We start from the raw sequence: 115,343 nt of genomic DNA, 5'->3' as shown, positions 1-115,343 counted from the left end.
AATCGCATAATGCCTACTTTACTTGGGGTTACTTTCCTTTGGCTCCCCTCAGTCGCCTACGGTGACGGCTCCCCCCTCTCTGAGGGGAGTTGTCGCGCAGCGACTGAGGAGAGGTCATAGGAGGAGGATGACTGAGGCCATCCTCAGTCCGCTTCGCGGACAGCTCCCGCCAGCGGGAGCCCGAAAAAACGTAACTACTTCTGGCTGGATCCAGCGACGGAGTAGGTTACGTTGTAGAGGGGCAAGGCGGTCTGGTTGAGGTTGAAGGGGAAGCCCTCGACGCCCTTGGCCGTGGCGGTGGTGGTGCGGTAATTGAACAGCCAATCCGCAGCGGCGTCCTCGGACACCAGCTTGGCGGCCTCGGCGAACTTGGCGTCACGCTCCTTGTCGGAAGTGGCGGCCACGCCCTCGTTGTACAGCTTGGTCACGTCCTTGTTGTCGTAGCCGAAGTAGTAGGTCGGGTCGGTCCAGGAAGCGAAGTCGTGGCTTTCGTTGTGGTCTACCAGTGAGATATCGAAATCGTGGTTGGTGTACACGTCCTGCAACCAGGTGGAGAATTCCACCACGTTGACTTTCAGATCAATGCCGATGGGCTTCAGCTGCGAACGCAGCTGGTCGCCGAGCTCGGTGCCATAAATGTTGGCGTAGGTCAGGCTGAGTTCCAGCGGCTTGTCGGCGGAGTAACCGGCCTGAGCCATAAGCGACTTGGCCTTGCCCTGATCGTAGGGATACAGGTTGGTCAAATCCTCGTAACCGGGGTCGAGGGACGGAATCGGGCCGCCGAGCGCCTTGTCGGCGCCGCCACGGGAGGCGATGAGTTCCTTGTGGTTGATGGCGTAACGGATGGCCTGGCGAATGCGCTTGTCGGCCAGCTTGGAGCCGGAGGCGTTGTTGAAGCCGAGCACGAACTTGTCGGTGCCGTCACCGGCCTTGACCGTGTAGTTCGCGGAATCGGACTTGAACGGCTCGGCGAGGTTCTCGGTAATCGGGGCGAGCACCTGCACATCGCCGGACTTCAGGGCGTTGACCGCGGCGTTGTCGTCAGCCAGATACTTGACCACCACGGTGGGCGTCTTGGCCTTGTTCTTGCCCCAGTATTTCTCGTTGGTCTTCAGCGTGATCGAGCTGTTCTCCACGAACTTGGAGACGGTGTACGGGCCGGAGCCGATGGCCTGGGTCTTCAGGTCGTACTTGGCGTCCTTGTCGAACACCAGTCCGGGGCGGCCGGTCAGGGTCCACAGCAGGTTGGAGTTCGCGCTCTTGAGTGTGATGACCACGGTGTCGGCGTCCTTGGCCTCGACCTTATCGACGGCAGCGAGCGCGTCGGCGTCGTGATAGTCCTTGGCGATGAGTTCGTTGATGGACCAGGCCACGTCTTCGGCGTCGAGCTTGTCGCCGTTGGAGAAGGTCATGTTCTTGTTGAGGTGGAAGGTGTAGGTCAGGCCGTCCTTGGACGTCTCCCAGCTGGAGGCGATGGCGGGAACGACCTGGTTCTTGGAGTCGCGGGCCACCAGACCCTCGTACACGTTGCCGATCAGGATCTGGTCGAGCGCGGAGCCGGCGGTGTTGCGAATGTCCAGATTGGTGGGGGCCAGTTTGAGACCGATGGTCACGGTGTCGGCATAGGTACCGGACGAGGCCGCGTTCTTGGAGTCTTTCTTACCGCCGAAGGCGAAGGCGGCGCCGGCGATAACCGCCACCGCCACGACAACGGCCAAGGCAATCAGCCACCACTTCGGGCTGTTCTTCTTCGGATTCTTTGCGCGCGAGGCAAGGCTCGCATCTGTGGTTGCGCCGTCTTCGACGTGCGCACCATTGTCTTGAGACATGGTTCTTCCTCTATATATGTTGGTTTATACGGTTGGCCGCCACAAACGGGTCGTCCACCACAGCCCATCATAGCTGCGGGGCTGTAGAATTGCACATGAAATCCATCTTGAATCTGGAGGGTTATCATGCTGGTCGCCGTTGATATCGGCAATACGAACATCGTGCTTGGTTTTCTGGATGGCGACACCATCGCCGGAACCTACCGCATCACCACCAAAGCCAACCATACATCCGATGAATACGGCCTGTTTTTGACCGAATTCCTGAGAATGAGCGGTTTCCAGCCGTCCGATGTGGATGACGTGATCATCTGTTCGGTGGTGCCGAAGGTGATGCATTCCTTCCGCTCCTCCATCGTCAAGTTCTTGGATATCGACCCGATGGTGGTGGGCCCCGGCATCAAGACCGGCATGAACGTGCGCGTGGATGACCCGAAATCGCTCGGCGCGGACATTCTGGCCGACTGCGCCGGCGCCTATTACGAGTATGGCGGTCCGGTGCTGGTGGCCGATTTCGGTACGGCCACCACGTTCACGTATGTGAGCGATAAGGGCGTGGTCGATTCGGGCGTAATCACCACCGGCATTCGTGCAGGCGCCGCCGCCCTATGGGGAGACACGGCCCAGCTGCCGGAAGTGGAGATTACCCGACCGGAGACCATTTTGGGCACCAATACCAAGACCTGCATGCAGGCAGGCCTGTATTACACGTTCCTGGGCGGCGTGGAACGCACAATCAGCCAGTTCCGCAAGGAGCTTGGCGGCGAGGACTTCAAGGTGATCACCACCGGTGGCCTTGGGCGCGTGTTCGCCTATGATACCGAGCTGATTGACGTCTATGACCCGGATCTCATCTTCAAGGGCATGGCGCATATCTACGCCCGCAATGTGAAGTAACGAAATCGGCCTTTAGCTAGGCCTTCCCTCAGGTCTCTCCCTCCGTCCGCCTTCGGCGGCCACCTCCCTCGTCAGAGGGAGGTTAGCGAGGAGCTACTTAATCGTGAAGCCCTGGTTGAAGCCGTATTCCTTGAGATCTTTCTGCCAGGTGGCAAGCCCGTGTTCAAGACTGACTTTCTTGCCGGGCCTGTCCAACGATTCCAGCGGCTTGCCTTTCTCGTCTTTCATACCCATATCGACTTCCATCTCACGCTGTTCGTAGGCCTGTTTGCTGCTGGCCCATTCATAGGCTTTGCCTACCGTGCTCTTGAAATCGTTACGTGCATACACTTCAAACGGCAGATACTGATATCCCACGGATACATCCTCGGCCGCTTCGGAAAGCACACGGTTGAATTTCTGCCCGCCGAAATACGGAATTTCGACGCCACGATCGTTCGTGATCGTGGTCTTATCGAGGAATTCACCGGAATTGAGGGTGTCATAGTCGGCAGGGAAGGCACCGCCAGCCACACGGGCACTGATGCCCTGCGCGTCATGGGTCACGAAATCCACGAATCGATAGGCCGCATCCGGCTTACGCGTCAGCTGCAACACGGCAAGTGCGGATCCGCCGCTTTCGGCATTGGTGGGCTGGCCGTCATAGGTGGGCATGGGCGCCACACGCCATAGTCCGGACGCGCCGGGCACATTGGATAGCAGCATCGAAGGCATCCATGCGCCGGAGAACATGGAAGCAATGGTGCCGGTGCCCACCCTGCGCTTCCATCGCTCAGACCATGTGGCGGACGTGGTGTCCACCAGGCCTTCATCGATCATCTTTTGCCAGAATTCGGTGAACAGCTGGGTGCCGGTATCGTGGTCCAGATCGATGGTCACGGTTTTACCGTCCGGCGAGGTATGGAAAGGCTGCCCGCCTGCAAGCCATATCATGGCGTCGTAGAAGCTGCCATCGCCCGAATCGGCCGCAATATAAGCGCCAATTTGCTTGAGTTTCTTGGCGGCCTCGTAATAATCGTTCCATGTCTTGATTTGCGTGGCGTCCACCCCGGCCTGCTGGAACACATCCTCGTTGTAGAAGAATCCCATGGGGCCGGAATCCATCGGCAATGCATACACTCGTCCGGCAAGCTGGACGGACGACCAGGTGCCAAGGGTAAAGAAACTCGCATAATCGGAACCGGTACGATCGGTTAGGTCGAGCAGCTGGCCGGATACCTCGTATTGCGGCAGCGCGTAGTATTCGATCTGCGCCACATCCGGCGTGCCGTAGCCGTCCTGGATGGCGGTATTGAGATTCTCATAGCCGGAGATGTTGGTCCATTCGACGCGGATGTCCGGATTGGCTTTCTCGAAACGGCGGATGACTTCGCCCATGCTGGGCTCCCAGCTCCATACGCTGATTTCGGTACGGTTATCGACCGTGGCTTGGCCGCAGGAGGCTAGGGATACGGTAAGGACCGCGGCCACGACTATGGTCGCCAGTCTGCTGATTCGCCGTCCGATTGTTCGCATGGTGACGAGTCTACTAGGCGGGGCTTAAAACGCCGTATGATGAACCACCCTCAGTCTCGACTCGCGAGCCAGCTCCTGCCAGCGGGAGCCAAGATACGGCAGCGGCCCCGTGGCGAGATGCGTCACGGGGCTGCTGTGGATATATAGAGAGGGAGTTATAAGGCTTACTTCACGGTGAAGCCCTGATCCTTGCCGTAATCCTGCAGGGCCTTCTGCCAAGCAGCGACACCGTCGCTCAGCTTCTGGTCACCGGTGTAGGACTTGCCAAAGTAGTCGCCGAAGATGGTGCGGGCCTTGACCTCGAAGGGCAGGAACTGGTAGCCGGAGGACACGTTCTCAGCAGCCTGAGCCAGAACCTCGTTGTACTTCTGACCACCGAAGTAGTCAACATCCTGACCATCGGCGTTCTTCACGGTGGTGGCGTTCTTGAAGGAGTCCTTTTCCAGGGAGGCCTTGTCAGCCGGGAAGGCGCCGCCAGCCACACGAGTGGCCACACCAGCACCGTGGTTGGCGTACTCGATGAACTGGTAAGCAGCATCAGCCTTCTTGGTGGAGGCGAGCACAGCCAGCGAAGAACCACCGTTCTCAGAGTTGGTGGTGGAGCCGTCAGCGGTCGGCATCTGGGTCACACGCCACTTGCCGGCACCGTCAGCAGCGGAGTTAGCAAGGTTGGCAGGCATCCAAGCGCCAGTGAACAGGGAGGCGATGGTGCCGTCGACCATGCCCTTGAACCAATCCTCGGACCAGCCGGCGGTCTTGGTGTCGAGCAGACCCTCGTCCAGCAGCTTCTGCCAGAAGTCGGTGAAGGTCTTGACGCCCTTGTCTTCGGTCAGGTTGACGGTGACTTCGGAACCATCGGAGGAGGTCTGGAACGGCTTGGCGCCGGCCAGCCAGGTCATGGAGTCGAAGAAGCCGGCGTCGCCGGTGTCGGAGGTGATGTAGTAGTTGTCGCCGAGGGCGTGAATCTTCTTGGCGGCGTCGTAGTACTGATCCCAGGTCTTGATCTGCTCGGCATCAACGCCGGCCTTGTCGAAGACTTCCTTGTTGTAGAAGAAGGCCATTGGGCCGGAATCCATCGGCAGGCCGTAGACCTTGCCGGCGAACTGCACGGAAGCCCACGGGCCAGGGGTGTAGAAGTCCTTGTAACCAGAGGTCTTGTCGGTGATGTCCAGCAGGTTGCCCTTGATGGCGTACTGCGGGACGGCGTAGTACTCAACCTGAGCGACGTCCGGAGCGCCAGAGCCAGCCTCAATGGCGTTGTCCAGCTGAGTGTATTCCTTGGTGTTGGTACCGACGTTCTTCAGGTCGACCTTGATGCCGGTCTCCTTCTCGAAGTCCTTGGCAACCTGGGTCAGCGAAGGCTCCCAAGCCCAGACGGTGATTTCCTTGACGTCGGAATCCTGAGCCGGCTGGCTGGACTTGCCGCTATCAGAGCCGCAGGCGGCAACGGAAACCAGCATGGCAACCGCACCGGTGAGGGCAACGGCCTTCTTGGCGGTAGTGAACTTCATCGTTCTGTTCTCCTTCCTCGAATCGTCTAGAACGATTCAAACTGTTTTGTCGCTCGCAATCATTGCGTGTTACCTAGTGTCAATTATTGATTTCTCCTCGACACTGAGAAGTGGCTCTATGAAGCCATTCCTTTCGCTATGGTTGCGATAACATCTTTTAGTATACACATCTCAAAACAAATCGCAAATGCGATGGCGGGCGTGTTATCGCTAACACGCCCGCCATCGCATTTGAATCGCTATAAATAGACCTCTTTACAGCTTTACCACCAGCACACCGTTCGGCTGAATGGCCGCCGTATGCTCGGATTCGTTGACCTGAGCCAGCGAGGCGACCAGCGGCTCGCCGTCCACGTCCACAATCGCCACATCGTGGGTGCGGTTGAACAGGAACACGAAGTGGTTCTCGCCAGTTTCATCCGCACGCTCAACGCGCAGCACTTCGCCGCGATCGTCTTCGGCCGAGGTCTCGATGCCGAGTTCCTCCAGCAGCGCGGGCAGGCTCTTGGCCAAGCCCTCACGGCCGAGACGGGCACCGACGTATGCGGCCTTGCCGTCGCCGAAGTCGTTGATGGTGATGGCGGGAGCGCCGTCGAAACCGGTCCACTTATCAGCCTTGAAGGAAGCAACCACGTGAGCGGTATCGGCCACGGAGGTGATCACGTCGGCGAAATCGTGCGCCACGGTACCGTTGTCCAAGTCGAGGTGGTCCATGGCACCGGGGAAGTCGTTGCCCATCGGGGCGAATTCCTCAACGCGCACGCCCACCACGTCACGGATGGAGCCGGGGTAGCCACCCAGCCAGACGTGATCCTTGTCGTCCACCAGACCGGTGTAGTAGGTCACGAACAGCTTGCCGCCGTTCGCCACATACTCGCGCACGCGGCGCGTGGTCTCTTCAGACAGGATGGTCAGGCTCGGCAGCACGACGGCTTCGTACTCGTCCCAGGGACCGCGAACCGGCACCACGTCTGCGGTCAGACCGTTGTCCGCCAGCGCGCGGAACCACGCGAGCGGCTCGGTCCAATGGCGTACCTCCTGAGTAGGCGTGGCGGTGTGTTCCGTAGCCCACTGGGACTCGTAATCGAAGACGACGGCGACCTTGGACTTGACCAGCTTGGTGCTCAGCAGGCCCTCGTCAGCAAGCTTGTTGAGGTCGGCACCCAGCTCGCACACGTCGCGGAAGATCTGGGAGTCGGGGCCCACGTGAGGAACCATCGAGGAGTGCCACTTCTCGGCACCGGCCTTGGACTGGCGCCACTGGAAGTAGCAGATGGCGTCGGCGCCCATGGCCAGGTGGGCCAGGGAGTCACGCACCAGTTCGCCGGGTTCGACGCGGTAGTTGATCGGACGCCAGTTGACGGCGGAGCTGGAGTGCTCCATGAGGAACCACGGATTCTTGCGGGCGATGCCGTCGCACAGGGAGGCCGAGTAGGCCAGCTCGTCGAAGTGAGCTTCGCCAGGAGTGAAGTAGTGATCGTTGGACACGAAGTCCACGTCGTAACCCCACTTGTCGTAATCGATGCCGGCACCGCCGGCGGAGACCATGAAGTTGGTGGTCTGCGGCTTGGGGGCGATCTCGAGCAGGGCGTCGCGCTCGGCCTTGTAAAAGTCGAGCAGGGCGTCGGAGCTGAAGCGCTTCCAGTCAAGCAGTTTGCCCGGGTTCATGAAGTTGCCATCGCCGATGAAGCGCGGCGGGATGATCTCGGAGAAGTTGTTCATGCGCTGCGCCCAGAAGGCGGTGCCCCAGGCGTCATTGACGGCGTCGATGGTGCCGTACTTCTTCTCGCACCACTTCTGGAAGGCGCGCTCAGCATCTTCGGAGTAGTCGAAGCGGTTGTGGCAGCCGTACTCGTTGCTCACGTGCCAAGAGACCACATAGGGGTTGTCCTTGTAGTGCTCGGCCATCTTGCGACACAGGTTGAGCGCGTAGTCAAGGAAGACCGGGCTGGTGGCCCGCCAGTGCTGTCGGGCACCGGGCTGGCAGACGTCGCCGCGGTAGTCGACCCAGAGGATCTCCGGGTGGGCCTGGGTCATCCACATCGGCGGGGATGCGGTGCCGGAGGCGAGATCGACGGCGATGCCGGCCTTGCCGAGCTTGTCGATGACGCGGTCGAGCCAATCGAAGTCATACACGCCTTCTTCGGGCTCAAGCTTGGCCCAAGAGAAGATGGCTACGGAGACGAGGTTGACGCCGGCCTTCTGCATGAGGGCTACATCTTCGTCCCACACTTCCTCAGGCCATTGGTCGGGGTTGTAATCGCCGCCGTACCAGATGCGGGGCTTGCCACCCGCAAGAGGCTGCGGCCACTTGAATTCGCGATGTTCCATGATGATGCTGTTCCTTTAATGAATAAATATCTACGTGTGGGCAAATGGGAGTCACGCAGATATACAAGGAGGCGCCTGCACGATTCTCAACAATGCGAATATCTGCATAGACGCCTCCTTCCTGTTAGTGGTTATGCCTTTATCTCGGCTCCCTCCACCAGAAGGGAGCCGAAGTACGGTTACTCCTTGACGGCGCCTGCGGCGAGGCCGGACTGCCAGTACTTCTGCAGGCACAGGAACGCGATGACCAGCGGGATGATCGTGATCAGGGAGCCGGTGATCACCAGGTTCTGGATGGCCTGGCCGCCTGCGGTCGAGGCCTGGTCCTTCCACTGGTTCAGACCGATGGTCAGCGGGTACCAGTCGGCGTCCTTCAACATGATCAACGGCAGGAAGTAGTTGTTCCACGTCGCCACGATCGTGAACAGGGCGGTCGTCACGATACCGGGGGCCAGAAGGGGCAGGCTGATGGTCCAGAACGTGCGGAACTCGGACGCGCCGTCCACGCGGGCGGCCTCCAGGAGCTCGGTGGGCACGGCCTGCTCGCTGAAGATCCACATCAGGTACAGGCCGAACGGGGAGATCAGCGACGGGATGATCATGGCCCACGGGGTGTTGGTCAGGCCCAGCTTGGCGAACAGGAGGAACTGCGGCACGGCCAGGGCGATGCCCGGCACGGAGATCGAGCCGATGATCACGGCGAACACGGCCTTGCGGCCCGGGAAGCGGAACTTGGCCAGCGCGTAGCCGCCCATGATGGCCAGGAGGGTGGCGCCGCCGGCGCCGACGACCACGTAGAGCAGGGTGTTGACCAGCCAGCGGCCGAAGATGCCGCCCTGGTAGGTGAACACCGTGACGATGTTGTCCCACAGGGCGAAGCTCTTGCCGAAGCCGAGGCCGAACGTGGAGGTGAAGTCGGCCTGGGTCTTGGTGGCGTTGATCACCAGGTACACGAACGGGAACAGGCAGTACACGGCGAAGATCGCGCACAGCACGGTCATCAGGGTCGAACGGCGCGGGTTGCTCACGTTCGCGAAACCGGCCCTGGCGCTGCGCCTGCGCTCGGCCGCCTCATCGGCGGCGATGCGCTTCTGGCGTTCCTTCTCGGCCTTCCTGGCGGCCTTCTCCTGCGCCTTCAGTTCGGCGTCAGTCAGACGGGTAGATGCTGCGGCACTCATCACGCACGCTCCTTCACAATCGAAACCAATCCGGCAATACGGGCGGTCGTCGTCACTTCATCTGCTCCTTCATGCTCTTCAGCTGCACGGCGTAGGCGATGGCCATGGTGATGACGGCCATCACGATGGCCAGAGCGGCCGCGTAATTCGACTGGTTGCCGGAGAAGCTCAGGTTGTACGCGTACATGTTCGGCGTGTAGTACGTGGTGATCGCGTTGCCCGGAACCATGTTCTGCAAGATGCTCGGCTCGTTGAACAGCTGGAAGCTGCCGATGATCGAGAAGATCACCGTGATGGCCAGCGAGCCCTTCAGCTCGGGCAGCTTGATGGACTTGACGATCTGCCATTCGGAGGCGCCGTCGATGGAGGCGGCCTCGTACAGGGAGTGCGGGATGGTGGACAGCGACGAGTAGAAGATCAGCATGTTGTAGCCGGTGAACTCCCACGTGCTGATGTTGCCGATGGAGGCAAGCAGCACGCTCGGCTGCAGCACGTCGACGTTCGTGCCGAAGAAGTCGTTGAACGAGCCCACCAGGCCGTACTTCGCGCCGTACACGAAGCCCCACACCAACGTGGACACCACCGCGGGCACCGCATAGGGCAGGAACGTGCTGATGCGGAAGAACTTGGCGCCGTGCAGCTTCATCGAATCCAGGGCGAGGGCCATGGCGGCCGACAGGAACAGCATGATCGGCACCTGCACGCAGGTGAACAGCGCCACACGACCCACGGACGACCAGAACTGGCCGTCCTGCAGCAACCGCGCGTAGTTCTCGACCCCGACGAACCTCGTGCCGCCGATCATCTGCTTCTTGAAGAAGCTGATGTAAATGGCGTACACAATCGGAATAATGAACACGAACACGAACACCACCGTGAACGGCCACATGAACTTCCATCCACGCCAATCGGCCTTATGCTTGTTCTCACGCGCTTTATCCGTGCGCATAGGCACGGCAGCGACATCGGCTGAAGCCATTTCCAACCCCTCTCCTTCGAAGGTTGACCAAAATTGTTTACGTTATCATCATAACACCATTCATAACATTGTCCAATCGTGTTGAATTCAATGTTTTTGCGCTAGCTGTTACAATGGTCACGAAAACAATGATGTTATCGTTACCGTTCACGCGATACATGGTAGACATCGCAGCGGTATGACCGCTGTCGTTTGAGAGACAAGCGAGGGGCGAGATGGCGAGACCAACACAGGTTTCCATGCAAGATGTGGCTAAGGCGGCTGGCGTTTCGCCGCAAACCGTATCCCGTGTGGCGAATGACAGCAATGCGGTCAAGCCGGAAACCCGCCAGCGCGTTGAAGCCGCGATGGAACGCCTCGGATATCGTCCGAATTACGCCGCCCGAGCATTGAAGCATGGGCGATTCCAGGATATCGGCGTAGTGATGTTCGACACCACCAGGTTCGGTAATGCCCGGATACTCGATTCCATTGTCACCCATGCAGCCGAGGACGGCTATTCCGTCACCATTCAGACTATGAGCAACGGCGCAGAACGTACGCTGGCCTCCGCCATCGACCGCATGCAACGTCAACCCGTAGATGGCGTCATCGTGGTGCTTGAGGAACGCATTTCCGACTTCGTGGGATACAAACCACCGCGAGAACTACCGGTTGTGCTGATTTCCGAGGCGGCAGCCGACCACTGCCCCACCGTTGACGCCGATCAATACGGATGTTCCACAGCCATCGTCGACTATTTGATGAGCAAAGGCCATAAGACCGTCTACCATATCGCCGGCCCAGTCACTTCACGTGCTGCCGAAAGCCGAGCGCAAGGCTGGCGTGAAGCCTTGGAACAAATAGGCGCGCGCGTACCGAGCATGTATATCGGCGACTGGTGTGCCGACTCCGGCTATCAGGCAGGCGTGGCGCTGGCTCACGACCCGGAATGCACCGCAATCTATGCGGCCAACGACCAGATGGCCTACGGTGCGATGCTCGGATTGGAATCAGCCGGCAAGCGCGTACCGGAAGACGTAAGCATTGTGGGCGTGGACGATTCGCTGGTCGACGTGGTGCCAAGACTCAACCTCACCACCATGCGCATGCGCAATGACGCCATCGGCGCCACCGCGTTCTCCATGGTCCGCCGTCAATGCGAAGGCGAGAAAGTACCGGCCGGCATCAAAACCGTAATCCCCACCGAACTCATCGAGCGCGGTTCCGTCCGCGACATTAGCTGATTAATGGTATACGGGAAACGAATTCTTGTCGCTTCCCTGTTATTGGGTCGGTGAAGCGCAGCACACGTGCGACCAATTGCAATGGTTGGCTGAAATCGTCGTAAAGGCGCGTCTGGATGCGCGGGTAGAAATCGTCACCCACGATGGGTAGGCCCAGTGAGTTCATGTGGACGCGCAGTTGATGGGTTTTGCCGGTGCGCGGATGAAGCGTGTAGCGGCAGATGGGGGGATTCTCCAGACAGGGACCACCCTCCGGCGCTTCGCGCCACCTCCCGCCAGCGGAAGGAAGTATGAGTTCGCCGCGCTCGATCAGGGTTTCAGCATTGACTGCGCCCGGCTCCTCGAAGGCGGCCAACGTGCCACGCTCCTTGGTGATGTGCGAGCGGCGCAGCAACGGAAACGGACGCGGCGGCTCAGCCTGTGTAATCGTGCCAAATCGCGGTCGACGAATCGGCGCGCACGATGCCAGACATTCATAGACCTTGGTGGCTTGCTTGTTCTGGAACAGCATCTGATACGCTCCACGGCAAGCCGGATCACGCACAAAGACCAGTACGCCCGCAGTCATGCGATCCAAACGGTGGGCCGGTGTGATATCCGGCTCCCCCAGACGCTCGCGCAATCGGATCAGCGCGGTTTCGCGATACCACATGCCGCGCGGCATGGTAGCCAGAAAATGCGGCTTATCCACCACAATGATCCGCTCGTCCTCATACAGCACGTCCATCTCAAACGGAATATGAGGCTCGTCAATAACGTATCGGTGTGGCTTACTCAACGGTGACGGACTTGGCGAGGTTGCGGGGCTTATCCACGTCATAGCCCTTGAGCTTGGCCATATCCATGGCGAACAGCTGCAGCGGCACCACATCCACCAGCGGGCTCATCAGCGTCGGGCAGGCCGGGCGCCAGAACACCACATCAGCATACCGTTCCACATCCGGGTCGCCCTGCTCGGCCACGGCAATGATGTACGCGCCACGAGCCTTGACCTCCTCGATGCCGGAAATCACCTTGGCGTGCAGCACATTGCGGCCACGCTCCGGCGGCACGATGAACACCACGGGCTCACCCTCGTCCACCAGTGCAATCGGGCCATGCTTCAATTCGCCGGCCGCAAAGCCCTCGGTAAAGGTGTAGGCGATCTCCTTGAGCTTCAGCGCACCTTCCAGCGCCACCGGGTATCCCACATGGCGGCCAAGGAACAGGAAGGAGTTGGCATTCACCATGCGCTCGGCGGCGGCCTGGATGGTCTTGGGCTGCGTGTCGAGCACCCACTGGATCTTGCGCGGCATGTCCTTCAGGGAGTCAAGCACCTGATGAATCTCGTCGCGGAACATCGCACCCTTGACCTGCGCCAGATACAGGCCCAGCAAATAGGCGGCGGTGATCTGCGCCACGAAGGCCTTGGTGGAGGCAACGGCGACTTCCGGGCCGGCGTGCGTGTAGAGCACGGCGTCGGATTCGCGAGGAATGGAAGCACCCTGCGTGTTGCAGATGGCCAGCACTTTGGAGCCTTGTTCGCGCGCGTGGCGCAGGGCCATCAGCGTATCCATGGTTTCACCGGACTGAGAGATGGCCACCACGAGCGTACGCGGGGTCAGAATCGGATCACGGTAGCGGAATTCGTGCGCGAGTTCGATTTCCACGGGAATGCGCACCCAGTGTTCGATGGCGTACTTGGCCACCTGACCGGCATAGCTGGCGGTGCCGCAGGCCACGACGATGATCTTGTCAATGGCCTTAAAGTCATGCTGGTCGATGCGCACCTCATCGAGGGTGATGTCGCCGTTTGGGTCGAAACGGCCCAGCAGCGTGCGCTGCACGGCGGCCGGATCCTCGTGGATTTCCTTGTCCATAAAGGAATCCCAGCCACCCTTTTCGGCGGCCGAGGCGTCCCAGTCCACGGTGTAGGTCTTCGGATTCTCAATCACATTGCCGTCGAAGTCGGTAACAATGACCTTATCGGCGGATACGCACACGGCCTGATCCTGATCGACTTCCATGGCGCGCTTGGTATATGCCACGAATGCGGCCACATCGGAGCCGAGGAAGTTCTCGCCATCGCCAAGGCCCACAACCAGCGGAGAATCATGACGGGCGCCGACCACGATATCCGGCTGACGGCAGTCGGTGGCCAGAATGGTGAATGCGCCCTCCAACATGCGGGCCATGCGGCGCACTGCCTTGAACAGGTTCGGCTTGCCCTCTTCCGCAATGATCTTGTCCACGATTTTGCCCAGCAGCTTGGCGGCCACTTCGGTATCCGTGGCGGAGGCGAATCGGTAGCCCTCGGCCTGCAGATCAAGGCGCAGCTGGGAGGCGTTCTCGATGATGCCGTTGTGAATGATGGCGACTTTGCCGTCCATACTAGTATGCGGATGTGCGTTCACATCGCTCGGCTCGCCGTTGGTGGCCCAACGCGTATGGCCGATACCCACGGTGGCCAGCGGCATTGGCTTATGTTCGATGTCTTCGACCAGATTCTTCAGACGACCGGCCTTCTTGCGCACGGTCACTTTATCCATGCCAGGTGCGGTCAGCGCCACGCCGGCTGAATCATATCCTCGGTATTCCAGACGTTCCAAGCCTTGCAGACAGACCTCCAAGGGCTTGCCGCACGCCGTTTCCACATTTCCCGCATATCCAACGATTCCACACATGGCTCACCAGCCTAGCGGACAAACATTGCCTGAAGCGAATCCAACCCGCCGCCTTTGCAGGATTGGAACATGCGGGGCCCTAGCCGTGCCCCCGCTGGCGGGGGCTGTTGGCGGAGCCGACTGGGGGTGGTTCCCGCCATATCAGAGGAACCACCCCCAGTCATGCGTTGCATGACAGCCCCCGCCAGCGGGGGCGCAAAAAACGGTTCCCCTCTTCAGAGGGAAGCCAGAGTGCGGACTACAGCACGTGCTGCAGGAAGTCTTTGAACCTCGGTTCGGTCGGATTGTCGATGATTTCGGGGCCGCCTTTTTCCACGACCACACCACCATCCATAAACACAATCTGATCGGCGACCTCACGTGCAAAGCCGATCTCGTGCGTCACGCACACCATCGTCATACCCTCCTTGGCCAAGGAAAGCATCACATTGAGCACTTCGCCCACCAGCTCGGGGTCAAGGGCGGAAGTCGGCTCGTCGAACAGCATGATTTCCGGCTTCATGGCCAGAGCACGGGCGATGGCCACACGCTGCTGCTGGCCACCGGAAAGCTGTGACGGGTAGTAATCCATACGATCGCCCAGACCGACGCGCTGCAACTCGGCTTCGGCCAGTGCGCGTGCTTCACTCTTGGACTTGTGCTGCACATGCACCGGAGCTTCCATCACGTTTTCGAGGGCGGTCATGTGCGGGAACAGGTTGAAGCGCTGGAACACCATGCCCAGGCGGGAACGCTGCGCAGCGATCTCCTTGTCATCCAGAGTCTGCAGCACATCCTGACCGTTCTTGGTCACATGCTTGTATCCGATGAGTTCGCCGTCCACCTCGATCGAACCGCCGGTCAAAGTCTCCAGCTGGTTGATCAGGCGTAGGAATGTGGACTTGCCGGAACCAGAGGGTCCCAGAATCACCGTCACGGTACCGGGCATAACGGTCAGATCGATGCCCTTGAGCACATGCAGTGGGCCGAAGGCCTTGTGCACCTGCACCGCCTTGACAGCGGGAATCACGGAACCGTCAGCCGCCTTGTGCACGGCTGGGACAACACTGGTGATGTCATTCATAGTCATAATCGCACTCCCGCCTTATGCATTCAATCCGACAAATGTGGTCTGGTTGAGCTTGTCCACGTCATCCTTCGGCTCACCGTCGGTCTTACCCGGCAATGGCGCCTGCTTGCCCTTGGTGCCCACCGGTCGGGCATCGAAGCCCTTGCCGAAGTGCGCTTCGAGGCGGGACTGGCACACCATAAGGATGGAGGTAATCAGCAGATACCAGAAGCAGGCCACGATCAGCAGTGGAATCGGCTTGTAGATACGGTTGGCGATGGCGTTGGTGGCAAACTGCAGTTCGAGGGTGAACGGCACGGCGGTGACCAGCGAGGTGGTCTTCAGCATGCCGATGGTCTCGTTGCCGGTGGGCGGGATGATGATGCGCATGGCCTGCGGCAGCACAATACGACGCATGATAAGTGTGCGGTTCATGCCCAGCGCCTTGGCGGCCTCAGTCTGGCCGGGATCCACGGCTTCAAGACCGGCGCGCACGATTTCGGACAGGTAGGCGGCCTCGTTCAGGGCCAAGCCAATCCACGCCGCATTGAATGCAGTGACCACCACGTTGGAGTCGATGCTCCAGAATTTCACTGAGGTAAAGGGAATGCCAAGGCTGATTTTTGGAATCAGCACGGCGAACAGACCCCAGAAGATGAGCTGCGTGTACACAGGCGTACCGCGGAAGAACCAGATGAAGAACCAGCTGACACCGCGCAGCACCGGATTGATGGACTTGCGCATAATGGCGAGAATCACCGACAGGATGATGGCCACGACCATGGAAATCACGGTCAGGGTGAGCGTGTACTGGATACCTTCAAGTACGTTCTCGTTGAATAGGTACTTCCAGACCGTGGGCCAATCCAATCGTGGATTGCTGATCATGCCCTGAATAAACATCGCGGCGAGCAGCACCACAATCACGGCGGCCACAATCGGGCCGGGGCGCTTGACCGGCAGCGCCTTGATGCGGTTGGGGATGTTCAATCCTTCGCCGTCGACTTCTTTCTTCGCCATAGTTTGGTTCCTTGGGTGTCTTTGGGCAGCCTGGGCTGCGATAGTTGCAACTAGCGTTGAACCTTAGCGCACAGATGGGGCGCCTGTGTTACATACAGTACGCCCCATCTGGATTGCTTGATGCTGATTGACCGCTGTGTACGCTCAGTCGACGGACGGGTTGATCTCGGCCTTGTCCAGAGCGCCGGATTCCACACCCCAGTGCTGGAGAATCTTGCCGTAGGTGCCGTCGTCCATGAGCTTCTGCATGGCCTTCTGCACGGCATCGGTGGTCTGGGAATCGCTCTTCTTGATGGCGATGGCGTTCGGCACGGAGTCGAAGTCCTTGCCGAGCTGTTCCAGCTGGCCCTCGGTCTGGGCGATGGCGTAGCCGACCACCGGGGAATCGGCGAAGAACACGTCGGCCTTGCCGGTCACCACGGCGGTGGTGGCGTCGGTCTGCTGCTTGGAGGACTGGATGGTGATGTCCTTCTTGCCGTCCGCCTTGCACTGCTTGGCGGTCTCGTTGATGGCGTCCTCCTCGACGGTGCCGGTCTCGACGGCGACGTTCAGGCCGCACAGGTCATCCGGGTTCACGTTCTTGGGGTTGCCTTTGGCCACCGCGTAGCCCATGCCGGCGGTGAAGTAGGAGACGAAGTCCACGGACTGCATACGTTCCTTGGTGATGGTGAACGCGGCGATGCCGAGGTCATACTTGGTGCCGATGGCCGGGATGATGGTGTCGAAGTTGGAGGAGACGATTTCGGTGTCCAAACCGAAGATGTTGCCCAGCGCACGGGCGAGGTCCATGTCATAGCCGATCTGGGTCTTGCCGTCAGCGTCGAGGAATTCGGCCGGGGCGTAGGAAGGATTGGTGCCGATGGTGAGCTTGCCGTCCTTGGTCACGGATTCGGGCAGCAGGGCGGCGATGGCGTCGTCCTTCTTCACGGAGCTGACATCGTAGCTGGTGATGGTGGCGGCATCGGAGCCCTTGGCGGAGTCCGTACCGGCATCGGCCTTGTCGGAGGTGCCGCAAGCGGCGGTGGCGAACAGCATGGCCGAGCTCAGCGCCATGGCCATCATGGACTTCAGTTTGGTGGACTGCATAATCGTTTCTTCTTCTCTCTTACGCCGCTTATGTGGCAACGATCAACGGTTAAGCATATTTATACACCACAGTGCATACATATACAAATAGACTCCCGCCGCAGAGCAACGGGAGTCTTCATAGTAACCGAAACTATTCGATGGACGGATTGATCTCGGCCTTGTCGACGGCACCGGAAGAGACGCCCCACGTGTCGAGGATCTTCTTATACGTGCCATCATCCATCAGCTTCTGGATGGCCTTCTGCACGGCTTCGGCGGTCTTGGAATCGCCCTTCTTGACGGCCACGGCCTCAGGGGTCACGCCAACATCCTCGCCGAGGGCCTCGAGCGTATCACCGGTCTGCTTGATGGCGTAGCCGGCAACCGGCGTATCGGCGTAGAAGATATCAGCCTTACCGGAAGCCACGGCGGTGGTCACATCGGTCTGCAGCTTGGAGGACTGGATGTCGATGGCATCCTTACCGTCCGCCTTGCACTGCTCGTTATCCTTGTTGACTTCCTCTTCCTGGGTGGTACCGGTCTGCACAGCCACCTTCACGCCACACAGGTTGGAGGTATCGATCTTCTTCGGGTTGCCCTTCTGCACCACAAACGTGGAACCGGCCTTGAAGTAGGTCACGAAGTCCACGGCCTCCATGCGCTCCTTGGTCACGGTGAAGGAGGAGATGCCGATGTCGTACTTGGAGCCGACGGACGGGATAATCGAATCGAACGTGGAGGAGACGGTGTTTTCCTTCAGTCCGAACACTGCGGCCAGCGCCTTGGACAGGTCGACATCAAAGCCGACCGGGGTCCTGCCGTCCTCGGCCAGGAACTCGGCCGGGGCATAGGAAGTATCGGTGCCGACGGTCAGCGTGCCGTCGCCGGCCACGGAATCGGGCAGCAGCGCGGCGATCTCATCGTCTTTCTTGATGCCGCTGGTGTCGAAGCCTTGCGTACTGGATGAATCTTTGGAATCAGCAGATTTGGATGCAGTGTCCGCGCTATCGCTCGTGCCGCAGGCGGCCACGGCGATCAGCATGGCGGCGCTCAGAGCTGCGGCCGCAGCGGATTGTATTCCCTTGCTTAGAGACATTGGATTTCCTCTCTCCGGATAGTCAGCTGGGCGGGTATGTTTCCCAGATGGCTCCAGAGATTAGGAGCGTTGTGCTACCAAGGCGTTAATCATGGGCGAAAAAGTCCGCAACGTGGACAAATCAGTGACGCATGTTGGCATAGCGCATGGCGCGCAGGGCCTCGCGCTTGTCCTGCTCCTCACGTAGAGCCTGACGCTTGTCGAATTCCCTCTTGCCTCGGGCAAGGGCGATTTCCGCTTTGACGCGACCGTCCTTGAAATACAGGCTCAACGGCACAATCGTGTATCCCTTGGCCTCGATGCCGCGAGCGAGCTTCGTGATCTGCACGCGATGCAGCAACAGCTTACGCTTGCGCTTGGGCGCATGATTGTTCCATGTGCCGTTCAGGTATTCGGGGATATTCGCCCCCTCAAGCCACATCTCTCCACGGCGATCGATGGAAACGAACGCCTCGGACAGAGACGCGCGGCCTTCGCGCAATGACTTGACCTCAGTGCCGGTCAACGCCAATCCGGCCTCATACTTGTCTTCGATGGCGTAGTCGTGCCGGGCCTTCTTATTCTGCACGATCAGCTTTTCGCCGGCCTCCTTGGGCATGGGTTCCCTCCTTTCGTGGGTGCAACGCAACATATGAGAATATCATGAACCATCTGCACATACGAACAAGGCCCCAAACGGGGCCTTGCATAACGTAATTCGGTACAGCCGGATCAGTGAACGTACCAGTACTGACCGGGATTGTACAGAACGCGCTGGCTGACGATGAACTCGCCCTTGACGTTCATTTCGGAAATCAGAATCGAGTTGCCGTACACGGCTTCCACCACGGCCACGTGACCGTAGTAGCCATCAGCGCCAGCCACACCCGGCGGGAAGGAGAGAGCCGCGCCAACCTGCGGGCTGTGATCCACCCGCAAACCGTATTGGGGAGCGTAAATGTACCACTGGCCGCCATTGTGCAGGAACGATGGCGTGCCGATGCCCATCTCCTTACGCCGGTTGTACGCATACCACGTGCATTGGCCGGCCACATACCGGTTGCCGACATCACCATTCGAGGTGCCCTGTCCCGTGCTTCCGCCGGCAGACGTGCTGCCACCGGAGGGAGCGGACGGAGCAGGTGCGGAAGGAGCAGGTGCGGCCGAACCACCAGTGCTCTGCTGGCCGCTGCTGACCTGGCCGTTGGCGGTTGCCTGTTCCTTGATGTACTGCTGGTTGTAGGAATCCACCTGAGAAGCGATCAGCACGGTCTGCGCGGCCTGCTTCGCCGACTGGGACTTCAGGCTGGACACCATACCGGTCAGTTCATTGCGCCTGGCTTCGCCCTCCTGGCGCAGCTGTTCCAGAGCATCACGCTCATTTTGCGCGGTTTCCGCGGCGCTCTGAGCCGCGGCGGCCTTGTTGTCGGCCTGGGTCTTCAGTGTGGCGATCTGCTTCTCGATCGCGTCCAGACGCTCGCTGCGGTTCATCGAGGTATTAAGCTCGGTGGCCGCTGAGGAGGCAGCATTAGCCTCGTTACGAGACAGTGCGTCACGCGACTGCATCGAGTTGACGAAGTCCTTGGTACTCGAGGCACCAGTGACCACGCTCATAATCTCCGAGGCATCGGAACCATGCTGCTCTTCACGGGCCAATTGGGCCACAGCGGCATGGGCGTCGTCGTAGTCCTTACCGGTTTTCTCGATCTGAGCCTCGAGATCTTCCTTGTCCTTCTGCGCGGCTTCCCGTCTTGAGGCAGCGGCATCGGCTTCTTCCTGAGCCGTGGCGGCGTCGGCATTGGCCTGGGTGACTTTATCCTGCGCGGCGACGATCTTGTTGTTGGTCAGATCATCCAATTCCATGATCTTGTCGGCCAGTTCGGTGCTCGCACCGGCTAGCTGCTGCTTTAGATGGGCTTCACGCTGCACGGATGCGGCATGCTGGCTCTGCGCATTGACCAAATTCGAATAGGTGTTTGCCCGCGCCGGCTGAACAGGGCTGGCCAGCAGCCCGGCCACGCATATGGCGCTGGCCGCGCATGCGGCCAACACTGGCCTCATCGTTTTCGCCTTAGTCATATAAATCCTTTCCGTCGCAATAGACCACACCATAACATGCGAATCTGGGAACGCCACCCGCAGTGAGTGTGATACGTCTTACGCGCGAAGGTACCGTCGCAGAGAAATGGTGGAGGCAATCACCGAAAGCAGCACCGCCCCCACGACCAGGAACGGGGAAATCAGCAGCACGGTCATCTGATTCACGTACGGAATCCAAGTCACTGATTGAGCCAACCACCCGGTGATGAACACATGCACGATTACCGACAACATCACGCAGGAGAGTATCGAACCGATACCGGAAGCGATGGCGCCTTCCAAGATGAAGGGCAGACGAATCGTCCAGTTCGAGGCACCCACGTACCGCATGATTTCGGTTTCAGTGCGTCTGGATGCTGCGGACATGCGAATCGTAGTACCGGTCAGCAGGATGGCCACCAACACCATTACGCCTGCCAGAACGGCCGTGACCGCAGTGGCGCGATTCAGAATGGCGAATACGGGATCGAAGATCTGCCGCTGATCGGTGACGTCTTCCACGCCCTCCTTACTGGAGAGCACTTCGGCGACCACCTGATACTTGGTGGGGTCCTTGAGCTTCAGCCACAGGGAATCCTGCATATCGTCGGCAGTCAGCGTACGACCTTGGAATTCGCCATTCGGGTACTGCTTGGTGAAGGTGTTGTTGTAGAAGTCCTGCTTGCTCACATAGTTGATGTTGGACACCACATCGTTGAGCTCGTCGCGGATGGTCTTCTGCAGTGCCGTGATTTCGGCCGCAGACGGCGACTTACCGGATGCGCAGTTGGCGGACTGGCTCGTACCATCCGGGCACAGCCAAACCACGACTTCGACCTTGTCATACCAATCGCCCTTGGCCTTGGTGATCTGGGCCTGAGTAAGCACGGAAGCGCCGATGAACAGGAATGAGATGAACGTGACCAGCATGAGCGAGAGCAGCATGGACAGGTTACGCCTCAGATTGGTTCCTGTTTCAGACAGGATGAATCGCATACGCATGGGCTACTCCTCCTTGCCTTCGCTGGTTGCACTCTGGGATTCGGCGCTCGGCGGCGCAGGTGGGGCTGGCGGAGCCGGCGGCATAGGCACCTCGTCTGCTTGCACTGACGAGGGCTCGGCCTGGTTCGTCCCTTCGCCGTCGCCGACGGACTGCTGCTCAGGTATCTCACCGGCAACGGACGTCTCCGGCACAGCGAGCGTTTCGGAAACCTCGACTGTCGTACTGCTGACACTTTCCTCGGGATGCAACGAATCGAAAGCCTGGGTGGCTTCGAGGGATGCAGCCTGCTCGTCCAAAGTCAGGCCCTTGCCCCATGTCAACGTGTCTTCCAACGGCGCAAAAGTCTCACCGTAGCGGCCGGTTCGCCCGGAATGCACGGAATTGGCCAGACGTGCGATGCCTTCGGACGGCTCGCCCTCCTCCGGCGCGGCGATGGCGTTGGTCCGGGCATCGGGGATGTGGTTGGCCCTGCCGAATTTAGCTTCGGCCTCGGCATCGGGGAAGTACAGGGCGGAATCGTAGGAACCGTGGGCCTCATCACGCACGATCTTGCCACCGTGCAGTTCGACAACGCGCTTGCGCATCGAGTTGACGATCTCTTCGTTATGTGTGGCCATCACGATGGTGGTGCCGGTACGGTTGATAGCGTCCAACACCTCCATAATGCCCAGCGATGTGGTCGGGTCAAGGTTGCCGGTGGGCTCGTCGGCCAACAGGATCTGCGGGTGGTTCACATACGCACGGGCGATGGCCACGCGCTGCTGCTCGCCACCGGACAGCTCATGCGGATAGTTCTTCTCTTTGCCGGTAAGACCCACGGTGTCCAGCACCTTGGGCACCAAAGACTTAATGGTGGAACGGCGGGTACCGATCACCTCGAGCGCGAACGCCACGTTCTCCCACACGGTTTTGTTGTTGAGCAGCTTGTAGTCCTGGAACACGAAGCCCAGCGTACGGCGGTAATGCGGCACCTGACGGTTAGCGATACGGCGCAAGTCGTTGCCGGCCACACGAATCTCACCGCTGGTGGCCTCCTCCTCGCGCAACAGCAGGCTCAGCAGCGTGGTTTTACCGGATCCGGATGCGCCCACCAGGAACACGAAGTCGCCACGCTCTATGCTGAGGTTGATGCCATCAAGCGCGGGACGAGTACCCTTGGGGTAAATCTTGGACACATCGTCCAATGCAATCAAAGCCATGATTACTCCTCGTTCTCGGCAGCACGACGCTGTTCATGACGCCAGCGGATGCCGGCTTCGATGAAGTTGTTGATGTCACCATCGAACACGGCCTGGGTCTGGCTGGTCTCGTAACCGGTACGCAGATCCTTGACCATCTGGTAGGGATGCAGCACGTAGGAACGCATCTGATCGCCCCAGCTGGCCTTGATGTCTCCGGCGAGCTCCTTCTTCTTCTTGGCCTCTTCCTCGTGTCGCAGCACCAGCAATCGGGACTGGAGCACGGCCATGGCGGAGGCGCGGTTCTGAATCTGCGAGCGCTCGTCCTGCATGGTGACCACGATGCCGGTGGGCAAGTGGGTGATGCGCACGGCGGAGTACGTGGTGTTCACACCCTGGCCGCCGGGGCCGGAGGAGCAGTAGGTGTCCACACGGATATCCGTGTCCGGAATGTCAACGTGATCGGTGGCCTCAACCAGAGGCACCACTTCCACAGCGGCGAAGCTGGTCTGGCGGCGGCCCTGATTGTCGAACGGGGAGATACGCACCAGACGGTGAGTGCCGCCTTCCACAGACAGTCGGCCATATGCATAAGGGGCGTCCACCTGGAACGTGGCGGACTTGATGCCGGCCTCTTCGGCGTAGGAGGTGTCCATGACCTTGGCCTTGAAGCCGTTGCGCTCGCAGTAGCGCAGGTACATGCGCAGCAGCATCTGCGCGAAGTCGGCGGCATCCACGCCACCCGCGCCGGAGCGGATGGTCACCACGGCGGAACGTTCGTCGTATTCGCCGTCAAGCAGGGTCTGTATCTCCATTTGGTCGAGATCCTTCTGAATCTCGCCGATCTCGTTCTGCGCCTCGTCCAAGGATTCCTGATCCTGTTCCTCCTGGCCGAGCTCGACGAGCGTCTCCACGTCGTCGATGCGCTGGGATGCGGAAGTCAGACGCTTGAGCTGCGATTCCGCTGCGGAGAGCTTGCTGGTGATTTTCTGTGCGTTGTCAGGGTTGTCCCACAATCCCGGAGCCGCCGCCTGCGCCTCAAGATCCTTGATATCCGCCTTGAGACGGTCCACATCCAACGCCTTGGCGATGGAATCGTACTTGGCGCGAGCTTCGCCAATCGTCTGGGTAAAGTCAAATTCTGCCATCGTGTCTTACCTTAACTGTTGATACTTCGAGTTTTCTTGGATGTCGCGTCCTCGTTGACAGCCTTCGCACATTCCGTAATGGTTCTGGCACCGCGATGTTGTGATGTCGTAAGAGTGTTTCTGCAGCCGATCAGCAGACTTTTCTCGTCACTCCTTCTGCATCAGACGCGCTCAACCGCGGGCGCAAATGCACGAAGGCAACGTCAAAGACCTGCATAGATAGCAGGGACAATCAGGGAGCCAAGCATGGCAACAGCCACGACGATGCACACCACGCGCACGATGGTGCGGCGGCGGTTTTCGCGCTGTTGTCGGCTGTCCTGATATTCACTCACGAGGTCAGTAGTGTACTCACCACTTACGACCGCATGATTTGCTGCCCACGCCGCTTCTGCCGCCCGGACCCCACGGGCCCTGCCCCTGCGCCTTGAGGGTTGCGAGGTGGTGTTTCATGGCCACCAGCATGATATGCGTGTCTTCCAGTCCAAGATGCCGTTCGTTATGGGCTGAATCAAGCGCTCCCTGACGCTTGGCATAAGCATCAAGCGTGTTATCACCATAGGGGTGTTCATCGTTGGGCACTGAGCCAGGATCCCATTGCCTGCTCATGGGCAGGGTGTCGATGATGGTGATGCGACCGGCGCGATAGGCTTCGGCGTATCCGGCGACATTTAGCATGAACCAGCTGTGTTCGAAGGTGGCATTGTGCGCCACATATGGCTGCTGGGTCAGGCGCGCGAGCAGACCGGTCTGGGCTTCCGGCCATTCATCGAAAAGCCGATGACCGGCCTTGCTGCTGCGGTCTCGCACATCGATACCTGTGAGTTTGCGAATGAGTTCGTTGCCGAGAGCCGCATTGGCCGGGGGAACACCGAAGTCAAGGCGAGACTGGCCATAGGCGTCACCGGCATCGTAGTAGCCCTGCTCATACGCATAGCCGTTCGCGGCACCGGCTGGGCGCGGACTGACCATGTTCATAAATTCAAAGCCGACATCGATGATGTAGTCGCGAGCCGGATCGGTACCGGTGGTTTCGATGTCGATGCCCATCACCATGTCCACGTCGCGTCCCGGCAGGTAGGCATCACGCCAATCCGATTTGGGCTTATGCGCGGCGGCACCAGAACTTGACGAGTCATTGCTAAACAAGGTGACGCTCCCACCCGGTGCCGTTGCACCGGAGAGGTTGGCACGAGCCATATCCACCCTACCCGCGTGGCTTTGCTCACGCTTGGCCCTGCGCCGTTCGGCTCTGGCGTTGAGAATCGCCGCGGAGCGGTCTTGGATATCGTCGAGGGCGATATCCACAGTGCCGGCAAAACCGTCCGCACCTTCAGCCTCGGCATCAAGTGTGCCTTGATTGGGATCTGCTGTGGCGCTGGAATACGGTTTGAGCACCGCTGCCATGCCTCTCCCCTGCCGTTCACGACTTACCTTCCACAGGTGCCGGCGCTCCCCCGCATCAAGCAAGGTGTTGATGGTGTCGTTCAATCGCCGATTGACATAAGCCAGTGCGCGTGGCAGACGGTAGGATGCGATGATTCGATCAAAGTCAGTCATGAATGCGGTGTTGCATTGCGCGATGATCGGCTCCAAGCGATCGCGCACGGCGTAGTCGGCTTTGAGTGCATCATGGATGGCTTGAGGGGCCGGATTGTCACCGGCCGTGTGGCCAAGTCCGCCAAACAGGTCAAGCGAACGTACCCACCGCCAATCAATGGGGTTATCATCCGCGTCCTTGGTCATGACCATCGCCCACTGAGCGATGTCATCTTTGGCGGTCTCAAGCCAGGCGGAATCGGTCATAATGCAAAACCAAGTTCTTCGGCGGCCTCTGTGGGTACCGGATCGTCGCACCAGAGGTCTTCGAGATTTTCGCTGGTGGTCAGCGAACGGATTTCAGCCTTGTCGATGTATAGTTCGCCGCTCAGGTGATCGGTCTCGTGCTGGAAGATACGAGCCGGCCAACCGTGCAGCTGTTCGCTGTGATGTTTGCCGTCTTCATCGTCCCATTCAGCGGTGATGTCAAGCCAGCGCTTACGCACGGCCTGATAGCCATCAAAGCTCAGGCATCCCTCGAAGAAGCTGGTGGTCTTCTCCCCCACCGGCGTGTACTTGGGGTTGATGATCACATGGAACGGGAACTCGGCGATTTCACGCGGATCGTCCTCATCGTCACGCACATGGTCCTCGACTACGGCAAGCGCCAATCCGAGCCCGATCTGCGTGGCGGCCAAGCCCACTCCAGGCGCTTCGAGCATGGTGGTGTGCATGGTGTCGATGAGTTTGGCAAGCGTGCGCTTGGAAAGTTGGCCATTGTAGGCCACGGTCTGCTGGCGCAGCACTGGTTCACCAGCCTGCACGATGGGCAGAATCTGTTCTTTGCCGCCGGATTTAATCAGACGTTCGACATCGCGGTTAAGTTCCAAGTCTACTTTGGCGTTTTTTCCAAACATGTGTTTTCCTTTGCTGCTCCCGCTGGCGGGAGCTGTCGAATGGAATGAGACTGAGGGTGGTTCCATGCGGTTCAGCCTCATCAACCACTCTCAGTCAGCCTGCGGCTGACAGCTCCCGCCAGCGGGAGCAAAGCCGTGGTGTGTTATAGCGCCAGTTCTTCGGCCACGATCTTGGCGAGGCGGGTGCAGACTTCGTCGGCGTAGGCCTGGGTGGCTGCCTCGGCCATCACGCGCACGAGCGGCTCGGTGCCGGAGGGACGCAGCAGCACGCGGCCGGAGTCGCCCAGCAGCTGTTCCTCGTGGGCCACGGCTTCCTGGATGCGCTTGTTGGCGGCGGCGGCCTTCTTGTCGACGTTCGGCACATTGATGAGGGTCTGCGGCAGCTGCGGGAAGTCTGCGGCAAGTTCCTTGAGGCTCTTGCCGGACTTGACGACCTCATTGCACAGGGTCAGGGCAGTAAGGGTGCCGTCGCCGGTGGTGGCGAACTCACGGTTGATCACATGGCCGGACTGTTCGCCGCCGAGGGAGTAATCGCCCTTGAGCATTTCTTCCAGCACGTAGCGATCACCCACGCCGGTTTCCACGGTCTTGATGCCCATGTCTTTCAGGGCGAGCTTCAGCCCGAGGTTGCTCATCACGGTGACCACGAGGGTGTCGTGGTTGAGCTTGCCTTCACGCTGCTTGGCGCGGGCGAGGATGCCCATGATCTGATCGCCGTTGATCATGTTGCCGTCTTCGTCCACTGCCAGGCAGCGATCGGCGTCACCGTCGAAAGCTACGCCCATCACAGCATCGGTGGCTTTGACCATGGCCTGCAGCTGCTCGGGGTGGGTGGAGCCGGCGTTCTTGTTGATGTTGTAGCCGTCCGGCGAGGCGTTGATCACGATGACGTCCGCACCGGCACGGCGCAGCGCTTCGGGGGCCACCACGGAAGTGGCGCCGTTGGCGCAGTCGGCCACGATCTTCAGGCCCTTGAGCGGCTTGGGCTGGGTCTGGTCATCGTTCAGCGGCGCGATGGTGGAAACCAGATGGTCGATGTACAGGTTGGTGGCGGTGGTCTGGTCGTGGCTCACGCGGCCCACGCCAGCACCGGTCGGGCGGTCCCAGTCCTGGCCGAGCACGGCCTCGATGTCGTCTTCCTTCTGGTCGGGCAGCTTGAAGCCGCCGCGTGCGAAGAACTTGATGCCGTTGTCGGGCATCGGGTTGTGGGAGGCGGAAATCACGGCACCCATTTCGACGTTGAGCACGCTAGTCAGGTAGGCCACGCCAGGAGTGGGGATGATGCCGGCATCGATCACGTCGAAGCCGCCGGCAGACATGCCTGCGGACAGCGCGGAAGCCAGGAAATCACCGGAAACGCGGGTATCACGGCCCACCAGCGCACGGCGGCGGCCCTCGGGCTGGTCGTCCTGCGTACCGGCGTCACCGAGCACACGCACGGCGGCGTCGCCCAGATCCAGCGCCAGTCGTGCGGTCAAATCCCTATTGGCCAGTCCTCGTACGCCATCGGTTCCAAACATGTTCGGCATAATGAAGTTCCACTCCTTGTATCGCGTTACCCGCACCATCGTAGTCGCTGCGCTCCACCCCAAACACCAACCCAACGAAAAACCGCCACGGAATCTGCGCCGGGGGTCCATCAGCGAAGCAAATCATCGGATCAACCGAGGAAACACCCCACTGAACAACCCTCAGCGAGGCAAAACCACGAACCAGTCGAAAATTCACCCCGCTCACAGCCCCTCAGCGAAGCAAAACCACGAACCGATTGAGGATGTACCCCACTGAGCAGTCACCAGCGAAGCACAACCTCGACCAAACCGAGGAAACACCCCACTGAACGGCCCTCAGCGAAGCAAAACCCGCAATCATTCCCCGTATCCTTCCGCTCGTCGACCGGTACATTGCCGGCCTTGAGTGAGAATACGCTGTTGGGGATTGGTTGCGGGTTTTATGTTGGAATGTGGGCGAGGTTCCTCGCGGAAGGGACTCCCCTCAGAGAGGGGAGCCAGAAATCAGAGGGCCTCGTTGTATTCGCGGACCTTGAGGGTGCGGTGGGAGGAGGCCACGTTTTCGACGATCAGACGCTTCAGGGCGTTGTCGGCGGCAATGTGTTCCTCAAGCCAGGCGTCACCAAGCTTGGTCAGCGTGGCGGGATCGGCGTAGCCCGGGTACAGGCCGTTGAGCAACGCCTCGGCCATGTGATAGGTCTTGTTGGCCCAGACCCAGTCAACGGTCTCGAAATACTTGGCGGCAAACGGCTCGACCAGATCGGCTCGCGGAGTGGCGGAGAAGCCACGGGCCACGGCCTCAAGCTGGGAGTTGGTCAGTTCGTCGTTGTGCAGCGCCTGATCCCAAGCCCATTCCTTGGCCTCAACCGTGGCCATCGAAGCGCGAGCGCCGTAAGCGAACTCACGGTTTTCAGTGGTGTCCTTCTTGGCAAGCTGCGCGTCCACGTCCTCGTTGGTCATCTCGTTGACGGAGGTGAGCGACTGGATGATGGTCCATGTGAAGTTGTTGTCGATGTCCAGACCGTCCAGCTTCACGGTACCGTCCAGCAGACCACGCGCATTGGCGGCGAATGCCGCGTCACCCTCTTCGCCATAGCCCAGGTACGCGGTGGCAAGCTGGAACTGGGTGTCCGAACCGGCTTCGGCGGCGTTGGCCAGCGTCCACAGCTCGGCGGCCACGTGGCGCAGCACCTCCTCGCGACGTGCGGGGGCCACATAGTGGTGGGCGGTGGTGCTCATGCAGGCCAGTGCATAGCGGAAGGTGGTGGATTCGGTTTCCGTGGCCAGCAGACGCAGGGTCATGTCCACGAAGCGTTCGGCCGGGAATTCGCCGTCACGGGTCATATCCCAGAAGGCGAGCCAGGTCACGGCGCGGGCCAGAGCATCGTCGAAACGCTGCAGGTTGGCTTCGGCGAAGGCCTGAGACTCGGCATCGAAGCGAATCTTGGTGTAGGTCAGGTCATCGTCGTTAATCAGCACGAAGGCCGGGCGCTGCTTGCCGGCCGCGGCTTCGACGATGGTGGTCTCGCCGTCCACATCGAGCTCGAACTGTTCAGTGCGCACGATCTTGCCGGTCTCGGCATCTTCGTTGTAGAAACCGATGGCCAGACGATGCGGGCGCAGCACCGGGTGCTCGGCCGGGGCGCTCTGGGTGAGCTTGAGCTCGGCGATGGTGCCGTTGGCGTTCATCTTAATATCGGCGGCGATCGTATTGATGCCGGATTCCTCGAGCCACTTGGCGCTCCAGGCCTTCAGGTCACGGCCGGAGGTCTTCTCCAGCTCGCCCAGCAGGTCGGCCAGCGTGGCGTTGGAATAGGCATGGCGGATGAGGTAGTTGTGGATGCCTTCGAAGAAGCGCTCACGGCCCACGTAGAACACCAGCTGTTTCAAGACGGACGCGCCCTTGGCATAGGTGATGCCGTCGAAGTTGACGTAGGTGTCGTTGAGGTCGTTGATCGGGGCGACGATCGGGTGCGTGGTGGGCAGCTGATCCTGACGCAGCGCCCAGCTCTTCTCGCCGGAGCAGAAGGTGGCCCAGGCATCGTGCCATTCGGTGGCCTCGGCGGTGGCCAGCGTGGAGGTGAACTCCGCGAAGGACTCGTTGAGCCACAGGTCGTTCCACCACTTCATGGTCACGTAGTCGCCAAACCACATGTGAGCCAGCTCGTGCAGCACGGTGACCACGCGGCGCTCGGCCAGCGCATCGGTCACCTTGGACTCGAACACGTAGGAGTCGCGGATGGTGACCATGCCGATGTTCTCCATGGCGCCCGCGTTGTATTCAGGCACGTAGATCTGGTCGAACTTGGCGTACGGATAAGGCACGCCCCAGGTCTTGGCGTAGAACGCGAAGCCCTTCTTGGTGATGTCGAACAGATAATCGACGTCCTTGGAGAAGGCCTCGGCCAGGGACTGGCGGCAATACTGGGCCATCGGCACGGTACGGCCATCCTCGTTAAGGTATTCGGTGTGCCATTCGGCGTACGGGCCGGCGCAGATGGCGGTCAGGTAGGAGCTCATCACCGGGGTCGGCTGGAAGTCCCAGAGGCGGGTGCTTTCGTTCGGCTTATCGCCAAGTGTGCCGTCCAGGGTTTCGCGCGGATCGTCCTCGATGGTGGCGACCGGCATGTTGGAGGTGACGATCCAGCTGGCGGGAGCGAGCACCTTGAAATCGAAGGTGGCCTTCAGGTCAGGTTGGTCGAACACGGCGTAGACGCGGCGGGCATCCGGCACCTCGAACTGGGAGTACAGGTAGATGTTGCCATCGGACGGGTCGACCGAACGGTGCAGGCCTTCGCCGGTGTTGGAGTAGCGGCACAGCGCCTCGACGGTGACCTCGTTCTTTTCCTTCAGATCCGTAAGCTCAATGCGGTTGTCCTGGAACGCCGTAGCCGGGTCCAGAGACTTGCCATTGAGCTCGATGGCGGTGACCTCATCGGCAATCAGGTCAAGGAATGTCGATGAACCAGGCTTTGCACTGAAGCAGATCAGCGCCTTGGAACCGAAGTTCTTCGGGCCAACCGTCAGGTCAAGGTCGACATGATAGTGAATCGGTGCCTCAACGATGGCCTTGCGTGCTTCGGCCTCGACACGAGTGAGATTGGAACCGGGCATGACTTCAATTACTCCTTACGGTCGTCCCTGGATAATCCTGATCAGTTGTTGTCTACGATTTCGACGTCTTGAGCGATGTCGGCCACGACAGGCACGATCATCGGCTTACGGTGAAGCTGACGGGCGACCCATCCGCCGAGTGTACGACGCATAATCTGCTGCAGCTTGTAGGTGTCGCGAGTGCCCTGCATCATCGCGTCGTTCAGCTGTTCGACAATCTGGTGACGCACCTTGTCGAACTCGCTTTCGTCTTCGGCCACGGCGTTCAGGTAGATCTTCGGGCCGGTAACGACCTCGTGGTTATCGGTATCGACCACCACGAACGCGGAGACGAAGCCTTCAGTACCAAGGATGCGGCGCTTCTCGAGTTCGTCATCGGTCAGCTCGCCAACCGAATCGCCATCGACGTACACGTAGCCGCACGGCACGGAGCCGACGACTGCGGCCTTGCCGTGATACAGGTCGACCACGTCGCCGTCCTCGGCCAGCACCACGTTCTGCGGGTCGACACCGGTCTTGACGGCAATCAGTCCGTTGGCCACCAGATGGCGGTTTTCGCCGTGGATAGGCATGGCGCACTTGGGCTTGACGATATTGTACATGTACAGCAGCTCGCCCTCATTGCAGTGACCGGACACGTGCACGGCGGCATTGTCGCGGTTGACGACCTTGGCGCCGAGCTGCACCAGCTTGTTGATGACCTTGTAGACGCCGTGCTCGTTACCCGGAATCAAGGAGCTGGCGAGAATCACCGTGTCGAACTCATTGATATGGATGTCACGGTGGTTGCCGTCGGCGATACGGCCAAGGGCGGCCATCGGCTCACCTTGGGAGCCGGTGCACATGTAGACGAGCTTGTCGTCCTGAATGTCGTTGGCCTTCTTGAGGTCTACAACGGTGCCTTCAGGAATGTGCAGATAGCCAAGATCGGCGGCGATGGACATGTTGCGCACCATCGAACGGCCGACGAACACGACCTTGCGGCCGTACTTGTGGGCGGCATCCACCACCTGCTGCACGCGGTGCACATGGGAGGAGAAGCTGGCGACGATGATCTTGCGGGTAGCCTGCGCAAATGCCTGGTCAAGAGCCGGGCCGATGGAGGTCTCCGGCTTGACGAAGCCAGGAACCTCGGCGTTGGTGGAATCCATCATCAAAAGATCCACACCCTTTTCGCCGATCTTGCCGAACTCCACGAGATCGGTGATGCGGTGATCGAGCGGCAGCTGGTCGAGCTTGATGTCGCCCGTGTCAATCAGGGAGCCGGCTGGGGTCTTGACGTAAACGGCCAGGGCATCCGGGATGGAGTGGGTGACGTTGACGAATTCGAGGTCGAACGGACCCACCTTGAGCTTGTCGCGGCCGGAGACCTCCACCTTGGCGGGGTTCTGGCGGTGTTCCTTGCACTTGGCGTCCACAAAGGCAAGAGTCAGTTTGGAACCAATCAGTGGAATATCCGGGCGCAGCTTCAGCAGGTAAGGCACGCCACCGATGTGGTCTTCATGGCCGTGGGTGAGCACCAGGGCGTCGACCTTGTCGAGACGGTTCTTGATGTAGCTGAAATCAGGCAGGATGAGATCGACGCCCGGCTGCTCCTCTTCGGGGAAGAGCACGCCGCAGTCGATAAGCAGCAGGTGACCGTTGTATTCGATCACGTTCATGTTGCGGCCGATTTCGCCCAAGCCGCCGAGCGGCGTGATGCGCATGGAGCCCTTGCGGTACTTCGGCGGGGCGATCAGCACGGCATCCTGCTGGGGAGCGGTGGCCTGCTGGGTGGCGTTGATCTTACGAGACGGCGTGCGGCTGTTGGAACCGTTGGCCTTGCTGTTGCGGGCGGAACCGCGACGACGAGAGTTGGAGCTTTTGGTTGTCTTTGATTTCTTCTGTTCTGTTGCCATAACTTCTTAATTGTTTTCTTGAGTGTTGCTTCCGCTCTGTCATGCGGAAGCGGCGGGATGGCAACCCGTATGCAGGGGCTTAGAGCAGTCCGGCGGCGCGCATGCCCTCTTCAGCCTTGTCGAGCTGAGCGGCATCGGGGCCGATATTCGGCAGGCGCATGGTGGTGGAGGGAATAACTCCTCTGACCTTCAGCGCGGCCTTGGCCATGACGGCCTGATAGCCGTCGCCATTGAGCGCGTGGACAAGCGGGGCAAGCTGATTGGCAAGACGGCGGGCGGTGGTGATGTCGCCTCGATCAAATGCCTGGACAAGCTGCTGCATGGGGTTGGAGGCGACATGGGCAATCACCGAAATGATGCCGACGGCGCCAATGGAAAGGAACGGCAGGAACAAGCCGTCATCGCCGGAATACCAGGCGAGGCCGGTGCGCTGCTGCTTCTCCACTGCGGCTGCAAGATCGCCGGTGGCGTCCTTGACAGCCTTGACGTGTTCGAGTTCGGCCAAACGGTCGTAAGTGCTGACCTTGACCTTCAAGCCGGTACGGCCGGGAACGTCATAGACGATAATCGGCTTTTCGGCGGATTCGTCGACGGCCCTGTAATGGCCGACGATACCGTCCTGCGAGGGGCGGGAATAATAGGGCATGACGACGAGCACCGCATCGGCGCCCGCTTCCTGAGTCTGCTCGACCATACGCACGGTATGAGCCGTGTCATTGGATCCAGCACCGGAAATCACCGGAACGTCAACGACTTCCTTGACCGCCTTGACCAGATTAACCTTCTCGTCCATGTGGGTGACCGGCGATTCACCAGTGGTGCCATTGACCACCAGACCATCCGCACCATCGGCGACGAGCTGCTTGGCGAGCTTCTGCGCAGCATCGAAATCGACACTGCCGTCGGATTTCATAGGGGTTACCATAGCCGGCAGAATGCGACCAAAAGGCGCTGGGTCAAGAAGATGCATGTCATGCTCACTCATAGTGTTCACCGTACTTCCCAATGTGGACTCTTATATTACGTACCATTATGGCCGGCAGCCGCCAGTCAATCGTTCGTCACGTCTTGACTGGCGACTACCGCCGGCTTACAGATCAAGGAAGTGATCGAGGCCGATGGTCAGGCCAGCAGGGGCGTCAGTGGCGAGCTTGCGAACGGCAAGCAGCACGCCCGGCATGAAGCTGGTGCGGTCGAAGCTATCGGCACGAATGGTGAGTTGCTCGCCGGCGTTGCCGAACAACACTTCCTCATGGGCGTTGAGGCCGCGCAGGCGCACGGCATGCACGTGAATGCCGTCGACCACCTGACCGCGTGAGCCGCCGTCGGTTTCGGTGGCATCCGGCACGGGAGCCATACCGGCGGCCTTGCGCGCTTCGGCGATGCCATGGGCAGTGTGGATGGCGGTGCCAGAGGGGGCGTCCACCTTGGTGGGGTGGTGCAGTTCGATGACTTCCGCGGATTCGAAGTATTTGGCGGCCTTGGTGGCAAAGTAGTCGGCCAGCACAGCGGAAATCGCGAAGTTGGGGGCGATGAACACCTTCTGGGTTTCGGGCTTGGGCCCGCCCGCGATGGCTTCCTTGACCTGGGCGAGCTTCTCATCAGTCCAGCCAGTGGTGCCGACCACCACATCCACGCCTTGGCCAATCAGGGTAAGTACGTTGTTCAGGCTGACGGACGGTACCGTGAACTCGACCACGACATCAGTGTTGTCGGAGGCGATCCGGGTCAGGTCGTCACCGGCGTCCAAAGCAAGCGCCAGCTGTGTGTCCGCGGCGTTGTTCACTGCTTCGACCACATACGAGCCCATACGTCCTTTGGCACCGACCACCGAAACCTTGATCATTCGTACTCCCCGCTTCTTGTTAACGCTGTTATTCAACCGGCAATCAGCCTATCACCAGCAAGGCCTCGCGCCAATACCCGCGTCCATCTACACACGCCGTTTGGCCAGCGCCCAACCAGCCAAGGCCAGCGGTACTGAAGCCAGCGTGAATAGGAACGGCAGCATCATGCCGACATGCGGGCTGGAGGCGTCGAGCACAATGCCAGCCACGGATGAGCCGATTGATGTACCGACCGTGCCTGCGGTGGTCACCCAGCTCAGGCCTTCGGTCAGGGATTCAGGCGGCACCAAATCCTTGACGATGAGATTGCCGGTGGCGAATGTTGGCGAGACCACAAGTCCGGCCAGAATCTCCATGGCGCCCAACAGGATGAGGTTGTCCATGGTCAGGCGGAAGAACACGTATCCCACAGTCAACAGGCTGAGGAACATCACCATATGTGCCCAATGGGAACCCTTGATCTTCCGCGAGCCGAAAACCAGTGCTCCGATGCAGGAGCCGACTGCGAACATGGCCAGCTGCAGGCCGAGGAAAGGCTCTAGCCCCATGGATTTCATCATGGCGGTGATCGACACGTCAAAGGAGGTAAAGCTCATGTTGAATACGATGAACACGGCCAGCAGAGGCAACACACCGGCATAGAGCAACACACTCTTGGGCTTGGCTCCGCTGCGTTTGAGCTGGCGGAGCGTCAGCTGATCGGCGTCATCGCTTGGTGTTGGATGGCCATTGTCGGCGGCAGCCACAGTGACCTGTTCCACGATGACCGGCGGTTGGGTGGATCTCAGTGAGAAGAACACGGTGCCGCCTATGCCGCAAGCCATGGTTGGCACAAACAGCTGAGAAACCGGGTGCACCGAGGTGGCCAACCACGCGGCCAGGATCGGACCGAGGATAAATACAATCTCATCGATGGCCGCTTCCATGGCGTAAGCGGTGTTGAGTAGTTGCTCGCCATCTTCGGCACCGCGCAACGCATATGACCAGCGGGTTCTGACCAAGGCGCCAAAGGAGAACTGGGTCAGACCCATGATGATGGCCAATACGAACAACAGTGGAATCGGCACTCGTATCAGCGCTGCGAAGGCGAAGGCCAGCATGGCGACGATTTGCACGGCGAGTGCAAGACGGCCGACACGAGCCTGGCCGAATCGGTCGAAAGCGCGCGCGTAGAACGGGGTGACACAGCTCATGGCGAGCACATAGGCAGCGCTCATGGTGCCGGCAATCGTCCAGTTATCGTACAAATGATTGAGTGCCAGCACAATGCCAAGGCTCATCATGGAGATTGGCAGACGGGCCACTGCCCCGGATATGCAGAACGCTTTGGTTCCGGGCAGCGAGAACAGCCGCTGGTACGGCGAATGGGTGGCAGACGACTTGGATACAGCGCGAGCCGTAGACACGTGCAACTCCTTACTGGTGCGTTGTTCGGCACGTGCGCCCGCCCACACGTGCCTTCCGAGGGTAGCGGTGCCCGAGCAACGTCACGCGGCGCGTTTCAACCGCGGACCCACACTGTCGGGCACGCGCTCGTCACGCCGGCCAGCTGGAGTACAGGTCATGAGCCTTGCGACTCAGTCGTTGTCAGATTGTTCGGGGATCCCGGAGCTCAACTCGGTAAGGATTTCCTGTTTGGTTTTCGCGCGGGCATGAAGCTCGCGCAAGCCTTCATCAGGCTCACTGACATAGTAGAGAGTGGCGTCGATACTGTCCAATTCCACGCCCTCGACCGTGGCGAGCAGTAACCGATACATGTCGAGCTGAGCGAGTTTATGCTCCACATCATCCGGCTTGGTAGACCGATGACCGGTTTTCCAATCGACCACGGTGTACCGTTTGGAGGTATCGGCTGGATTGATTCCGCCGAGGAACACCGCGTCCAATTTGCCGTTCACGATGCCGACTTCCGGCACATCCACCACGATTGAGCGTTCGGCCCATACCGGGGTGCGTTGCGCCCATGAAGACGAGGCCAGACGGTGCTGCCATATCATGAGGTTCCGGTCGCAGGCCGGTACGGATTGTTGGTCGATGGCATTCAGGTCGGCCAATAGGTCGCTGCGGGATACGCCATTGCCGGTGGTAATGATTTCGGCGGCGCTGGAATCAACCGACGATGCGGCCTCATCCGGCTTACCGGCATTGATGAAACGCTCGGCCCAGTCGTGGAAGCGTGTGCCCGCTTCGGCAGCCGGCGAGGACACGCGAGGGATGGGCCGTATCACGCTGCGCCAGTAGGAGCGCTCCTCCTGTTGGCTCATACCACCCACCCGCGCCTGCAAGCTGGTGACGTTCTGACGTCCCGCAGCCAGAATGCGCTGGGCTTTGGCTTTGACGGCCCTGTCGAGTGCCGCACCCTCCAATGTGCCGGTCATGAGATCGTCGTCATCGACCAGCAATTGCGCACGTTGCAGCAATGGACCGGCCGGGTTGTGGCCGTCGTCTTTTGCGTTGCGCTTTCCGTTGATGGCATTACGCACCAAGGCGAGACCGCGGGTCAGATGTTCCGCGGTGTCTTCGCCCAATGACGCCGGCCATGGCAATGCATTCCGGCCAGAGGTCTGTTCCAGCGGCGTACGCCATGCGTCGCCAACCACAGCATCACAGTACTGTTCGGCGTTCTCCCCCACGATGAAGCCTTCGGGAGGATCAATGGGATCACCCTGGGGCGAGACCAGCGCCACTTCGGATCCCAGACCTTCCACGTATGCCTGAGCTTCGATTGCATGGTCGTGGCCATGCAACGCGTCATGCACCTCAAGCCAGAAGTTGGACGGGCTTGCGGCGCGAGACCCCTTCGGCACGTTCGTGCAATCGCGGCTGGATTCGCCGGTATAGCGGCAATAGGTCAGCAAGGCGTCGTTGCGGGCGCGGGTAAGCGCCACGTATGCCAAACGGCGTTCGTCAGCGTGCAGCCTGCGGCCATATTCCTCGGACTGGGTCAGGTACCAGCTTTGGGGATCCACCTCTTCCACGCCATCGCCGAATTCGCGCATGGAGCCGAACACCTCATCATCGATGAGTTCCACGTCGTCGAGATTCCGCAACGAGTCAATGGGATCGCCATGCACATCGGCGTCATGAGGGAATCGCGGCAGGATTCCGGCATCGGCTCGTACGGGCACCGGTACGGCCACAGGGCTGGTCAACCACGAATCCGCGCTCTCGTGGTATTCGGGAGCTGTCCATTGGCCTTGTTCAGTGCCACCGGGATGGTTGTCATCCAGCACGACTTTGAGGTGATCCCCCTGATTGCTGGGAAATCCTCCGGCATTAAGCCCCACTACGGCAACCGCATCCCATTCCAATCCCTTGGATTGGTGCACGGTCATCAATTCCACATCCACCGGAGAGCCAGGCAGTTTGGCAGCCTCGTCTTCCACAGTGGCAAGATGATCCACCCATGCCATGAATCCACGTAATGTGGGCGTCTGTTCAACAGCGATCTCTTGCGTATAGGTGTCCACCAAATCCACAATGGAGTCCATGGGCATGCGGGCCAGCGATGGATTGACACGATGCTGCGGGTCTCGCAAAGCACCGGCAAGCACGGTATCGATATCGAGATTCAACGCCTCGATGGCCGCACGAATCACATCTGTGATTGACCGGCCGACCATATCGTGCACCTGACGCAGTGCCTCCACAGCCTGTTCGACGGCATGTCTACCGTAAGCACTGAGCTGATCCAACCTCACACTGGAATTATCCTGCATCAGCAGATCCGGCAAAAACACTGCATTGGCCACCTGATCGCGATGTTCGCGAACCACGGCACCCCATTGCGACCTCGGCGTATCAGCAGGAGCCACACCGGCCTGCACCAAAGCCCGGAACCGTTGCTCCATATTCTGCGCTTCGGCGGCGCAGGCCAGTGCGGTCAGGTCATCCGAAGAAAGACCGAACCGTGGAGTGGCAAGCAACCGCATCAACGCTCCGGTATCGGTATGGTCGGCAACGACGTGCAGCAATGCCAGCACATCGCGGATTTCTGGGCGCTCCAGCAGAGCGGAATATCCGACCACAAACGTGGTGAGACCGGCCTTCTCCAATGCCTCCTGATACTCGGGCATATGGGATTTGGACCGGAACAGCACGGCGACCGGCGCCTCCTGCGCGGCCCCGGCATCGCGATACCGCGCGATGGCGGCCTTGCAGAAGCGCACTACGGCATCGATTTCCTGCCCCGCAGTGGCCAATCCCAGCACACCAAGCGTGCCTTCAGGCGCGTCAGGCATGGGGTCAAGCGAGGATACGTCGACCTCGCGCATCAACGAACTGGAGGGACGGGCAGGGCGCGAACGCAACGGCAGCGTCAGATCGTTGGCCGCTTCAAGCACGATGCGACTGTTACGGCGTGTGACCGAAAGAGGGAATGGCTTGGACTCCGCTGGCATATGAAAGTCATGTTGGAACATGCGGAACGCACCCGGGCTGGCTCCTCGCCAAGCATAGATGGACTGGAACGGATCGCCCACAGCGTTGACCGCGCACCTTTCGGAGTTATTCACATGGAACAATGCGGCAAGCAGTGCCGCCTGCGTGGTGGAGGTGTCCTGGTATTCGTCGAGCAGCACATGACTGTAGCGACACCGCGTACGCTCTCCGATGGAGGGGAATCGCTCGATGAGCTGATATGCCGCAATGGTGAAATCAGAGAATTCCGCCATGTTCTTCTGGCGTTTGGCTTGTGCGTAGGCCTCGACCAATTGCAGCAGCACTTCGCGCTTGCGCGTGATTTCCAGCAGTTGTGCACAATGGTAGGCACAGCGCGCATGCAACCGCTGCGCCCTGTCGTCCAGCTTCGCCTGCCAATCGGTGTCGCTGTCTTTTTTGAGTCGCTTGATCTTGGGAATTGTCGGCTCGATATCGGGAATGTCCTCGTTCTCAAGAGCGAGGCGAAGCGCGTCGACGAAAGCCGAGTCCCACTGACGCACGCGTTCCACAGCCTCGTCGAATCCGGTGCAGCCGGAACCAATCATGGCACTGCCGATTGCACCGGATAATGCCAGCACGCTTCTGGCAAGACTGGTGAATGCGCCCAAATCCTCGCTCAGAGCCTGATCCATATGCTCATCGATGACTTCAGTGGCGAGCTGGAGCGCTCCAGCCTCGCTGAGTGGCTGAGTATTCTGATCGAAACCAACCAACAGACCATATTGGCGCACGATGGTTTGGAAGAAGGCATCATAGGTAAAAATGGCTGGTTTCAGGAACGCCCTGTCGAAGTTGGGAGTTGAGGCGCCAGGAGTCTGAGCGCCCTGTGCTGCAGGAAAATCTTCGCGCGATACCGCTGCGGATACACGCTCGAGCAACTCTCCGGCAGCTTTGCGGGTAAAGGTGAGGCCCAGTATGCGTTCCGGCGCAACACCGCGGTTGATGAGCGCGATGATGCGCTGGGTCATCGTAAAGGTTTTGCCAGAGCCGGCTCCGGCCACCACCAGTACGTCATCCTGAGCGGGAGCGTTGATGATGGCCGCCTGTTCTACGCTGGGAATAAAAGCGCTCATGCCTGCCTCGTTTCAAACACGGTATCGAGCTTGCCTGCACAGGCCGGGCAGACGCCGGTCATACGGCAATAAGCCACATGCGTTGCCTGCGGGTGGGCGTTGATGACGGACGACCGGCTGGCCGCGGCCGCGTAGAATACACGGGCGATCATTGTCAGCGACCACAATGCTTGGGTGCCGGTCAGCGAGACGAACTGCTTCCAGGTCTCGGTATCCACGCCTGCAGGCGGCGTAGCTGAATCCGGTATCGGCATATCGAAGAATTTGGCGGGATCCTTATACCATGCGCGGTCGGTGAACGGCTCGGCATTCAGCGACCCGTTGGTAAAGAGCGGCGGCTGGAACACGCCTTCCGGAGCATAGCTTCTGGCCGGCGCATCGTTGTATGCCACATGGAATAGCGCGCTCTGCCCGATACGAGGGGCATTAGCCAATGCTGCGCTCCCTCGCAGCCCCTCTTCGGGAAAGACCAGCCCCAGCTGATAACACACCAACTGCAAGTCGTTGAATATCTGCTTGACGGTGGGTGCCGCACCGGTTTTGTAGTCAATCAAGCGAATGTTCTCACTGCCATCCGCAAGTATACGGGTTTCCATGCGATCGATGCGACCGGACAAGCGCACGGTCAGATCGTTACGCATACCTGACGGCCATCCGCCCACTAGGAAGCCCATCATGCTGGCCAAGGTATCGCGGTCTACTGGCCTCATACCAGGCAATGCGTTATAAGCAGCCACAATGTCATGCAGGTCGAATCGCGCGGCGAACGACAATTCGCAATCGGCCTTGGTCAACGTGCCAATCTCGAATTTGCCGACATTCTTGTCTAAATAGGCATCGGTATTGGTGCCGCTGAGCACAAAATAGCTGGCGATGTTGGCCAGGATATCGGCGGCGGAGTCATCTTTGCGCTTGGCGGTGTAGCGTTCCCGAGTATCCGCGATCGATTCGGGATCCGGGCGCTGTTCCTGATAGATGGCAATCATGCGCTTGGTCACGGCTTCGATGCGCTGCTGCACTGATGACGCATCGCTTATCCCCATGGCATTGCGTGCCGACTCATCGGAGTCGAGACGATCCAGTCCCTCTTCGCTGCCCTGCTGTGCGACCGCGTGGATAAGGGTGCCGAATCCTGCGTTCACCGAGCCGGGTTGAGGCCCTGCAAATTGGTGCTCCAACAGCCAGCACACCGGGCAAGCCCAGAGACCGTCCACCGCCGAAGGTGATAACGTAACGAGAGGTGCGTGATCATCGCCTGACGTACGCTCATCATCTTCCGTCTGCTTGCTGCCAGACGCGGGCGATACGGCAGACGATGTGTCTCGTCTTGATAAGGCCGAGGCGAACGCCCAGTTGTCAGGATTAGCGGCGGCTATGCCATTTTCAGCCAACACTGCGAGCGTTTCAGCCGCATCACGAGCTTCGCTCGAGTCAGGTTCCGAAGTCGCCACAATCACGCGCGCTGCGGTCACCAATCCGCGTGGGTCGCCATCCAATCCAGATAAATCAAGCCCTGATTCGCTGGTCTGCTCCCCCACGTCCGTAAACCGTGCCCGCTGCTTATCCCGCGGATAGTATTCCGGCATATATCCGAACAGGAAGTCCGATGGGCTGAGGTCGTCGTTCCATACGGCACTGACGGTAACGGAACGGCACGCTCTGGTCAACGCCACCAGGAAACTTTTCTTCTCACTGGATAGCACCGCAATGAATTGGGGATCATGGCCAGCGGCATCGGCGGTGTTCAAGGTGCCTCGCAACACGAGTTCCGCCAGATCCTCACCACCGAACATGGTGTTGCGGCCGGCAAGATTGGGCCATACATCCTGTTGAAGAGACGGCAACCAGGCATACTGCCAATGCCGCCCTGCAGTACCAGCCGGAGTGGTCAACGTCACTGCATTTTCCACTGGCCCAATATGAGCCAGCGAATCGGCCTGTACCTGCATGGCACGCACCTGCGCTATGAACCCCATAATGTCCCGACTGGCGGTGGAATCTTCAGCGAATTGGAACAGCCTCATAGCAACATCAAGTCGGTCATTGGCCGCACGCCCATCTGGTGTGTTCGCCAATGCCAATTTCTGCCATACAGGTGCGATTGCCGCGGCATTCCACGCAACGGCGAGCGCATAACTTGGCCTGCTACGCTGCTCCGGAGGCAAATTGCTCAACCCCCGAGATATCTTGCCGACCAGCGTCCATAGATTCGTGAAGGCGCGAGCCTGCGGGTCGGCGCCAAGCACTGCGGTGATAGCGTCCAATACATTCTCGGCAGGAGCCTGCGCATCGTCAAAGGCAAGCATCACATACAGCGCATCGGCACCGAATGCCAAATCGGCATCAGCGCTAAAACCGATAATGCTATCGTCTACGACAACCCGCTCATGACCGTCAACGGACGATTCTCGCAACGTCTCCCACGAGGAAATCAGCCCATGCAATGACGCCTTATCCCCCGCTATCGGCGCCAGGGATTCCAATGCCGCCATGGCGGATTCGATTGGCGCCAACCGTGCAGGCCGCCCTTGCCCGGGTTTGGCCCCAGCCGTCACCAACGGCCCGTTCATCACCGTGGACACTCGTGTACGAACATAGGAAGCGGTCTCGGCGAGACTCATGGTGCAGGAGGCTACACCTTCAGCGCGCAACCGGGCCAACTCAATCAAGGCGAACAGCCCCTGTACGAACGATTCACTGTTCAGCGGGCGGGTAACCGACGAGTATCGGACAGGCACGCCATCGCGCCTCAGCCGCTCCCCGTATGTACGCACAGTGGCATTGTCATGAGCGATGACGACCATATCATTCCACTGGATATGGTGATCGAGATGTGCGCGCTTCATGCGCCACACCACATCGTCAAGCTCTTCGCGCGCGGAACGATACAATCCAGTCTGCACAGTGCCATCATCCGAGGGGATATCAGCACCGGTATCCAGCGCGGACACCAGCTTGCCAGGCCTACGAGCAAGAGGCAACGGCTCGTCCTCTTCGGAAGGAATCGATAGGGATACGCGAGAGGCGACCAGCGAGGCATAAGTCTCACCGCTTGCGGAATCCGCGCTGGGCAATGTCATCTCCACGGCCTGCATCGGCCCCGTCACCGCTTGCCTCATCAGGTATTCGGGGTACGAACCGCGGAAGGTCTGCACCGCCTCGTCCGGGTTTCCCACCAGCACTATGGCAGTACCGGCGTGATTCAGCTCTTCAAGGAACCTCATGCCGGCCAGGGTGATGTCTTGGGCATCATCCACAACCAGCAGCTGAGGCAATCCTCGTGATGCCAACCACGAATCGGATTGTTCCTCCGAACGGCCGCTTGCCATAGCATCATGTATTTCCCGAGCGCCCGCCACCAGCAGATATGAGGCATCCAAACGGTATTGCCCCTCAGATGCCGCACTCTGCGCGGCGATATATTCTCTACGCAAGGCAAACGCCAAGCGCCACTGCACCAGCAGACGCGCATCCTGCGCAACGTCCGCCAACAAGGCGGCCTCCCCAGAAGGATTCACGCCCAGTTCATCCAAGCGCGCCAACATATCACGCAGCTGGGCGATGAACGCGTCTGAAATTCCACGGGCGAAGACATCGGCGCTGGTCGAACCTCCGGGCACTGCTCCATCGGCATCCTGCACCAGACTGGCCCAATCGGCTTGGGCAAAGTATTCCCTAAGCAACGCACAGATTGCGCAATCGTCGCCAGCAGCAGCATGCGCCATATGCACGGCCATCACCTGCCGCAGCAGTGCATCCTGTTCGGCACCATTCAGCAATCTTGGCAAGGGCAATCCAGATGCGGCCCTGGATGCCGCAATCACACGAAAAGCCACAGCCCCCAACGTGGTGACCGGCCTGGCCTGTACAGACGAGCCCATGTCACGAATCACTCGATTGCCCAGCAAATCCGCGACGACACGACCGGACACGACCATCACCGCCCCGGCGCCGCCAAAACGTCGAAGCCCTGCCGTGAGTACGGACAAAGCAAACTCAGTTTTACCGGCTCCGGGCGCACCTGTTACCAGCCTCGCCTTGCCGTCTTGGGCGATGCCGTCCAACAGTTCGTCTGGGTTCCATTGCGTAGTCATACGTTCAAGATTAGCCCGCGTGGAAACAAACGGAAGATATGTACCGGCATATTCAATTGGCCGGTATCCTTAACGGTATTCTCGATCACACAAGTTGGGGAACTGTATCAACGAGGATAATTTTTTTGGGGGGGCTCTCATGGCTATCATTTCGCATGCACCGCCGCGCCTGTCGGGATACGATTTCGTGCGGACACTTGGCACAGGCACCACCGCAACGGTGTACCTATACCGCCTACATACGTCCGCTCATCCAGTGGCGGTAAAGGTCAGCAATCAGACATTGGACTGTGGCATTGCCGCCCAGTTCCATCGGGAAAACGCCGCCATGGTCCGGCTCTCTGAGCATCCCTACATTCTGACGTTGTATCACGCCGACGTCACCGCCGACGGTCACGGCTATATGATTCTCGAATATGCGCCAGGCGGTACTTACGAACCTTTGATGAAATCCCGTTCCTTGACATGTGCTCAGGTATTGGACTTAGGAATCAAATTGGCTGGAGCGCTCGGTACCGCCCACCGCAGCAACATCATTCACCACGATATCAAGCCCAGCAATATTCTTATCACCGGGCAAGGCCTGCCGGCACTGAGTGATTTCGGCATATCCACTGACGCGTATGACCACACCGAAACCGGATGTTCCCCTCCTTGGGCACCTCCCGAAGTGCTGCTGCATATGGGCAATGGAGCCGAACGAGCGGATATCTATTCATTGGGAGCCACACTATACGCGCTACTCGTCGGCTGCTCACCCTATCAACATGAATATCATCCGCACACGCAATCAGAGTTGATTCGTCTGATTCTCGACCAACCGCTGCCCCGCATCAACCGTGCCGACGTGCCGACGAACATCGAACAGATACTGCGCAAGTCCCTCGCCAAGAATCCTGATCTGCGGTATTATTCCGCGCTCGAATTCGCGCGAGCCATGCAGCACGCCCAGCATGCGTTCTTCGGCCGGATCACACCTCTTACGGTTGATGGCGTACCGCCATATCCCAAGGAGATTGCTCATCTACGCCGCCCTCGAGAACCCGACCTTCATAACGAGCGGACCCAGCGCCGGTGGGTCAAACCAACCATTATCGCGGCCGGGGTTGCGACCACAGCGGTCACCGTGTGTCTGGTGTTTGTCTGTGCCGTGCTGCCACGCATGGATAGCATCACCGGATCCACCACCATTCAGGTGAGTCTCGCATATAGCAGCTGCAATGGGGCAGCACGCAATGGAAAGGATTCAAGGGAGAATCATGGGCACGTCATCCCAATCGCATACTGACTTTCATCGCATCAGGAATGACAGGCACGGCCATCCGCCCTCCGACAACTACACGTGGGCGGTTCCTGCATTCACGCTGCTCATACTCACCGTGCTGATTGCCGGGGCGGTCATGATCAGCATCGTCACACGTCATCATGTGCAACTGGATGACGGCACCGTATGGGTCACGTCGCTCGCCAATCAGAAAGCCGCCCGTTTCAACGTCAAGAACCGTGAGGCTGATGCAAGTGTCGTCTCGTCTTCACCCCGATTCGACATCGCACAGCATAACGGCACCACCATTTTGGCCGAGCCCACCAAGGCTTCAGCCATTGCATCTTCCACGCTCAGTACCAGTATGCAGACCAGCCTCAAGGCACATACCACTGCCTCAGTAGGCGGAAGCACCGTTGCCTTTATCAACGAGAACACCGGCAACGTATGGGTCGGATCGTCCGACGAACTCGATGCGGTGTCGCCTTCCGTCGATAGCCCGCGCATGAGACTCGGCACAGGAGGCCGCATCGTAGTCACCCACGATGGAGCGGTCTATGGATACCGCCCCCGTGACGGCGTGGTATTTCGGTTGGACAGCCCAAATAGTTCCCAGATCAAGCAGCTTGAATCCTTGACGGATGGGCAGCCGCGAGCAGCCGATAGCTTCACCGTCATCGGCGGCGTTCCAGTAATCTCATCGGGCAATACCATCATTCACGCCTCCGGGCAGACCACCATCGAAGCCTCAGATACACTCACGCTCCAGAGTCCGCCCGTTGACGGCAATCAGAACGATTGGGTGGCAGCCTCATCTCCACGCGGGCTCGCAATAGTACGACTTTCTTCCACCGCCAAACCGATATTCCACTTGACTGGCGGCACGAGCCAGGCGGCTCGTCCGGTTTCCGTGAATGGGTGCATATACGCGGCATGGAGCCAACAGGCTCGCAATTACATCAGAACCTGTACTCCCGATAGTGCACATATCGCATTCCAAACGCTTGAATCGATACACGCCACCTCTGAACTGGTGTTCCGCACCAATCATCGGGTTGCGGTGCTTAACGATGTGATCGAGGGCAATGTCTGGAATCCAGATGACAGCACTGCGGTCATCGCCATGCAATGGAACCAGATTCAGACGCAGCACCATGACAGTACCCAGCGGAACGAGGATTCCGCCACCAACCATCAGGATTTCTCGGAAACCTGCTCCGAGCAATCCGGTGACATCAAAGCCGAGGATGATGCATTCGGAGCTCGCGCTGGATCCGAGCAGATTCTTGATGTATTGCGCAATGACGAACAGACCGACTGCTCGGTATTGAACATCATCAGAGTAGGCGCGCCCCAAGGAGGCGACGTCACCGTCTCGCCAATCTATGCCGGGCGGTATCTGCAGCTTGATGCTTCCGCAGCATCGGCCGGAACCGTAACGTTCGCCTACGATATCTCCGACGGTCGGGGCCAGACCTCGACCGCCAACGTCACGGTAACGCTGCACGATGGAGACAACCATACACCGTTGCAATCCGACACCCCATCTGAAATCAATGTGGAGCAGGGGGCCAGTTACGTCGCCAATGCGCTTGGCAGCTTCGTTGATCCCGATGGGGATCCTCTTACCTTGGTTTCCGCAGTCGTGCAATACACCGATAAGGCGCAGGTTTTCACCCGGCCTGATGGCAAAATCACCTTCAATGCCGGCGATATGACCTCCGGCCGCGTGGGAGTGGAGATCACCGTCTCAGACGGCATGACCACCGGCACCGGGTTCATGTATTTCTCCGTCAAACCGGCGAACACCTTGCCCGCGGTCATCGATCCAATAGCCGTGGCCACCACCCCGGATACGGATACCGTCATCGAGCTCAAGCCCTATGTGCATGGCACCTCCACGCAGCCAATACAGCTGAGCCATGTGAATACGCTGTCCGGCGCTTCCACAATCGCTCACCCGTCCGATTTGTCCATTGCATTCACGGCATCCAAACCCGGCACCTACTATGTGCCGTACACCATACTCCAAGGCTCGATACCGGCCACCGGTTTGGCTCGCGTGGATGTGCACCCCGTAACCAAAGCAACAGCCAAACCGGTGGCGGCCAACGATGTGGCGCTGCTGGGCACTGACAATACGGCGATTGTGGAGCCTCTGTCAAATGACATCGACCCTATGGGTGGCGTGCTATCCGTAACCTCGGTGGACGTTCCTTCCGACTCCGGCATCAAAGCCGGATTGGTGGACCATAAACGCGTGTATGTCACAGCACACCAAGTGCCGTCCAAACCCATTCCCATTCGTTACAACGTGGCCAATGCGGCTGGCACCGCCACAGGCACCATTGTGTTGCATCCACCGGCGTTGGCGGCGGAAAGCTCCACGCCCACAGCAGGTGACATCAACATCCAGGTACGTACTGGCGGCATCGTATCAGTAGACGTACTTAACCATGTGACATACTCCGACAGCACTACGATCACGCTCAAAGACAATCTGCAATACGACGAAAGCACCTTCGCGGGTCTGGTGTTCACGTCTGGCAGCATCGTGCGATATCAGGCATCCAGCCAAACGGGGGTCTTCCCCGTCACCTACACCGTTGAAGACCATACAGGCAATGCGGCATCCGGCATCGTCATCATCACCGTGCATGAAAGCCAAGCTGGAAACAAGGCCGCACCCACACCGCACAACACTGAAGCACAAGTGGCCGCAGGCCAAACCGTACGCATTCCCATCACGCTGACCGGCATCGACGTGGATGGCGACGATGACCAGCTGCTGGGATTGGGCAACACAGCGCCGGAACTAGGGCGCATTGCCGAAGTCGGCTCCGACTATCTGGTTTACGAGGCATATCCGGACTCTTGCGGAACCGACATATTCTCCTATGCCGTGGAGGATTGGACCGGGCAGCGAGCGCAGGCACAGATTCGGGTGGGCGTGTTCCAGGGCGCATCGGAATCCAGCGTCCATGCGCGCGATGACGACATCACACTACGGCCCAATACATCAGCCAGCGTGCCGGTAACGCTCAACGACATCTCCGCGGACAACACCGATTTGACCATCGGCACGACGGTTGAAGCGCAGGGAATCGACGATGTGATGGTGGAAAACAATATGCTGCTATTCACCACACCCGAGCATGCCACCACCGCACATATCGCGTATACCGCGTACAACACGGCCGGACTGGCAGATACCGCCACGCTCACCGTCAACGTAGATCCAAGCGCTCCCATCGAGCCACCTGCCGCCTATGACTGCCGCGTGCCGGCCGCCGACACCATCGACAAGCAATCCGTGGACGTGGACGTCTCGCCATGGATCGCCAATCCTTCAGGCACGGCCAGCGAACTGGAAGTGGCCATACATCCCTCAGCCACCGACCATGCGAGAGTCGGAGAAGGCAGCGCATCCACCATCGTCACCGTTGATTTGACCTCGCAGGCGAGAGCCGTGCCGTATACGGTGACCAACACCACGCACCATGTCACGTCCACTGCTTTTATTCATGTGCCGGCATATGGCGTGTTTCCACCCATGCTGCGCCCCAAGGTACCGGAAATCATAGTCAACGCGCGCCAGACCGTTCACATCAATATCAACGACTATGTGCGTGTAGGCGCCGGAAAAGAACCGTACCTCGAAAGCGCCGATTCCATCACCGCCACCAAAGCGTCCAACACCGATTTCCGCGTCGATGGCAAAACTCTGAAATTCACCGCCATCAAAGACTATGCCGGCCCAGCTTCAATCACCTTCACCGTGACGGATGGAAACCGGCCCGACGCCTCCGCAATCATCAATACAGCCGTGGTCACTCTGCCGATCACGGTACTTGGCAGAACAACACCACCGCCCACCTTTTCTTCACCCACCATTGACATCGAGGCCGGCGCTGAACCGAAAACCATTGATCTGACCGCACTGACCCACACGCCTCCAGGGCTCCATGACGACGAGAAACGATACGTCTATTCCTCAGGCGGAACCTCTTCGGAGCATATCTTGTCCTCGTTGTCCAGCTCAGGCAAGCTGCATATCTCGGCATCCAAAAATGCGCCCGCCGGAGCCACCGCCTCTATTCCCGTGCACATCACATACGGCAAGGGCACGGTGCATGCCGGCGTGATGGTTCGCGTGGTGGAATCCACTCGTCCACTGGCACGACTTGCAGCCGCAACATTGCAGCTCAAAGCCGGCTCCTCCGGCTCAGTGAATCCGTTGGAGAACGCTTACAATCCGTTCCCTGATTCCCCACTGACCGTTACCGCATGTCAAGCCGATGACACAGCGAAAATCACGATAACCAGCTGCTCTTCAACAGCCATCACCATCAGCGCCTCGCCCAACATCGGAGCTTCTTCAAACATGGTGCTCGTCACCGTGCGGGACGGCACTACGGCCACAGCACGCGAAGTCACCGGCACCATCACCCTTTCCATAGTCGACAAGCCTGATGCTCCGCTGCTCTTTCCCATAGCCGGCGACCCGCAGGATGGTGTGGTGACACTTAATTGGTCAGCAGGTGCGGCCAACGGCAGCCCCATTACCGACTACCGGGTGAGATGGAGCGGCGCCAGCAACGGAGAGCAATCCTGTGGCACGTCCACCAGATGCCGAATCACTGGTTTGAAGAACGGCAGGATATATTCTTTCACTCTCTCCGCCCGCAACGATGTCGGCTGGTCGGCGGCCTCCGCAGCCGTCACCGCCATTCCAGACAAGACTCCCACAGCTCCCGTGAATGTCACTGTGGAAGGAGGCAATGCCAGAGCTGCCATCACCTGGAGCCCGATAGATGGCGATTTCAGTGAGGTTGACAATTACATGGTGACGGTCAGCGGCGTGGGCGTATTGCAGACCAAAGAGACCGGAAATACAACGACCAAACTATCCTTCATCTTCAACAACGACAGCATCTCCGACGGGACCCTGGTAACGGCTACGGTCAAAGCACATAACAGAGCTGGCCGGAGCCCGGAATCCGGGACTTCAGAACCCAAGGCCATCTGGGGTGACCCCGATGCTCCATCCATTGAGCTTGCCGATGACGACATACCAGCAGTAACAATCACGCCGGGTAATAATCGCAACGCCGGGTGCGAGCGCATCGAGTTGAGCGGGGCCGCAGCAGACACCATCGGATGTTCCGGCGGCACTGTTGGCTTCGATATATCCAATCAGAAAGACAGTGCTGACGAGATCACCGTCACAGCCACTCTTATTCCCTCACGCGATGCCAAACCCGCCACAGCTACGGCCACATTCACGTCCACTGACTTCACTCAATCCACTACCCCACAGGAGAACACCATGAACCCCACCATCGATGACGCCACATATCTTTCAGACGCCACTCGGATATCGCATGCCGTATATCTGCCGGACGACACCCAATTGGCACAAACTCTCTATCCACCCGAGTTAGAGCACCAAGCCCCTCGTGACGACACGAATATCAGTCTTCAACAGTTCAAGCCAATATCGCATGCAACCCAGCGTCCGAAAACCTCTCATGCTGGAACATTCGCTCAGACTGCCGCCCAAGCAACACCCGACATACATTATTTTCAGCAGTCATTCAATGCGCTGGTCGAGAACATCGCCATTGCAGTGGCTGGTAAGACCACACCGATCAAACAATGCGTCACCGCATTACTGGCCGGTGGACATGTGCTGCTTGAAGACAATCCCGGCACTGGTAAAACCCAGCTGGCACGGGCTTTGGCCAATTCCATCGACGCCAGCTTCAAGCGCATCCAATTCACGCCAGACCTGCTGCCTTCGGACGTAGTGGGTGTGACTATATACGATCAGGAGCACCACGAGTTCGAGTTCCGCAAAGGGCCGATCTTTGCATCTCTCGTATTGGCTGACGAAATCAACCGCGCTTCGCCGAAAACCCAATCCGCCCTGTTGGAGGTTATGGAAGAGCAGCAAGTCACCGTGGACGGCACCACCTATAACGTGCCTCAACCGTTCATCGTCATCGCCACGCAGAATCCGGTCGATCAGCTCGGCACCTACAAGCTGCCCGAAGCCCAGATGGATCGCTTTCTTATCAGAACCTCGATCGGATACCCGAGCCAACAGGTGTCTATCGACATACTCAAACAAATCGACATCCCCGACCGCGCACAAACCGTCTCCCCGGTGCTCACCAGCCATGACGTGCTGCAATTGCGCCTCATGACTGCTGGCATTTACATCGACGACGCCATCCACGAATACATTGTGCGTCTGGTCGAAGCGACCCGCCATCACGAAAGTATCTCCATAGGCTCCTCAATGCGAGGCGCTCTTGCGTTGGCACGCTGCGCCCGTATCTGGGCCGCCGCTGACGGCCGCGACTATGTAGTGCCAGACGACGTCAACGATCTTGCGACGCCCATACTTGCCCACCGCATCATGCTGGTCCCCGAAGCCATTTTCGACGGCATCACCCAAGAAAGCCTCATTGAGGAGATTCTTGAAGAGGTGCCGGCTCCCACCGTCAGCACGTGAAAGGACCATGCCCATGACCGGCCCATCCGTCACCATTGCGCATCACACACGGCAGTACGGCCACGACAACAAAACCGAGGCGAAGCACAGCGGGGGAATTGCGCATCACACACGGCAGCTCGGCCAAGCATGCAGACAAGCCACTGCACGAATCCGGCATTGCCTCACTTCCTCTGTTTCCCCGCTGGGTTGGGCAGCAACGGGCTGCGGCACAGCATGCTTGTGCGCATTCCCGTTACTGGGTTGGATCGAACTGCTCACATTCGGCATAGCATCCACGACGATGATGCTCTGCGCAATCCTGCTTGCTTTAGGTAACACCAAATTCGATGCCAGCATTCATGTTTCCCGGCACCGTATCACCGTGGACGGCACAATATCCATCACCGTAAACATCAGCAACTCCGGCACGGCACCCACCACCAACACCCAAGGCGGTCTTCCCATCGGCAATGACCGCCATCGATTCAGCATCCCCCGGCTCCTGCCCAAACAGACCAAGCACATCAGCATGGAGTTTCATGCCCCAGCCCGGACGGTATTGCCTATTGGACCATTGCATATTCGCAAAGGCGATCCATTCGGTCTTACCCGCCATGAAAACGATCTGGCAGAACGCATCAACGTGTATATCCATCCGAAAATCGTGCGGCTGCCCCTACTGCACGCCGGTATTCCTCGCGATCTCGAAGGTCAATCTTCCAGACGAATCGCAGACGATGATATTGATTTCCATGGCCTGCGCAAATACCAGCCCGGCGACGATATACGCAACGTCCATTGGCCAAGCTCCGCCAAAGCAGATTCCTTGATGATTCGCCAATATGAAGCCACATGCCGCACTGATACCTCATTAACGCTCAGCGTGGATGAAAGCGACTACGCTTCGAGGGAAGAATTCGAAATGGCGGTTTCTATTCACGCTTCGATTGGTGTGCAATGCCTGCTGCAATATCGCCCGTTATATGTGCATGTCGGGAAAGCACACACGCAGCCGCATGACGCCATGTCGTTTCTTGACGCCACAAGTGCCATAGCCTTCCAGCAAGACTTCACCGCGAGCCTTGTCGATGGCACATTGCAGCACAGCGCCAACGCTTCCCTGTATGTCGTCACCGTTGGATCGAAGAAAACCCTCAGCCGCATAACACGCATGGCCAGGGCACTCCCCCAATCTGCACGTTGCATAGTGCTGCAGGCAGATATCGGCATGACCTGCAGCATAAGGCGATGCGCCAATTGCACTGTAATCACCATCGGCAAGCTCAACGATCTGCCACTCATGTTGGGAGTTGTGCCATGATTGCCAGACAATCCAAGAAACAACAGGGCATCAGCCTTGCCGCTATTGCGCTGATGATGGTTCTGGCTCAATCGAACCTCATTGACGTGTACGCGGACCATATGATGTGGATTGCGGCAGCCATTCCTTCGACTGCACTAGGGACGGCGATCGCATTCGCCGGAACCAGATACTCACTCACAATATGGTGGCAGCTGACCTTTCTGACGTTGACCCAATTCATCATCGGCCCAGTCATAGCACTGCCTTCCACCACCATCGCTCACGTGATACCCAGCCTGGATACCTTGAGCCAGGGATGGGAGATGACGTTCGGAGCATTCAAATATCTCATCTCGGTGGCACCGCCAGTCGGCACCGCATATGGCAGTCTGATGGCCGTATGGACTATCGGATTATGGCTGGCGTTCCTGGCAGGCACGTTCGCCATCAGTGACCATGCGTGGACGTCCGCAATCGCAGCCATTCCACTGGCCACAGCCATGACCGTATGCGCACTTCTTGGCACCAGCCACGGCTGGCATCGAACCCTATGCGGCATCACCTTCGCTGTGCTGCTCATCATCTGGATGGCATGGCGATTGGAATTTATGGAATGGGAACGATGGTTCTGCGCACTGGTCGTGGTGACTCTTGCAGCCGGGCTGGCCGTCGGCGGTTCCGCACTGGCATCCCCGCACCGCCTCATACTGCGAGACACGTACAATCCACCGCTCAGCCCCTACGATTACACCAGCCCGTTGAGCAGCATGAGATCCTATATCAAGGATCATCGAGATGACACACTACTTACCATCACCAATCTGCCTGCCGGCACTCCCGTCAGACTGGCAGCGATGGACTGGTTCGACGGCTCAGTGTGGAATCTCTCCGACTCATCCAAAGCCTCCGATTGCGCGAACTACCAACGAGTAGGCACCACAATCAGCACTGATGAACGCGGCATGGCATTCACCGCCACCTTCACTGTGCACCGAGGACTCGCTGATGTCTGGCTTCCCCTAGCTGGCGCCGCCACCGGCGTGCAATTCCTCGGCAAAGATGAGAACAGCCCGTTCTATTACAACCGCGATACCAATTCAGCCATACTCCCCTCAGGAACCAGCGAAGGACTGACTTACATCGAATCCGGCATTATTGCCGACACCCCTACCGACCAACAAATCAGCACGGCCAAAGCCGCCAACATCAGCCAGCCGAAAGCTCTGGACGTGCCCAATGCAGTTAGCACACTGGCTTCGGCCGCTGCCGGCGGCCAATCCCGAGGAGGTGCCGCAGCCCAAGATTTGGCTGCAATGTTGCGGAGCTCCGGCTGGTTCTCCCACGGCTTGCAGAACGACTATCCTTCGGCTGCCGGTCATGGCAATTACCGTGTAAACGCACTGCTTACCGGAACCACCATGGTAGGAGACTCCGAACAATACGCCTCCGCCATGGCCCTGATGGCCCGTGAGTTGGGACTGCCTTCCCGCGTGGTATTGGGATTCCTGCCCAAAGACGAGGATGGAGACATCACCAACGCGCGTGGCAAGAAAACTTCTGGCAGTGGCACCGAGATCACTTTCACCGGCGACGACATAACCGCATGGGTGGAAATCAAACTTCGCAATCTGGGATGGGTGGCGTTCTACCCTACTCCGAAGGAGAGCAAAATTCCGGATGATAGCCAGAGCTCGGCTCCACCTGACCCGAAGAATCTTGTGCGCCAACCGCCTGTTCCATTCATCGATCCGTTACGAGACCAGACTCAGGTCAGAGGGCAGAGTGCTTTATCCGGCACGGATGCCGAAGTCGCTTCATCTGATGAATCGTTCTGGTTACAGTTCCATCGAGCAGCGCGCACAGCAGCCATCTATAGCAGCCCGTTGTGGATCACATTGACGGTTTGCGTCCTGATTCTGGCGTTCAAAGCCCTTATGATTGCCCTCGCGCAACGGCGCGGCAGTCCTCGCACACGTATAGCCGCCGGATGGAACGCCCTGCGAACCTTGGCGGTACAAAGCGGCGGCATACCACTTTCCGGCACCAGGCGTAATCAAGCGCATGCCATCGCTCATCAGTTTGGTATCGCCAATCAGGCGTTGCAGCAACTTGGCAGAGAGGCCGACTATGCCACTTTTTCCGGGCGGAATATCACACCCGCACAGTCCACCCAATATTGGACCAGCGTGAAACGGCTGCGTACCGCCATGCTGCGATCCATGCCGCGTCTCAAGCGGTTTAGAACGCAACTGTCCTTGCGAGGAGTGACCGTTCGCATACCTCGTCAATCTCGTTCTCCGTCTCGCGCCGGAATACTTAAAACCGGGTCAGCAGGCCGCATACACCGCACAAGTTCCGTATCTCGCCCAAGTCGGGCAAGCCGCGACAACCGGCATAAGTACTAGTCCCAGAACACGAGGCCCGCAGATCCAAGCCGCAAATAGGCGATGGCCCGGAACCATACCAGTTCCGGGCCATCGCCTGTCAATCATGCGCATGAACTCATATTCATACGCGGCTGGATCACAGCCATCGGGAAGTGATTACTCCTCGATGTCGCCCTGACCACCCTGATCGGAATAGAAATCATCCGGGTTGAAGTCATCGCCGAGCTTCAGATCGCCGAACTCGAGGTTCGAGAAGTTCAGGTCAGACAGGTCGGCGTCAGAGAAGGTCGTGTCGCCAAGATCACCATCGCCACCCAGACCGAAGTTCGGGTAGATGGTGTCGCGGATGGCCTTGTCAGGCTCAACCACAGCGTTGCGGTAACGGGCAAGACCCGTACCGGCCGGGATGAGCTTACCGATGATGACGTTCTCCTTGAGGCCCTTGAGGTCATCGACCTTCTCGGAGAGCGCGGCTTCGGTGAGCACGCGGGTGGTCTCCTGGAAGGAGGCGGCGGACAGCCAGGAATCGGTGGCCAGAGACGCCTTGGTGATACCCATCAGCGCCGGACGGCCAACAGCCGGCTTGCCACCGTTCTTCACGGTATTGCGGTTGATCTCGCGGAAGCGGGCGTTGTCCACCAGCTCACCCGGCAGCAGATCGGTGTCGCCGGAGTCGATGATGGTCACGCGGCGGGTCATCTGGTGCACAATGACCTCGATGTGCTTGTCGTGGATATCCACACCCTGGGAGCGGTACACGGTGTGTACTTCCTCCACGATGTTCACCTGAGCAGCACGCTTGCCGAGAATGGTGAGGATCTTCTTCGGATCCACAGAACCCTCGACCAGCTGGGTGCCAACCTTGATGTGGTCGCCATCGGCAACCTTGAGCGGCACGCGCTTGGAGACCTGGTAGGTAATCGGCTTGATGGCGCCGTCCTCGGTCGGAGCGCCGGAATCAGCATCCGGGCTCAGGATGATCTGGCGACCGCGATCGTTCTCCACAATCTTGATGGTGCCGGCGAACTCGGTAATCGGGGCCTCACCCTTCGGGGTACGAGCCTCGAAAAGCTCGGTAACACGGGGAAGACCCTGGGTGATATCGGAAGCCGCAGCCACACCACCGGAGTGGAAGGAACGCAGCGTCAGCTGGGTACCAGGCTCACCGATGGACTGGGCGGCGACGATACCAACGGTCTCGCCAACGTCGACCAGCTTGTTGGTGGCCAGCGACCAGCCATAGCACTTGGAGCACACACCGCGCTTGGACTCGCAGGTCAGCACGGAACGGCACTTGACTTCCTCTACGCCATGGGCCACGAGGTCGTTGAGCACGTCCATGGACAGGGCATCGTCACGCTTGTACAGCACGGTCTTGCCGTCAGCCGGGTCAATGACATCGGCAGCGAGCAGACGGGAGTACGGACCACCATCGGCGGCCTTAACGAGCACCAGGTTGCCATCGGCGTCACGGTCGGCCACGCGAATCGGCAGACCGGCCTTGGTGCCACAGTCCTCTTCGCGCACGATGACGTCCTGGGAGACGTCGACCAGACGACGGGTCAGATAACCAGACTCTGCGGTACGCAGTGCGGTATCAGCCAGACCCTTACGTGCACCGTGCTGGGAGATGAAGTACTCCAGCACGGACAGGCCGTCACGGTAGTTGGACTTCACAGGACGAGGAATAATCTCACCCTTCGGGTTAGCCACGAGGCCTCGCATACCAGCAATCTGGTTGATCTGCATCATGTTGCCTCGTGCACCAGACTGCACGATGATGGCCAGGTTGGAGGTCGGGTCGAACTTGTCCTCGACTTCCTTGGACACCTCGGAGGTGCACTCGGTCCACAGGTCAATGAGCTCCTGACGGCGGGCTTCCTCGGTCAACAGACCCATCTCGTAGTTGGCGTTGACCTTGTCGGCCTTGGCCTCGTACTCGGCGATCTTCTCGTCGCGCTCCGGCGGCTCGTTCACGTCGGAGAAGGCGAAGGACACACCGGACCAAGGGGCGCGGGTGAAGCCGAGATCCTTGAGGGCATCCAGCGTGGCGGCCACCTGCTGGGTGGAGTAACGCATGGCGATGTCATCGACGATCTTGGACAGGCGGCCCTTGGCCACCTGATCGTTAACGAACGGGTAGTCGGTCGGCAGGGTCTCGTTGAACAGGATACGGCCGTAAGAGGTGGCGAACAGCACGGTGCCGTCGTGGAAGCGCTCTTCCTTGGCGGTGTCGGTCTCGCCGTCGCGCGGGGCGAGCACCTTGACCTCGCCGGGCTCCCAGTTCTTCGGCAGCACGAAGGTCTCAGGCAGGCGGATGAGCACCTTGGCCTGCATGTCAATCTCGTGGCGGTCGAGGGCCATTTCGGCCTCTTCCAGCGAGGAGAACACGCGGCCCTGGCCCTTGGCGCCTTCCAGCACGGTGGACAGGTAGTACAGACCAAGGATCATGTCCTGAGAAGGCATGGTCACGGTGTGGCCATCAGCCGGCTTCAGGATGTTGTCGGAAGCCATCATCAGCGAGCGGGCCTCAGCCTGGGCTTCGGCGCTCAGCGGCAGGTGGACTGCCATCTGATCACCATCGAAGTCGGCGTTGAAGGCGGCGCAGGCCAGAGGCGGCAGGTGGATGGCCTTGCCCTCCACCAGAATCGGCTCGAAGGCCTGGATACCCAGACGGTGCAGCGTGGGTGCACGGTTGAGCAGCACCGGGTGCTCGGAGATGACCTCCTCGAGCACGCCCCACACCTCGGAGTCGCCGCGGTCCACAAGACGCTTGGCGGACTTCATGTTCTGTGCGTAGTTGAGGTCAACCAGACGCTTGATCACAAACGGCTTGAACAGCTCGAGAGCCATCGGCTTCGGCAGACCGCACTGGTGCATGCGCAGGGACGGACCAACCACGATCACGGAACGACCGGAGTAGTCGACTCGCTTACCGAGCAGGTTCTGACGGAAGCGGCCCTGCTTGCCCTTGAGCATGTCGGACAGGGACTTGAGCGGACGGTTGGAGGCACCGGTGACCGGGCGACCGCGACGGCCGTTGTCGAACAGGGAGTCGACGGCTTCCTGAAGCATGCGCTTCTCGTTGTTGAGCATGATCTCAGGAGCACCGAGCTCGATGAGGCGCTTCAGACGGTTGTTACGGTTGATCACACGACGGTAGAGGTCGTTGAGATCGGAGGTGGCGAAGCGGCCACCGTCGAGCTGCACCATCGGGCGCAGGTCCGGCGGGATGACCGGAATCACGTCGAGCACCATGGCTTCCGGCTTGTTGCCGGTGGTCAGGAAGGCGTTGACGACCTTGAGGCGCTTCAGCGCCTTGGTCTTGCGCTGCTCGGAAGCGTCCTTGATCTCTTCGCGCAGTTCCTTGGAAATGGCTTCGAGGTCGAGGGACTGCAGACGCTTCTTGATAGCTTCGGCGCCCATGCAGCCGTCGAAGTAATCGCCATAGCGGTCCTGCATCTCACGCCACAGATCCACATCGTCGACCATGTCGCCGGGCTTGAGCTTCTTGAACTTGTCGAAGACGGCGTCCACGCGGGCGATCTGATCGTTATAGCGGGTGCGGATGGCAGTCATCTCGCGCTCGGCACCATTGCGCAGCTTGGCACGAGCCGGGCCCTTGGCTTCGCCGGTCTCCTCGAGAGCGGCGAGGTCCTCCTCAACCTTCTTGGCTCGAGCCTCGATCTCGGTGTCACGACGCTGCTCAAGACGCTTGATCTCGGCATCGAACTCGTCCTGCAGACCGGGCAGATCGTTGTGGCGCTCGTCCTCGTTCACCTCGGTGACCATGTAGGAGGCGAAGTAGATGACGCGCTCCAGATCCTTCGGGGTGACGTTCAGCAGGTAGCCCAGGCGAGAGGGCACACCCTTGAAGAACCAAATGTGAGTCACTGGAGCGGCGAGCTCGATGTGGCCCATGCGCTCACGGCGCACGCGGCTACGGGTCACTTCAACGCCGCATCGCTCGCAGACGATGCCCTTGAAGCGCACGCGCTTGTACTTACCGCAGGCGCACTCCCAATCGCGGGTAGGACCGAAGATCTGCTCACCGAACAGACCATCCTTCTCCGGCTTCAGAGTACGGTAGTTGATGGTTTCAGGCTTCTTGACCTCGCCGTGGCTCCAGCCGCGGATATCGTCGGCGGTGGCCAGGCCGATACGAAGCTTGTCAAATGCGTTGACGTCCAGCACTTGTTAATCCGTTTCTGTTAAAAGTTTTCGTTCACGCTGTGTGGAGTTGTCGCCCGCCGCTCTAGGCGCGGCAGGCGACAACCCGTGGAATCACTGGTATTCGGGTTCTTCGGCCTTCTGGTCTTCCTTGGCGGCCGCGTCGGGGCGGGCACCAATGTTGAAGCCAAGATCGTCGGCGGAACTCACCGGATCGTCTTCCTCGTCCTTCATGTCGATGGCCACGCCTTCGGCGTTGAGCACCTCGACGTTCAGGGACAGGGACTGCATTTCCTTCAGGAGCACCTTGAACGACTCAGGGATGCCTGCCGGCGGCAGGTTATCGCCCTTGACGATGGCGCCGTAGACGCGCACGCGGCCGTCGACGTCATCGGATTTGGTGGTCATCATTTCGTGCAGCGTGTAGGCGGCACCGTAGGCCTCGAGGGCCCACACCTCCATCTCGCCGAAGCGCTGGCCACCGAACTGGGCCTTACCACCGAGCGGCTGCTGGGTGATCATGGAGTACGGGCCGGTGGAGCGGGCGTGAATCTTGTCGTCGACCAGGTGGTGCAGCTTCAGCATGTACATGTAGCCCACGGAAATCTGCTTGGTGTACGGCTCACCGGTGCGGCCGTCGAACAGAGTCGCCTTGCCGTCGGGGCCCACGAGACGGTCGCCGTCACGGTTCGGCAGCGTGGTGGACAGCAGACCCCTCAGGACTTCCGGCTTGACACCGTCGAACACCGGGGTGGCGACCGGGGTGTTCGGCTCGGCCTTCTCGGCACCGGACGGAATCAGCTTCTTCCACTCGGCTTCCAGATTCGGATCCAAAGAGATGTCCCAACCGGAGTGAGCAATCCAGCCGAGGTGCAGCTCAAGCACCTGACCGAGGTTCATTCGGGAAGGCACACCCAGCGGGTTCAACATGATGTCGACCGGAGTACCGTCGGCAAGGAACGGCATATCCTCTTCCGGCAGGATGCGAGAGATGCAGCCCTTGTTGCCATGGCGGCCGGAGAGCTTGTCGCCCACCGTGATCTTACGGTGCTGGGCGATGTAGACGCGGATCATCTGGTTGACGCCGTTGGGCAGCTCGTCGCCGTCCTCCTCGGCATCCTCGCGGGTAATCTCCTTGACGCCGATGACCGTACCGGTCTCGCCGTGGGGCACACGCAGGGAGGTGTCACGCACCTCGCGGGACTTCTCGCCGAAGATGGCGCGCAGCAGGCGTTCCTCCGGGGTCAGCTCGGTCTCACCCTTCGGGGTGACCTTACCGACCAGGATGTCGCCGGCCTCGACCTCGGCGCCGATGCGGATGATGCCGCGCTCATCAAGGTTGGCCACAGCGTCCTCGCCGACGTTCGGCAGGTCGCGGGTAATCTCTTCGGCGCCCAGCTTGGTTTCGCGGGCGTCGATCTCGTACTCCTCGATGTGGATGGAGGAGAGGGTGTCGTCCTGCACGAGGCGCTGGGAGATGATCACAGCATCCTCGTAGTTGTAGCCGTTCCACGGCATGAAGGCGATGAGCAGGTTCTTGCCTAGGGCCAGGTCGCCCTTCTGGATGGCAGGACCATCGGCCAGCACCGAGCCGGCCTCCACACGCTCGCCATCGTGGATGATCGGGCGCTGATTGTAGCAGGTGGTCTGGTTGGAACGCTGGAACTTAGCCAGCTTGTAGGAGCTGGTGGTGCCGTCGTCGTTCATCACACGGATCAGGTCGGCGGACACGTAGGTGACCACACCGTCTTTGTCGGCCTTGATGACGTCGCCGGAATCGTTGGCGGCGCGCCATTCGGAACCGGTACCCACCAGCGGGCGCTCGGATTCGATCAGCGGCACGGCCTGACGCTGCATGTTGGTACCCATCAGTGCACGGTGGCCCTCATCATGCTCCAGGAACGGAATCAGGGAGGCACCGAGGGAGACCATCTGACGCGGGGAGACATCCATGTAATCCACGGAGCTCACCGGCACATCGACTGCCTCTTCCTCGCCGACTCGGGCAAGGGCGGACTTGGAGACGAAGTTGCCGTTCTCGTCAAGTTCCTGGTTGGCCTGGGCGATGACGTGGTCGAGATCACGGTCAGCGGTCATGTACTCGACCTCGTCGGTCACGTGGCCGTTGACGACCTTGCGGTACGGGGTCTCGATGAAGCCGAACGGGTTGACGCGGCCGAAGGTTGCCAGAGAACCAATCAGACCGATGTTCGGGCCTTCAGGAGACTCGATCGGGCACATACGGCCAAAGTGGGACGGGTGCACGTCGCGGACCTCCATGGAGGCGCGATCGCGGGACAGACCGCCGGGGCCCAAAGCGCAGAGACGACGCTTGTTCGTCACACCGGACAGCGGGTTGTTCTGGTCCATGAACTGGGAGAGCTGGGAAGTGCCAAAGAACTCCTTGATGGTGGCGTTCACCGGGCGGATGTTGATCAGGGACTGCGGGGTGATGGCCTCGGCGTCCTGAGTGGTCATACGCTCGCGTACCACGCGCTCCATACGGGACAGACCGGTACGCAGCTGGTTCTGGACCAGCTCACCGACCTGACGGATACGACGGTTGCCGAAGTGGTCGATATCGTCAACGTCCACGCGCAGGTCAACATCTTCGCCGTTGCGCTTGCCCGGGAAGGTCGCAGCACCATCGTGCAGGGCCACCAAGTACTTGATGGTGGCGATGATGTCCTCCTGGTGGAGGGAACGGTCGTTGAAGTCGGCCTCAACGCCCAGCTTGCGGTTGATCTTGTAACGGCCGACGCGGGCCAGATCGTAACGCTTGGTGTTGAAGTAGAAGGAGTCCAGCAGGTTCTTGCCGGCCTCGGGGGTCGGGGTGTCAGCCGGACGAATCTTGCGGTAGAGGTCAACAAGGGCCTCGTCCTGGGTCTCGAGGGTTTCCTTCTCGAGTGCATCGAGCACCAGCGGGTAGTCCTTGAAGGCCTTGGCGATCTCGGACTTGGTCATGCCGATGGCCATGAGGAACACGATGGCGGACTGCTTGCGCTTGCGGTCCACGCGCACCTGCGGCTGATCCTTCTTATCGACCTCGAACTCAAGCCATGCGCCGCGGGACGGGATAATCTTCGCGCCGAAGACTTCCTTGTCGGAAGTACGGTCCTGCTGACGATCGAAGTAGACGCCCGGGGAGCGCACGAGCTGGGAGACGATGACTCGCTCGGTGCCGCCGATGATAAAGGTGCCGTGCGGGGTCTGCAGCGGGAAGTCACCCATGAACACGGTCTGGGACTTGATCTCGCCGGTGTCGCCGTTCTCGAACTCGGCGTTCACGTACAGCGGTGCGGAGTAGGTGTAATCCTTCTCCTTGCATTCCTGCACGGTGTGACGCGGCTCTTCGAAGTACGGATCGGAGAAGGTCAGGCTCATGGTCTGAGCGAAGTTCTCGATCGGAGAGATCTCGTTGAAGACCTCATCGAGGCCGGAGGTGTGGGCCACGGTGTTAGTGCCGTTCTTTTCGTCCTCCTCGACGCGCGCCTTCCAGCGTTCGTTGCCGATCAGCCAATCGAAGCTGTCGGTCTGCACGCCCAGCAGGTAGGGCACATCGATGGGTTCCTTGATGGAACCGAAGTTCACGCGATCCGACGCCTTGTGCAGGTCAATATCATGCTGGTCGGCGCGTGCGATGATGGTGGTGGTGTTCGTCGTAGACTCAGTAGCCAATGGACGTTCCTTATCGCTCGCTTAGATTAATAATTCCCCTGGGAGCGCCGGCATGGCCACCATATGCCTATGCGGACGCTTCATTGTCGATGGCATGCCCGCAATATGACACACCTCATGCGAAGTCAAAAGAATAACGCTATAGCAGGACATCTTTTGCGCGACTTCCCGCTGATACCGAGGCCGACCTCACACGGGCGAGGGCGGAGAGAAGCCCGGAGCAGCCCCCTCCAATTACTCCACCGTAAACGTCACCGGATCGCTCTTCACCTTGGGATGATCCTTCAGACTCAGCCGAGCCACATACGTTCCCGCGTTCACGCGAGGCCAGTCCGCCTCATCCGTGCACTCGGTCAGCGCGGCATTGGAATCGGCATTCCATTTGAGCTGCTGAATGTCTTTGTCTCCCTTGGCCATCAACAGCATGCGGGAATCCGTGGCGCACAAGGCGGAGGTATAGACGGTTTGCTGACCGGAAGTAATGGTGAGCACGCGGCCCGCATCGGATCCATCGACCAGACAGCTGTCGGAACCGTCATGCACGATCTTGGCGGTGAATTCCAATGACCCGCCAACCGGCACGGATTGGGACGCCGAGCTCAGATCAAGCGACAAATCCTTGGCCGAGCAATCCTTAACACCGCTGGTTTTCTTCGGCGTCGGCACGGTGTCGCGGGAAATGGCATACACCTCGTCATGATGAATTGCCGTGTTGATGGCTCCGACCCCACGGCCAAGGCTGTAGACGCAAAATACGATTAGCGCGAGAACTAACACCAATGTCACACCAACCACGATGCGGCGGCGACGGTACATCGTCTGCTTCTTCTTACTGATGGTGCGCTTTGTGGCAGCACCTGCCTTGGCAGACCGGATGGTCTTTGCAGGTATCGCGGTTTTGACAGTCCTACCGGAGCGAACGGGATTGGAGAACTTCCGAGAAGCAGACTTGCGAGAGGTGTTTTTTGCCGCGAGACATCGGGCGCCCCACCCGCCACGACCATCTCCGGCGCTTTTAGGATTCGCACCTGACTTATTCCTCTGCACTGCCATAACCTCTTCAGTGTACGGTCGTCATCGCCATGCACGCACGGCAGTCCCATATTTTCACAGAATGTCAGCCAAGACCAATATTCCGCTCAGCGATATCATCCGCTCATCCACGCGTACGCTCTCACACGTGTGCGGTTCAACCACTTCATAGCACTGTGCGGAATCAGTCGTGGGGCAGACGAAGGGCACCATTCTCCAGAATCTCGATCAACCCGTCATCGTCAAGGCTCGCGATGCAGGAGTCGAGCTGAACCTGGTCTTTCCATAGGTTTTCGGCATCCACTCTGGCAAGCGTGTCATTCGCCGGCAATGCGCGCAACGCCGCAAGCACCAGTCCGCGCACCTGACGATCAGTGCCTTGGAATCGCTGCCGCGGGCGGGTGCGGCGCTCCCCCAGTCCGGGGCGGCCGGCTTTGAGAAATGCACAATCATCCGCAATCGGGCAAATCTCGCATAACGGCGTCTTGGCCGTGCAAACCACCGCGCCCAATTCCATCACCGACTGATTCCACGTGACCGATGGAGGTTCGCTGCGCTGCAGGAAAGTGTGTTCGCCGGATCGGTATGCATGGTCCGTGCAATCGGCACCGTCCCCACAAACCCTGTCTTGGGGCAACATGCGGTTGGCGAGCGCGCGTTCGACCGGGCTCGCCGCTCCCCCGCGAGATTCGGTGCCGAGGAATACGCGGCTCAGCACGCGGCGAATATTCGTATCGATCACCGCAATGCGCTCACCGAATGCAAAGCTCAGCACGGCGGAGGCAGTGTAGTCGCCGATACCGGGCAGAGCGACGAGCTCGTCGTAGGTGCGAGGCAGCTCATCGCCATATTCTTCCGCCACCACGCGGGCGCATTCCTGCAATCGCAGCGCACGGCGAGGATAGCCAAGCCGGCCCCATGCGGTGATCACATCGGCTTTAGGTGCTGCGGCAAGAGCACGGGCGTCAGGCCAGCGCGCCATCCAATCGTTCCAATACGGCACCACACGACTCATCTGCGTCTGCTGGCTCATCACCTCACTGACCAGCACGCCCCACGGCGTGGCCCGTCCGAAGCGCCATGGCAAGTCACGCGCATTGGCCTCCCACCATGCGCCGAGCCGTAAAGAAATTGCTGTGTCGTTCATCGTTCTTATTCTTAGCAGCTATGACGAACGAGGCAGAACAGAATTCGCAGAACGCGCAGAATCCCGAAACAAAAGTCGAGAAGATGTTCGAGTACGGGTACCGTAAATCGAATTACGGACCGGACGAACTCGTAACCGACGCGCATGGCAACCCCATCTCCGTGGTGGACGCGATGCTCTCAGCTGAAAAGGCCGCCACCACCGAAACCGTAACACCGCACCTGTGCTACTACTCACCGCGTATTCCCGGCAACACCGGCTCGGCCATCCGCCTGTGCGCGGTGACCGGCACCATCCTGCATTTGGTGGAGCCGTTGGGTTTCAACCTGCGCGACACCAAGCTGCGCCGAGCAGGCCTCGACTACCACGACATGGCCCACGTGGTGCTGCATCCGAATTTCGACAACCTGGTGGAGTCCATGCCCAATTCGCGCATCATCGCGTTCACCGCACATGCCACCAAGCTGTACACCGAAGTGGAATACAAGCCGACCGACATCCTGCTGTTCGGCCCCGAGCCCGGCGACATCCCCGACCCGATGGACATCATGGAAGGCCCGCATGTGGCCGAGCAGGTGCGACTGCCCATGCGCCCGTCCTTGCGCTCCCTAAACCTCACCAACTGCGCATCCATCGCCATCTACGAAGCCTGGCGCCAACTGAATTTCAAGGGCGGAGCGTGAGGAGAAGGCCCGGTGGGCCTTCGAGTAGCGACGCCGAACGAACGCCGACAGGCGTGAGAGAGGAAACATCAAGCCTCGCGCAGCGAGACCACAATTGCAGGACGGAGCGTGAGGAGAAGGCCCGGTGGGCCTTCGAGTAGCGACGCCGAACGAACGCCGACAGGCGTGAGGGAGGAAACCCTGAGCCTCGCAGCACGACCATCATTGTGGAAATGAACGCAGAAAATGGGTCTATCGGCGCTTTGAGGGGCTGATTCGGCATCCGCCGGAGGTCTATCTCCGTTTCAAGGGGCTGTCAAAGGACGAAACCCCGAGTACAGACATTGAAATATCAACGCTTGTACTCGGGGTCTTCGCATATATCAGCCCCTCGAAACGGAAGTAGACCTCCAGAAAGGTCGAAATCAGCCCCTCGAAACGGGAATAGGCCTCTCGAAAGGTCATCCAAATCGATATCCGCCTTCTAAGGGGGTGCATTCGGGCTTTTGCAGAATGCTTTCTGCTTTAAGGGGTACCTCAATTAAGAAACCTCGAGTATGGGCGTTGATATTCCAACGCCCATACTCGAGGTTTCCGTATATAGGTATCTCTCTGAAAGCAGATAGCTCTCCGCGAAGAGCCAGAGGTACCTCTTTGAAGGCAGATACCCTACTGAATCAGTTCTTGAAGCTGTGAATCGGAGCGGGAATACGACCGCCACGAGTCACGAAGGCCTCGCAGCTGGTCTGGTTGACCGGCATGATGGGCGCGTAGCCCATCAGGCCGCCGAAGTTCGCCATTTCACCAACGCCCTTGCCCGCCACAGGGATCACACGCACGGCAGTGGTCTTCTGGTTGACCATGCCGATGGCGGCTTCGTCGGCGATCAGGCCGGAGATGGTGAAAGCAGAGGTATCGCCCGGAATGGCGATCATGTCAAGACCCACCGAGCATACGCAGGTCATGGCCTCAAGCTTCTCGAGGGTCAGGCAACCGGAGGCGGCAGCGTCAATCATGTTCTTGTCTTCGGAGACCGGGATGAACGCACCGGACAGACCGCCCACGTAGGAGGACGCCATGATGCCGCCCTTCTTGACCTGGTCGTTGAGCATGGCCAAGGCCGCAGTGGTGCCGGGAGCGCCAACCTGTTCGAGGCCTATCTTCTCAAGCACTTCGCCCACCGAGTCGCCCACGGCCGGGGTCGGAGCAAGGGAAAGGTCGATGATGCCGAACGGCACGCCAAGACGGCGGGAAGCCTCCTGAGCCACAAGCTGGCCCACGCGCGTGATCTTGAACGCGGTGCGCTTGATGGTCTCGCACAGGAACTCGAAGTCCTTGCCTTTGGCCGCATCGAGTGCGCGGGAGACCACACCGGGGCCGGAGACACCAACGTTGATGACCGCGTCGCCTTCGGTAACGCCGTGGAAGCCACCGGCCATGAACGGGTTGTCGTCAGGCACGTTGCAGAACGCCACGAACTTGACGCAGCCGTAAGAGTCGTTGTCGGCGGTGCGCTCGGAGATGTCCTTGATGATGTGGCCGAGCAGTTCGACCGCGTTCATGTCGATGCCGGTCTTGGTGGAACCGACGTTCACAGACGAGCACACGATGTCGGTCTCGGAAAGCGCCTGCGGCAGGGACTTAATCAGCAGTTCCTCAGCCGGGGTCATGGCCTTGGAAACGAGCGCGGAGTAGCCGCCGATCAGGTCGACGCCGACTTCCTTGGCCGCCTTATCCAGCGCATGCGCGATCTTGACGAAATCCTCGCTCGTCTTGCAGGAGCTGGCACCCACCAGTGAAATCGGGGTGACGGTAATGCGCTTATTGACGATCGGGATGCCGTAGTCACGCTCAATGGCCTGACCGGTGGAGACGAGATCCTTGGCGTAGGTGGTGATCTTGCGGTAAATGTTGTTGCAAGTCGTGTCGACGTTGTCCGTCGCACAGTCGAGCAACGAGATGCCCATGGTGATGGTGCGGACGTCGAGCTTCTCCTGCTCGATCATCTGATTGGTCTCGTGGACCTCCATGATATTCAGCATGGTGTGTTCCTTACAGGATATTTAAAGACTAGTTTGGCGGTCACCCTCATCAGAGGGATAAGGATGGCTCCGTCAGCGGAAAGCCCACCGGGCTTTCCGCCTCCTCGCGTGCGGCGGCCTGCTGAGCGGGCCGCCTCAAATACGGTGCATCTTGGTGAAGATTTCCTCACGCTGGCAGCGGATGCGCACACCGATGTCGTCGCCGAGGTCCTCAAGGTTGCCGACCATCGCGCCGAAGTCCTTGTCCGCGTTGGCGTAGTCGACAATCATCATCATGTTGAAGTAACCGTCGATGATGGTCTGGGAAATGTCAAGCACGTTGACCTGATGTTCGGAAAGGTATGTGCAGACGCGTGCGATGATGCCGACAGTATCCTGACCGACGACGGTGATGATTGCCTTGTTCATGGAACTCCCTAAACGTGAGGTGTGAATATCCAGTTACCGTCTTGGCGAATTGCCGGACGTGCCCTCAAGTATAGGGAAGGCACGTGCCAAAACACGTGCCTTTCGTCTGTTTTGCCTTACATACTGAGATGACTGCCGGTTACCACCTACCGCTGCAGCAGCTGTATGTCACCGCCAGATGCCGTCAAGCACACGCACATCCACGCAATCGACCTTGCCGTCAGCAACAAAACGGAACTCGCCATCGCCGTCCGCACCTTGGAACAGCATACTGCCGGCCGCTTCGCCGTTGTTAAGGAAGACTTCCACCACATTACGGTCGAAGAAGATTTCGACGCGACGCACATCGGCGATGCCGCTATCGAAATCGATGTCGTCCACGACTGTTCCCTTCGTGACCAGTCGGGTCACGCCGTCGCGACGCTGCAGCTGCAATTCCATCGAATTACCATTGGCGGAATTGGTACCAGTCGCGATGAGCATTGTGAAATCGTCATCGTCAGCCAGATGCATGTCCGTGTAATACGCGTTGTTCGGCACAATAAAGAAGGTCCCGTTTTCGTCTGCATGCGCTTCCAAACGATCGCCTAGCAGCTGCTCGTACACTTCCTTGACAGGACGGCTGATCAAGCGGCCGTCACGCACGTGCAGTTCACGTGGCAGCGACATCATGCCGTTAGCGATGCACGGCTTTTCCACACGCATCGCGGGAAAGTCGGTATACCAGCCGAACACGATACGACGCCCGTCGTCGGCAGCAAAGCTTTGTGTCGCGTAGTAGCCGGTACCGAAATCGCACCAATCGCTGTTCCCTACCTGCAAACGTGGGCCATCGGCGGTGTCCTTGAGATCACCAACATACCAACGCACCTGCTGGAAACGACCTTGCTTGTCACGGTAGTGCATCAAAGCTCCGATGGCGACCGTCTTGCCGTCGAGCTGGAACAGGTCAGGACATTCGTAGGTACGTGACAGCTGGTGGCCGAAGTCGGCGAGCACCGGTCCTTCATACTGCCACGTCACGTTGCGCTTGAGCGGTTTCTTCGCGGAGAAGAGCGCCATGGCAGGCACCGTATCCATATTGGGCTTGTCGGTGCCGGGCATGCCTTGCGGACCGCACGTAAACCAGCCGTCTGTACCCTGTACGCTGATGCCAGGCGCCGCGGAGGACACAGCATCAGTATCGAATTCGGCGACCGGCAGATTCGTGGCGGTCACCATGTAAGCGCGTTCCGGATCGATCGCCTCGCCGCCCATGCCGGTTTCCACCTTCGGATCACGGAAATCGAAGCCAAAACCATCGTTAACGCGCAACGCGACTGGAGATTCGACACTCACATGCACGCCATCCTCACACAAGCAGGTGGTCTGGTATTCAGTAACAGACGATTCGTCTCCGCGAGTCTCCAGGTGCCGGGTCAGGTACAGGCGAATAGCGGCCGCATCATCACCCTTGCAGGGATTATCACACGCATCCACCGTCACCGCTGATCCGGAGAACGCGCCGCCAACGATGCGTTCGTCGATATGCAGCTCCGGCTGCGGTTCGAGGAAGATTGGCAGATGCGTCCAATGCACCAGATCGCGGCTTACCGCATGGCCCCAGTGCATATTGTCCCAGCCAAAACCATACGGATTGAATTGGTAGAACAGATGGTAGCGTCCTTGGAAACGACACAGGCCGTTAGGATCATTCATCCAGCGAGCGAATGGCTCGAAATGCGCCGCAGGACGAGCGAAACGATCATAGATCTGCTCCAGCGTCGGCTGCGTATCCCATTCATTGTCGTACGGATTCATGCTGATGAAACGCACGCCTTCATCAAGGAGATTCTCACACTCGGACAAGTAGGCGAACCGCACGGTCAGTTGGCGCGCTCTCACCGTGAGACACACGTTTGTCGGCACCGGAATCAAGAAACGGTGGCGACGCTCGGCCACCGGCATGGCATGGCTGGCGATTTGATGGCCGTCCCCGTCTGTAATGGTGACGGCAGCGTCATCGCCGCATCTTTCGGCGAACAATTCCAGCAAGCGGTAGCCGCCGGTTTCGACGGCAACGGAATAGTTGTCAGGCATAATAATTTCCTCCACAGCGCCACATGATCAGATATCATGTGGCTACGCATTGAAAAACAGATAATTAGAAAAACAAATACGGAAAAAGGAAACGTCCGTCACGACACGATGGAATCGCGTTCGATGATGCGGCAGCGCAATGCTGTTTTGCTGCCATCACGTTGCCTCTGCACCGCCATGCCACGATCGGACTCAAGATCGGCTACGGCCTTGTCGCCGTCAAGTATGGTGACAAGTTGCCGAACCGCTTCAAAACCCATCTCATAATGGGGTAGTTCCAGCGTAGTCAGTGATGGTTTGATCACATTAGTGATGAACGGCTGGTTATCGATGCTGATCACCGACACGTCAGCGCCGATGCGCACTCCGCGTTCGCGTGCGGCTTCGTAGATGAAAGTGGCGCGCACATCGTTGAAACAAAAGATGCCGTCCGGCTTGATTTCGTCGAACACCCGCGCCGCTTCATCGTCCGCGTTAGTAAATTCCGATACTTCGACGACCAAAGCGTCATCGAATGGAATGCCCGCTTCCGCAAGCGCACGTCGGTAACCAGTCAGACGTTGCTCTTGCGCGACGATGGATGTTGCGGAACCGTAGTAGACGATGCGTCTGCATCCAGCTTGGATCAGACGGTTGGTGGCGTCATACCCCGCCAGTTCATCATCGGGGTAGACCGAGGGAACTCGCCCCGCTGCATCCTCACTGTCCACCACCACGGTCGGGCTGCCTTCCAAGACTTCGGGAATGTCCACTTTGCGGTGGAACATCATGGCGTATAGGAAGCCATCCACGTTATATCGGAGCAGGGCGGATATTTCTTGGTTCTCGAGTTCGGCGTCATTATTGGTGTTCGTGGTAAGCAGTATGTATCCGAGCTTGCTCGCGGCATCCTGCGCACCTTCGAGTACCTTGCTCGCATACGGAGTCGTGGCTATCTCATCGGTGACGAATCCCAGAGTATTGGATTTGCTGGTGCGTAAGGTGCGCGCCACGGAATTAGGCTTGTACCCCATGTTCTCGGCAGTCGCACGGATTTTCTGCGCAACCGCCTTGCTGACGCGATTGTGATCCTTGTTGTTCATAACCAAAGACACAGTGCATACGGAAACACCCGTTTCCTTAGCTATGTCTTTGATAGACACCAATCGTTTGGACCTGTTCACTCGTTGACTTACCGACGACTGTACCGTTTTATCACCCCCTTTTTTCGAACATGTCACGATGTCTGGTTTCGGGCGCGGCCCGTGCTCTGTTCCATGCGGTCATGAATGTCCATTCCAGGCAGACGGCCGAATGAATAAACAATCCAAGCTGTGCAGAACATCGGCAGCGACAAGCCGAACACCATGAGAATTCCAGACCATTGCACCCATACAAGCACAGTGAGAATCAGCAGCCCGACCTGCAGAAGGCTGCACAACGGGCGTGCCACAATCATCGCCAGTGTCGTACGAACAATCCAGACGGGACTCTCTTCATAGTTCGCGCGCACCACCCAAACCAAAGACGAGAACACCGCCAAAACTACGATGATGAGCAGCAGCACGCCGGAAACCATGATGTCGAAATCGCCGCGAGCATGCCAGTTCATTACGCAGTAGTCGACGATAACCACGGCCCAGAGAATAATCAAAGGCCAACCGAAAAGATTCGCGCGCTTGACTTCGCTTTTCCAGAAGCCGTGGAACGTCTTCCAAACTTCCTTGGCCCGCATTGAACGGTCCTCAGAAAGCAGCCACGCACGGAACGTAGCCTGCGCAGCCGCGAACGAGGGGAGAAATCCCAGCACGACGGCTCCCATCAGAGTGTGCGCGAGTATGGCCACGTTGACCACGAAAATCGCGACTAACAGACGGCAGAACCGCTCGTAGGCCACAGAGAAGCGGGCAAGCATAGCGAATCCTTTCTATCGGCTGGCTTTTGGATTGGTTGTCTCTCGTCGGATTGCGTTTGACTCAACCCTTGACCGCGCCGAGCATCACACCCTTGTTGAAGTACTTCTGCAAGAACGGATAGAGCACAAGCAGAGGCAGGGTAGAGACGATGATGATGCCGAACTTGATCTGATCGGCGGCCTGCTGCTGCGCAGCCGCGTTGACATTGGTTCCAGTACCCTGCGCCACCAGCAGCAACTGCTGCAACACCACCTGCAATGGCTGCTTCGTGTCGTCGGTGATGTAGATAAGGCCCGTCATGAAGTCGTTCCAGTGGCCGACAAAGTAGTACAGACCAATTACAGCCAGAATCGCGGAGCTTAACGGCAGCACAATCTTGAAGAAGTAGCCAAAGTAGCTCAGCCCGTCGATCTGGGCCGCGTCGAAGAGCTCTTCGGGGATAGAGGTCTCGAAGAAGGAGCGGGCCACGATCACGTTGTACACGGAAACCGCGCCAGGCAGGATGAACACCCACATGCTGTTGTTGATGCCGAGGCTCTTGTACAGCAGGTAGTTCGGAATCAGGCCGCCGGCGATGAACATGGTCACGGTGAACAGGAACATGATCACGCGTCGCGGCTTGAACTCGCGACGGGATAGCGCGAAAGCGCAGGGAATGGTCACTGCCATGTTGACCGCGGTGCCGACCACCGAATAGATGATGGTGTTGAGATAGCCCTGCCAGATGCGCTGGTTGGCGAACACCTTAGCATAGCCAGCGAAGGTCACATCCTTGGGTAGCAGCAGCACTTCACCGCCGGCCACGGCGTTCGGATTTGAAAATGATGCGATGACCACGAACCACAGCGGGTAGAGCACCGCCACAATGGTCAGGAGCAGCAGCACATTGATGATGCCCGACACCGCCCAGTCACCCGGCTTCTGCTTCTGACGCACGTGCTTGTTCCAGGGAATGTCGTTCTTGTTCTGGGTAACAGCCTCAATTGTTGCAGACATGATAAAACCCTTCTAGAAAATGCTCGTATCGGAAACGCGCTTGGCGATTGCATTCGCGGTGATCAGGAAGATGAAGTTGACCAAGGTGTTGAACAGGCCGATTGCCGTCGAATACGAGTATTGGCCATTGATAATACCGATTTTGTAGGTGTATGTGGCGATGACTTCGGTGGCCGGCATGTTCAGCGAGTTCTGCATCAGATAGATCTTGTCGAAGCCCACGTTGAGCACGGAGCCCATGTTCATGATGAGCAGGATCGCGCATGTCGGCATGATCGCAGGAATATCGACGTAGCGAATCAACTGCAAACGGCCTGCACCGTCGATCTTCGCCGCCTCGTACAGCGATGTGTCCACGCCGGCGAGCGCAGCTAGGTAGATGATGGAGTTCCAACCAACATGCTGCCAGACTTCGGAAATCCAATAGACCGCGGTGATGGCACTGGTGGAACCCATCAGTGATTCGTCGCCGAAGAAGCGACCGAGAATTCCGGTGCCAGGAGTCAGGAAGATGTTGAGCATGGAGACGATGACCACCACGGAGATGAAGTGCGGCATGTAGGTAATCGTCTGCACGAAACCTTTGATTTTCTTAGAACCGATCTGGTTGATCAGCAGGGCCAGGATAATCGGGAAGATGAAGCCCATAACCAATGTCCACAGGGAAATGCGGATGGTGTTGGTCATAATCTCACCAAACAGCGGGTTGTGGAAGAATTCCAGGAAGTATTTGAAACCGACGAATTTGCCGCCGGTCAGGCCTTTGGTCGGATCGAACTCGCGGAAGGCGAGCTGGATGCCCCACATCGGCACGTAGGAGAACAGTCCCACGAAGAACAATGCCGGAGCGGAAAGAATCCACAACTGCCAGTAGCGACGTAAATGGTCGGCGATGCGATCGAGCAGACCTGGTTTCTTGCGGTCGGGAGCCGCTTCCATCGCCACGGTCCGTGCAGCAACGCCTTGCGATGTTTGTGCACTCATGTTGGTCTCCAATTTAGGATGATTGCTAGGGAACAAAAGTGCGGGGTCCGGCGGCAGTCACGGGAGAGAAACGAACCCGTGCGATGGACCCCGCGGTATTGCTTGGCTACTTGGTGTACTTGTCGTACCACTTCTGCCAAATCTTGATGTTGGCGTCGAGGCCGAGGGTCGGTTCGGACACCTTCTTCACGTAGGCATCCCATTCCTTGTCGATGCCGCCCTTCTGGACCCACTTCGCGATCTGGTTGTTCGCGTAGTTGGAGATGGCGGTGTTGTTGTTCTGCAGGGTGTTGGAATCCTCGGTATTCGGGCGCACGTAAATCGGTACGACATCCTTGACGCCGTCGACGCGGTTGCGCGCCTCACGAATGGCCAAGTCGGACGCAGTGACCTGGTCGGCGTTGGTGTCGTTGACCATCTTCACATCGTCGCGGATCCAGCCACCGAAGCGGTCCTGCAGGGCGACGGCGCGGGTATCAGGATATTCGGCGTAGGCTTTAGCCTTGTCGATGGTGTACTGGTGGTCGCCGTCATCGGAGACGATATCCGGAATAGAGCCGAAGAATCCAGCCACGGAAAGCTTCTCGCCATACATGGCGTCGATGACCTTGTAGATGGCGTCTTGGTTAGCGGCGTTCGGGTTGACGGTCAGGCCGGAACCAGAGTAGGCCCAGCGGCAGGCGTCCTGGGAATAATCCCACTTGACCTGGGAGTCGGGCGTGGAGGCGTCCTTCTTCAGCGGCGGCAGGGTGACGTACTGGTCGCCGAGCTTGTCGCCGTATTCGGCGTAGTTGGACCAACCGAAGGAGACGCCGGTCAGCGCGGTCTTGCCGTCACTGACGGTCTGTGAAGCGTATTGCGGGGCGTCGCGGGTGAGCACATCCTTCGGGATAAGTCCCTTGGCCATGAGTCCGTGCAGGTAGGAGACGACGTCCTTGAGCGCGTCGGAGGTGTAATAGCTCTTAACCTTGCCGTTGTCCACATAGTAGCCCTGTTCGGAAGCGCCGCCGCCCATGAAGGAGGTGACCACGCCTTCGGAGTTCATCAGCGTCAGGGGGCTCCACAGGCCGAAGCCGAGGCTGCGGATGTTCATCGGCACCTCATCAGCCTTGCCATTGCCGTTCGGATCCTGGGTCTTGAATGCATCGAGCACGTTCTCGAGCTCGTCCCAAGTGGTCGGCATCTGGAGTCCCAGCTTGTCCAGCCAAGTCTTGTTGATGAACATGTGAGTGCCGGAAACCTCGTAACCCTTGCCGCGGTCGGAGGGCAGCATGGCGATCTTGGTGCCATCGGTAACGTACTTCGCGGCACCCGGCTGGGCCTTGAGGAACTTCTTGACGTTCGGCATCTTGTCCAGATGCGGCTTGAGATCCTCGAAATAGGTGCTGTACTTGGCCGCATCCACCATGCTAAACAAGCTCAAGCCAATGTCCGGGAATTCACCGGCGGCCATCTTGGCGCTCTTCTGCTGGCCCCACGCGTTGTCGGAGACTTCCTGCCACTTGATGGTGCAGTCGCAGGCGGCTTCCAGATCCTTGGTGTACTGGGTGTCCTGCATCGGATGGTCGGTCACGTTGCGACGAACCAGAATGTTGACAATCGGCTTGCCATTCTCATCTGTGGTGGCCTGCTTGTTGCCGCAGGCGGCAAGCGCCGTGGCCATAGTCGCAACCGCAGCGATTGATGCCAACAGGCGAACACTCCTTCGTGCCATGATTAGGCTCCTTCTTCCTTGATGTTTCCTCCTCGTACCGATGTAAGACGCACCTGTACGAGCCCGTCAGCCACTTGCTTTGTGACTGTTTCTTTGCGGTGGTCAACACTATAAATCGTTAATCGTTTAATGTCAAACGTTAATCGTTTATCTCAATAGTTAACACTCTCATTGACCAGTCCACCCAGCGCCGCAAACGTAAACTTCGGCTCCATACTGCCGTTCTCGCAGAACACCGGAATCACCCACATCGCGACACGCCGTTACTCGTATAACGTATCTTTTTCCATCAAATACACGTACAACCCGTCCGTTGTACGCACAAAAGCGTAGCCGAACATGACGGCCACCAAGTCGGCCGCTACTTACAAAAGGTGCTCCCCTCCTTCAGGAGGAAGAAGAAGCGCACGGATACGATCAGACAGCACCAAACCAAACAGTAGCCGCACCTGGGAGCCAGGATGAAGCATTCGGCATCGTGCCTGCTGGCCATCGTCGTGGGATACGCTGTGCACCATCTGGCCCACAAGTAAATCATGCAAAAACGCGCGTTGGCGCACGTCCTTTTTCATGGACGTGCGCCAACGCGCGTTTTTGCATCAGCTTCCGAGATCAGGCCTCGCGGCTCGCGGAAGCCGCAGCGAACGCCGGCAAGGCGCGAGGTGCGTTGAAACCTTCCTTTTCGAAGCGGTCAGCAATCTTCTGTGCAATCTCGTGGCCCTGGCCCTTATCAACCAAAGCGATGATGGAGCCGCCGAAGCCGCCGCCGGTCATACGCGCACCGTAGGCGCCGTTCTTGCGGGCCACGTCTACGGCGATGTCCAGCTCGGGGACGGTGACCTCGTAGTCGGCGGCCAGCGAATCGTGGGAAGCGTTGAACAGACGGCCCGCAGCCTTGATGTCGCCCTGAGCGAAGGCACGCACGAAGGAACGCACGCGCTCGATTTCGGTGACGACGTGGCGCACGCGCTTCTTCATGGTCTCGTCAGGCAGGGCGTCAAGCGTTTCCTTGAGGGCCTGGAACTGGTCATCGGCCTTGGAGATGCCGTCGGCGGTAACGCGCAGGTTGGCCACACCGAGAATCTTGGCGGCTTCCTCGCAGGTGGCGCGACGCTGAGCGTACTGGCCATCGTTGAGCTGGTGCGGAGCCTGGGTATCGACCACAAGCAGCTCGAGGTTGTACTTGTCAAGGTCGAACTCCTGCTGGGAGACGTTCTCCAGCGGGGTCAGCTCCGGACGGCAGTCAAGCAGCAGCGCGTGGCCCTCGGTGCAACGCATGGAAGCGTTCTGGTCAAGACCGCCGGTGGAGGCGCCGGCCATCTCGTTCTCGGACTTGATGGCGGCGTTGATGAGGGTCACACGGCCGGCGTCGGAATCGCCGTAGCCAAGGCCGTACACGTCGTCCAGAGCCAGAGCGGTGGAGCAGGTCATGGCGGCGGAGGAGCTCAGGCCGGAGCCCAGCGGCACGCAGGAGACGAAGGCGGCATCAAAGCCCTTGACCTTGTCGAAACCAGCCTGACGCAGCGCCCAAGCCACACCGGTCGGGTAGGCGGACCAGCCGTCCACGCCACGGGCCTTGAGGCCATCGAGATCAGCTTCAGCGACCTTGTCGGGAGCCACGCCGGAGACGACGCGAACCTTGGTGTCTTCGCGCGGCTTCAGGGCGATGAAAGTGCGGTGCGGCAGAGCGATCGGCAGGCACAGGCCGGCGTTGTAATCGGTGTGCTCACCGATCAGGTTCACACGGCCCGGAGCAGCCCACACGCCCTCGGGCGCAGCGCCGTAGGTGTCCACAAACAGCTTGGTGGCTTGCGAGACGCCCTCTTCATGGGTCAGCGGCTCAATGAATTCAACAGCAGACATTGGTGTTTTTCTTTCTATCAGTCGGCGATATCGATGGAGCCGAGCTCGTGGAAGCGCTTGGCGATGAGTTCCGGCGTGGTGTCGGAGATCCAGGCGGCCATGCCGGATTCGGAGCCAGCGAGGTACTTGATCTTATTGGCAGCACGACGGAAGGAGAAGAACTGCAGGTTCAGGCGGTAGTTCTCACGGCGAGCGTCGTGAATCGGGGCCTGGTGCCATGCGGCGATGTACGGCAGGTCCATGCCCTTGCCGTCGCCCTTGTCGAAGAACGCGTTGCCGCGCTTCAGGAGGTGCGAGTACATGGAGGCAAGGTCCCAACGCTCTTCGTCGTTGAGCTCGTCCAAGGTGAGCACGTCGCGAACCGGAGCCACGTGGACCTCAAGAGGCCAGCGGGCGGCGGCCGGCACGTAAGCAACCCAAGAGTGGTTACGCATCACAATGCGCTCGCCAGCCTCGAGCTCGGCATTCATGATGTCCTTAAGCAGGTTGCCACCGGTCTTCTCGTGGTAGGCCTCGGTGTGCTGGAGTTCCTTCTCCATCTTCGGGGCGATGAACGGGTAGCAGTAGACCTGACCATGCGGGTGGGCAAGGGAGACGCCGATCTCCTGACCGTGGTTCTCGAACGGGAAGATCTGCTCGATGCCCTCCATCTTGGAGATTTCAGCGGTACGGAAGGCCCATGCCTCGACCACGGTACGCAGGCGGGACACCGGCAGGTCAGCCGGCAGGCCGTTCTCGTTCGGATCGAAGCAGATGACTTCGCAGCGGCCGGCGGCCAGCTTCTTTTCCCACAGCGGGTTGCCATCAACGTAGGTCACATCCTCGGAGACACCGGGCACGCGCACCATGGAGGGGAAGCGGTTCTCGAACACCACGACGTTGTAATCGGTGTCCGGCACCTCGCCGTCCTGATACGGGTCGCCGGGCTTGCGGGCGGCCAGCGGGTTGCCCTTGGCGGTGGCGCCGGGGCCAGCGGTGATCGGGCGGTTCATACGCGCGGTGGCCATCGGAATCCAGTCACCGGTCAGCGGGTCGCGGCGCATCTGCGGAGCGGCGTACGGCACTTCGTTGCCGTCGGCGTCCAGGTGCGGGGCAAAACGGTAGTCCAGCGGGCGCGGATCCTTGAGCTCGCGGGTCTTGGCACCGGAGACGAACTCGGGATCGTCGTCCAGATAGAAGAAGTCACGACCGTCGGCAAGCGTCGTCGGCGTGATGCGGATATGCTTCTTCGCGTACTCTCCGGGGGTGTAGTTGGCGAAATCAGCCATGGGTGTTACTCACTTTCCTCAATGGTCTCGCTCTGGTGGGCCAGCACGAGTTCCTTTACCAAATCCTTGGTTTTGGCGGCGGAGTCAGGGTCGAGACCGTCGTCGGTGATGACCGTGTCCACCTGGTCGAAGCGCGCGAACAGCGACAGCGACGTGCAGCTCCACTTGGTGTGATCGGTCAAAACTATGGTGCGATCGGCGATGTCCATCATCGCCATATCGGTAGCGGCCTCAAGCGAGTTCGGCATGAGGAAGCCGCGGGGAATCGACACTGAATGAGTGCCGAGGAATACAGTGTTGACGCGCAGCGAGGCGACGACCTTGTCCGCAATCGGCCCGACAAGCGAGTTTGAGCGGGTGATTACACCGCCGGTGACAATCACTTCCACATCCTTGGATTCGAGGGCCTGCACCAACTCGGCCACTGGAATCGAATTGGTGAGAATGGTGATGCCGCTGGACTGCTGCGATTCGAGCAGATGCTGGGCAAAGACATAGGCCGTGGTGCCGCCACCGATGGCGATCACGTCGCCAGGAGCCACGTATTTGATAGCTTCCTGGGCAATGGCATCTTTCAGACCGATGTCCATCTGGGACTTGACGGAGAACAGAGGCTCGCTCAGCAAGGTACTAGTGGTCACCGCGCCGCCATGGACGCGCTTCAACAAACCCTTGTCGGCAAGTTCGGCGATATCGCGGCGGATGGTCATCGCTGACACACCCAGCTCCTTCGATAGCGCAGTAATACGCACAGCACCGCGCGTGCGCAGCCTGCTCAAGATGAGATGCTGACGTTGTGACGAAATCATGCGAACATTATCGCACACAAAAGCTCACAAACCAAACCGGCTTGAGCGTTTTGGGGACAATTTCCCGAAAATTCCGGGCGATTCAAACCTATACTCCTGCAGAACCGCGCAAAAACGCACATTTTTCAGGACTGTCAACATGTAATGTTCCGAACTTCCTTCAGCCACCGTGCAGCCCCCACGAATCTCCCCCTCAGTCGCTGCGCGACAGCTCCCCTCAGAGAGGGGAGCCAAGAAAGACGAACTTAAAGAATAGGAACACCATGCTGGTCACAATCTGCTGAAACGTGAGACAATGGGCAATATGACTTACGTTTCTGAAAGCTTTTGGCACGACGCCGTCAACAAAGCCACCACTGACCTGTTCACTTTTGGCTATAAGCACATCATCAAGCCGAACTTCGTGTTCAACCATCGCCCCGATGAAGCGCATGATCAGATGATCGAATTTTGCTCCGTGGCCAAACACATGCCGCCACTGCTGTTTGCCGAGCGCATGATGCTCAACTACACCGATCCCATTCTGGAGACGAATGTGATGGGAATCGACTTCACCAACCCGTTCGGCCTGTCCGCCGGCCTCGACAAGAACTGCGAGATGCCCGTGCTGCTTGACAACGCCGGTTTCGGCTTTGAGACGGTCGGCTCCACCACCTCCCGCCCATGCCCGGGCAACGCCAAGCCCTGGTTCCATCGTCTGCCCGAATACGATTCGATGATGGTGCACGTGGGACTCGCCAACATCGGCTCGGACAAGGTCATCGAGCGCGCCGAGAAGGCATGGACCCAGGCAAACCAAATGCAGGTGTCCGTCTCAATCGCCCGCACCAACGACGACCAGTGCGGCGATTTGGACGAAGGCATCGAGGATTACTGCATCTCCATGCGCCGTGCCGCCGGCCGTACCGCAATGGTGGAGGTCAATGTCTCCTGTCCGAACACACACGTGGGTGAACCGTTCACCTCCACATCGGAGGCACTTGACCGACTGTTCACCGCACTCGACAAGATCGATCGCCCGCAGCCAACGCTGGTCAAGATGCCGTTGAATAAGCCGTGGGGTGAGTACAAGGAACTGCTCGATGTGCTGGCCGAGCACAATGTGCAAGGCTTGTCCATCGCCAATCTGCAGAAGGACCGCACCGGGCTTGAGATTCCGCGTGACTGGGAAGGCGGTCTGTCCGGCGGCCCGTGCACGCAGGCCAGCAATGAGCTGATTCGCAAAGTGTACAAGGACTATGGCGACCGGTTCGCCATCGCCGGCATCGGAGGCGTCTTCACCCCCGAGCAGGCCTATGAGAAGATTCGTTCCGGTTCAAGCCTGGTCATGTTCATCAGCTCGCTGATGTACCGTGGCCCGCAGCAAATCACCGTATTGAAGCGCGGCCTAGCCAACCTGCTGCGCCGTGATGGATTCGAGCATGTTTCCGACGCCGTCGGCGTGGACGTGAAGTAGTTTGCGAATCTAGATATCCCGGCTCCCGCTGGCGGGAGCTGCCGAACACAGTGAGGCTGAGGGTGGTCGACGTATGTACGTTAACCACCCTCAGTCCGGCTTTGCCGGCCGGCTCCCGCCAGCGGGAGCCTATGTATACAACACTCAGTACGCGCCACGCACGTATTGCGGTGCGTAAGGCGCCTCGGCAACCGGCACGCCAAGCTTGTGGGCGGCACGCAATGGCCAATTCGGGTCGCGCAGCGCAGCACGGCCAATCTCCACCGCATCAGCTTCGCCGTGAATCAGAACCTTCTCCGCCTGCTTCGGCTTGGTGATAAGACCCACCGCCGTCACCGGCACGTCGGCCTTGGCACGCACCTGCTCGGCAAACGGCACCTGGTAGTTCGGCTTGACCGGAATCGAAACGCCAGCCACGATGCCGCCGGTGGACACATCCACCAGATCCACGCCATGCTCTTTGAGCATCTTGGATACCAGAATCGTCTGATCCAGGTCCCAGCCGCCCGCGGCCCAATCAGTCGCGGAGATACGCACCAACACCGGCAAAGTATCGGGAACAACTCCGCGCACCGCGTCCACGATCTCCAGCAGAAAACGTGCACGACCGTTCAGATCACCGCCGTATTCGTCGTCACGCTCGTTGCTCAGCGGATCAAGGAACTGGGAAATCAAATACCCGTGAGCGGCATGAATCTCAATTGCCTGGAACCCGGCGGCGACCGCACGGCCAGCCGCAGCGGCGAAGGCTCTGATGATGCCATGAATCTCATCCACGGACAGTGCACGCGGCATATCCAACCCACCAAAAGCGATTTCGGACGGTGCCACCGTAGGCCATCCACCCGCTTCAACAGGCACGCTCTGATTCTCATATCCCACTGCAAAGCATCCGGTGGAAGCCTTACGTCCAGCGTGGTTGAGCTGCACGGCTGGCACCGCTCCGGCCTCACGAATACCATCTACAATCCAGCGCCAAGCGTCAATCTGGCCGTCTTCCCACAGACCCAGATCACACGGCGAGATACGGCCTTCCGGTGCCACTGCAGTCGCCTCGGCAATAATCAGTCCAAAGCCACCAAAGGCACGAGACACATAATGCTGGTAGTGGAACGGCGTGGGTTTGCCATCACGCGCATAGGCGGAATACGTGCACATCGGCGGCAGCCAGATGCGGTTACGCACGGTAAGGCCACGCAGCTCCATCGGGGTGAACAGCCCCGGGCGGTTCTTCTTGGTCTTCTTCTCTCCTTTAGCCACCGTTGTGCCTTTCTTGTCTTGGTCTGACTTATGTTTGCTGGATTTGCCTGATTTACCGGACTTACCCGATTTCCCAGAGCCTGCAGATTTGCCGCCGTCCGCCGCTGCGGCAAGCGTCACTGCCTCCAGTTCGGGCACATCGAACCCTCGGAAATCAAAATTGCCGTGCGTCGTCTCATCGTCGCTCATCGCTCCCCTTTCCGATGCCGGTCGATACCGGTGGTGCAGTCGGCACAATATCCGTCATTATTGTAAGACGGGCGCAGGCCCGAAAAGGCCCGCGCCCGTCAACTACGTAACCAGCAATCACATATGTAGGTAATACGTCATGTGTTACTGATCGTTCTGTGAGTTGTTCGACTCATTGTTCGTGGACGAATCATTGTTATTGTTATCGTTATTCGTCGTGGTTGACCGTCTCGTACTATACGAACGTCCGGCAATACCAAACGTAGTGCCGCTGGTCATATACTTCGCAACGCCTTGACCGTAGTCGTTATCAATCGGCAATTGCTTCGCATCCGCGTAGGCATTGAGGAAGTTGCGCAATGCCGGTGCTGCAATCGTTGAACCATCCCAGTAGCTGTTGTACACACCATTGATGCGGATGTTGGCAATACGATGGGAATACGGAGCCTGTGCATCACCCACCGACGCAAACGCGGCAATCTGGTTGGGAATGAACGATCCGCCGGATACGGCGAGGTCTTCGCTCGTACCGGTCTTACCGAAGGACTTACGCCCGTTGTTGAGCTGGAAGTTATGGCCCTGACCGTCGGACCTGGTCACACCCTGGTTCAACGTGTAGGCAAGTGTCTGAATAATTTCCGGATCGACCGCCTGATGGCAGTTGGCGGAAGGCACCTTCAGGTCGTTGCCGTCACCGTCGGTGACCTTGGTGATAGCGATCGGGTTGCATTGCACACCGTTTGCGGCATACACGGCGAAGATGCTGGCCATGGTCAACGGCGAAACATTCACTGAACCGACCATCATGGACGGCGTGTACGAAGAGGTCTTTTCAATGGTCTCACCGGTTTTAGCGTCATGGTAGCCGAGCTCCGTGGCGGTGTCAGCCACCTTGCACAGCTTCATGATTGTACCCATGGAAGCCTGCGTGGTGTTGTGCGAGCGAACCAGACCGAGGAACGGACTTTCCGGGTTCACGGTCGTGCCGAACGCGTTCTGCACCTTCCAAAGTTCGCTACCGCCGGTGTAGCTGCCGCAGCTGAAATCAGAAGTGGAGTACGCAGTGGTGGTCTGCAAGTTGTCGTTGATGGAATGACCCGCTTCCATCCATGCGACCAGATTGATGGGCTTCCAGGACGAACCAATCGTCCAGCCGCTGCCACCGCCATCGATGGCATCGACCGCATAGTTCTGACTCGTTTTGGTAGCGTCGTTCGCGGCCTCAGGCGTGGCGTCATAGTGGCGGTTGAGACCAAAGCCCAGCACCTCGCCAGTGCCCGGTTTCACTGCGGCGATTGCGATTTCCATACCGCTGGAATCGTCCGGCGGAATAGTGTTACGCGCGGTGTCCATAAGCATGCGGTTAGCGTCAACATCCAGCGTGGTAACGATCTTCAGACCGCCTTCCTGCAGCAACTTGCTACGCTCGGCAGCGGTTTTGCCGAACTCCTCGGAGTTCTGGATACGGTGCACCACATAGTCACAGAAGAAGGCGTAATCGCCGGTATCCTGGCAACCGACATTGACGTCCTGTACTTTCAGCGTGTCCTTAAGCGGAGTGTTCTTGGCCTCCGTACATTCCTTCTCGCTGATGTACCCTTCCTGTGCCATCAGATCCAGCACAAGATTGCGCTGCTTCTGGCTCTCCTCCTGATTCGCCTCAATCAGCGGGTCATACTTGTTCGGGTTCTTGGTGATGGCCGCGATCGTAGCCGCCTGCACTGCATTAAGGTCGGCGGCGGACACGCTGAAGTACCGCTGGGCCGCGGTCTCAACACCATACAGGTTGCTACCAAACTGGGCGATGTTGAGATATCCCTGCAGAATCTCGGCCTTGGTGTACTTCTTCTCCATCTGCACCGAGATCAGCATCTCACGAATCTTACGTGCCACAGTGTCTTCCGTGGCATGGTATTGGGCAATCGAATCGTTGTCTTCAATGGCCTGCATAAGCAGCACGTTCTTGACATACTGCTGGGTCAGCGACGAACCGCCCTGCTGATCGCCCTTCAACAGATAGGTGTTGACGAACGCTCGCATCACGCCCTGCACGTCCACGCCGGCGTGGGTCCAGAAACGGCGATCCTCACGCGCCACCACGGCCTGCTGCATGACCTTGGAAATCTTCTTCAGCGGCACGACGATACGGTTCTGGCTGTAAAAATCCGTAATGACGGTGGTGCCATCGCTCGCATACATCGTCGACTTCTGCGGGAGACTAGTCACATCGAAGTCCACGTTCTCGACCTTCAGTGACGGAATCACTGCCTTGGCTACGTTATTGGCACCGATGACGCCTGGGATAAGCAGCACGCTGGTCGCCACACCACCGCATACGGCAAGCATGATGTAGGCCAAGAGCAGAACGAGCACACGACGAACTGTAAGGGACTTCTTTTTGGGCATGGGCCCCATTCTAAATGGCCCGCCCTACCAACCGAGTGTTCGGCCCCGCAAAATGGTCAATCATCACAAGAACCGCACTCGTATAACGTTTGCTGAATAGCAACTGGATATGCAGCAAATCGCGAAGAAACGTGCCGTTAGCGCCGCGAGCGCCGAATCAGCATGCCTGGCTGGAAGATGATAATCGATCGGCCATCACGCGCAATCCAGCCACGATTCGAGAAGTCCATCAACGCCTTGTTCACGGTCTCACGGCTGGATCCAACCAGCTGGGCCAGCTCTTCCTGGGTGAGGTCATGCGGCACTTTCAGGCCTTGTTCCACCGGCTCACCGAAGCGGGAACCAAGATTGAGCAGGGTCTTGGCCAAACGCGCCGGCACATCCATAAACACCAGGTCGGAGATGCGCTCATTGTTATCGCGCTGACGATTAGCCATCACCTGCAGCATATCGATAGCCACACGCGGATGCTCGTCCAGCCAGGAGAACAGGGTGTCGTGCTCCAACCAGACCACGCACGTGCCATGGCTCATGGCCACAGCCGACGCGGTGCGGGGACCACCATTCGGATCGAATACCGGAATCTCCCCCAGCACTTCACCGGGCGCATGGATGGACAATAACTGCACACGATCGTCGGAAGAAGTACGAACCAGCTTGACCCGGCCGCGCTCCAACAGATACATACGGTGATCGGTATCGCCCTCAGAGAAAATGTAGTCGCCTTTGTCGTATGCGGCGTGCTTCAGATACGGCAACAGTTCTTCGGCTTCGCTGGGCGAGACCTGCTTGAACAGTGCCGTATGCAGCAGGATGTTCTCCTCATCAGCAAAAGCATTTGGCGTTTCCAAGCTCATTGCACCGTCCTTATCTGTGTGGCCGTCATCGGTCATCCGTCATATTGTAACGCGACCCGCGGGATTCGACAGCGACGTTCCATCTATCGCACGGAGCCACCGCGACCCTCGCTACGAGGCATCACCGCGAAATTGAGCAGGGGTGAACCATGCGAGTAAATCATCGATAATCTGTTCACGGGTGAGACCGGTCTGACTTTTCATCGGGTCCACTCGTTTAACGGCGGATCGCACTGCCTTATCCGAAAGTTTCTCCTGGCTGGTATTGAGCACACGGGCCATCTTGGCCGCATCGATGTCGTATGCCATCGTCACATGGTGAAGCACCGCGCCCGACTCACCGGCGTTACCGGTTCCGGGGAATCTCCGTTGTGCCGCTCCCCCGATTTTGCCGTATTGGGAGGCGATGTCGTTCAGCCCGGCGAATCGCACGTCAAGACCAAGACCACGCAAGGCCTCGACCAGCCACCAATCGCACAGCCGGTATGATTCCTCAATGCTGATGCCATGCACGAAATCAAGTGGCGCATACAGGGAATAGGTGATGGTGTTACCGGGCTCGATGAACATCGCGCCGCCGCCGGTGCAGCGCCGCACCACGCTGAATCCAAGCTGTTCGGCCACGGCCAGATGCACTTCGTCCGGAGCTGACTGGAATTTGCCGATGACCACGGCCGCACCGGCCCATTCCCAGAATCGGATGGTGGGCGGCCTCGTCCCCGCTGCGACTTCGCGGGCCCAGATTTCATCGATGGCCATCTGCTCGGCTGGGGTGCGTGGATGGTCGCGAATGACGGTGAGGTTACGCTTGAGCTCGTTCCAGCGGGACTGATATTCGGCGGTTTTGTCGGTCTGCCCATATTGCGTATCGACGGATGCAGAAGTTCCGGTGGTGTCTGCGCCGGCCACCCCCACCCGCTTTGCGGGAGCCCCCGCCGGCGGGGGCGTAAGCTCGCTGCTTATAGCTCGGAGGAATGCGGTTTCGATGGCTGATGCGTCTGTGCCGATAAGCCGGCAATCAGAGTGCGCATCCAATACGGATTGCAGCGAACCGCCTCGAACCAGAGCCTGCTCAAGGTCATGAATCAATGCTTCCGAAGCCTCGCCCCCGCTGGCGGGGGCTCCCGCAAAGCGGGTGGAGGTGGTCACGTCAGGTTCGATAAAGAAATCACCGCTGATATGGCAGGATTTGATTGTGCCATCCTCGTCGACGGCCACATTCACGGCAACCAGTTTGCCGCCCGGCGTTTTGCATTCCCCATGTCGCATGTGCATGCGACCAGTATAAGAGTACTTGGCTCCCCTCCTTGAGGGGAGCCAGAGACATCACATACGGGCCAGAATGTCCTTGCCGACTTGGTCGGTGGAGCGCACAGTGGAGCCGAGCTCCTCGATGTCCGCTTCCACAGCGGCGTGGATCTTCTTGGCCGCATCATCGAAGCCGAGGTGCTCGAGCAGCATGGCGGCGGAGAGAATCGCAGCAGTCGGGTTGGCCTTGTTCTGACCGGCGATATCCGGAGCGGAACCGTGAATCGGCTCGAACATGGACGGATATTCATCGGAGGCGTTGATGCAGCCGGAGGCGGAGTAGCCCACGCCACCCACCACGGAACCGGCTTCATCAGTGAGGATGTCGCCGAAGAGGTTGTCCGTGAGGATCACATCAAAACGGCTCGGGTCGGAGACCAGGAAGATGGTGGCTGCGTCGATATGCTGGTAATCGTGAGTGACCTCGGGATATTCCTCACCGACCTTGTCTACAATGCGCTGCCACATATCGCCGGCGTTGACGAGTACGTTCTTCTTGTGCACCAGAGTGACGTGCTTCTTGCGCTTCATGGCCAGCTTGAAGGCGTAACGCACCACGCGCTCCACGCCATAGGCGGTGTTGATGGACACCTCGGTGGCCACCTCCTGCGGAGTGCCACGACGAACAGCGCCACCCGCACCGCAGTACAGGCCTTCGGTGCCTTCGCGCACCACCACGAAGTCGATGTCGCCAGGGTTGGCAAGTGGCGAGGTGACGCCCTTGTAAAGCTTGGACGGGCGCAGGTTCACGTATTGGTCAAGGTCGAAGCGAAGCTTCAAAAGCAGGCCGCGCTCCAGAATGCCAGCCTTGATGCGCGGATCGCCCACAGCCCCGAGCAGAATGGCGTCGTTCGCCTTGATACGTTCCTCTTCGTCCTCCGGCAGGATAGCACCGTCACGCAGGTAACGCTCGGCGCCCAAGTCGAAGTTCTCATACTCGAAGTCAGCTACACCTTCAGCTGCTTTTTCAAGCGCTTTCTGGGCCCACGGAGTGACTTCCTTGCCAATGCCGTCGCCGGGGATGACGGCAATTTTATATGTCTTTGCCATAGTTCAAGGAGCCTAGTCGCATGGCCACCTGATGGCCCGAACCAGCTCAGCTAGTGGACATGACACCTAATGAGCGAGACCCATCACGTCCATGCACCAGGCGTTCTCGTACGAGACCTCCTGCCACTGCTTGTAACGGCCGGAAATGCCACCGTGACCGGCCTCAACCTCAATCTTGGCCACCGCGTCCACGCCTGCGGACTGCAATCGGGCCAGCCATTTCAGCGGCTCGACATACAGCACGCGGGTGTCGTTCATCGAGGTGGTGATGAAAATCTTGGGGAACTGCGCTGCGGAAACGGCCTTGCCGGTGGCGGCGCCGGCAGAAGAGACCTTGTCATCGACGGTTTCTCCATCACCGTCCTCCGCTCTGGCGACCGGCACATTCTCATACGGCGTGTAGGACTTCATGTACTGATACACCTCGGGGTCGTGCAGCGGATCACCCCATTCATCCCATTCGGTGACGGTCAGCGGCAAATCCGGGTCGAGAATCGAAGTCAGCGCGTCCACAAACGGCACATCGGCCTCAACTCCGGCATAGCACTCGGGTGCCATGTTGACGATGGCACCCATAAGCAGGCCACCGGCCGAACCGCCATTGGCCACCGTGCGTCTGGCATCGGCCAAATGAGCGTCCTGCAATGCGCGCGTAGCATCCACGAAATCCTCAAAGGAATGCTTCTTGTTGAGTCGCCGCCCCTGCTCATACCAAGCGCGGCCCATCTCACCGCCACCTCGAATATGCGGCACTGCGTACAGCACGCCACGGTCGAGCATGCTCAACCGAGCCACCGAGAAGCCAGGGTCGGAGGAAATCTCATATGCGCCATATCCGGTGATGAACATCGGCGAATCCTGCGCCGGGCAATCACGATGCCAGACCAGCGAAACAGGAATCCGCTCACCATCGCGCGCGGTAATCCACACGCGGCGCTCCATATAATTACGCGGGTCGAAGTCACCCAGCACAGTGGCACGCTTGAGCAGCGCGTCTTTCCCGGTGGCGGGATCGATTTCGTGCAACTCGCCGGGACGCGTGTAGCTGGCAAAGGAGTAGCGCATGCGCGGCGCGTCATACGAGGGATTGCCGCCGGTGCCGATGGTGTACAGTCGCCGGGTCTCGCCGGGCAGGTGGTCGTCGCTGGCGCCATCGGAGGATTCGGTGTGGTCGGTGGTCGAGCCGAACAAACCGCCAAACCAGTCGCCGCTGCGCTTGCTGATACCGTCACCTTTCATGGAGGTCGCGGATTTACCTGTTCCCGAGCTCGCGCTGGCAGATGATTCAGCCTTTTCGGCATCATCGGTCCACAAGGTTTCGCCGTGGTCTCCGGTCACGTCTTGCCTATCCGCCGCGACCATGTCCCAATCGCCCTCAAGCGGCGGAGGCAACAACTCCACGAAACGCCACGGACGACCAGCCAGAAAATCAGCGGATGCAGCGTCTTTGGTCATATATGCCACATGCGGCTGCCCGTCGGAACGGTAGCTCAGCGATACAAAATGGCGGTGCAGGGCGATGCCCTCAATGCCCAGACCATGCGCACCTTGCAGAATCGCCGGATTGGCGGGATTGAAGTAGGCTTCAGTGATCGGCTTATCCGATTCGCCATGCTCACAGCCATAGGGCGAGCCGGCAGCCACGCATACGCCTTCACCCAGCCGGTAAGGCGGCTTATGGTCGCGCATGTCGATAACATCAATCTCAAAATTCGGGTTGACGGCGTTGTGATAGACCACGGCAAGCGGCACATCCTCGCCATGCTCACCCGCACCTTCAAAGCAGGCAAAGCTCACATCGTATTCCACGTCGGTCTGGCGCGGAATGAACGCCTGAAACTCGCCTTCGGGAGTGACCACAGGCAGCATCAGCACTTCGGTGGTGGTTTTGGAACCGGTGCCAATTACGATGTTGCGCTCATCGAAGCTGATGCCCACGCCCACCCAGAAACGCTCGTCCGCTTCACGATACACGCACACGTCATCGTCAACGGACGTACCAACCTGATGCCTCCATACGGCAAACGGACGCCAGGAATCATCGACCTCCACCCAGAACACCCATTTACCGTCCGGGGTGAAGCATGCGCTGCCGATACCATCAAAGTGTTCGGGTAGTTCCGCCGCCGCAGGACGTTCCGTGGCCTCGTCACCGGCTGTCGCTTCAGCCGGTTCGGCCGCGCTCGCATCGCGGAAAGACAGAGATTCATCAGCCATCGGCATATCGAGGTCGGGGAACGCCCCGTCAGCATCGGCAGCCGTCAAGGACTCCAAGTCTCGAATACGAAAGTCATAGCGTTCGTCACCGGTGACGTCGACGCCGTACAGCAGCCATCGGCCATCTTTGCTTACATCCATGCCACCGAGCCGGAAGAAATCATGCCCCTCGGACTCGCGGTTCACGTCGAACACAATCTGCTCGCCGGGCATGGATCCGGGCTCGCCCTTGGCGTCCACCACCGGCGGCTCCCAATCGTTCTCGCCACGCACGGGTATACGGCACTGCACGCCGTACTGCTTGCCCTGCTGCGTACGGGTGAAATACCAGTAGTCATTCACGCGCGTGGGCACCGACATATCGGTCTCTTCCACGTGTGATTTAAGCTCCTCAAACAGCGTGTTGCGCAAACCGGCCAAATGCGCCATGCGATGCTCGCAGTACCGGTTTTCCGCGGCCACATAGTCGCGTACCTCGGCGGATTCCTTATTGCGCATCCACTCGTAATCGTCCTCAAATACATCACCGTGGAATTCACGGCGCTTCGGTTCGCGCTTGGCTACAGGCGGCATCGGCACTTCGGCGTTCGTCTTCTCGTCGGTCATACCACGCGATTGTACGCGAGACTCACACCACGTGTTCTTTCAGATACGGCAGCATGGTCTTCAAGATATTCGATCCGGTGGTGCCGGTGAACACCGGAACGTCGGTGACCGGCATCGGTTGCGTGGAAGTCAGGCCCGCCACGGAAGCCAAACCGGATGATTCCTTGGGACTGAGCTGACGAATCGCGATGGCCAGCACACGTCCTGGGTATCGATGGGCGATGGTGGCATACGTGGTGGGATCCTTCTGCCCATCGTCGCCAACAAGGATGAACTTCATGTCCGGAAAATCAGCCATAAGCTGCTCGGCGAACTCCAGTTTGTGCTGCGGGCCGGAAGGCACGAAGGTCTTCGGGCGCGGGTCAAGATCGCGTAACAGCAGCGGGCCTTCAGGAAACCCATGATCGGTGATAAAGTTACGAATCGAACTTTCCACATTCCATGGCGAGGTCGAAAGGTAGAAGAACGGCGCACCGGGAAACAGATCGGCGATGCGCGTGAACAGCACGCTCATGCCCGGCACGGAAGCCTTCTTCTTCGGGTTGAGGAAAAGCAGATTGTAGGCGGCCTTCCACAGCACGGGCGCCTGCGTGATCATGATGGTGTCGTCCACATCGGAGATGATGCCGACTTTGGCACTGGCCGGAATGGTGTACAGGTTGGCGGAAACGGGCTTGCGGCGCTTCACGCTGTACGAGACGCGATGAATACCGGGTTCAAGGCGATGCTCAGCCACGAGGTCAAGGTAGCCCGCGGAATCAGAGACCGCATATTCGCTACTGAGGTCACGGGTGCGATCGACCTTGTCATACACTTCAGAATCACCAATTTGTATGGTGTTCAACGGCATGTCATCAATGCTGGCCTGCACATGGGTGCGTGGGGCGGGCACGGTCAGCATGCCGCGAATGCCCCTGCTTACCTCGCCGGGTCGCGCGTTTTCGGGAGCGTATACCGTACGGCAAATCAATCGCGAATAGTCACTGGTGCCATAGCCCACATAGGGTTCCACACGTGGATACCAGCCGAGATGGCGCACCGCCAGTGCGGAAAGACGCGACCAAATGCCGAACGTGCCGGTGAGGGTACGGCGAATCACACGGGTGAACGCCGGCTTGACCTCAAGCCGCTCACGGCTGGACGGCGTATCGAAAGTGGTGGCGGCCTTGCGCGCGGGAATCGGCACCGTAGGCATGTCATCGGGCGATGGCGCACTACTGCCATGTACTGGCGTCAGGTGTCGGGCGGCCGCTTCAAAATCCTCGCGTGGGCTTCTCATATGCACCAATATAGGCCACTCAGGTTATGAGTTCCTGAACACTTGGCTACCGTATAATCTTGGCATATTCCTCGGCGGTCAGCAGCTCAGGCTCATCATCGTCGAGCTCAACCTTGAGAATCCAACCTTCGCCATAGGGATCGCCATTCACCACGGACGGGTCGTCCGCCACGTCGCGATTCACGTATTTCACGGTACCGGCCACCGGGCTGATCAGCGGCTGGACGGCCTTCGAGGATTCAAGCTCCACGATTTCGTCGCCGGCCTCCACGCGGGTGCCCGGCTCAGGCAGATCCACAAACACGAGCTCACCCAGTTGGTCGGCGGCGTATTCGGTGATGCCGATGATGGCAAGATCGTCCGAACGATCCACCCATACGTGTTCGTCGGAGTACTCAAGATGCTCGGGAATATCGAGGTTCAGCGGCTGTTCGGTTTCATCACTCATACACACCAGCCTAACCTATAGCTCGCGTCCAAGCCACTCCTCAATCATGTACCGTGCGATGGTGGCGCGCCCTGGTGCCACCATTCGGCCGGCAATCAGCTCGGCGGTGTATTCGTCGCGCGTGACCCAGCGTGCGGTCACGGTTTCCGAACCGTCCACATGCACATCCGTGGTAATCGCATGTGCCTTGAACGCCATCATCAACGAGGCAGGGAATGGCCATGGCTGCGAACCCAAGTACCGCACCTCGCCCAGCTGAATGCCGGTTTCTTCGCGGGCCTCACGCCGGCACGCATGCTCAAGGTTCTCCCCCGCTTCCACGAATCCGGCAGACACCGAATACAGATTCGGGTCTTTCCACGCCGCATTGTGTTGCAGCAGCAGACGGTCCTGCCCGTCCACAACAGCGGTAATCACCGCCGGCTCGACGCGTGGGAACAAAATACGATTGCCGTCAGCCTGGTTGGAGCAACGCTGCGCCCATCCGGCGAACGACGGCAACACGGGGGCACCGCATGTGGGGCAGAACCGCTGACGGCTATGCCAGATGCTCAGGGTGACCGCGCTGGTGGCCTGACCGGCCTCCCGCGCGTTGGCGTGTGGCGCAAATCCACGCAAATCCACCCAGTCGAACCGCGTTACGGCCTGTTGCAGCAGTGTGGGCTTCGGCGCGGCGTGGGATGCCGGGGTGCTGACCGACTCGTCAAATGCGTCATCCGCACCTTGCCCAGCTGAATCCGGCACACCAAAGGGAGCAGCGGATTCGGCGGCTCCGCCCGATTCGCCAGCACGCTTGCCAGCAGCGTTACCGTTGGCATTGGCCAAGCCCATCGCGCCATCGACAGTGCCGGCATCCTGAACACCCAGTACGCCGTTGGGCTGTGCGCCGGGCACAGCACCTTCACCGGCGTCCGGTACGCGGGAAATGTCGACCGCAATCACGCATTCGCCGCGCACACCACCGTACGAGCCGAGGAACATGGCGACCGCTTCAGGGTAACGGCGCAACTCCTCGCCAACGTATGCGCCCGGCAGCGTGGCGAGCCGCATTTTCACGCTCTCATAGTCCACAAGGTCGCCCTGCCCGCGCGGCACGGCAACCAGCCCGCCACGGGTCAGCACCACTTTGGTGGCCGGGTCCGCGAGCAAGGTGTCAATCAGATCGGACTCGCTACGCCGATCCACCTGATAGTCGATATCGCCTTGGGCAAGCGGCAGGAACGGCAGCGCGCGGGTCAGCGCCAACGGCGAGAAGTGAATGTCAGCAGTCATACGTATCTCCAAAATGCAGTTTTGCCCCCGCCGGCGGGGGCTGTCGGCGAAGCCGACTGGGGGTGGTCTCAGACGGAATCCTCGCCAGACCACCCTCCGGCGCTACGCGCCACCTCCCGCCAGCGGGAGGAAGTCAGTGTTGTTGCACGCGCTTGACGAGCGAGAGCAGGGCACGGGCCACGGTGTCCGGGTGTTCGACGGCGCTGAAGTGACCGCAGTCGGGAATGTCCACGAATTCTGCGTCGGCGATCTTCTCGGCCAACGGCTTCAGCACACTCGGATTGCTGGATGGATCCTGCTCGCCGGATACCACCACGGTGGGCACGCTGATGGTGGCCGGCACATCGCTCATATCGGGACGGCCATAGGTCATGCGCTGACGCCACGCCAGACCGGCGGGATTCTGCTCCTCTATCCAAGCGGTCATGGTCTCGATGAATTCGGGCGTACGCTTCACGGTGGAATCGCCCTCGGCCGGGCGTGCGAAATGCATGACCGGCTCCGCGGAATTGGTCTGCTCGGCAGCGTTCGCCATGGTCAGACGGCCTTCGCCGCCCACACCGTCAGAGGCGGCCATGGTGTCACACAAAGCCAGACCGGCCACGGCTTCGGGGTGACGGCGTTGAATATCCATCGCCACATAGCCGCCCATGGACAGGCCCACCCAAATCGCCTGTTCGTAGCCAGCGGCCTTAATCAGATCAACGTAGGCATCGGCCAGTCGATCCAAAGCCTCGCTATATGCGCCGTTGGCCATACGCGGCCCGGAATCGGCCTCGCTGGGAACCGGGGATTCACCCGAGCCCGCCATATCCGGCGCCCAAATCGGGAACGGCGGCACATCCTCCAGATCGGCAAAGTCGGCGAGCGCCTTTGCACAGACGTCCCACATGCGGTGATCCACCGGGTAGGCGTTCATCAGCACCACCGGCACGCCCTCGCCGTCCCTATATATATGATTGGCCAGTTCTATTGCCATGAATTACTCCTTCACATTCATGCCCCGCTGGCGGGGCTGTCGGCAAAGCCGACCGGGGGTGGTCTCAGACGGAATCCTCCCCGGACCACCCTTCGGCGCTACGCGCCACCTCCCGCCAGCGGGAGGTTGAAAACTCAGATTCCGGCCCAAGCCAGCGCCTGCCGCACGATGTGGCCATGCCCGTTGACCATCTGCGCCACGAAAGTATCCATCATGCCGCTCTTCAGGTCCACCCATTCCACGTCCAGGGTCTCGTCCTGCGGCTTGCAGTCGCCGGCAATGGGCACCACGTAACACAATGCGATCGCATGCTGGCGCGGATCATAGTATTCGCCCAGCCCCGGCGTGGGGAAGAATTCAGCCACGGTGAACGGCTGCAGTGAGGTGGGCAGCAACGGCAGCGCGATATCTCCCAAATCCTTGGCCACATTACGGGCAATCGCCTCGCGCAACGTCTCGTGATACAGCACACGGCCGGTGATCAGCGTGCGCTCAATGGACCCGTCTTCGGAAACGCGCAGCAACGAGCCGACCTGGGCAATGCGCCCCATTTCATCGGTACGCACCGGCACTATCTCCACGTATGCGATGGGCATTTGGTGGCGGGCCCGGTTGATATCGGCCGGGCCAAGCCACCCCGGAGGATTGCCATGGCCCGAACCGCCCCCGTGAATGAAGTCTTCGGGCGTGATGTTGTCGAATTCGCCGCGGCCACGCCCGGCGTCGTAATCGCCCTCATCGGGCACTTCATCATTCATGACTGGCATGGTCTCATTATCGCGCGCATTGATGAACATGGGCACAATTCACCGAAAAATTGTCTGTGAATTCTCAACAAAGCGTCTCATCGCCTCCATGTGCCCGCAATCCATTCAGCTTGGGGCACAAGCTTTTGCCGAAATGTTGGGTGGTGCTGGGAAACTGGTACACAGCATCAAGCACTGTGTTTGAGGAAGGAACTTCAATGGCCACCACCGCCATCACTTCAGCTGAGTTTGAGAAGACCATTACTGACAACGAAATCGTGTTCGTTGACTTCTGGGCCACTTGGTGCGGTCCGTGCCGAGCATTCGGCCCGATTTTCGAAGCTGCGTCCAACGAGCCGGAAAACGCGAACATCGCTTTCGTCAAGGTGGACATCGACGCCAATCAGGATCTGGCTCAGGCTGCCGGCATTCAAGCTGTGCCTACGCTGATGATTGCCAAGCAGGGCGAGGTCATCTTCCAGCAGGCCGGCGCGCTGCAGGCCTCCGATCTGGACGACCTCATCGCCCAGGCCAAGGCGCTGGATCTGGCCGCCGCCAAAGCACAGCAGGCAGCGCAGGAGCAGCAGTAAGCCTTATCACGCTGCAGCAGCGGAAGCGCGGAAAAGCCCATATATAGCGCTTCCTTGCACTGCTAACTACTACATATGCCATCCGTGGCGGGTCGAACACCCACCACGGTTTTTTTATTCATCCACTCAACGTCCTATGATGGAGAGCAGTGTGTACCCAACCAAGGAGCGCAATGTCGAAGCACGCTGAGCGGACCTCATTCGTCAAAACCCTGTCTCGGGGCCAGTGGGCGAAGATCGCGGCGGCCGTGGCCGCAGTGGGTCTCATTGCCACTGCAGGCGTTATATCTCGCGACTTCTATCAGTCGAGCACCGCTACACCTTCCATCACCCCAACCTCATTCTCCGCCACTGATGGTGCGGCTTCCCGTTCGGCATCCCGCGGCGCGCTCAAGAGCACCACCTACGTGACCGTCAAGGTCAATGGCAAGTCTCGCGTGGTCCTTGGCGAAAAAGCCAACATGACCACCGTCAAGGATGTGCTGGAAACCGGCGATATCGTCCTCGATCCGGAAGACAGCGTGACTCCGAGCCTGGATTCCAAGGTCAGCGAGTCCACAGTCATTTCCATCCACCGCGCCAACACCACGGTGGAGACCACCGACACCGAAATCGCCTTCAATGAAGTGCGCAAGGAGACCTCGAGCCTGCCCAAGGGCCAGGAGAAGGTCGAGACCGAAGGCGAGAAGGGCGTGCTGGAGACCACGTCTCTGGTAACTCGCTCCGGCGATCAGGTCGTTTCCTCCAATGTGTTCACCTCCTGGGTCAAGAAGGCTCCGGTCGATAAGGTGATTCTGGTGGGCACCGCCACCGTGTCTTCGCCCAGCGTCGCCAGCCTCGGCACCACCACGCCGGCCGGCGAGATTCAGTCCTGGGCGCATGACTACCTGATTTCCAACGGCTACTCCGAGGCCGACTTCACCGCCGCCAACTTCATCATCAGCCACGAATCCGGCTGGAGCCCCACCGCCACGAACCCGTCTTCAGGTGCTTATGGCCTGCCGCAGGCACTGCCGGGCAGCAAGATGGCTTCCGCAGGTGCAGACTGGCAGACCAACTACCAGACCCAGTTCAAGTGGTTTGTGAATTATTGCAACGGCCGCTATGGCTCGATTTCCGGCGCGTACGCGTATTGGCAGAAGCACAAGAGCTACTAAGCCAGCCAAATCAACACGTACACAACAGGTTCCGCGCCGCAAGGAGACTTCACCTTGGCGGAAGCCCCCGAAGGCGAAGTCTCCTACCAGTCCGTGAACGGCACCGCTGGTGGAAATGCGCACTACTGTTATTCGCGGTTCCTTTGACAATTTAGGCTAGCACAATCACTTACTGCTTCGACTCATCTTACGGTTTCGTCTCCTGATCGTCTGTACCCAGTTTCGTCCCCTGATCGCCTGTACCGTCGGGCTGTGTTTGCTGTTGCTGCTGCAACAACTGCTGCTGCCTTAATCGTGCATAATAATCATTCAGAGCTTTCTGCCGCGCTGCTTCTCGCTGAGCTTCAACAGCTGCACTGTAGTTTGCCATGGACGTGTTGACGGCATCCATAGACGCAGTCAACGTGTTGACGGCATCCTGCATGGCCTTTACGTCAGTGCCCTGCTGGGACAGCACGGTATTGGCGTTGGCGATGTCGCTTTCCAGCGTCACGCGCGTTGAATTATCGTCGACGGCATACAGGCTGTTGTCCAGCAAAGTCTGAGCCTCGGCTATCTTGCTCTGCAACGCCTGCTGAGCGTTAGCCTGATCCTTGGCGTTCTTGCTGTCCGTCACGGCCTTTGCCGCGGCAGTAATCGCAGTGGCGTTCTTCTTGGCGGTCTTGGTCTGGCTAGTGGCCGTCTTGGCATATTCCTTGAGGTCCGACGTAGAAGCTGAAGTCTTGCACTCCACCGCTTTCACATTCTTTACCGCAGCAATTGCCTTCTTCAGCGTATCTATGGTCGCGCCGTCAGCCACTTGATCAGCTGTAATGCTTTGAGCACTCTTGGCGTCGGCCAACGCCTTGGCCAGCGCCTTCTGAGCGGTGGAATTCTGGTCCACGGCCTCAGTACATGCTGTCAACGCATCCTGATGCAGCTGATGGCTTTCCCGACGCTGCTCGCTGAAACGCCAGTACCATACACCACCAATGATCGCTGCAATCACCACCAGCGCAACAATCACCGAAATGATAATGCCCTTGGTCCTCTTCTTGCCGCCCTTGCCACCGCGAGGAGTCTCTGCCACACGGTCTTCTTCCGGCTCCTCCACCGGCTCAGGATTCTGTTCGATGGCACTGAAGTCGATGTTCAGATCGTCTGTGGCATTGGTACGTTGCGGCTTGTCATCAGAAATCGGCGCGAAAAGCGGCAGCGTCGCATTATTATCCTGCTGAGGCGACTGAGCACTTTCCGCAGTATCAGGTGCCGCAAAAGTCATCGGGGCATTAGCCACAGCATCGGAAGGGGAAAAGGTATCGCCAGCAGTATTCGCCGCACTCGCAGTAGGCCATTCCAATACTTCGTCAAAGCTGGGGAAGACGGACTGAACGCCACCCGCAACAGTCCCCGTACCATTGTCACCCTGCGCAATACCGCCGTCGTTCTCGTCGAACGAGATGGACGGTATATCCCAGAAGGTATCGACGATGTCACCGCGAGCCGGCGACGCAGAGGAACCAGATTCCGCGTTCGGTTCAGGGCGTTCGTCTGTTCCCATGCTCTTCTCATTCCTTTGCATCATTGAAGTCATTCCAAACTGTCAGTTTATCCAGCCCTATGCCGAGCATGCCAGCTGGTATTCAAGAATGTCACAATTCTTTACTATTCGATATACAGCCAGCACCATAAATCCAACAACTCAGTCTTATAACAGTAAACCGTGCGGCACAGAAGTACCGCACGGTTCATATTGCAAGACGATCGGCAAACGCCAAACTATTACTTGCGGGCTTTCTTCTCGCCCTTGCTCTTGGCGCCCTTATGAGAGCTGCGCTTGTTGCCGTCCTCGTAATAGTAGTAGTAATAGTTCTTCGAGTGTATCTTCTTCGGATCAGCGAAGTTGAAGATGAAGCCGAGAATCGGCACTTCAGCGGTCTGCAGAGCCGTAGCGGTGTTCTCCAGCTCCTTCTTCTCCACTACGCCCTTACCAGTCACGAGCACCAGACCGCCAGCCATACGTCCGAACACGGTGGCGTCGTTGGCCACGGACAGCGGAGCAGTATCGATAATCACGTAATCGTACTGGGTGAGGGCCTGCTCGACCATTTCCTTCATGAGATCGGAGTTCAGCAAGATGCTGGCGTTAGCCGGGCGCTTGCCGGCAGGCATGATGTGCAGGTTCGGCTTCCAATACTTCTGAATGACATCGGCCGGGGACGCCTGGCGAGACAGCACGTGAGACAGGCCCACGTGGCCTTCAATGCCGAGCTTGTGGGCCACGGACGGGTGGCGCAGATCGGCGTCGATAAGCAGCACGCTCTTGCCTTCCTCGGCGAGAGCCACGGCAACGTTGGAGGAAACCGTGGTTTTACCTTCGGACGGATCGGTAGAGGTGATGACCAGCAGTCGGCCATGACCCTGCGTGGCAGTGGTGGTAAGGAACGACAGGTTCGTACGAATACGACGGAATTCCTCGGCCTCGCTACCGGCCGGCTGAGCGACTACGACCGGGCGGCTGTCGTCAAGAATCGTGGCCTGTGGCACAGTACCCAGCGAAGAAGCGTGGGTCAGCTCACGCACATCATCGGTGGAGTCCACCTTGGTGTTGAGGATGTCCTCCAGCAGGGCAACGCCAATACCCACGATGATGCCGAGAATCAGGCCCATAGCCAGATACAGCGGAATGTTCGGGGAACTCTGCCCGGTAGGAGTCTGAGCCTTCTGCACTACCGTGAGCTTGATGGGAGAGCCGCTGGAGGAGGAGTTGTTGTACAGGTCAGAGGAAATCTGATCGGAGAGGTTCTTCGCCACGCTGTTGGCGATGTCGGCCGCTTGCTGCGGATCGTCGACTTCCGCCGAGATGTCCACCATGAATGTGTTCGTGGGGTTCGTAGCGGTCACCACGCCGGCAAGATCGGTCGTGGTCATATCCAGGCCGAGATCCTTAATGACGGGCTGGAGCACGGCTTCGGTCTTCACCAGTTCCGGATACGTCTTGATCTGGGTGTTCAAATAATTGGCACCCGAGCTCATATCGTTGGTGGTCTGCGTCTCGCCGGACTGACCGGCATACGTGGCGAACACTTCAGCCGTAGCCGTGTACTTCGGCGGCATGATGAACGTGACAGCTGCAACCGCAGCAAACACCACCACAAACGAGATGATCGCAGACGCGAGATGCTTGCGAACAATCTGCAGCAAATCAGCGATGGTCAATGTTCTTCCTTACCTCTTCGGGAAATTTTCACAGATGGTCTATAATTTAGCACCTACCGGGGAACTTCTCGAGCTTTTGTATCCTTGTGAACAATGACCAAAACCCTTGATACGACTGCAGAATAACTGTACACAATCGCAATCACAATGTATTCTCACTCAATATTTTGCGACAGCACTATTCCCCTATTCCATATTATGAATTGAGATTGAGAATGTGATATATAAAATTGTAATTCAAATTATCATTCATTACAATCAAAATTGTTAATACTATTTATGCAGTGTGAAGGAGTATATTATGGCATCCTTGCTTCAAGGATTCGAAGAAGTTCAGCTAGTTAAGCCCGTTGGCAAAACGGTAATGACCGTTACCGATTCCGTTGTACGTTTTAATAAGGCCACCGCAGAAGTGCTGAATTTTCCAGCACAAGTTAAGATCCTTATTAACGATAAAACCAGACAGATTGCCGTCACGCCGACTACCGCTAAGGCGAATAATGCCGTGAAATTCAGCAAGGGTGAGGGCAAGCAGACTACGTCTGTAAGTATCAAGAATGCTGTGCTTGTTGAAGCAATTTCCAAGTACTTCACGCTTGTCGAAGCTCCAGAAGGCGAGGTCTCTTTCGCCTCCGTCAACGGCACTGCTTACCCGGAAGACAAGACCGTGATTTTTGATGTCGCAAACGCCACTGCCGGCACCATGAAGCGCCGCGGCCGCAAGAAGGCTGAGTGATTTCTGCTTAATTCGCGATTATACGAATACTGTAAAAGCCTGGATTTCGAATTAATGATAATTCAGGCTTTTAATTTCCAAAAACCAGCATGGCTTGGGTTGAACAATACATGCACCAGCCCCACGGAGAGGATCTAAACGGCTGATTGGCCCATAGATTATTCAGTTTTTGTAAGCGACTGCCAATTACTTGGTGGGAGTTTAAAAGTACTTCATGAAAGTGAACGGTTGACCGAACCCCCATCACCTCACCCACACGTGCAACTGGTACAGTTCTCATGGAGGATATGGGAGGGAACCAAGTATGTCCACACCGAACAATACGCAGCTCGGCAACAAGTCAGTTCAAGAAAAACGCAGAAACTCCGGTCATTGCCCCGCGCTACAGCGCGGGGCAATGACCGAGACGCTGACTCGTATCACCATCACCCCATCAGACATGTTGATGTTTGCCGCAGCGGCCATGCTGCCATTTGATGGCACAAAAATTGGCATTCCACTCCCCTATTGGACGCCAATCTCCCCCTGGTTGTTCACCCTGTACACAATCATCAACTGGCGATACTTGCGCGATACCGCACGCCGCTTCCTGCCGTTCTTCCTCTTTCCCCTGCTACTAGTGCTCACATCCGTATACGGCTGGCAGTCATATGGAATACACGCCAGCGCAACCGCAAAGTCATTCATCTCCATATTGTTAGGGCTGGCGTGCTTGGCTTCGCTCGACATCGCGATCCGCATTAAACGTGTACCTGTACGAACATTGTTAACTACGCTATTCACCGCATATGTAGTGGCATTCCTCATTGGGATACTGCAATATATCGCTTTAGAACGACATCTGAACTGGCAGCCAGTACGAGCATATTTTTGGGGTGCTCTGTATAGAAACTATGCGAGCGTTCGTCCTCAATTCATGTTCGCAGAACCTAGCTATATCGGCATGCATCTGTTCGGCGTACTCCTGCCAGTTTTCTGGCTGACCCGCGACCGCAAGATTGGCATATTGATACCGATATTTGCCGCTGGAGCAATTGCGATGGGCTCCGGCACCCGAATCATACTGGATACAGTGGTAGCTACATTTATCTGGCTGATAGCGACAATCAACTTCCACTCACGTAAGGTAACAGCTGGGTTCGTCAGTGCTTTAGGACTTCTTGGAGCAGGTGGATTGAGCGCAATTATCATCAATCCGCGTCTAAACTCTTTAGCCACCAATGGATTACTTGCTGGTGACGGATCGATGAGTGCAAGAATCTTCCATATGCTCGCTCCCATGTGGTCATGGAAACATGATCTATCTCACTTCATGTTTGGATGGGGCGCAGGCAATATCTCTAATGCAGTGCGTACTGGTTACGCCGGTGCCCGCCAATGGTATGACTCCCATGGCGGTGCGCCCAATACCGAAATCGATGGTTTAGCAAATCCCCCAGCGGATACTTTCACAATGAGCATCTATGCCAGCTTCATTACCGAATTTGGTCTATTTTGCTTTTTGGCCTTCTTGCTCTTGGTATTAGTACACGTAGCGGTCCATCATGGATGGAGCCGACGGAACATATGCTGGTTCATTCTTCTCGCATACCTATATATTCAGTTTGAATCATACGCATTCTATGCAATTCCACTGTTCATATGGGCTGTCTGCACAATAATGAATCGAGGAAAAAACAACATCAATTCCCTTTAGATTGCGAGAATCACAATTCGCTACTCTCTATCATGCCGATAAAGAGTGCGCATACGCCCGTTGTCTAATTGAAAGTGCAACACCCGTTAGATTGGAGATTGTCCAGATAACCAAACGAAGGGGTGTTGCACCTTGGGCCAAGTGTATTCGCGCCTGTCGGAAGAGGAACGGCATGATCCGCCGCTACCTGCCCAAACGCACGCCCATCGCCCCCTCCATGGCACGCGAACTGCAGGAGATCGTCGACGAAACCGACAACAGGCCCATGCGAGCGCTCGGCTACCGCACCCCCGCCGAGGCATTCGCCGACGAACTGCTAGAATCAGCCGAGAACAAGGACGTTGCACTTACAAATAGATAACGGGTTCTTTGACTCTTAAGGTATCGAAGCGTATACTGTAAAGACGATGAGCTTAAGCAGGCATGCTTATGATCGTTGTCCGCTCGGGGGTTCTTCTGAACCCCCGAAGCTATTTTTGATATCCAGGATACAGTTCCGGCATCAAGTAATACGATTTGCGGTTTTGCAGGTATGAGATTCCAGATGACCGATGAAGATGTGGAAGTAAAATCTGCGCAGTTTTCAAGACCTCTCGGTCGCCTTTTGAACTCATATCGTCACGGTTTAATCGAACCGCGCGGTTCAATATGAAAAGAGCCGTATCAATAGCCTGAAGGCCAAAATACTTGCGTGAGTCTTCCCAACGGAACGGGAAATCAATGTGTGCAAGATCCGAGCCTACATATCCTTCCGTCGAACCAAGTAGCTTATACCGTTTCAGCATGCCTTCGTGAGCCGCTGGATCAGATACCTTATCCGCCACAATCTGTATGTTCCGGATGCCCTCTGACTCCGCGTAAAAGTTGACGCGCTCCAGACAATACTGCGAAGCCAAAGAATGAGGATCATGCGCATGCTCGCCGTACCGCCGCTTAAGCTGACGTTCATGGACTCCGCGTACAAAGAGAACGCTTCCACTGGCGGTTATCTCATTCATCAAAGAACGATAGATACCGATAGCAGCACGATGCTTTCCTTTCAAGCCAATCCAATCATCTTTGTACTGGAACATGCGGTGACTCAGATTCATCAATAAACGCGTAGTACATGTGCATATACTAGCGTGCAAATAAGATTTATCCCCAACGCCACCTTTATACCTGGCCAGCACACACTTTATTTGGTTTGTTCTCTTCTGAGATCCAGGAGGACACTACTTTGGCCACCGCCCATTGTTTCTCTCTAATCTCCTTTAGATTAAAATCGAATGAAGCAACAAAGGTAGCTCCGATAGTGCCGACCGATTCCAAGCAATTCCAGAAATCTCATTTCCGGTCGACAGAAACAAAAAATGCTTGATAGATATGGCTCCCGTGCACGCAAGCACTTCAACTACAAGAATTCCAACGACTATCAGACATACGATTGATAAGGGGCTGCGGACGTTTTCTTGGAGACTGAACGAAAGGATTATCACATGTTCAGCCCCGAGGAACGACAGTGCGCGGTGGACCTGTACTTCACCACACCGATGACCACGGACCAGGTCATGAAGCACCTAGGATACCCGACCAGACAGTGCCTGGAACGCTGGCTGACAAAGGATCCCCAGTATGCCGGCCATATGGCGAAACCCATCATCCCACTGGAGACGAGGACCAAGGCGATCGAACTGGTGCTGGGCGGCATGCAGCAGAAGCGGGCCGCCGAATGGATTGGCTACAATGCATAGAGCATGACGGGCCCGCGCCCGGCACCATGACCGCAGCGCAGCTACCCACCAACGGCATCAACGCCTACGAGAGCGGGTTCGGCATCAGAACAGGCTGGGCAGGACGCTCACACTAACCCACCAACACGCCAACAACACACCCGAATAAGACCCACGTTTCTTTACTTAACCCTACTTTTTGACCCTTAACCCGTAGTCGCTATGCGGTTATGCCGCATAGCGCGGGAGCCGGCCCCCATGATGCACAGGGAATCCGGCTCCTACTTCCATTTCCTCCTCAGAGGTTGGCTTACTGGTAAGTATATACCATTCGGCTGACGGCCTTAGTGTGATGTCTCCACAGGCTGAATTGCAGCGTGACTTACGCGAGATGGTGCAAATCCAGTTCGCGCATGTCCAGGGTTTCGAGGAATGATGAGAAGTCTTGGCGGCCGCGTTGCGCATCGCCGATGGCTCCAAGCGCTTGGTCTGCTATCCACAGCCGAGCGTCGGAAAAGCCCGGGGCGAAGTCCACGCGGAGTCGGCTGATGAAACGCCTGCTCCGCAATCCACGGACGAACATGAGGTCTCTGTCGTCTTGGCTGGTTTCGCGTGATTCTAGAACGAGACGCGAAATCCCGTATTCTTTCTCCAGCGTGGGCAGCAGAAGTTCGAGGCATTTACGTCGGGCGCGTTCGGAGGTGACCGTGCCATCCAAGGGCGTAGCGGCTATGGCGATATGGGGCAGTGACAATGCCTCGATGACTGGTATGGATCTGCGTTTCTCCGAAAGCGTCATGTCACGCCAATGCAACTTGGAGACTTTTCGTTTGGTCGCGGAAAGCAGCTGTCTGCGGATATCGCGCTCTTCAAGTCCGCAGATGCAAGCTCCCATGTAGTAAGTGGGGATGACGCCGCCTTGGGTCTGTACGCTTTCGTCGCCCCATGCGATCAGTTCACTCATGCTTCTCCTCCTTTCGTCTCGTGCGTGTGCCGTCTCGAATCCAACGTTCGTTTGTCGAATGGCGGGCAGACATAATATTCGTTCACCACGGTGATTCCCGTTGGGCTCAGCGGGGCTTCCTTGAGGTGTTGTTCCTTGCGGATCAGGCCAATGCGCTGCAGTTCGCGCAAGCCGCGCTCGGCGGTGTCTGCGGACCATCCGTACCATTCCGGCATATGTTCCGTTGGAAGCTCGCATGGTGTTCGTTCGCCAAGGACGACGAGGAACATCGCCAAGGCGGGCAGACTGATGTCCTCATCGAAGCGGCTCTTCCAAAAATCGTGGGACAGTCGTATGTACCGGCTCGCGGGTCGCTGGTATTCCTCACCCGAGCCGTCCTGCGCGAGTAGCTTGATCTTGATTTTGCGCTCTTTGCCGCAACGGGATTTTTCGATCAGGCCACGTTGTTGAAGTCGCAAGAGAATCCTCGTGGCGGCAGCCTTTGCGGTCGCAATGCTACCGGCTGTTTCCGAGCATCCAAAGGCACGAGCCCATGTTTGCAGGGGCAGCGATGTGTACCACTCGTTCTCCGTGTCGGGGCTGCTTGCGGATGCCGCGATCAGTAAATAGGCCTTCAAGCCCCTGAGATCTCCGTTTGTCACGAACTGGGACAGCACGCTGCTGCGCTCCTTGCTTCCGCGAGGCTGCTGGATGAAGGACTTGCTAATCGGAACGAAAGGACGGTTGGCGTTTTCAAGAATGGCCTCGACCGTCTTCCTCCAATCGATTTGCTCTTCCACCATCGCTTCACCTCATCTCAAGTATCGGTTTCGACTTGCTACATGCTATCGCACTCAAGGGTTTTCTAAAACGAATAAAACTAGGTTGATGATACGCTACAGCGGGTATATGTATATTTCTTGATATTTCTAATGTAATACACATGTATATGCCTTGGCATGTCTATAACAAGCAAGCTTTATGGCGGCATCGTAGAACCGCTCGAAGTGAAAGCAGCCTGCACCTGGGGCAAAAATTGACCCTCATTTCGCCATGTAGCGGAAAACTGCGCGAATCTACCATGTTTGCACTAGTGCTGTTCTCAACTGTCATGCGGACTCTCTCATAAAACGTCCGGAAATGTAGCGGAAGAGTCGGCGCTTGGCACATCCCATGATGGAGCTGAGGGAGGCGATTGAGGTGCGGGCTGAGGGATGGCGGGGCGGCAACTTGCCGAAACACACGTGGACTCGACCACCGCGTTGCCACAGGAATTGCCCTTGCACGAGAGGGGGCGTTCGACGCCGAACACGCCGAGCGGTTCGCCGATCCCCGGGTCGTCGAACTCGCCGCCACATTCGGTATGGAAAAAAGTGCTGCGGACGTTTTCTTGGAGACAGTCACGCAGCCCTTCCTTGGTTTTTTGACGGCATTCTACCGGGCTCATCCAGCCAAACGACCGTTTGATGCGCGCATGGTTGTACCAGTGGATGTAATCGTCTATCAGGACGAGCACCTCATCACGGGCACACTCCTCCCAATGCTCGGGATAGACGGATTCCGTCTTCATACGCCCGAGGAATCCCTCCGCGTTGTGAACCGCACCCCGATTGTTGGACTGAAGAAATTCAGATTCGATGATCGGAGGTGCGGTTCTTTCGTATGCGTGAGGATCGAAGGAGACACTACGACGACGGGTTCCGGCGCGAGGCGCTAGAACTCATCAAGGCAGGAGCCAGCGGGAACACGCTCGCCAGACGGCTTGCCATACCGGTGTATACCGCGAGAAACTGAATCATGCTGTACAGGTCCGGCGGCGAGGAGGTGGTCATGGGAGGAAACGGCGGCAGATGCTACGACTGGGAGACGAAGGTCGCTGCGGCACGCGACCACGTCGAGAACGGCATGGCCAAGACGGAGTTCATGGCCAGGCACGGGATCGCGAGCGTCGCGCCCCTGGAACGCTGGTGCCGCGAGTACCGGGCGGGAGGCCCGGAGGCGCTCAGGCCGAGGCCCAAGGGCAGGCCCAGAGGCTCGAAATCCAAACCGAAGCCCGAACCGACGCGCGAGCAGGAGCTCGCCGAACAGGTCGCCTATCTGAAGGCGAAGGTCGCGTACCTGGAAAAACTCCGGGCCCTGCGGGCGCAGAAGTCACGAGACGCGAGAGAAGCGCCGTCGTCCGACTGCTCGCGGGGCGGGGACACCGGCTCGACCACCTCCTGAGGATAGCGGGACTGGCCAGATCCACGTACTTCTACCACCTGTCGCATCCGGAGCGTGTGACGCGGGCCGATCTCGAGCCATTGGTCGGCGAGATCTGGGGACGCACGCCGAACGGGTGCGGCCACCGGCAGATACGCATGTGCTTGGTCCACGAGTTCGGACGGAAGGTGTCGGCCAAGAGCGTGCTCAGGGTCATGCGCCGCATGGGACTGAGATGCGCCATCCGCTCCAGGAACCCGTGGAAACGCTATAACTCGTACAGGGGCGACGAGGGAGGCCACGTGCATAACCTGCTCAAACGCGACTTCGACGCGGCCCGTCCGTTCTCCAAGCTCGGGACCGACGTCACCGAGTTCAAGGTCGCCGGCTCCAAGGCGTACCTCGCGCCCGTGTACGACATGGCCAGCAAGGAGATCGTCGCCTGGGACGTGAGCCGCAGTCCGGACCTCGGGCGGCAGAGGCGCCCGTTCGCCATGCTCGCGGAGCGCCTGCCCGCCGGCGCGGAGCCGATCCTGCACTCGGACATGGGATGGCAGTACCAGCACCGATGGTGGAGGGACGAGCTCGAACGCCTCGGCACCCGCCAGTCCATGAGCCGCAAGGGCAACTGCCTGGACAACGCCGCCACCGATCAGGTCTTCGGCCACTTGAAGGACGAGTTCTACCGCGGCCGCGAGTTCGACTCGTACGAGCGGTTCAAGCGCAAGCTGGATGCGTACATCATCCATTGGAACACCAGACGGCGCCAGATACGACTCGGGGGACATACCCCGGAGGAGTTCCGGAGCATGTCCCTCGCGGTCTAGGGCTGTATACTAATTAACAACGTCCAACAAACGGGGCGCAGTTCAAAACTGACGGATAACGCCTTTTCCTTGATGGCTGAACAGTACGCGGGACATAAAGTACTTAGGGGAAGACGATGCGCTGGAATCGCCTAATGCCTCATCAACTGTTGGGACCGAACTGCCCGACACCCCGCTTTCCTCCAGCTTTCGCAGTTCTTCCAGCAGTTCTTCCGGAACGTCTTTTTCTTCGAAATCGACATCGGTTATACCGAGATCGGCCACTCTGATCAGTTTCGACAGCAACAATGCCCGGCCTGGATTCTTGCGGATTCGGTGTACAAAACCCCGAAGGAATTATCGAAATCCACGGCGGGATAGCACTGGATACTGTTTGCAATAATGTTGTATGCAGGTATCACACTTGTAATGTTCAGTGCGGCCGCGGCCAAGAGAAGAAGCGCGTTCTCCCGAACAAGGTGAGCGATTTTCCCTATGTTGGGGAATTGAGCGCCGATCTTAGTCTTCTTTCCGATTTCACGTTCGAACACTACAGTGCGCCGATTGGTCGCAGACCGAAACATCCACAGCACTTCCTCCAGCGCCTTGTGGGCATCGATACGGAACCAGTATTGGCAACGGTTCCCATCTTTGGCGATGAATTCAATATAGAACGTAGACGGTTACTTTGCGCTTTCACGGTCCAACAGGAAAAGCTGCGTATTAATGCCCTCGCGAAGAGCAAAACTATTGCGTACGAAATTGGAGAAAAAATTCATGCATTTGAGCAGGTTCGACTTGCCCGCTGCATTATCGCCATAGATGACGGCAACGGGGAAAATCCGACTCCATGCCCCCTGCTCTTCTTGTGTGCCGTGCCGACCTTTGCGGAGCATGGTAAATTCCTGCTCGCTTTTGAAACTCAAGCAATTTTCAACAGTGAAGTTGAGCAGCATTCATTCCGCTCCTCGGCTTTCTGATTTTTCTCTACTGTCACGATATGATACATGAAACTCAGCAAATCTCAATCTTCGATGCTCTTTTTAGACTTATTGCAAAAATTTTGCTTAAAAGCTATATAAATGCATGGCTACATCACCGTGCATGTCACGGAGACCTAGGCTAATCAAACGGCAGATAGTCAATTCGCAGAGGCATTGTATCCCAAGAATCATCAGAGCTCCGACGCTCTCGGGCATAGCTCTGCCCCTCAGTTTCCAACCGCTTTTTAGCGAATGAAAACCGCACGCAGAACGCAGCCAGGTCCTCTTACGTCAGCGGCAGAATCCGAAAGTGCGCAAGATCTCGGATCTATATCCCAAATCCCCTAATCCACAAAAAGAGATATAGTTATTTCATGCCATCAGGTGAAGAAATACAGCGTAAAGGTGAAGAAGGCGCTCATCGAGCTAAAAGATGGCTCGAACGCACATTAAGAGCAAAAGTACAATGGGTCAACCCCGATCCCACCGCCGTTAAAAAATTAACCTATAAATGGCCAGGCAATAGCAACACCTTCTCCTTTGATTTAGGTGGATCATTCATTGGGCAAGGCGACGATGACAGCAAAACTCGCGAAGGAGAAAATTTCTTCGCAGAGGTTAAGAACTACTCCAGCTCCAGTGACCAATTGTCCATGTTCACTGATTTTTTGGCAAAATGCTACGTAGCCAGAAAAGAAAATCCGAAATTCACTGACATTTTTCTATGGATTACCTGGTCCCCATTCGGGGTTACAAAATGGAGCCAGTTGCATTCACCAGAAGAAATTAAAGAAGCAATCCTAAACAAGAGAAATCAGTTGAGATCTCTGAATATTTCAGATACTCAAGAAGCAGATGAGACTCTTTCTCAAGAGAAAGAATTTCTCAATGGTCTATCCAACGACATATGGATTCTAGTTCTTTCAAAAGAGCAAGAAGATTTCCTAACTATTTCAAAAGATGAAATGAGAGTAATAGCACAATATCGTACGGGAAAAGAAGGATGATGATGTCCTATGATGCACAACGATGAAATCGAAACAATTCAATCCATAAAAGATAAGACACGGTATTACATCGAACAGTGCAGTCCAGAATCGAATATCCGATATACTGACTATTTCAATCATACTTTTATTCCAGACATGGTCATCAACTGGAATAAACAAGAAAGATATTTATATATACGAACAACTCCAGATATTAATTGGATATTTGAGGATGCAAAACTATTAGACATTTTCCATCCGATTATTCTCACAATCGAAGATTTTAATGAAATTACCGATAAAAGTATTCCTGAACTTCAAGGCAAGCCCATCAGCTCCCTCATCAGCAACACCATGACTTTAAGAATGCTTACAGAACAAAATCGGGAACAAGCTATTTATAAAATAGTCAACCACCCAATACCCCAGTATGGGCGCGGACTTTTTACAAAACCCTTGGCAACAAAGACAACACAAGATTTTATCGATGGAGCCAACGCTGCAGAATCTCTTGATGGGAATCAAGTAGCACACTCATTGCAAACGATGCACCACGTTATGTCCAACGACGGAAGAAATCAGATTGATTCGTTTTATCAAGCATTATGGTGCGGACATGGTGGGGCAATAGCTAACTATCCTTCACCCGCCTTATTGGGAAACGAGCTCAATGACGAAGGATGGGACTATCTTCTTTCTCACTCAGACGAAAATACGCAGTGGTCATCTATACCCGCAAAACTCACGCTTCCACAAACGTCTCAGCTGAATGCACAAAAACACCCCTACAACTTCAATTCCTTGATTGCAGGAAAAGCAAACACAGTTGCTGTTAAGGCAGCGAAAGTTGTTCGAACACCACCATCTTTATTCTCCGAGTCAGCGCATCTTCCTTTTTGGCACTGGACCATTGACGAAAACCATCTAATTGCTACAAATGGAACGACACAAATTATATTCTCAGACTCGACCGAAGATATCAAAAAGATGTATGAGTCCGAAGATATTGCAATGCATGAAGGGCTGAATGTTGACACCTTTATCCATAGAGTGGCTGGATTAAAAATCCAGCGAGTTCAAGTAGACAACCGCGACAGCGTAACTGTTTATAATATCCCGGACTCTAAAATTCAAAAAAGCAACACACTGCGAATGTTTGGGAAGAATGCTCGAGTCATATCCTGTGAAGCGCAAATTCCAATTTCAAAGAGGGAAAAGAACATCAAATTTGATTATACAAATGGAATTGCGAATGTTCAACGAGGTATCTGTGATCTTCAAGCTTTTGCACAGACGATTATTCCCGCTATGGTTGATTTAAAAGAATCAGAATATGATTCCTTGTCTCATCTTTTCATGGAAGAAGCTCAAGGAGCTCTTTTCTAACATCCCTGTTAACACTTCAGAAGGAGACATAGATGCAGCAAGGGGTTGAAACGCTCGGCGATGAATGGAATCTAGACCAGCCAACTGCAAAGCTCTTCGAGGAACGATTGAAAACAGTAACCCCGACTCCCCTAGCCTGGGTTGTCATCAATCGATTCGAAAGAAAGGAATGCGACAACAAGCACGATAAGGCGGAATATACCCAGACCACACATTGTGCGCTCATCGACAATGAGAGCGATTCCGTCGCCAAAGCCCTGCACAATTTCAGCATCCCTGGACTAGGCAAATTTGACCTGCGTGTATCAGAGCGAAGCATGACCGGCTATGAACCCTGCTATGGCCTTCGATCAGAGAAAGCTCCATTCTACGGCTTCTTCACGCAAGTGCGCGATGCTCTAGGAAGCACAACGCCGGAAGTGGACATCTTGCCGTCTTTCCTTTGGTTTTGGGATGCGTACAGGGTAAAAGATGAGTGGAAATACACTGACGCGACCGGGAAAGAGTTACCACTACTCCGCTTTACGCTGGACGTTCCCGAAGACGATGAGGCAAATTGGAAACTCGAAGCCAGAGCGTTGGAATTGCGTACTTTTCTGTACTACTGCGATAAAGAATTGCTGTTATACACGGATGACACCTATGCTGGTCTTCCTTGTAATGATGATGCCCGGCAGGAGAACAGCAGAGACTGGTGTTCATATACTTTTATGAAGGAACCTGAAAACCCTTTGCGGAAAAGCGTAATAGCACTATTCGGAAAATACATAATCCATGGCGCGAAGAACACTCAATTCCCGCGATTTCTTGATGATGAAGCAACAACAGAGTATCCGAGTTTCATCATTGGGCTAGCCTCGGACGGCAAGCCTATTCCCGCCAGCTGCGATCCATCTCAGCTTTCTGGATACCCTAGCTCCAGTCCAAATCATCCAAACAAGCTTGAGCAAGTTTGTTTCAAGCCAGAAGTGTTGCAGAGATACTCAGCCAATCCAGACAAGTATCAGGTATCGGACCGCTCCGTTGCCTGCGTGATTGATGGAAGAGGCCTATGGCAACTTGACATCGATATAAACTCTGAAGGGCTTGTCGAAGCGCACCTAGGAGATCTCAGCAGTTTGCCTCGTGAGGAATTGCAGTATTGGGAATCGTTTAATATCACCCCATCCGGCAATCCGAACCCCAATAGAGTATTGCGAGATTACTTCAACATACCCTCGGATTTCAGTGATGTGCCCGTTTTCGAACTTATGCTCTCCTTCAAGAAAGCCTCCGAAAACGTCAAAGAGCAGCTAGGCGTAAGTATCTGGAAAGAGCCGGATAGCCACACTCTCAAAAAGATCAACACGCTTGCAGTGCCAACAGTGGACAGCACTGAAGCATTCAACAATGCGATGTTGGCTTTGACAAAAGCACTTGCAGATACCTTGGACGGGAAGCAGTTACGTAAGCTCTCAGGAATCGTCGACGACAAAATTGGATCCATACAATTAGCAATCTCGTTTTTCCAATCACAAGGAGCCGATACATCCCCCTTCGAATACCTGAAATATGTGCAGGATTTCCGTTCTGGAGGAGGTGCAGCGCATCGTCCTAATGGGAAAGGCGATGCGTCAAAAAGACTTCGCAGACTGTTAGGAGATTGCACATCCACCGATTGGAAAGAACGGCTTGTTTACGTCTGCAATCGGCTTACCGATGGATTTAACTCGCTCGCAGCCTGGCAGATCCAAGACGCGGACAGTCAGGGAGAAAAAGAAACCTCTGACGGAAAGACATCTGACCGATAGGGACAGGCGCCAGTCAGTCGGCATCCGAGAAAATCTCTTCAGATTTGATTGACTCGGAATGCTGTCAAACTGGTTCCTTCCAGCGTCTGACGGCGTTCCTTGGATATGTTACGGGGGCTTCATCTTGCGCCTTCCATTCCCATTTCACGCCGTTCCACTGCCGATTGCATCGCGTCGTATCGTTCGGCCACGCGAAGCCTGTAGGCGGCCTGCCTGCCGCTCGCGGGTCTCGCTAGGCGTTCCACCAGTCCGAAGTCAACCAATGTGCTGATCGCCCGTTCCGCGGCGCGTGGTCCGAGATTCAGCGCGTACAACAGCTTGCCACGTGATTCGGTGGTAGGGGGCTGCGGACGTTTTCTTGGAGACCGAACGGAAAGATTTTCGTATGTTCAGTCTTGAGGAACGAGAGCGTGCGGTGGAGTTGTATTTCACCACGCCGATGACGACGGCCCAGGTGGTGGAGCATCTGGGTTATCCGACCAGGCAGTGTCTGGAGCGTTGGCTGGCGATGGATTCCCGGTATGCTGGCCATATGGCCAAACCCATCATCCCACTGGAGACCAGGCGAAGGGCAGTCGAGCTGGTGCTGGGCGGCATGCAGCAGAAGCAGGCCGCCAAACAGCTCGGCGCGGGCGTCGGCGCGGTGCATGGCTGGGTCAGGGCGTACCGCAAGGGCGGCATGGCCGCGTTGCAGCCCA

The 115,343-nt window shown here is 58.1% G+C and carries 80 protein-coding genes and 3 pseudogenes (1 of these 83 running past the window's edge); 21 read left to right on the top strand and 62 right to left on the bottom strand.

What is annotated here, in order from left to right; translation table 11 throughout:
- Both NBH12_RS05095 and NBH12_RS05090 read right to left on the bottom strand, forming a co-directional pair.
- Positions 1 to 8: the start of an ABC transporter permease gene (locus NBH12_RS05095; protein ID WP_250819245.1), read on the bottom strand. 970 nt of this gene lie to the left of the window's left edge; the window shows 8 of its 978 coding nt (coding positions 1–8); the start codon lies at positions 6 to 8; its stop codon lies off the left edge, out of view.
- A gap of 186 nt (positions 9 to 194) precedes the next feature.
- The gene (locus tag NBH12_RS05090) at positions 195 to 1,829 is read right to left on the bottom strand and encodes an ABC transporter substrate-binding protein (protein WP_250819244.1); all 1,635 of its coding nucleotides are present in this window, start codon (positions 1,827 to 1,829) and stop codon (positions 195 to 197) included.
- 126 nt (positions 1,830 to 1,955) lie between these two features.
- On the opposite strand from NBH12_RS05090, the gene NBH12_RS05085 reads away from it, so the two are divergent.
- On the top strand, positions 1,956 to 2,726 hold the full coding sequence (locus NBH12_RS05085; RefSeq protein ID WP_025262824.1) for a type III pantothenate kinase: 771 nt from the start codon (positions 1,956 to 1,958) through the stop codon (positions 2,724 to 2,726).
- Between the two features lie 93 nt (positions 2,727 to 2,819).
- On the opposite strand, the gene NBH12_RS05080 is transcribed toward NBH12_RS05085, so the two are convergent.
- From NBH12_RS05080 to NBH12_RS05060, 5 genes are all read right to left on the bottom strand, one after another.
- The gene (locus NBH12_RS05080) at positions 2,820 to 4,241 is read right to left on the bottom strand and encodes an ABC transporter substrate-binding protein (RefSeq protein WP_003828495.1); all 1,422 of its coding nucleotides are present in this window, start codon (positions 4,239 to 4,241) and stop codon (positions 2,820 to 2,822) included.
- A 164-nt stretch (positions 4,242 to 4,405) separates the two neighbouring features.
- Positions 4,406 to 5,752 carry an ABC transporter substrate-binding protein gene (locus NBH12_RS05075; RefSeq protein ID WP_003831980.1) on the bottom strand — a complete coding sequence of 449 codons (1,347 nt, stop codon included), beginning with the start codon at positions 5,750 to 5,752 and terminating at the stop codon, positions 4,406 to 4,408.
- A gap of 255 nt (positions 5,753 to 6,007) precedes the next feature.
- Entirely contained in the window at positions 6,008 to 8,083 is a 2,076-nt protein-coding gene (locus NBH12_RS05070) for a beta-galactosidase (RefSeq protein WP_250819243.1), read from the bottom strand.
- A 179-nt stretch (positions 8,084 to 8,262) separates the two neighbouring features.
- The gene (locus NBH12_RS05065) at positions 8,263 to 9,261 is read right to left on the bottom strand and encodes a carbohydrate ABC transporter permease (protein ID WP_003828491.1); all 999 of its coding nucleotides are present in this window, start codon (positions 9,259 to 9,261) and stop codon (positions 8,263 to 8,265) included.
- A 52-nt stretch (positions 9,262 to 9,313) separates the two neighbouring features.
- Entirely contained in the window at positions 9,314 to 10,240 is a 927-nt protein-coding gene (locus tag NBH12_RS05060; protein ID WP_050824689.1) for a carbohydrate ABC transporter permease, read from the bottom strand.
- Between the two features lie 239 nt (positions 10,241 to 10,479).
- On the opposite strand from NBH12_RS05060, the gene NBH12_RS05055 reads away from it, so the two are divergent.
- The gene (locus NBH12_RS05055; protein WP_021649586.1) at positions 10,480 to 11,466 is read left to right on the top strand and encodes a LacI family DNA-binding transcriptional regulator; all 987 of its coding nucleotides are present in this window, start codon (positions 10,480 to 10,482) and stop codon (positions 11,464 to 11,466) included.
- On the opposite strand, the gene NBH12_RS05050 is transcribed toward NBH12_RS05055, so the two are convergent.
- From NBH12_RS05050 to NBH12_RS04950, 22 genes are all read right to left on the bottom strand, one after another.
- The gene (locus NBH12_RS05050) at positions 11,459 to 12,193 is read right to left on the bottom strand and encodes a pseudouridine synthase (RefSeq protein ID WP_025262818.1); all 735 of its coding nucleotides are present in this window, start codon (positions 12,191 to 12,193) and stop codon (positions 11,459 to 11,461) included. The genes NBH12_RS05055 and NBH12_RS05050 overlap by 8 nt on opposite strands.
- A gap of 43 nt (positions 12,194 to 12,236) precedes the next feature.
- Positions 12,237 to 14,129 (bottom strand): glutamine--fructose-6-phosphate transaminase (isomerizing), encoded by a 1,893-nt coding sequence (glmS, locus tag NBH12_RS05045; RefSeq protein WP_025262817.1) that lies wholly within the window; start codon positions 14,127 to 14,129, stop codon positions 12,237 to 12,239.
- Positions 14,130 to 14,367: 238 nt separating this feature from the next.
- Positions 14,368 to 15,198, bottom strand: coding sequence for an amino acid ABC transporter ATP-binding protein (locus NBH12_RS05040; protein ID WP_015438518.1), 831 nt, complete (start codon positions 15,196 to 15,198; stop codon positions 14,368 to 14,370).
- Positions 15,199 to 15,213: 15 nt separating this feature from the next.
- Complete coding sequence (locus NBH12_RS05035; protein ID WP_050824688.1) at positions 15,214 to 16,197, bottom strand: amino acid ABC transporter permease; 984 nt, start codon at positions 16,195 to 16,197, stop codon at positions 15,214 to 15,216.
- A gap of 144 nt (positions 16,198 to 16,341) precedes the next feature.
- Positions 16,342 to 17,283, bottom strand: coding sequence for an ABC transporter substrate-binding protein (locus tag NBH12_RS05030; protein ID WP_025299601.1), 942 nt, complete (start codon positions 17,281 to 17,283; stop codon positions 16,342 to 16,344).
- Between the two features lie 133 nt (positions 17,284 to 17,416).
- Positions 17,417 to 18,361: an ABC transporter substrate-binding protein gene (locus tag NBH12_RS05025; protein ID WP_016462316.1), complete on the bottom strand. Its 945-nt coding sequence runs from the start codon at positions 18,359 to 18,361 to the stop codon at positions 17,417 to 17,419.
- 121 nt (positions 18,362 to 18,482) lie between these two features.
- Positions 18,483 to 18,959, bottom strand: a complete 477-nt coding sequence (gene smpB / locus NBH12_RS05020; RefSeq protein ID WP_003828480.1) for an SsrA-binding protein SmpB — start codon at positions 18,957 to 18,959, stop codon at positions 18,483 to 18,485.
- Between the two features lie 113 nt (positions 18,960 to 19,072).
- Positions 19,073 to 20,419, bottom strand: coding sequence for a CHAP domain-containing protein (locus tag NBH12_RS05015; protein ID WP_250819242.1), 1,347 nt, complete (start codon positions 20,417 to 20,419; stop codon positions 19,073 to 19,075).
- A gap of 78 nt (positions 20,420 to 20,497) precedes the next feature.
- Positions 20,498 to 21,421: a permease-like cell division protein FtsX gene (ftsX, locus tag NBH12_RS05010; protein ID WP_003828477.1), complete on the bottom strand. Its 924-nt coding sequence runs from the start codon at positions 21,419 to 21,421 to the stop codon at positions 20,498 to 20,500.
- A 3-nt stretch (positions 21,422 to 21,424) separates the two neighbouring features.
- A complete protein-coding gene (ftsE, locus tag NBH12_RS05005; RefSeq protein WP_003828475.1) occupies positions 21,425 to 22,621 on the bottom strand; it encodes a cell division ATP-binding protein FtsE in 1,197 nt (398 codons plus the stop codon).
- Between the two features lie 2 nt (positions 22,622 to 22,623).
- A complete protein-coding gene (prfB, locus tag NBH12_RS05000; protein WP_106622201.1) occupies positions 22,624 to 23,748 on the bottom strand; it encodes a peptide chain release factor 2 in 1,125 nt (374 codons plus the stop codon).
- A gap of 203 nt (positions 23,749 to 23,951) precedes the next feature.
- Positions 23,952 to 24,083, bottom strand: coding sequence for a hypothetical protein (locus NBH12_RS10840; RefSeq protein ID WP_003828472.1), 132 nt, complete (start codon positions 24,081 to 24,083; stop codon positions 23,952 to 23,954).
- A gap of 16 nt (positions 24,084 to 24,099) precedes the next feature.
- Positions 24,100 to 25,554: a 3'-5' exonuclease gene (locus NBH12_RS04995; protein ID WP_250819241.1), complete on the bottom strand. Its 1,455-nt coding sequence runs from the start codon at positions 25,552 to 25,554 to the stop codon at positions 24,100 to 24,102.
- The gene (locus NBH12_RS04990) at positions 25,551 to 26,204 is read right to left on the bottom strand and encodes a peptide deformylase (protein ID WP_003828469.1); all 654 of its coding nucleotides are present in this window, start codon (positions 26,202 to 26,204) and stop codon (positions 25,551 to 25,553) included. The genes NBH12_RS04995 and NBH12_RS04990 overlap by 4 nt, the downstream gene beginning before the upstream one ends.
- A gap of 143 nt (positions 26,205 to 26,347) precedes the next feature.
- The gene (gene glmM, locus NBH12_RS04985) at positions 26,348 to 27,733 is read right to left on the bottom strand and encodes a phosphoglucosamine mutase (protein ID WP_025301082.1); all 1,386 of its coding nucleotides are present in this window, start codon (positions 27,731 to 27,733) and stop codon (positions 26,348 to 26,350) included.
- A 486-nt stretch (positions 27,734 to 28,219) separates the two neighbouring features.
- Positions 28,220 to 30,829 carry an aminopeptidase N gene (gene pepN / locus NBH12_RS04980; protein ID WP_250819240.1) on the bottom strand — a complete coding sequence of 870 codons (2,610 nt, stop codon included), beginning with the start codon at positions 30,827 to 30,829 and terminating at the stop codon, positions 28,220 to 28,222.
- A gap of 41 nt (positions 30,830 to 30,870) precedes the next feature.
- Complete coding sequence (locus NBH12_RS04975; protein ID WP_250819239.1) at positions 30,871 to 32,727, bottom strand: ribonuclease J; 1,857 nt, start codon at positions 32,725 to 32,727, stop codon at positions 30,871 to 30,873.
- 79 nt (positions 32,728 to 32,806) lie between these two features.
- Positions 32,807 to 33,712, bottom strand: a complete 906-nt coding sequence (gene dapA / locus NBH12_RS04970; RefSeq protein WP_065505534.1) for a 4-hydroxy-tetrahydrodipicolinate synthase — start codon at positions 33,710 to 33,712, stop codon at positions 32,807 to 32,809.
- Positions 33,713 to 33,817: 105 nt separating this feature from the next.
- A complete protein-coding gene (dapB, locus tag NBH12_RS04965; RefSeq protein ID WP_065464823.1) occupies positions 33,818 to 34,573 on the bottom strand; it encodes a 4-hydroxy-tetrahydrodipicolinate reductase in 756 nt (251 codons plus the stop codon).
- 87 nt (positions 34,574 to 34,660) lie between these two features.
- Positions 34,661 to 35,980, bottom strand: a complete 1,320-nt coding sequence (locus tag NBH12_RS04960) for an MFS transporter (RefSeq protein ID WP_052787391.1) — start codon at positions 35,978 to 35,980, stop codon at positions 34,661 to 34,663.
- A 171-nt stretch (positions 35,981 to 36,151) separates the two neighbouring features.
- On the bottom strand, positions 36,152 to 40,087 hold the full coding sequence (locus NBH12_RS04955; RefSeq protein WP_250819238.1) for a UvrD-helicase domain-containing protein: 3,936 nt from the start codon (positions 40,085 to 40,087) through the stop codon (positions 36,152 to 36,154).
- Entirely contained in the window at positions 40,084 to 44,181 is a 4,098-nt protein-coding gene (locus tag NBH12_RS04950) for a PD-(D/E)XK nuclease family protein (RefSeq protein ID WP_250819237.1), read from the bottom strand. The genes NBH12_RS04955 and NBH12_RS04950 overlap by 4 nt, the downstream gene beginning before the upstream one ends.
- Before the next feature lie 139 nt (positions 44,182 to 44,320).
- Between NBH12_RS04950 and NBH12_RS04945 the strand changes: the two genes are divergently transcribed.
- Genes NBH12_RS04945 through NBH12_RS04930 form a run of 4 tightly spaced genes read left to right on the top strand, consistent with a single transcriptional unit; the run spans position 44,321 to position 55,655 of the window.
- On the top strand, positions 44,321 to 45,469 hold the full coding sequence (locus NBH12_RS04945; protein WP_065506886.1) for a serine/threonine-protein kinase: 1,149 nt from the start codon (positions 44,321 to 44,323) through the stop codon (positions 45,467 to 45,469).
- A complete protein-coding gene (locus tag NBH12_RS04940; RefSeq protein WP_250819236.1) occupies positions 45,441 to 51,965 on the top strand; it encodes an AAA family ATPase in 6,525 nt (2,174 codons plus the stop codon). Before NBH12_RS04945 ends, NBH12_RS04940 begins: the two co-directional genes overlap by 29 nt.
- Positions 51,966 to 51,978: 13 nt before the next feature.
- A complete protein-coding gene (locus tag NBH12_RS04935) occupies positions 51,979 to 53,268 on the top strand; it encodes a DUF58 domain-containing protein (RefSeq protein WP_003832681.1) in 1,290 nt (429 codons plus the stop codon).
- On the top strand, positions 53,265 to 55,655 hold the full coding sequence (locus NBH12_RS04930; protein WP_014484072.1) for a transglutaminase-like domain-containing protein: 2,391 nt from the start codon (positions 53,265 to 53,267) through the stop codon (positions 55,653 to 55,655). The genes NBH12_RS04935 and NBH12_RS04930 overlap by 4 nt, the downstream gene beginning before the upstream one ends.
- 138 nt (positions 55,656 to 55,793) lie before the next feature.
- Here the strand turns inward: NBH12_RS04930 and NBH12_RS04925 are convergent, their stop codons facing one another.
- The 4 genes from NBH12_RS04925 to NBH12_RS04910 all read right to left on the bottom strand — a co-directional run bounded on the left by NBH12_RS04925 (position 55,794) and on the right by NBH12_RS04910 (position 65,664).
- Complete coding sequence (locus tag NBH12_RS04925) at positions 55,794 to 59,831, bottom strand: DNA-directed RNA polymerase subunit beta' (protein WP_003828438.1); 4,038 nt, start codon at positions 59,829 to 59,831, stop codon at positions 55,794 to 55,796.
- Between the two features lie 90 nt (positions 59,832 to 59,921).
- Positions 59,922 to 63,485, bottom strand: a complete 3,564-nt coding sequence (gene rpoB, locus NBH12_RS04920) for a DNA-directed RNA polymerase subunit beta (RefSeq protein ID WP_250819235.1) — start codon at positions 63,483 to 63,485, stop codon at positions 59,922 to 59,924.
- Positions 63,486 to 63,719: 234 nt separating this feature from the next.
- Entirely contained in the window at positions 63,720 to 64,538 is an 819-nt protein-coding gene (locus tag NBH12_RS04915) for a hypothetical protein (RefSeq protein ID WP_025301079.1), read from the bottom strand.
- 163 nt (positions 64,539 to 64,701) lie between these two features.
- Positions 64,702 to 65,664, bottom strand: coding sequence for an iron-sulfur binding domain-containing protein (locus tag NBH12_RS04910; RefSeq protein ID WP_003828430.1), 963 nt, complete (start codon positions 65,662 to 65,664; stop codon positions 64,702 to 64,704).
- A gap of 20 nt (positions 65,665 to 65,684) precedes the next feature.
- Between NBH12_RS04910 and NBH12_RS04905 the strand changes: the two genes are divergently transcribed.
- Positions 65,685 to 66,347, top strand: a complete 663-nt coding sequence (locus NBH12_RS04905; RefSeq protein ID WP_003828427.1) for a tRNA (cytidine(34)-2'-O)-methyltransferase — start codon at positions 65,685 to 65,687, stop codon at positions 66,345 to 66,347.
- A 656-nt stretch (positions 66,348 to 67,003) separates the two neighbouring features.
- On the opposite strand, the gene NBH12_RS04900 is transcribed toward NBH12_RS04905, so the two are convergent.
- From NBH12_RS04900 to NBH12_RS04850, 11 genes are all read right to left on the bottom strand, one after another.
- Positions 67,004 to 68,368, bottom strand: a complete 1,365-nt coding sequence (locus tag NBH12_RS04900; protein WP_131214571.1) for a PFL family protein — start codon at positions 68,366 to 68,368, stop codon at positions 67,004 to 67,006.
- Between the two features lie 135 nt (positions 68,369 to 68,503).
- On the bottom strand, positions 68,504 to 68,776 hold the full coding sequence (locus tag NBH12_RS04895; RefSeq protein WP_012578324.1) for an ACT domain-containing protein: 273 nt from the start codon (positions 68,774 to 68,776) through the stop codon (positions 68,504 to 68,506).
- A 168-nt stretch (positions 68,777 to 68,944) separates the two neighbouring features.
- The gene (locus NBH12_RS04890; RefSeq protein WP_052792366.1) at positions 68,945 to 70,855 is read right to left on the bottom strand and encodes a glycoside hydrolase family 32 protein; all 1,911 of its coding nucleotides are present in this window, start codon (positions 70,853 to 70,855) and stop codon (positions 68,945 to 68,947) included.
- A 98-nt stretch (positions 70,856 to 70,953) separates the two neighbouring features.
- Complete coding sequence (locus tag NBH12_RS04885; protein ID WP_234928013.1) at positions 70,954 to 71,937, bottom strand: LacI family DNA-binding transcriptional regulator; 984 nt, start codon at positions 71,935 to 71,937, stop codon at positions 70,954 to 70,956.
- Between the two features lie 134 nt (positions 71,938 to 72,071).
- Entirely contained in the window at positions 72,072 to 72,749 is a 678-nt protein-coding gene (locus NBH12_RS04880) for a YesL family protein (protein ID WP_052792368.1), read from the bottom strand.
- Between the two features lie 61 nt (positions 72,750 to 72,810).
- Positions 72,811 to 73,746, bottom strand: coding sequence for a carbohydrate ABC transporter permease (locus tag NBH12_RS04875; protein WP_052792369.1), 936 nt, complete (start codon positions 73,744 to 73,746; stop codon positions 72,811 to 72,813).
- Positions 73,747 to 73,758: 12 nt separating this feature from the next.
- Positions 73,759 to 74,730, bottom strand: coding sequence for an ABC transporter permease (locus NBH12_RS04870; RefSeq protein WP_013140307.1), 972 nt, complete (start codon positions 74,728 to 74,730; stop codon positions 73,759 to 73,761).
- Positions 74,731 to 74,836: 106 nt separating this feature from the next.
- Entirely contained in the window at positions 74,837 to 76,444 is a 1,608-nt protein-coding gene (locus NBH12_RS04865; protein WP_250819234.1) for a type 2 periplasmic-binding domain-containing protein, read from the bottom strand.
- A gap of 612 nt (positions 76,445 to 77,056) precedes the next feature.
- Positions 77,057 to 78,307, bottom strand: coding sequence for a galactokinase (gene galK, locus NBH12_RS04860; RefSeq protein WP_052792370.1), 1,251 nt, complete (start codon positions 78,305 to 78,307; stop codon positions 77,057 to 77,059).
- Positions 78,308 to 78,324: 17 nt separating this feature from the next.
- Positions 78,325 to 79,575: a galactose-1-phosphate uridylyltransferase gene (gene galT, locus NBH12_RS04855; protein ID WP_003828414.1), complete on the bottom strand. Its 1,251-nt coding sequence runs from the start codon at positions 79,573 to 79,575 to the stop codon at positions 78,325 to 78,327.
- Positions 79,576 to 79,580: 5 nt separating this feature from the next.
- On the bottom strand, positions 79,581 to 80,384 hold the full coding sequence (locus tag NBH12_RS04850) for a DeoR/GlpR family DNA-binding transcription regulator (protein ID WP_003828412.1): 804 nt from the start codon (positions 80,382 to 80,384) through the stop codon (positions 79,581 to 79,583).
- Between the two features lie 304 nt (positions 80,385 to 80,688).
- Here NBH12_RS04850 and NBH12_RS04845 point away from each other — a divergent pair, with 304 nt between their 5' ends.
- The gene (locus tag NBH12_RS04845) at positions 80,689 to 81,840 is read left to right on the top strand and encodes a quinone-dependent dihydroorotate dehydrogenase (RefSeq protein ID WP_016462299.1); all 1,152 of its coding nucleotides are present in this window, start codon (positions 80,689 to 80,691) and stop codon (positions 81,838 to 81,840) included.
- Positions 81,841 to 81,984: 144 nt separating this feature from the next.
- Here NBH12_RS04845 and NBH12_RS04840 read toward each other — a convergent pair whose 3' ends face one another.
- From NBH12_RS04840 to NBH12_RS04790, 11 genes and pseudogenes are all read right to left on the bottom strand, one after another.
- The gene (locus NBH12_RS04840; RefSeq protein WP_052790328.1) at positions 81,985 to 83,289 is read right to left on the bottom strand and encodes an NADH:flavin oxidoreductase/NADH oxidase; all 1,305 of its coding nucleotides are present in this window, start codon (positions 83,287 to 83,289) and stop codon (positions 81,985 to 81,987) included.
- A 144-nt stretch (positions 83,290 to 83,433) separates the two neighbouring features.
- Positions 83,434 to 85,704, bottom strand: coding sequence for a transglycosylase domain-containing protein (locus NBH12_RS04835; RefSeq protein ID WP_250819233.1), 2,271 nt, complete (start codon positions 85,702 to 85,704; stop codon positions 83,434 to 83,436).
- 128 nt (positions 85,705 to 85,832) lie between these two features.
- Positions 85,833 to 86,552, bottom strand: a complete 720-nt coding sequence (locus NBH12_RS04830) for a Crp/Fnr family transcriptional regulator (protein ID WP_015438494.1) — start codon at positions 86,550 to 86,552, stop codon at positions 85,833 to 85,835.
- A 111-nt stretch (positions 86,553 to 86,663) separates the two neighbouring features.
- Positions 86,664 to 87,827 carry a lipoyl protein ligase domain-containing protein gene (locus NBH12_RS04825; RefSeq protein ID WP_077420660.1) on the bottom strand — a complete coding sequence of 388 codons (1,164 nt, stop codon included), beginning with the start codon at positions 87,825 to 87,827 and terminating at the stop codon, positions 86,664 to 86,666.
- Between the two features lie 51 nt (positions 87,828 to 87,878).
- Complete coding sequence (locus NBH12_RS04820) at positions 87,879 to 88,910, bottom strand: 3-isopropylmalate dehydrogenase (protein WP_015438492.1); 1,032 nt, start codon at positions 88,908 to 88,910, stop codon at positions 87,879 to 87,881.
- Positions 88,911 to 88,976: 66 nt separating this feature from the next.
- Positions 88,977 to 91,694, bottom strand: a pseudogene (locus tag NBH12_RS04815) (S9 family peptidase); the annotation flags it as partial.
- A 61-nt stretch (positions 91,695 to 91,755) separates the two neighbouring features.
- On the bottom strand, positions 91,756 to 93,012 hold the full coding sequence (locus tag NBH12_RS04810; protein WP_077420656.1) for an App1 family protein phosphatidate phosphatase: 1,257 nt from the start codon (positions 93,010 to 93,012) through the stop codon (positions 91,756 to 91,758).
- A gap of 46 nt (positions 93,013 to 93,058) precedes the next feature.
- A complete protein-coding gene (gene gcvH / locus NBH12_RS04805) occupies positions 93,059 to 93,460 on the bottom strand; it encodes a glycine cleavage system protein GcvH (RefSeq protein ID WP_003828399.1) in 402 nt (133 codons plus the stop codon).
- Between the two features lie 15 nt (positions 93,461 to 93,475).
- Positions 93,476 to 94,732, bottom strand: a complete 1,257-nt coding sequence (gene nudC / locus NBH12_RS04800) for an NAD(+) diphosphatase (RefSeq protein ID WP_052828814.1) — start codon at positions 94,730 to 94,732, stop codon at positions 93,476 to 93,478.
- Between the two features lie 133 nt (positions 94,733 to 94,865).
- Positions 94,866 to 95,711 (bottom strand): alpha/beta fold hydrolase, encoded by an 846-nt coding sequence (locus NBH12_RS04795; protein WP_052789398.1) that lies wholly within the window; start codon positions 95,709 to 95,711, stop codon positions 94,866 to 94,868.
- A gap of 134 nt (positions 95,712 to 95,845) precedes the next feature.
- Complete coding sequence (locus NBH12_RS04790; RefSeq protein WP_014484086.1) at positions 95,846 to 96,508, bottom strand: NUDIX hydrolase family protein; 663 nt, start codon at positions 96,506 to 96,508, stop codon at positions 95,846 to 95,848.
- Positions 96,509 to 96,675: 167 nt separating this feature from the next.
- Here NBH12_RS04790 and trxA point away from each other — a divergent pair, with 167 nt between their 5' ends.
- Complete coding sequence (gene trxA, locus NBH12_RS04785) at positions 96,676 to 97,047, top strand: thioredoxin (protein WP_003828388.1); 372 nt, start codon at positions 96,676 to 96,678, stop codon at positions 97,045 to 97,047.
- 173 nt (positions 97,048 to 97,220) lie between these two features.
- Positions 97,221 to 98,204: a resuscitation-promoting factor gene (locus NBH12_RS04780; RefSeq protein WP_106630874.1), complete on the top strand. Its 984-nt coding sequence runs from the start codon at positions 97,221 to 97,223 to the stop codon at positions 98,202 to 98,204.
- A 187-nt stretch (positions 98,205 to 98,391) separates the two neighbouring features.
- Here the strand turns inward: NBH12_RS04780 and NBH12_RS04775 are convergent, their stop codons facing one another.
- Both NBH12_RS04775 and NBH12_RS04770 read right to left on the bottom strand, forming a co-directional pair.
- Positions 98,392 to 99,768, bottom strand: coding sequence for a hypothetical protein (locus NBH12_RS04775; protein WP_250819232.1), 1,377 nt, complete (start codon positions 99,766 to 99,768; stop codon positions 98,392 to 98,394).
- A 197-nt stretch (positions 99,769 to 99,965) separates the two neighbouring features.
- On the bottom strand, positions 99,966 to 101,402 hold the full coding sequence (locus NBH12_RS04770) for a tyrosine-protein kinase domain-containing protein (protein WP_250819231.1): 1,437 nt from the start codon (positions 101,400 to 101,402) through the stop codon (positions 99,966 to 99,968).
- A 301-nt stretch (positions 101,403 to 101,703) separates the two neighbouring features.
- Here NBH12_RS04770 and NBH12_RS04765 point away from each other — a divergent pair, with 301 nt between their 5' ends.
- The 3 genes and pseudogenes from NBH12_RS04765 to NBH12_RS04755 all read left to right on the top strand — a co-directional run.
- Complete coding sequence (locus NBH12_RS04765; RefSeq protein ID WP_014484088.1) at positions 101,704 to 102,138, top strand: hypothetical protein; 435 nt, start codon at positions 101,704 to 101,706, stop codon at positions 102,136 to 102,138.
- A 304-nt stretch (positions 102,139 to 102,442) separates the two neighbouring features.
- Positions 102,443 to 103,834 (top strand): hypothetical protein, encoded by a 1,392-nt coding sequence (locus NBH12_RS04760; RefSeq protein ID WP_250819230.1) that lies wholly within the window; start codon positions 102,443 to 102,445, stop codon positions 103,832 to 103,834.
- A gap of 163 nt (positions 103,835 to 103,997) precedes the next feature.
- Positions 103,998 to 104,195: pseudogene (locus tag NBH12_RS04755) on the top strand (IS30 family transposase); the annotation flags it as partial.
- A gap of 109 nt (positions 104,196 to 104,304) precedes the next feature.
- On the opposite strand, the gene NBH12_RS04750 reads toward NBH12_RS04755, so the two are convergent.
- The gene (locus NBH12_RS04750) at positions 104,305 to 104,907 is read right to left on the bottom strand and encodes a DUF3800 domain-containing protein (protein WP_250819228.1); all 603 of its coding nucleotides are present in this window, start codon (positions 104,905 to 104,907) and stop codon (positions 104,305 to 104,307) included.
- Between the two features lie 405 nt (positions 104,908 to 105,312).
- Between NBH12_RS04750 and NBH12_RS04745 the strand changes: the two genes are divergently transcribed.
- Positions 105,313 to 105,567 carry a DNA-binding protein gene (locus NBH12_RS04745; protein WP_232782067.1) on the top strand — a complete coding sequence of 85 codons (255 nt, stop codon included), beginning with the start codon at positions 105,313 to 105,315 and terminating at the stop codon, positions 105,565 to 105,567.
- A 361-nt stretch (positions 105,568 to 105,928) separates the two neighbouring features.
- Here NBH12_RS04745 and NBH12_RS04740 read toward each other — a convergent pair whose 3' ends face one another.
- The 3 genes from NBH12_RS04740 to NBH12_RS04730 form a co-directional block, all read right to left on the bottom strand.
- Entirely contained in the window at positions 105,929 to 106,510 is a 582-nt protein-coding gene (locus NBH12_RS04740; RefSeq protein WP_003828348.1) for a hypothetical protein, read from the bottom strand.
- Complete coding sequence (locus NBH12_RS04735; protein ID WP_003831686.1) at positions 106,507 to 107,292, bottom strand: hypothetical protein; 786 nt, start codon at positions 107,290 to 107,292, stop codon at positions 106,507 to 106,509. Before NBH12_RS04735 ends, NBH12_RS04740 begins: the two co-directional genes overlap by 4 nt.
- A 320-nt stretch (positions 107,293 to 107,612) precedes the next feature.
- The gene (locus NBH12_RS04730; protein WP_258927282.1) at positions 107,613 to 108,128 is read right to left on the bottom strand and encodes an IS3 family transposase; all 516 of its coding nucleotides are present in this window, start codon (positions 108,126 to 108,128) and stop codon (positions 107,613 to 107,615) included.
- 23 nt (positions 108,129 to 108,151) lie between these two features.
- On the opposite strand from NBH12_RS04730, the pseudogene NBH12_RS04725 reads away from it, so the two are divergent.
- Positions 108,152 to 108,712 (top strand): annotated as a pseudogene (locus NBH12_RS04725) (helix-turn-helix domain-containing protein).
- Complete coding sequence (locus NBH12_RS04720) at positions 108,673 to 109,518, top strand: IS3 family transposase (RefSeq protein WP_134859408.1); 846 nt, start codon at positions 108,673 to 108,675, stop codon at positions 109,516 to 109,518. Before NBH12_RS04725 ends, NBH12_RS04720 begins: the two are co-directional and overlap by 40 nt.
- Before the next feature lie 42 nt (positions 109,519 to 109,560).
- Here the strand turns inward: NBH12_RS04720 and NBH12_RS04715 are convergent, their stop codons facing one another.
- The gene (locus NBH12_RS04715; protein WP_226791989.1) at positions 109,561 to 109,782 is read right to left on the bottom strand and encodes a hypothetical protein; all 222 of its coding nucleotides are present in this window, start codon (positions 109,780 to 109,782) and stop codon (positions 109,561 to 109,563) included.
- Between the two features lie 23 nt (positions 109,783 to 109,805).
- On the opposite strand from NBH12_RS04715, the gene NBH12_RS11120 reads away from it, so the two are divergent.
- The 5 genes from NBH12_RS11120 to NBH12_RS04690 all read left to right on the top strand — a co-directional run.
- Entirely contained in the window at positions 109,806 to 110,477 is a 672-nt protein-coding gene (locus tag NBH12_RS11120) for a hypothetical protein (protein WP_502801748.1), read from the top strand.
- A 377-nt stretch (positions 110,478 to 110,854) separates the two neighbouring features.
- The gene (locus NBH12_RS04705; RefSeq protein ID WP_115786273.1) at positions 110,855 to 111,487 is read left to right on the top strand and encodes a hypothetical protein; all 633 of its coding nucleotides are present in this window, start codon (positions 110,855 to 110,857) and stop codon (positions 111,485 to 111,487) included.
- A 9-nt stretch (positions 111,488 to 111,496) separates the two neighbouring features.
- The gene (locus NBH12_RS04700) at positions 111,497 to 112,855 is read left to right on the top strand and encodes a hypothetical protein (RefSeq protein WP_106641305.1); all 1,359 of its coding nucleotides are present in this window, start codon (positions 111,497 to 111,499) and stop codon (positions 112,853 to 112,855) included.
- A 32-nt stretch (positions 112,856 to 112,887) separates the two neighbouring features.
- Positions 112,888 to 114,645 carry a hypothetical protein gene (locus tag NBH12_RS04695; protein ID WP_250819226.1) on the top strand — a complete coding sequence of 586 codons (1,758 nt, stop codon included), beginning with the start codon at positions 112,888 to 112,890 and terminating at the stop codon, positions 114,643 to 114,645.
- Between the two features lie 385 nt (positions 114,646 to 115,030).
- Positions 115,031 to 115,343: helix-turn-helix domain-containing protein (locus tag NBH12_RS04690; protein WP_250819225.1), on the top strand; the 313-nt coding region annotated here is incomplete at its 3' end.

Source organism: Bifidobacterium sp. M3-N-101 (genome assembly GCF_023656805.1).
In the GTDB taxonomy this organism is placed as follows: domain Bacteria; phylum Actinomycetota; class Actinomycetes; order Actinomycetales; family Bifidobacteriaceae; genus Bifidobacterium; species Bifidobacterium breve.
The sequence above is the reverse complement of the archived record's forward strand: the minus strand, read 5'-3'. Positions and strand labels throughout refer to the sequence as shown.

Bases quoted from the DNA above. Each gene is read 5' to 3' on its own strand.
- dapA (WP_065505534.1), bottom strand. From the start codon at position 33,712: ATGAGTGAGCATGACATGCATCTTCTTGACCCAGCGCCTTTTGGTCGC.
- NBH12_RS05035 (WP_050824688.1), bottom strand. From the start codon at position 16,197: ATGGCGAAGAAAGAAGTCGACGGCGAAGGATTGAACATCCCCAACCGC.
- NBH12_RS04745 (WP_232782067.1), top strand. From the start codon at position 105,313: ATGTTCAGCCCCGAGGAACGACAGTGCGCGGTGGACCTGTACTTCACC.
- galK (WP_052792370.1), bottom strand. From the start codon at position 78,307: ATGTCTGCTGTTGAATTCATTGAGCCGCTGACCCATGAAGAGGGCGTC.
- NBH12_RS04810 (WP_077420656.1), bottom strand. From the start codon at position 93,012: ATGAGAAGCCCACGCGAGGATTTTGAAGCGGCCGCCCGACACCTGACG.
- NBH12_RS04865 (WP_250819234.1), bottom strand. From the start codon at position 76,444: ATGGCACGAAGGAGTGTTCGCCTGTTGGCATCAATCGCTGCGGTTGCG.
- NBH12_RS05030 (WP_025299601.1), bottom strand. From the start codon at position 17,283: ATGCAGTCCACCAAACTGAAGTCCATGATGGCCATGGCGCTGAGCTCG.
- galT (WP_003828414.1), bottom strand. From the start codon at position 79,575: ATGGCTGATTTCGCCAACTACACCCCCGGAGAGTACGCGAAGAAGCAT.
- prfB (WP_106622201.1), bottom strand. From the start codon at position 23,748: ATGGCAGAATTTGACTTTACCCAGACGATTGGCGAAGCTCGCGCCAAG.
- NBH12_RS04820 (WP_015438492.1), bottom strand. From the start codon at position 88,910: ATGGCAAAGACATATAAAATTGCCGTCATCCCCGGCGACGGCATTGGC.
- NBH12_RS04840 (WP_052790328.1), bottom strand. From the start codon at position 83,289: ATGAGCGACGATGAGACGACGCACGGCAATTTTGATTTCCGAGGGTTC.
- ftsX (WP_003828477.1), bottom strand. From the start codon at position 21,421: ATGCGTATGCGATTCATCCTGTCTGAAACAGGAACCAATCTGAGGCGT.
- NBH12_RS04955 (WP_250819238.1), bottom strand. From the start codon at position 40,087: ATGAGCGCTTTTATTCCCAGCGTAGAACAGGCGGCCATCATCAACGCT.
- NBH12_RS04990 (WP_003828469.1), bottom strand. From the start codon at position 26,204: ATGTTTGGAAAAAACGCCAAAGTAGACTTGGAACTTAACCGCGATGTC.
- NBH12_RS04915 (WP_025301079.1), bottom strand. From the start codon at position 64,538: ATGGCAGTGCAGAGGAATAAGTCAGGTGCGAATCCTAAAAGCGCCGGA.
- NBH12_RS04885 (WP_234928013.1), bottom strand. From the start codon at position 71,937: ATGAACAACAAGGATCACAATCGCGTCAGCAAGGCGGTTGCGCAGAAA.
- NBH12_RS05050 (WP_025262818.1), bottom strand. From the start codon at position 12,193: ATGGACGTGCTGTATGAGGACGAGCGGATCATTGTGGTGGATAAGCCG.
- dapB (WP_065464823.1), bottom strand. From the start codon at position 34,573: ATGATCAAGGTTTCGGTGGTCGGTGCCAAAGGACGTATGGGCTCGTAT.
- NBH12_RS05040 (WP_015438518.1), bottom strand. From the start codon at position 15,198: ATGACTATGAATGACATCACCAGTGTTGTCCCAGCCGTGCACAAGGCG.
- NBH12_RS04975 (WP_250819239.1), bottom strand. From the start codon at position 32,727: ATGGCAACAGAACAGAAGAAATCAAAGACAACCAAAAGCTCCAACTCT.
- NBH12_RS04935 (WP_003832681.1), top strand. From the start codon at position 51,979: ATGACCGGCCCATCCGTCACCATTGCGCATCACACACGGCAGTACGGC.
- NBH12_RS04945 (WP_065506886.1), top strand. From the start codon at position 44,321: ATGGCTATCATTTCGCATGCACCGCCGCGCCTGTCGGGATACGATTTC.
- NBH12_RS04870 (WP_013140307.1), bottom strand. From the start codon at position 74,730: ATGAGTGCACAAACATCGCAAGGCGTTGCTGCACGGACCGTGGCGATG.
- glmM (WP_025301082.1), bottom strand. From the start codon at position 27,733: ATGCCGAACATGTTTGGAACCGATGGCGTACGAGGACTGGCCAATAGG.
- NBH12_RS04780 (WP_106630874.1), top strand. From the start codon at position 97,221: ATGTCGAAGCACGCTGAGCGGACCTCATTCGTCAAAACCCTGTCTCGG.
- NBH12_RS05065 (WP_003828491.1), bottom strand. From the start codon at position 9,261: ATGAGTGCCGCAGCATCTACCCGTCTGACTGACGCCGAACTGAAGGCG.
- NBH12_RS04875 (WP_052792369.1), bottom strand. From the start codon at position 73,746: ATGTCTGCAACAATTGAGGCTGTTACCCAGAACAAGAACGACATTCCC.
- NBH12_RS04740 (WP_003828348.1), bottom strand. From the start codon at position 106,510: ATGAGTGAACTGATCGCATGGGGCGACGAAAGCGTACAGACCCAAGGC.
- NBH12_RS04705 (WP_115786273.1), top strand. From the start codon at position 110,855: ATGCCATCAGGTGAAGAAATACAGCGTAAAGGTGAAGAAGGCGCTCAT.
- NBH12_RS04790 (WP_014484086.1), bottom strand. From the start codon at position 96,508: ATGTTCATCAATGCGCGCGATAATGAGACCATGCCAGTCATGAATGAT.
- NBH12_RS04950 (WP_250819237.1), bottom strand. From the start codon at position 44,181: ATGACTACGCAATGGAACCCAGACGAACTGTTGGACGGCATCGCCCAA.
- nudC (WP_052828814.1), bottom strand. From the start codon at position 94,732: ATGACTGCTGACATTCACTTCTCGCCGTTGGCGCTGACCCGCGCGCTG.
- NBH12_RS05085 (WP_025262824.1), top strand. From the start codon at position 1,956: ATGCTGGTCGCCGTTGATATCGGCAATACGAACATCGTGCTTGGTTTT.
- NBH12_RS04880 (WP_052792368.1), bottom strand. From the start codon at position 72,749: ATGCTTGCCCGCTTCTCTGTGGCCTACGAGCGGTTCTGCCGTCTGTTA.
- NBH12_RS05075 (WP_003831980.1), bottom strand. From the start codon at position 5,752: ATGAAGTTCACTACCGCCAAGAAGGCCGTTGCCCTCACCGGTGCGGTT.
- NBH12_RS04895 (WP_012578324.1), bottom strand. From the start codon at position 68,776: ATGAACAAGGCAATCATCACCGTCGTCGGTCAGGATACTGTCGGCATC.
- trxA (WP_003828388.1), top strand. From the start codon at position 96,676: ATGGCCACCACCGCCATCACTTCAGCTGAGTTTGAGAAGACCATTACT.
- gcvH (WP_003828399.1), bottom strand. From the start codon at position 93,460: ATGAGTGATGAAACCGAACAGCCGCTGAACCTCGATATTCCCGAGCAT.
- NBH12_RS05070 (WP_250819243.1), bottom strand. From the start codon at position 8,083: ATGGAACATCGCGAATTCAAGTGGCCGCAGCCTCTTGCGGGTGGCAAG.
- NBH12_RS04735 (WP_003831686.1), bottom strand. From the start codon at position 107,292: ATGGTGGAAGAGCAAATCGATTGGAGGAAGACGGTCGAGGCCATTCTT.
- NBH12_RS04835 (WP_250819233.1), bottom strand. From the start codon at position 85,704: ATGGGGCCCATGCCCAAAAAGAAGTCCCTTACAGTTCGTCGTGTGCTC.
- ftsE (WP_003828475.1), bottom strand. From the start codon at position 22,621: ATGGCTTTGATTGCATTGGACGATGTGTCCAAGATTTACCCCAAGGGT.
- NBH12_RS04995 (WP_250819241.1), bottom strand. From the start codon at position 25,554: ATGACCGATTCCGCCTGGCTTGAGACCGCCAAAGATGACATCGCTCAG.
- NBH12_RS04890 (WP_052792366.1), bottom strand. From the start codon at position 70,855: ATGCCTGACAACTATTCCGTTGCCGTCGAAACCGGCGGCTACCGCTTG.
- NBH12_RS04825 (WP_077420660.1), bottom strand. From the start codon at position 87,827: ATGCACATGCGACATGGGGAATGCAAAACGCCGGGCGGCAAACTGGTT.
- NBH12_RS04910 (WP_003828430.1), bottom strand. From the start codon at position 65,664: ATGAACGACACAGCAATTTCTTTACGGCTCGGCGCATGGTGGGAGGCC.
- NBH12_RS04845 (WP_016462299.1), top strand. From the start codon at position 80,689: ATGACTTACGTTTCTGAAAGCTTTTGGCACGACGCCGTCAACAAAGCC.
- NBH12_RS05025 (WP_016462316.1), bottom strand. From the start codon at position 18,361: ATGTCTCTAAGCAAGGGAATACAATCCGCTGCGGCCGCAGCTCTGAGC.
- pepN (WP_250819240.1), bottom strand. From the start codon at position 30,829: ATGCCCGGTTCCAATCTCACTCGTGTCGAGGCCGAAGCACGCAAGGCC.
- NBH12_RS04765 (WP_014484088.1), top strand. From the start codon at position 101,704: ATGGCATCCTTGCTTCAAGGATTCGAAGAAGTTCAGCTAGTTAAGCCC.
- NBH12_RS04830 (WP_015438494.1), bottom strand. From the start codon at position 86,552: ATGAGCTTGGAAACGCCAAATGCTTTTGCTGATGAGGAGAACATCCTG.
- NBH12_RS04750 (WP_250819228.1), bottom strand. From the start codon at position 104,907: ATGTTCCAGTACAAAGATGATTGGATTGGCTTGAAAGGAAAGCATCGT.
- NBH12_RS05090 (WP_250819244.1), bottom strand. From the start codon at position 1,829: ATGTCTCAAGACAATGGTGCGCACGTCGAAGACGGCGCAACCACAGAT.
- NBH12_RS04695 (WP_250819226.1), top strand. From the start codon at position 112,888: ATGCAGCAAGGGGTTGAAACGCTCGGCGATGAATGGAATCTAGACCAG.
- NBH12_RS04850 (WP_003828412.1), bottom strand. From the start codon at position 80,384: ATGATTTCGTCACAACGTCAGCATCTCATCTTGAGCAGGCTGCGCACG.
- NBH12_RS04900 (WP_131214571.1), bottom strand. From the start codon at position 68,368: ATGCTGAATATCATGGAGGTCCACGAGACCAATCAGATGATCGAGCAG.
- NBH12_RS05015 (WP_250819242.1), bottom strand. From the start codon at position 20,419: ATGACTAAGGCGAAAACGATGAGGCCAGTGTTGGCCGCATGCGCGGCC.
- NBH12_RS05055 (WP_021649586.1), top strand. From the start codon at position 10,480: ATGCAAGATGTGGCTAAGGCGGCTGGCGTTTCGCCGCAAACCGTATCC.
- smpB (WP_003828480.1), bottom strand. From the start codon at position 18,959: ATGCCCAAGGAGGCCGGCGAAAAGCTGATCGTGCAGAATAAGAAGGCC.
- NBH12_RS04930 (WP_014484072.1), top strand. From the start codon at position 53,265: ATGATTGCCAGACAATCCAAGAAACAACAGGGCATCAGCCTTGCCGCT.
- NBH12_RS04700 (WP_106641305.1), top strand. From the start codon at position 111,497: ATGATGCACAACGATGAAATCGAAACAATTCAATCCATAAAAGATAAG.
- NBH12_RS05080 (WP_003828495.1), bottom strand. From the start codon at position 4,241: ATGCGAACAATCGGACGGCGAATCAGCAGACTGGCGACCATAGTCGTG.
- glmS (WP_025262817.1), bottom strand. From the start codon at position 14,129: ATGTGTGGAATCGTTGGATATGCGGGAAATGTGGAAACGGCGTGCGGC.
- NBH12_RS04775 (WP_250819232.1), bottom strand. From the start codon at position 99,768: ATGATGCAAAGGAATGAGAAGAGCATGGGAACAGACGAACGCCCTGAA.
- NBH12_RS04760 (WP_250819230.1), top strand. From the start codon at position 102,443: ATGTCCACACCGAACAATACGCAGCTCGGCAACAAGTCAGTTCAAGAA.
- NBH12_RS04940 (WP_250819236.1), top strand. From the start codon at position 45,441: ATGGGCACGTCATCCCAATCGCATACTGACTTTCATCGCATCAGGAAT.
- NBH12_RS04795 (WP_052789398.1), bottom strand. From the start codon at position 95,711: ATGGCAATAGAACTGGCCAATCATATATATAGGGACGGCGAGGGCGTG.
- NBH12_RS04905 (WP_003828427.1), top strand. From the start codon at position 65,685: ATGACGAACGAGGCAGAACAGAATTCGCAGAACGCGCAGAATCCCGAA.
- NBH12_RS05060 (WP_050824689.1), bottom strand. From the start codon at position 10,240: ATGGCTTCAGCCGATGTCGCTGCCGTGCCTATGCGCACGGATAAAGCG.
- NBH12_RS11120 (WP_502801748.1), top strand. From the start codon at position 109,806: ATGCCCGGCCTGGATTCTTGCGGATTCGGTGTACAAAACCCCGAAGGA.